General features: G+C 70.2%; 71 protein-coding genes. 41 read left to right on the forward strand and 30 right to left on the reverse strand.

From position 1 onward, the window contains the following. Positions 1-212 precede the first annotated feature (212 nt). Positions 213-686 carry a hypothetical protein gene (locus AC0T5L_RS22495; RefSeq protein ID WP_476167453.1) on the reverse strand — a complete coding sequence of 158 codons (474 nt, stop codon included), beginning with the start codon at positions 684-686 and terminating at the stop codon, positions 213-215. A 581-nt stretch (positions 687-1,267) separates the two neighbouring features. On the opposite strand from AC0T5L_RS22495, the gene AC0T5L_RS22500 reads away from it, so the two are divergent. Further along, positions 1,268-4,441: a phage tail protein gene (locus tag AC0T5L_RS22500; RefSeq protein ID WP_476167454.1), complete on the forward strand. Its 3,174-nt coding sequence runs from the start codon at positions 1,268-1,270 to the stop codon at positions 4,439-4,441. A gap of 240 nt (positions 4,442-4,681) precedes the next feature. Here AC0T5L_RS22500 and AC0T5L_RS22505 read toward each other — a convergent pair whose 3' ends face one another. After that, positions 4,682-5,410: a hypothetical protein gene (locus tag AC0T5L_RS22505; protein ID WP_476167455.1), complete on the reverse strand. Its 729-nt coding sequence runs from the start codon at positions 5,408-5,410 to the stop codon at positions 4,682-4,684. Between the two features lie 261 nt (positions 5,411-5,671). Here AC0T5L_RS22505 and AC0T5L_RS22510 point away from each other — a divergent pair, with 261 nt between their 5' ends. The 3 genes from AC0T5L_RS22510 to AC0T5L_RS22520 all read left to right on the forward strand — a co-directional run bounded on the left by AC0T5L_RS22510 (position 5,672) and on the right by AC0T5L_RS22520 (position 7,413). Further along, on the forward strand, positions 5,672-6,130 hold the full coding sequence (locus tag AC0T5L_RS22510; protein ID WP_476167456.1) for a flavodoxin family protein: 459 nt from the start codon (positions 5,672-5,674) through the stop codon (positions 6,128-6,130). 127 nt (positions 6,131-6,257) lie between these two features. Next, a complete protein-coding gene (locus tag AC0T5L_RS22515; RefSeq protein WP_476167457.1) occupies positions 6,258-6,857 on the forward strand; it encodes a PH domain-containing protein in 600 nt (199 codons plus the stop codon). Between the two features lie 115 nt (positions 6,858-6,972). Then, positions 6,973-7,413, forward strand: a complete 441-nt coding sequence (locus AC0T5L_RS22520) for a DUF6069 family protein (RefSeq protein ID WP_476167458.1) — start codon at positions 6,973-6,975, stop codon at positions 7,411-7,413. A gap of 63 nt (positions 7,414-7,476) precedes the next feature. Here the strand turns inward: AC0T5L_RS22520 and AC0T5L_RS22525 are convergent, their stop codons facing one another. After that, complete coding sequence (locus AC0T5L_RS22525) at positions 7,477-8,853, reverse strand: aspartate aminotransferase family protein (RefSeq protein WP_476167459.1); 1,377 nt, start codon at positions 8,851-8,853, stop codon at positions 7,477-7,479. Between the two features lie 229 nt (positions 8,854-9,082). Between AC0T5L_RS22525 and AC0T5L_RS22530 the strand changes: the two genes are divergently transcribed. From AC0T5L_RS22530 to AC0T5L_RS22555, 6 genes are all read left to right on the forward strand, one after another. Further along, entirely contained in the window at positions 9,083-10,531 is a 1,449-nt protein-coding gene (locus AC0T5L_RS22530) for a gamma-aminobutyraldehyde dehydrogenase (protein ID WP_476167460.1), read from the forward strand. A gap of 192 nt (positions 10,532-10,723) precedes the next feature. Continuing rightward, positions 10,724-11,875 carry an ABC transporter ATP-binding protein gene (locus AC0T5L_RS22535; RefSeq protein ID WP_476167461.1) on the forward strand — a complete coding sequence of 384 codons (1,152 nt, stop codon included), beginning with the start codon at positions 10,724-10,726 and terminating at the stop codon, positions 11,873-11,875. 153 nt (positions 11,876-12,028) lie between these two features. Next, positions 12,029-13,294 (forward strand): ABC transporter substrate-binding protein, encoded by a 1,266-nt coding sequence (locus tag AC0T5L_RS22540; protein ID WP_476167462.1) that lies wholly within the window; start codon positions 12,029-12,031, stop codon positions 13,292-13,294. A gap of 9 nt (positions 13,295-13,303) precedes the next feature. Continuing rightward, entirely contained in the window at positions 13,304-14,158 is an 855-nt protein-coding gene (locus AC0T5L_RS22545; protein ID WP_476167463.1) for an ABC transporter permease, read from the forward strand. Further along, complete coding sequence (locus AC0T5L_RS22550) at positions 14,155-15,012, forward strand: ABC transporter permease (RefSeq protein WP_476167464.1); 858 nt, start codon at positions 14,155-14,157, stop codon at positions 15,010-15,012. The genes AC0T5L_RS22545 and AC0T5L_RS22550 overlap by 4 nt, the downstream gene beginning before the upstream one ends. Before the next feature lie 64 nt (positions 15,013-15,076). Next, the gene (locus AC0T5L_RS22555; RefSeq protein WP_476167465.1) at positions 15,077-16,501 is read left to right on the forward strand and encodes an NAD(P)/FAD-dependent oxidoreductase; all 1,425 of its coding nucleotides are present in this window, start codon (positions 15,077-15,079) and stop codon (positions 16,499-16,501) included. A 370-nt stretch (positions 16,502-16,871) separates the two neighbouring features. On the opposite strand, the gene AC0T5L_RS22560 is transcribed toward AC0T5L_RS22555, so the two are convergent. From AC0T5L_RS22560 to AC0T5L_RS22595, 8 genes are all read right to left on the reverse strand, one after another. Continuing rightward, positions 16,872-18,437, reverse strand: coding sequence for a polyamine aminopropyltransferase (locus tag AC0T5L_RS22560; protein WP_476167518.1), 1,566 nt, complete (start codon positions 18,435-18,437; stop codon positions 16,872-16,874). A gap of 70 nt (positions 18,438-18,507) precedes the next feature. Beyond that, positions 18,508-18,936, reverse strand: a complete 429-nt coding sequence (locus AC0T5L_RS22565; RefSeq protein ID WP_476167466.1) for a DUF350 domain-containing protein — start codon at positions 18,934-18,936, stop codon at positions 18,508-18,510. 54 nt (positions 18,937-18,990) lie between these two features. After that, positions 18,991-19,293 (reverse strand): hypothetical protein, encoded by a 303-nt coding sequence (locus AC0T5L_RS22570; protein ID WP_476167467.1) that lies wholly within the window; start codon positions 19,291-19,293, stop codon positions 18,991-18,993. After that, positions 19,290-19,859 (reverse strand): DUF2617 family protein, encoded by a 570-nt coding sequence (locus AC0T5L_RS22575; RefSeq protein ID WP_476167468.1) that lies wholly within the window; start codon positions 19,857-19,859, stop codon positions 19,290-19,292. Before AC0T5L_RS22575 ends, AC0T5L_RS22570 begins: the two co-directional genes overlap by 4 nt. Positions 19,860-19,866: 7 nt before the next feature. Next, a complete protein-coding gene (locus tag AC0T5L_RS22580) occupies positions 19,867-20,472 on the reverse strand; it encodes a DUF4178 domain-containing protein (protein WP_476167469.1) in 606 nt (201 codons plus the stop codon). Positions 20,473-20,692: 220 nt separating this feature from the next. Further along, positions 20,693-21,544 (reverse strand): sulfurtransferase, encoded by an 852-nt coding sequence (locus AC0T5L_RS22585; RefSeq protein WP_476167470.1) that lies wholly within the window; start codon positions 21,542-21,544, stop codon positions 20,693-20,695. A gap of 46 nt (positions 21,545-21,590) precedes the next feature. Then, a complete protein-coding gene (locus tag AC0T5L_RS22590; RefSeq protein WP_476167471.1) occupies positions 21,591-22,016 on the reverse strand; it encodes a hypothetical protein in 426 nt (141 codons plus the stop codon). Next, entirely contained in the window at positions 22,009-22,371 is a 363-nt protein-coding gene (locus tag AC0T5L_RS22595) for a hypothetical protein (RefSeq protein WP_476167472.1), read from the reverse strand. Before AC0T5L_RS22595 ends, AC0T5L_RS22590 begins: the two co-directional genes overlap by 8 nt. A 567-nt stretch (positions 22,372-22,938) precedes the next feature. Between AC0T5L_RS22595 and AC0T5L_RS22600 the strand changes: the two genes are divergently transcribed. Both AC0T5L_RS22600 and AC0T5L_RS22605 read left to right on the forward strand, forming a co-directional pair. Then, positions 22,939-23,493, forward strand: coding sequence for a DUF4352 domain-containing protein (locus AC0T5L_RS22600; protein WP_476167473.1), 555 nt, complete (start codon positions 22,939-22,941; stop codon positions 23,491-23,493). A gap of 227 nt (positions 23,494-23,720) precedes the next feature. Continuing rightward, positions 23,721-24,194, forward strand: a complete 474-nt coding sequence (locus AC0T5L_RS22605) for an excalibur calcium-binding domain-containing protein (protein WP_476167474.1) — start codon at positions 23,721-23,723, stop codon at positions 24,192-24,194. A 92-nt stretch (positions 24,195-24,286) separates the two neighbouring features. Here AC0T5L_RS22605 and AC0T5L_RS22610 read toward each other — a convergent pair whose 3' ends face one another. Next, positions 24,287-26,239, reverse strand: a complete 1,953-nt coding sequence (locus tag AC0T5L_RS22610; protein WP_476167475.1) for a hypothetical protein — start codon at positions 26,237-26,239, stop codon at positions 24,287-24,289. Between the two features lie 153 nt (positions 26,240-26,392). On the opposite strand from AC0T5L_RS22610, the gene AC0T5L_RS22615 reads away from it, so the two are divergent. Next, entirely contained in the window at positions 26,393-27,886 is a 1,494-nt protein-coding gene (locus AC0T5L_RS22615) for an NAD(P)H-hydrate dehydratase (protein WP_476167476.1), read from the forward strand. 89 nt (positions 27,887-27,975) lie between these two features. On the opposite strand, the gene AC0T5L_RS22620 is transcribed toward AC0T5L_RS22615, so the two are convergent. After that, positions 27,976-28,464 (reverse strand): NUDIX hydrolase, encoded by a 489-nt coding sequence (locus AC0T5L_RS22620; RefSeq protein ID WP_476167477.1) that lies wholly within the window; start codon positions 28,462-28,464, stop codon positions 27,976-27,978. After that, positions 28,461-29,126: a TetR/AcrR family transcriptional regulator gene (locus tag AC0T5L_RS22625; protein WP_476167478.1), complete on the reverse strand. Its 666-nt coding sequence runs from the start codon at positions 29,124-29,126 to the stop codon at positions 28,461-28,463. The genes AC0T5L_RS22620 and AC0T5L_RS22625 overlap by 4 nt, the downstream gene beginning before the upstream one ends. Before the next feature lie 90 nt (positions 29,127-29,216). Between AC0T5L_RS22625 and AC0T5L_RS22630 the strand changes: the two genes are divergently transcribed. The 3 genes from AC0T5L_RS22630 to AC0T5L_RS22640 all read left to right on the forward strand — a co-directional run bounded on the left by AC0T5L_RS22630 (position 29,217) and on the right by AC0T5L_RS22640 (position 33,841). Beyond that, positions 29,217-30,161 carry a hypothetical protein gene (locus AC0T5L_RS22630; protein ID WP_476167479.1) on the forward strand — a complete coding sequence of 315 codons (945 nt, stop codon included), beginning with the start codon at positions 29,217-29,219 and terminating at the stop codon, positions 30,159-30,161. After that, positions 30,161-31,456, forward strand: coding sequence for a methyltransferase family protein (locus AC0T5L_RS22635; protein ID WP_476167480.1), 1,296 nt, complete (start codon positions 30,161-30,163; stop codon positions 31,454-31,456). Before AC0T5L_RS22630 ends, AC0T5L_RS22635 begins: the two co-directional genes overlap by 1 nt. Positions 31,457-31,651: 195 nt before the next feature. Then, on the forward strand, positions 31,652-33,841 hold the full coding sequence (locus AC0T5L_RS22640; protein WP_476167481.1) for a PrsW family intramembrane metalloprotease: 2,190 nt from the start codon (positions 31,652-31,654) through the stop codon (positions 33,839-33,841). Positions 33,842-33,991: 150 nt separating this feature from the next. On the opposite strand, the gene AC0T5L_RS22645 is transcribed toward AC0T5L_RS22640, so the two are convergent. Next, positions 33,992-36,349 carry a molybdopterin-dependent oxidoreductase gene (locus AC0T5L_RS22645; protein ID WP_476167482.1) on the reverse strand — a complete coding sequence of 786 codons (2,358 nt, stop codon included), beginning with the start codon at positions 36,347-36,349 and terminating at the stop codon, positions 33,992-33,994. A gap of 157 nt (positions 36,350-36,506) precedes the next feature. On the opposite strand from AC0T5L_RS22645, the gene AC0T5L_RS22650 reads away from it, so the two are divergent. From AC0T5L_RS22650 to AC0T5L_RS22660, 3 genes are all read left to right on the forward strand, one after another. After that, positions 36,507-37,454: an HpcH/HpaI aldolase/citrate lyase family protein gene (locus AC0T5L_RS22650; RefSeq protein WP_476167483.1), complete on the forward strand. Its 948-nt coding sequence runs from the start codon at positions 36,507-36,509 to the stop codon at positions 37,452-37,454. A 154-nt stretch (positions 37,455-37,608) separates the two neighbouring features. Continuing rightward, on the forward strand, positions 37,609-38,307 hold the full coding sequence (locus AC0T5L_RS22655; RefSeq protein WP_476167484.1) for a response regulator transcription factor: 699 nt from the start codon (positions 37,609-37,611) through the stop codon (positions 38,305-38,307). A 5-nt stretch (positions 38,308-38,312) separates the two neighbouring features. After that, on the forward strand, positions 38,313-39,821 hold the full coding sequence (locus tag AC0T5L_RS22660; protein ID WP_476167485.1) for a sensor histidine kinase: 1,509 nt from the start codon (positions 38,313-38,315) through the stop codon (positions 39,819-39,821). A 263-nt stretch (positions 39,822-40,084) separates the two neighbouring features. Here AC0T5L_RS22660 and AC0T5L_RS22665 read toward each other — a convergent pair whose 3' ends face one another. Continuing rightward, positions 40,085-41,875: a S1C family serine protease gene (locus AC0T5L_RS22665; protein WP_476167486.1), complete on the reverse strand. Its 1,791-nt coding sequence runs from the start codon at positions 41,873-41,875 to the stop codon at positions 40,085-40,087. Positions 41,876-42,112: 237 nt separating this feature from the next. Here AC0T5L_RS22665 and AC0T5L_RS22670 point away from each other — a divergent pair, with 237 nt between their 5' ends. After that, positions 42,113-42,718: a response regulator gene (locus AC0T5L_RS22670; protein WP_476167487.1), complete on the forward strand. Its 606-nt coding sequence runs from the start codon at positions 42,113-42,115 to the stop codon at positions 42,716-42,718. Between the two features lie 51 nt (positions 42,719-42,769). On the opposite strand, the gene AC0T5L_RS22675 is transcribed toward AC0T5L_RS22670, so the two are convergent. Then, on the reverse strand, positions 42,770-44,938 hold the full coding sequence (locus AC0T5L_RS22675) for a SpoIIE family protein phosphatase (protein ID WP_476167519.1): 2,169 nt from the start codon (positions 44,936-44,938) through the stop codon (positions 42,770-42,772). 514 nt (positions 44,939-45,452) lie between these two features. On the opposite strand from AC0T5L_RS22675, the gene AC0T5L_RS22680 reads away from it, so the two are divergent. Beyond that, positions 45,453-49,877: a HAMP domain-containing protein gene (locus AC0T5L_RS22680; protein ID WP_476167488.1), complete on the forward strand. Its 4,425-nt coding sequence runs from the start codon at positions 45,453-45,455 to the stop codon at positions 49,875-49,877. 6 nt (positions 49,878-49,883) lie between these two features. Beyond that, complete coding sequence (locus AC0T5L_RS22685) at positions 49,884-50,522, forward strand: response regulator (RefSeq protein WP_476167489.1); 639 nt, start codon at positions 49,884-49,886, stop codon at positions 50,520-50,522. Positions 50,523-50,652: 130 nt separating this feature from the next. On the opposite strand, the gene AC0T5L_RS22690 is transcribed toward AC0T5L_RS22685, so the two are convergent. Further along, positions 50,653-51,822, reverse strand: coding sequence for a GAF domain-containing protein (locus AC0T5L_RS22690; protein ID WP_476167490.1), 1,170 nt, complete (start codon positions 51,820-51,822; stop codon positions 50,653-50,655). Positions 51,823-51,933: 111 nt separating this feature from the next. On the opposite strand from AC0T5L_RS22690, the gene AC0T5L_RS22695 reads away from it, so the two are divergent. Then, complete coding sequence (locus tag AC0T5L_RS22695) at positions 51,934-52,704, forward strand: ANTAR domain-containing response regulator (protein ID WP_476167491.1); 771 nt, start codon at positions 51,934-51,936, stop codon at positions 52,702-52,704. A 96-nt stretch (positions 52,705-52,800) separates the two neighbouring features. Next, positions 52,801-53,148 (forward strand): STAS domain-containing protein, encoded by a 348-nt coding sequence (locus AC0T5L_RS22700; RefSeq protein ID WP_476167492.1) that lies wholly within the window; start codon positions 52,801-52,803, stop codon positions 53,146-53,148. Here the strand turns inward: AC0T5L_RS22700 and AC0T5L_RS22705 are convergent. Together AC0T5L_RS22705 and AC0T5L_RS22710 are read right to left on the reverse strand one after the other, a co-directional pair. After that, positions 53,138-54,112, reverse strand: a complete 975-nt coding sequence (locus AC0T5L_RS22705; protein WP_476167493.1) for an anti-sigma factor RsbA family regulatory protein — start codon at positions 54,110-54,112, stop codon at positions 53,138-53,140. The genes AC0T5L_RS22700 and AC0T5L_RS22705 overlap by 11 nt on opposite strands. A gap of 132 nt (positions 54,113-54,244) precedes the next feature. Beyond that, positions 54,245-55,522, reverse strand: coding sequence for a glycosyltransferase (locus AC0T5L_RS22710; protein ID WP_476167494.1), 1,278 nt, complete (start codon positions 55,520-55,522; stop codon positions 54,245-54,247). A gap of 821 nt (positions 55,523-56,343) precedes the next feature. Between AC0T5L_RS22710 and AC0T5L_RS22715 the strand changes: the two genes are divergently transcribed. Beyond that, a complete protein-coding gene (locus AC0T5L_RS22715; RefSeq protein WP_476167495.1) occupies positions 56,344-57,105 on the forward strand; it encodes a PP2C family protein-serine/threonine phosphatase in 762 nt (253 codons plus the stop codon). A gap of 217 nt (positions 57,106-57,322) precedes the next feature. Here the strand turns inward: AC0T5L_RS22715 and AC0T5L_RS22720 are convergent, their stop codons facing one another. The 3 genes from AC0T5L_RS22720 to AC0T5L_RS22730 form a co-directional block, all read right to left on the reverse strand. Next, positions 57,323-58,003, reverse strand: coding sequence for a copper resistance CopC family protein (locus AC0T5L_RS22720; protein WP_476167496.1), 681 nt, complete (start codon positions 58,001-58,003; stop codon positions 57,323-57,325). Beyond that, positions 58,000-58,656, reverse strand: a complete 657-nt coding sequence (locus AC0T5L_RS22725; RefSeq protein WP_476167497.1) for a copper resistance protein — start codon at positions 58,654-58,656, stop codon at positions 58,000-58,002. Before AC0T5L_RS22725 ends, AC0T5L_RS22720 begins: the two co-directional genes overlap by 4 nt. A gap of 194 nt (positions 58,657-58,850) precedes the next feature. After that, positions 58,851-59,120 carry a WhiB family transcriptional regulator gene (locus tag AC0T5L_RS22730; protein WP_476167498.1) on the reverse strand — a complete coding sequence of 90 codons (270 nt, stop codon included), beginning with the start codon at positions 59,118-59,120 and terminating at the stop codon, positions 58,851-58,853. A gap of 824 nt (positions 59,121-59,944) precedes the next feature. On the opposite strand from AC0T5L_RS22730, the gene ectA reads away from it, so the two are divergent. From ectA to AC0T5L_RS22785, 11 genes are all read left to right on the forward strand, one after another. Next, a complete protein-coding gene (gene ectA / locus AC0T5L_RS22735; protein WP_476167520.1) occupies positions 59,945-60,442 on the forward strand; it encodes a diaminobutyrate acetyltransferase in 498 nt (165 codons plus the stop codon). Positions 60,443-60,529: 87 nt separating this feature from the next. Next, on the forward strand, positions 60,530-61,795 hold the full coding sequence (gene ectB / locus AC0T5L_RS22740; protein WP_476167499.1) for a diaminobutyrate--2-oxoglutarate transaminase: 1,266 nt from the start codon (positions 60,530-60,532) through the stop codon (positions 61,793-61,795). A 128-nt stretch (positions 61,796-61,923) separates the two neighbouring features. Next, positions 61,924-62,331, forward strand: coding sequence for an ectoine synthase (locus AC0T5L_RS22745; RefSeq protein WP_476167500.1), 408 nt, complete (start codon positions 61,924-61,926; stop codon positions 62,329-62,331). A 629-nt stretch (positions 62,332-62,960) separates the two neighbouring features. Further along, entirely contained in the window at positions 62,961-63,821 is an 861-nt protein-coding gene (gene ehuB, locus AC0T5L_RS22750) for an ectoine/hydroxyectoine ABC transporter substrate-binding protein EhuB (protein WP_476167521.1), read from the forward strand. Between the two features lie 7 nt (positions 63,822-63,828). Further along, complete coding sequence (ehuC, locus tag AC0T5L_RS22755; RefSeq protein ID WP_476167501.1) at positions 63,829-64,557, forward strand: ectoine/hydroxyectoine ABC transporter permease subunit EhuC; 729 nt, start codon at positions 63,829-63,831, stop codon at positions 64,555-64,557. Further along, positions 64,554-65,192, forward strand: a complete 639-nt coding sequence (gene ehuD, locus AC0T5L_RS22760) for an ectoine/hydroxyectoine ABC transporter permease subunit EhuD (protein WP_476167502.1) — start codon at positions 64,554-64,556, stop codon at positions 65,190-65,192. Before ehuC ends, ehuD begins: the two co-directional genes overlap by 4 nt. Beyond that, positions 65,179-66,018, forward strand: a complete 840-nt coding sequence (gene ehuA / locus AC0T5L_RS22765; RefSeq protein WP_476167503.1) for an ectoine/hydroxyectoine ABC transporter ATP-binding protein EhuA — start codon at positions 65,179-65,181, stop codon at positions 66,016-66,018. The genes ehuD and ehuA overlap by 14 nt, the downstream gene beginning before the upstream one ends. Positions 66,019-66,190: 172 nt before the next feature. Beyond that, entirely contained in the window at positions 66,191-67,123 is a 933-nt protein-coding gene (locus AC0T5L_RS22770) for a lysostaphin resistance A-like protein (protein WP_476167504.1), read from the forward strand. Positions 67,124-67,303: 180 nt separating this feature from the next. Further along, a complete protein-coding gene (locus tag AC0T5L_RS22775; protein WP_476167505.1) occupies positions 67,304-69,415 on the forward strand; it encodes an RNA degradosome polyphosphate kinase in 2,112 nt (703 codons plus the stop codon). Then, entirely contained in the window at positions 69,412-70,437 is a 1,026-nt protein-coding gene (locus AC0T5L_RS22780; protein ID WP_476167506.1) for an NUDIX hydrolase, read from the forward strand. Before AC0T5L_RS22775 ends, AC0T5L_RS22780 begins: the two co-directional genes overlap by 4 nt. Before the next feature lie 60 nt (positions 70,438-70,497). Next, on the forward strand, positions 70,498-70,941 hold the full coding sequence (locus AC0T5L_RS22785) for an SRPBCC family protein (RefSeq protein ID WP_476167507.1): 444 nt from the start codon (positions 70,498-70,500) through the stop codon (positions 70,939-70,941). Positions 70,942-71,137: 196 nt separating this feature from the next. Here the strand turns inward: AC0T5L_RS22785 and AC0T5L_RS22790 are convergent, their stop codons facing one another. After that, positions 71,138-71,497: a hypothetical protein gene (locus AC0T5L_RS22790; protein ID WP_476167508.1), complete on the reverse strand. Its 360-nt coding sequence runs from the start codon at positions 71,495-71,497 to the stop codon at positions 71,138-71,140. 271 nt (positions 71,498-71,768) lie between these two features. On the opposite strand from AC0T5L_RS22790, the gene AC0T5L_RS22795 reads away from it, so the two are divergent. Continuing rightward, on the forward strand, positions 71,769-72,464 hold the full coding sequence (locus tag AC0T5L_RS22795) for a M50 family metallopeptidase (RefSeq protein WP_476167509.1): 696 nt from the start codon (positions 71,769-71,771) through the stop codon (positions 72,462-72,464). 148 nt (positions 72,465-72,612) lie between these two features. On the opposite strand, the gene AC0T5L_RS22800 is transcribed toward AC0T5L_RS22795, so the two are convergent. The 3 genes from AC0T5L_RS22800 to AC0T5L_RS22810 all read right to left on the reverse strand — a co-directional run bounded on the left by AC0T5L_RS22800 (position 72,613) and on the right by AC0T5L_RS22810 (position 77,214). Further along, a complete protein-coding gene (locus AC0T5L_RS22800) occupies positions 72,613-72,966 on the reverse strand; it encodes an STAS domain-containing protein (protein ID WP_476167522.1) in 354 nt (117 codons plus the stop codon). A gap of 575 nt (positions 72,967-73,541) precedes the next feature. After that, positions 73,542-75,893, reverse strand: a complete 2,352-nt coding sequence (locus AC0T5L_RS22805; protein WP_476167510.1) for a hypothetical protein — start codon at positions 75,891-75,893, stop codon at positions 73,542-73,544. 226 nt (positions 75,894-76,119) lie between these two features. Next, positions 76,120-77,214 carry a CaiB/BaiF CoA transferase family protein gene (locus AC0T5L_RS22810; RefSeq protein ID WP_476167511.1) on the reverse strand — a complete coding sequence of 365 codons (1,095 nt, stop codon included), beginning with the start codon at positions 77,212-77,214 and terminating at the stop codon, positions 76,120-76,122. 130 nt (positions 77,215-77,344) lie between these two features. On the opposite strand from AC0T5L_RS22810, the gene rsmA reads away from it, so the two are divergent. Continuing rightward, complete coding sequence (rsmA, locus tag AC0T5L_RS22815) at positions 77,345-78,271, forward strand: 16S rRNA (adenine(1518)-N(6)/adenine(1519)-N(6))-dimethyltransferase RsmA (protein ID WP_476167512.1); 927 nt, start codon at positions 77,345-77,347, stop codon at positions 78,269-78,271. 44 nt (positions 78,272-78,315) lie between these two features. On the opposite strand, the gene AC0T5L_RS22820 is transcribed toward rsmA, so the two are convergent. Together AC0T5L_RS22820 and AC0T5L_RS22825 are read right to left on the reverse strand one after the other, a co-directional pair. Beyond that, positions 78,316-78,540 (reverse strand): hypothetical protein, encoded by a 225-nt coding sequence (locus AC0T5L_RS22820; protein WP_476167513.1) that lies wholly within the window; start codon positions 78,538-78,540, stop codon positions 78,316-78,318. Further along, entirely contained in the window at positions 78,527-79,951 is a 1,425-nt protein-coding gene (locus AC0T5L_RS22825; RefSeq protein WP_476167514.1) for a PspC domain-containing protein, read from the reverse strand. Before AC0T5L_RS22825 ends, AC0T5L_RS22820 begins: the two co-directional genes overlap by 14 nt. A gap of 216 nt (positions 79,952-80,167) precedes the next feature. Between AC0T5L_RS22825 and AC0T5L_RS22830 the strand changes: the two genes are divergently transcribed. Continuing rightward, the gene (locus AC0T5L_RS22830) at positions 80,168-81,367 is read left to right on the forward strand and encodes an ATP-binding protein (RefSeq protein WP_476167515.1); all 1,200 of its coding nucleotides are present in this window, start codon (positions 80,168-80,170) and stop codon (positions 81,365-81,367) included. A gap of 134 nt (positions 81,368-81,501) precedes the next feature. Further along, on the forward strand, positions 81,502-82,173 hold the full coding sequence (locus AC0T5L_RS22835) for a response regulator (protein ID WP_476167516.1): 672 nt from the start codon (positions 81,502-81,504) through the stop codon (positions 82,171-82,173). 37 nt (positions 82,174-82,210) lie between these two features. Here AC0T5L_RS22835 and AC0T5L_RS22840 read toward each other — a convergent pair whose 3' ends face one another. Next, complete coding sequence (locus AC0T5L_RS22840; protein ID WP_476167523.1) at positions 82,211-83,140, reverse strand: nucleoside hydrolase; 930 nt, start codon at positions 83,138-83,140, stop codon at positions 82,211-82,213. A 231-nt stretch (positions 83,141-83,371) separates the two neighbouring features. On the opposite strand from AC0T5L_RS22840, the gene pcrA reads away from it, so the two are divergent. Beyond that, a complete protein-coding gene (gene pcrA, locus AC0T5L_RS22845) occupies positions 83,372-85,708 on the forward strand; it encodes a DNA helicase PcrA (RefSeq protein ID WP_476167517.1) in 2,337 nt (778 codons plus the stop codon). The last annotated feature ends 262 nt before the right edge of the window (positions 85,709-85,970 follow it).

The following is an 85,970-nucleotide window of genomic DNA, read 5'->3' on the forward strand; positions in this document are numbered from 1 at the left end:
GGCGGGCTGAGGAGGAGAGGTTGGCTCGTTTGGCCGAGGCTGGGCGTCGCGCCGAACAACGCCGCCAAAGACTGGCGGACCAGTCCGGAGAGTAAAGGACGCGGGGCGCCGGGTGCGCCCCGCGCTTCACCGTTTCACCCTGGGTTGTGGACCGGGCAGGTGTTTCCCCAGGAGTGAAGGGTCGAGGAGGGTTCTGAGCGGCGCTTCGGGTGTTACTCGCCGCGCATGTACATGTTGTCGCAGGATTCGAGTTCGTTTCCGTCCTCGTCCTGGACGATGACGTATCTCAGGTCGAGGCGGCCTTCCTCGCCGTCGAGTTGTCCGGGATAGCCGTTGCGGGCGACTCCCTCGCAGATGGCGTAGTAGGAATCCGGGTCTTCGAACTCGATGACGCGGACGATGATCTCGTAGTCGTTTTCCGAATCGATCCATTCGACGGTGGGGATTTCCTCGCCGAATCCCCCGGGGTGGTCGAAGACGAGTTCGCCGTCGACTTCCTTGGTCCAGGTTTCGTAGTACTTTTCCTTTGCGGCTTCGGCGAGGCTGGGTTCTTCTGTCCCGTTGTCGGCGCTTGGCGCCTCCTCGTCGTTGGGGAACGCGAAGAGGAATGCGAAGAGGAGGACGAAGACAACGGCGATCGCACCGAGGCACCCGTAGGCGATCTTGTTGAAGGTGGGGGAGGACATCAGACTCCTCGGCTCTTGCCATGGGTTCTCTTGTTTGCCAGGGGGATGCTATCACCAGGCTGTGTTCACCCATGGTGATCCAGGCTTTTTCCTTGAGGAGCCTTTCTGTTCGACATCCCGTAGTCGGAGCACGGAGACAGCGCGGGTGTGTCCGTCCGGGCCGAACACGGGGCCGCGTATGACGCGCCGGTCCTTGACACGAGGGATGGCTCATCCCCGGGCAAAGGAGTCCGGAGCGCCGAATCGGAGCCCGTGTGCGCACCGGGTGGTCCGGTGGGTCCACGCATGTGGGAGCCCGCGGTGCCCCTGGTCGCGGGGGAGGTCCGTGGCGGCCCCGAAGCTGAGGTGGAGACCTCGCCTGCCAGGAAACGGACAGTCGGACGTTATCGGAATCCGCCGTACAGAAAGTGCGTGAGGCTGTCTCGGTGTGCTCCCAAAAGAGCTCCTAGCATGCCCTGAAAAGGCGAACACCGAACCCTCGTTCAGGATGCCCGCGGGCGCCCGCGGCGAGATCCTGTCACACCCAAAACCTGTCTTCCTTTTTTCTTTTCTGTTTTATTTCTCTGGCGAAGGAGTCGATGGTGTCTGAAGCCATTTCTGTTTCCATGCGTTTGGTTCCCGAGCTGGCCGGCCTGGGCGAGGCGGTCACCAAGGAGTTGAAGAGCAAGCTGAAAACCGCCGGTGTGGTCGGTGGCAACGAGTTGGGTGCCGCGATCGTCAACGGGACGGCGCAGGTGGTCACAAGCGGCCTCAGCGGTCTTGAAGCCGACGTCCAGCGCTTCGGCGGCCGGATCAAGGGTGAACTCGAGTCGAGCCTCGGGTCCACGGGTGAGAGCGCGGGCGACAAGCTGGGTACGGCTGCCGGGGCAGCGGCGGGCCAGGCCCTGGAGAACGGACTCTCACAGGCCGCACCGGAGCTCGGCGCCATCGGTGCCCAGCTCGGCCAGAACCTCGCCGACGAGTTCGGTGAGCTCGGTGCCCAGGCGGGCCGGCAGTTCGCTGAGAATGTCGTTTCCATGTCGGCGAACCTCGTCAGTAAGGGCTTCACCGCCTCGACCGGGGCACTGCGCGACTTCGTCGCCGGTTTTCGCGAGGGCGGGGAGGCGGCGGACGCTCTGGACAGCAGGATCGGTCGGATGGGCGCCGCGATCCGCGGCCACCTGGACAGCATCGCGCAACAGGCCAGGACCGTGGGCGTCCAGATCTACGACGGCATCGGGCAGCCGGTCGTCCAGGCCGGTCAGCGTGTCGGCCAGGCCATGCGGAGTGCCGCCTCCTCGGTCGGGCAGGCCGCCGCCCCCATCACGGAACCGTTCCGGCGCGCCATGGGGGCGATCGTCGACACCGTCGCACCCGCGGACGGTGCCCTCCGCGGCTTCGCCTCGAAGACGGGCGAGCGCTTCTCCTCGCTCGGAAGCAGGATGCGCAGCTCTCTCGGAACCGCGTTCACGAAGGTGAAGGCGGGGGCGCGCAGTGCCGCGAACGCCGTCGGTACGGCTGTGGGCAACGCCTTCTCGACGCTCGGATCACAGATGAGCAGTGCCCTTTCGCAGATCGGGATAGGCAGCTTCGGTGAGGCGCTGGAGAGCTCATGGGGGCGCCTGGACGCTGTCGACCGGTTGCGTTCGGCGCTCCAGGGGGTCTCCAGTGACGGGGAGCAGACCGAGCGGGTCCTGGACTCCGTGCTGAGTGTGGCCGGAGCCGCGGCTTTCGACGGAGCCCAGTGGGCCAATGCCGGGCGCGAACTGGTCAACATGGGCGTCGCGGCCGACAGGCTGGCGCCCACGATGACCGCGGTGGGTGAGATCGCGGCCTCTGGGGGCAAGATCACCGAGGACTCCATGCGCAGGGCGGTGGGCGCCTTCGACGGACTCATGTCCTCCGGCGAGCTGAGCAGACAGACCCTTGAGGCCTTCGGGGACGCCGCTGCCCCGATCGAGAATCAGCTTCTCAAGGCCTTTAACAAGGAGAGTATCGAGGACCTCTCCCAGGCGATGCGCAACGGTGAGATCACCTCCGAGGAGGTGATGTCCTCCATCGTCGACTCGGTGGGCAGCGGCATGGACGGTGTCAGCGGTTCGATGCAGGACGCCCGGGGGACCTGGGAGGGCACGATGAACCGCCTCAAGAACGCGGTCACCGGTGCCCTGGGCAGTCTCATCGAGCCCTACAAGCCGCAGATCGAGTCGGGGCTCAAGACGATCGGAGAGCAGTTCGAGAAGCTCCCGGACCACATCGGCCGGGTCGTCGCCTTCGTCAAGGAGTCGGGCATCGGGTCGGCCTTCTCCGCGGCCTTCGGGGAGGTGCGCCAGGGGCTGACCTCGTTCCTGGGCGTTCTGGAGGGCCTCGTCCCCAAGATCCAGTCGTTCTTCTCCTTCGTGAAGGAGCACAGGACCACGTTCGGGGCGCTGGCCTCGGCGATCCTCGCGGGCGTGGTCGCGTTCAAGGCCGCCACGACCGCCACCGCCCTCTTCAACGCGGTCATGGCGATGAACCCGATCGGTTTGATCGTGACGGCTCTTGCGGCTCTGGCCGCTGGTCTGGTTTACGCCTACAACAACAGTGAGGCGTTTCGCGAGGTCGTGGACGCGGTGTTCTCCTTCGTGAAAAGCGTCGCCGGGGACGTGATGGCGTTCTTCACCGAGACGCTGCCCGGGATGTGGGAGGTGCTCAAGGTCAAGGCCCAGGAGTTCTGGGACGGCCTGGTCGGTTTGATCGAGACGGCCTGGGAGTGGATCAAGGCGGTCATCGCCCATCATCCCTTCGTCATTTTGTTCACGTACTGGGAGGAGGTGAAGGTATTCATCGGTGAGGCGTGGAACTGGCTGATGGAGAAGACCGGTGTGGTGTGGGACTGGATCGTGGAGAAGATCACCGCGGTGGCCCAGTACCTCGTTGAGTTCCTGACCGGGGTCTGGGAGGGCATCACCACCGCGGTGCAGGTGGCCTGGGACTGGGTGGCGGAGCTGATCTCCACGGCGTGGAACAGGATCGTGGAGTTGGTCGGCTCGGCGGTGCAGGGGGTCGTGGAGCGGGTGGTGGCGTTCCGGGACCGGGTGGTGGCGGTCTTTACGGCGGTGCGTGAGCGTGCGGGTCAGATTTTCGCGGCGGTGCGTGAGCGGGTCGTGGCGATCGTGTCCGCTCTGCGTGATCGTGCGGTGGCGGTGGTGACCGCGATTCGTGAGCGCGTCGTGGGTGCGTTCACGGGGGCGCGGGATCGGGCCGTGGCGGCGTTCGCGGCGATGCGGAGTCGGGTGAGTGAGCGGATCACGTCGTTGTTGTCCACGGTGCGGGGGATTCCGGGGAAGGTGAGGAGTGCTTTTTCCAATGCCAAGTCGATTCTTCTGAACGCGGGTAAGAATATTATTCGCGGGTTGATCGATGGTGTGCAGAACATGATCGGTTCTCTGAAGGGTGAGTTTTCTTCGGTGACGGACATGATTCCGGATTGGAAGGGTCCGGGTCGGGTGGATCGTCGGCTTTTGACTCCTGCGGGTCGGATGATCATGGAGGGTCTTATGGGGGGTATTGATGACAGGTTGCCTGATCTGCGTGGGCAGTTGGGTGATGTGACGGGGGAGATCAACGCGCGGGTCGTGCCGCCTTCCCCCGAAGTCCGCCGACACACCGCCCGGGCCGGCTACGAGGAGGGGGCGCCGCGGATCCAGGTGGTCAACCACTACCCCCGGGCGGAGCCGACCAGTGCCACGGTCAACCGCTCCCTCCAGTACGCGGCGGCGATCGGGGTGGTGTGATTGTCCTGCCTGACGTACCCCCTCAGCGGACGCGGGGCCGTACCCGGCCCCCGCACCGGGGAGGCCGCTGTGTCTGACCGCTGACGGGCACGACGACATCCTTTTCCCCTTCCCGGGCCCGTGCGGGCGTCACAGACGCCCGCACGGGCCCGGTTCGGCGTGTGCGACGCGCTCACACGGCGGACGGCACCGGAAAGCGGGAGCCCACGGACTCCGATCCCCTTTCGTGCTCCGGCGGGATCAGTTGCCGAGGTCGATCTCGACCTCGTTGCCGCCGCGGAAGCGCGAGCTCAGGCCTATGTGGGAGATGTCGGCTGCGGACTCCACGTCGAAGGCGATACTGCTGCTCGCCGGGGAGCCGTCCGGAGGCAGGTCCTGCCACATGGGGCTCTGGAGTTCGATGGTGGCGCCGTAGTCCTCCTCGATCCGCTCGCCGGAGAAGGTGTACACGTGCTGCTCGTCGCGCCAGAACTCGCGGACTCCCGCGTCGGCGACGTCGACGTGCACGATGAGGTACTCGCCGAGGGCTCGGTAGCCGTTGATCTCGTCGGTGACCTCGGTGCCGGTGACCGTGAAGAGCATGCCGTCGTGCTCGACGGTCTCGTTCAGGCCGGGCGTGCTCGTGGCGCTCGGTATGCCGCTTCCCGTACTCCCGCCGTCTTCGGCCTCCTCACCGCGGTCGTTGAAGACGAAGGCGATGAGCGCGACCAGGACGAGGCCGATGACGAACAGGCCGCCGCAGCCCAGGCCGACGAACAGCCAGGGGGAGGCCCTGCCCGGATCCCGGGGATCCTGCGGGGGCGGGGAACCGTGCGGGTCCGCGGGCCCGCACGGCTCGGGAGGACCGAATCCGGGCGGGGGCGGAGGCTCCATCGGGGGCCGCCCGTCGGGCCGAGGGCCCATGGACGGCTGGCCGCCGGTCGTGGGCCTGCGGTCGTGCGGTCCGTCGGAGGAAGGAGGCTGGCTCATGGCGGCCTGGCTTTCTGCGCGGGCGGCGGCAGCGTGTCAGTGTCCGGTGTGCTGTCCGGAAACGCTGCCGGGCTGACGGGGTCCACCGCCCGCGTTCCTTGAGAACGCTTCCGGTCACAACACCAGTGTGGGGTAGGCGGCACGGCTGCCCCTTGTTCACCACACGGTCTTCGTCCTCCCGTGACCAGGCACGGGCCGGAACCAGGAAGCGGGCAGCGAGGTCCCGCCGCTGTCCGAGGCACGCGCTCTAGTGTGGGGGACATGGCACGTCTGCTCATCGTTCACCACACGGTCTCGCCCGCCACCCAGGAGCTGCTGGGCGCGGTGATCGACGGCGCCCGTACCGACGACATCGAGGGGGTGGAGGTGCGGACCGAGGCCGCGCTGTCGGCCACGGCCAGCGACCTGTTCGGCGCCGACGCCCTGATTCTGGGCACCCCGGCCAACATCGGGTACATGTCCGGCGCCCTCAAGGTCTTCTTCGACACGGTCTTCTACCCCGCCCAGGGAACGACCGAGGGGCTCCCGTACTCGCTGTACGTGCATGGAGACAGCGACACCTCCGGCGCTGTCCGGGCGGTCGAGTCCATCGCCAAGGGAATCGGCTGGGAACGGCACCGTCCGCCGGTCACCGTGACGGGCCGTCCCGGCGCGGAGGCCCGCGAGGCCTGCTGGGAGCTGGGCGCCGTCACCGCCCTGGCCGCCCTGGAACGCGCCTGACCGGGGCCGTCTCCGCCGTCTGCCGGGGGCGGGTAGCGGGTCCGGCGCCTTCCCCGGTTAGTTTCGGTGTCGTTCATCCCCGTGCTCGTCTCCGCGCGGGGCCGCGACCACGGAACGGACATCCCCCATGCAGGAACCCGAGACCCCCGTACGCCCGGCGAGGAACCGGGCGACCGTCCGCAGCCGGGGCTTCGCCACCATGGGCGTGCTCACCATGTCACTCGTCGGAGCAGTCGCCTTCTCCCTGCCCCCCTCCGCCTTCGCGTCCGGCACCTTCGACGCGGATCTCCTGGCGGTGCTGCCGATGATGGGCGGTCTCCAGGTCTTCTTCTACCTGCTCTGCTTCCACCCGCGCCTGCGGCTGTCCGAGGAGGGCATCGAGGTGCGGGGCGTCTTCTCCTCCCACTTCGCGCCCTGGCGGTGCGTGGAGACCCCGAACGCGGAGGGCGGTGGACGACTCGTCATCGGGCTCAGCAACGGTGATGCGGTCTCCCACGTCCACTACGGGGGCTCGCTCGGTGGTGACCTGATCCGCTACCGGCACCACCGGAGGACGGTACGGAAGGTCGAGGAGTGGCGGTCGCTGTACGCCTCCGCCGAGGACGGCGGCTACGCGCGCGACATCGAGGCGCGGGTGAGGATCCCCGTCCTTCCGGCCCTCGTGGTCCTCCTCCTCACCGGATTCCTCTCCCTCGCGGGTGTCGCGGTCCACCACCTCGGTGCCTGACCATCCGGTCCACCACCCCGGGCGACTGTGATGCCCGCCACGCCGCATTGACCTCAAGTAATAATGAGGTTGGAGGATCTCCGTGAAGCACACCGCACATCCGAACGGAGACCCCATGACCACCGCCACCGCTACCGCCGCCACCGACGCCCGACGCCCGGGCGCCTCCTGGTGGGCGGCCGGAGCCGTCGCCGTCGCTGCGGCCACCGTCGCCAACCTGGTGCTCCTCGGCCTGGGCCACCTCGTGGGAGCCTCGATGGAGCATCCCGACGGGGCCGGGGGGATCGCCGCCGTGGAGGTCGGGGGAGTGGCCTTCATGAGCGCTTTCCCGCTCGCCGCCGGGTTCGTCGCCGCGGTCCTGCTCTCCCTGTTGTGGAAGGGCTTCCTTCGCACGGGCCAGATCGTGGGGACCGTGCTCGCCGCGGCCTCCACCGCGATGCCGTTCTTCGCCGGGACCGACCTCGCCACCGAGGCCGTCCTCGCCCTCATGCACGTCGTGCTGGTTCCGGCGGTGTGGTTCGGCCTCGGCGCGGTCCGCCGTCGAGCCCTTGCCTGACGCGCCCCGGCCGCCTACGAGCAGGGTCCCTCCCGGCCGGGAGGGACCCTCGCCCGTCGGAGCCTAGAGCTGGTCCCAGGCCTCGGTGAGGACCTTGCGCAGGATGCGCTCGATCTCCTCGAAATGCTCCGGACCGCAGGTCAGCGGCGGGGACAGCTGTACGACCGGCTCGCCCCGGTCGTCGGCGCGGCAGATGAGCCCGGCGTCGAAGAGCGCCCCGGACAGGAAGCCCTTGAGCAGCCGGTGGGACTCCTCCTCTGTGAAGGTCTCCCTGGTCTCCTTGTCCCTGACCAGTTCGATGCCGTAGAAGAACCCGTCGCCGCGCACGTCGCCGACGATCGGCAGGTCCAGGAGCTTCTCCAGGGTCGCGCGGAAGACGGGCGCGTTCTCGCGGACGTTGTCGAGGATGCCCTCGCTCTCGAACAGGTCGAGGTTGGCCAGCGCGGCGGCCGCCGCCACCGGGTGCCCGGCGAAGGTGACGCCGTGCAGGAAGGCGGCCCCCTCCTCCTTGAAGGGCTCCATGAGCTTCTCGCGGGCGATGAGCCCGCCGAGCGGCACGTACCCGCTGGTGGCGCCCTTGGCGAAGGTGATCATGTCGGGCAGGTAGCCGTATCTGGTCGCCCCGAAGTACTCGCCGAGGCGGCCGAAAGCACAGATCACCTCGTCGGAGACCATCAGGACACCGTGGCGGTCGCAGATCTCGCGCACCCTTCGCAGGTACCCGGGCGGCGGCGGGAAGCAGCCGCCGGAGTTCTGGACGGGCTCGACGTAGACGGCGGCCACGGTCTCGGGGCCGCTCTGGACGATGGCCTCCTCGATCTGGTCGGCGGCCCAGCGGCCGAATGCCTCCGGATCGTCGCCGTGCTGGGGAGCGCGGTAGAAGTTCGTGTTCGGTACCTGGACGGTGCTCGGAACCAGCGGCTCGAACGGGGCCTTGATCGCCGACAGGCCCGTGATCGACAGGGCGCCCATGCTGGTCCCGTGGTAGGCGATCTTCCTGCTGATCACCTTGTGCCGGCTGGGCTCACCGATCGCCTTGAAGTACTGGCGGGCCAGCTTCCAGGCCGACTCGACCGCCTCGGAACCGCTCGTGGTGAAGAAGACCCGGTCGAGGTCGCCCGGGGTCAGGCCCGCGAGGCGGTCGGCCAACTCGATCGCCTTGGGGTGCGCGTAGGTCCAGATCGGGAAGTAGGCCAGCTCACGCGCCTGCTCGGCGATGGCGTCGGCGATCTCGGTCCGGCCGTGGCCCACCTGCGAGACGAACAGCCCGGCCAGGCCGTCCAGGTACCTGTTCCCGTCGGCGTCGTAGACGTAGGCGCCCTCACCTCGGGTGATGACGGGGACGTCGGCGTCGTCGTAGGTGGCCATCTCCGTGAAGTGCATCCACAGATGGTCCTTGGCGGCCCGCTGGAGTTGCTCCGGGCTCAGGTGCGCTGCCACTTGGTGCTCCCAAGATCGCTGGGTGGTGCGGGGACCGTGACGGTCGACCCGGGGGTCTCGACAGAACCCACTCAATAGAAATAGTGGCATCCATGGCTAGCATGTCAAGTATCCGTCGGTAACACTAAAGTTTACAACGGAATCCCTTGATCTCGGAGAGTCTCTGGTGGCAGTGTGACGATTCACAGCCCCATGTGCGCCAGAGCGCACCCGATCCCAGGGAGCCGTAGTGACCCAGGAGCCCGGACTCGACCACCTCCGCAACTTCGTCGACGGCGGGTACGTCGACACCGCGGACGGAATCCGCGGCGACCTCATCGACCCGGCCACCGGAAAGGTCTTCGCCACGGCCCCGGTGTCCACGGCGGAGGACGTCGACAACGCGTTCAAGGCCGCACAGCGCGCCTTCGAGACCGGTTGGCGTGACTGGACCCCCGCCGAACGGCAGATCGCCCTCAACAGATTCGCCGACAGAGTGGAGGATCGCGCCGACGAACTGGTCGACGCCGAGGTCCGCAACTGCGGCAAGCCGGTCGGCCTCACCCGGACCGAGGAGATCGGCCAGGTCCTGGACGCGCTGCGCTTCTTCGCGGGCGCCGCCCGCAACCTGGAGGGACGCGCGGCGGGCGAGTACCTCGCCGACCACACCTCCTGGACCCGCCGGGAGCCGCTGGGCGTCGTCGGACAGATCACCCCGTGGAACTACCCCATGGCCATGGCGGCCTGGAAGATCGGCCCCGCTCTGGCCGCGGGCAACACCATCGTCCTCAAGCCCTCCGACACCACCCCGGTCTCCACGCTGCTGCTGGCCGAGATCGCCGCGGAGTTCCTCCCGCCGGGCGTGTTCAACGTCGTCGTCGGGAACCGCGACACCGGCCGGGCCCTGGTGGACCACCCCGTACCGCGGCTGATCTCCCTCACCGGCTCCACCCGGGCCGGGTACGAGGTCGCCCAGGCCGGGTCCAGGGACCTCAAGCGCCTGCACCTGGAGCTGGGCGGCAAGGCGCCGGTCGTGGTCTTCGACGACGCCGACGTCGAGCGCGCCGCCGCCGGGATCGCCGAGGCCGGGTACTTCAACGCGGGGCAGGACTGCACCGCCGCCACGCGCGTACTGGTCGCCCCGGGGATCCATGACGACTTCGCCGCCGCCCTCGCCGAGCAGGCGCACGGCACCGTCACCGCGCCGCCCGGCAACCCCGAAGCCGCCTACGGTCCGGTCAACAACGCCGACCAGCTGGCCCGGATCAGCGGGTTCCTGGACCGCGCGCCCAGCCACGCCGAGGTCCTGGCCGGCGGCTCACGGGTCGGCGACGAGGGCTTCTTCTACGCGCCGACCGTGGTCTCCGGCCTGCGACAGGGCGACGAGATGGTCACCGACGAGATCTTCGGCCCGGTCATCACCGTGCAGCGCTTCACCGACGAGGACACCGCCGTGGCCTGGGCCAACTCAGTCGAGTACGGCCTGGCGTCCAGCGTGTGGACCCGCGACCACGCCCGCGCCCTGAGGGTCTCGCGCCGGCTGGACTTCGGTTGCGTGTGGATCAACACCCACATCCCGATCACCGCGGAGATGCCGCACGGCGGCTTCAAGCACTCCGGCTACGGCAAGGACCTGTCGATGTACTCCTTCGACGAGTACACCCGGGTCAAGCACGTCATGAGCTACATCGGAGACTGAGCCCTCCCCGCCGGGCCGCCCAGCGCGGCCCGGCACCCACCCCGGGCGTACCTGGCCCCACAGGAGGAGTCTCCGCCGCCGGTGGGCAACGAGCCAGGCGGTGGCGACGACGAACCCGGTTGTTCGCGCCCCGAGCCCCGCCCCGAGCTCGCGAGCACGCAGCAAGAACAAGACTGACAGGAACACCCCACCATGGCTCCCACCAGCACCACCCAAACCGAGGCGCCCCAAGCCGACGCCGTCCCGGCCACGGGGCCCGCGATCAGCCTGGCCGGAGTGGTCAAGTCCTTCCGAACCGGGTCCGAGACGGTGCACGCGGTCAGCGGTGTCGACCTGGAGATCGAACGCGGGGAGTTCTTCTCGCTGCTCGGACCGTCCGGCTGTGGCAAGACCACCACCATGCGCATGATCGCCGGCTTCGAGGACCCCACCGAGGGCGTCGTCCGCCTCGACGGCCGCGACGTCACCGGCGTGGCCGCCAACCACCGCGACGTCAACATGGTCTTCCAGAGTTACGCACTCTTCCCGCACATGAGCGTGGCCGACAACGTCGCGTTCGGACTCAGGCGCAAGAGGATCCCCAAAGCCGAGATCACCCGCAGGGTCGGCCGGATGCTCGACCTGGTCGAGCTCGGCCACCGTGCCAAGCACCGCCCGTCGCAGCTGTCCGGCGGTCAGCAGCAGCGCATCGCCCTGGCCCGCGCGCTCGTCAACGAGCCCTCCGCCCTGCTTCTGGACGAGCCGCTCGGCGCGCTCGACCTCAAGCTCCGCCAGTCCATGCAGGTCGAGCTCAAACGCATCCAGCGCGAGGTCGGCATCACCTTCGTCTACGTCACCCACGACCAGGGCGAGGCGCTGACCATGTCCGACCGCATCGCCGTGATGAACAACGGCGCGGTCGAACAGCTCGGCGGGCCGGCCGAGATCTACGAGCGCCCCGCCACCAGGTTCGTCGCCGACTTCATCGGCACCAGCAACCTCGTCCGCGGCGTGGTCGGCACCGGCTCCGGGGGGCTGTGGAGGGTGGAGGTCGCCGACGGTGCCACCGCACTGGTCACCGAACTGCCCGAGACGGCCACCACCGGCTCCCACATCCACCTGACCGTACGCCCGGAGAAGATCCGCATCGGGACCGGTCGGCCCGGGGACGACGTCAGCCGCGTTCCCGGCACGGTCACCGAGACCGTCTACATGGGCGCCGCCACCCACTACCAGGTGGACATCGGCGGCGAGGAGGTCACGGTCTACCAGCAGAACGCGTCGGGCGCCACCCTGGCCGCCGAACGGGGTGAGCGGGTGTGGCTGTCCTGGCGGCCCGAGCACTCCTACGCGCTTCCGTCCTGAGCACCATCACGCACATCCCGGTCCTCGCAGACGCACCAGTCACATCAGGCACCTCCAAACACGCGAGGTACCCATCCCCCCGGGCCCCGCCGCCCTCCGTCAGACCCGCCACCGTGACGGCGGCCCCGAAGAACCGAAGTAGGGAACGACGACATGAACAACCGACCGCGCGCCCGACTGACCCCCGCCCTCATGCGCGGACTCACCCGTGCCCGCCACAGCCCTCCCGCGCTCCCCGGTATGACCCGCCGTCACACCCTCCAAGCGGGCGGCGCCGCCGCGGCCGCACTCGCGATGTCAGCCTGCGGCGTCGGCGGCCAGCAGCGCGACTCCGCCGCCGATGAGGACTTCTGGGTGGGTAAGGAGCGCACGGGCAACCTGCGCTGGGCCAACTGGCCGCTGTACATGGACTCCGAGCGCACCCAGATCCAGCAGTTCACCGAGGCCACCGGTATCGAGGTCGACTACAAGGAGGACGTGCACGAGGCCCCGACGTTCTTCGGGCAGATCCAGCCCAAGCTCGCCAACGGCGACGACATCGGCTACGACCTGATGGTCCTGACCAACGGCTTCGAGCTCGCCAAACTCCTCGAACTCGGCTACCTGGCGCGGCTGGACCACACGAAGCTCCCGGCCTTCGCCGAGTACGCGGGGGAGATCTACAAGAGCACCGCCTACGATCCCGGCAACAAGTACACCGTCCCCTACGCCTCGGGCATCACCGGCATCGCCTACAACCCCGAGTTCGTCGACCGGGAGATCACCAGCTTGCAGGACCTGTGGGACCCGGAGTTCGAGGGCAAGGTCGGCATGTTCGCCGACCCGCAGGAGATCGCCAACTTCGGCCTGCTCGCCAACGGCGTCATCCCGGCCGACTCCACCCCGGAGGACTGGGAGGCCGCGGCCGGGAAGCTCCGCGAGCAGCGCGACTCCGGCGTGGTGCGCGCCTACTACGAGCAGGACTACATCCAGCCGCTCACGAGCGGCGACCTGTGGATGACCATGGCCTGGTCCGGCGACATCTACCAGCAGAACGCCGAGGAGGGCACGAACCTCAAGTTCGTCATCCCCGACGAGGGCGCCACCCTGTGGACCGACAACCTGATGATCCCGTACACCACCCGGGCCCCGGTCGACGCCATCGAACTGATGAACTTCCTCTACGAGCCGGAGATCGCCACCGGCCTCACCGAGTACATCGGCTACATCTCCCCGGTCACGCACGCGCAGGAGGTCATGGCCGAGTGGGCCGACGCCGAGGGCGACGGCGAACGCGCCGAGGCCCTGCGCGAGATGTCGGAGAGCAACCTCGTCTTTCCCGGCGAGGGCGACTACCAGAGGCTCCACAACTACGTGGCGCTGGAGCCCGACCAGCAGGGCGAGTTCTCCTCCCTGTTCCAGGCCGTCACGCAGAGCTGAGTCCGGACCATGAGCAACCGTAAGATCACGCCCTACGTGCTGGTGCTGCCGGCATGGGCCTGGCTGGCACTGTTCTTCGTGGTGCCCATCGGCGGGATGCTGTCCCTGTCGCTGACCACGGGCAACGTGGTCACCGGTTTCCAGCAGACCTTCGAGGCGGGCAACTACGTCACCGCCGTCAGCACCTACTGGGAGCAGATCCTGCGCTCCCTGTTCTACGGGGCCTGCGCCACACTCGTGTGTATCGCCGCGGGTTATCCGATGGCGTACTGGATCGCCTTCCGCGGCGGGGCCTACAAGTCCACGTACCTGCTGCTGATCCTGCTGCCCTTCTTCGTCTCCTTCGTGCTGCGCACCATCTCCTGGCGGTTCTTCCTCTCCGACAGCGGCGTGGTGCTCGGCACGTTCAAGGACCTCGGACTGCTTCCGGAGGGCTTCGCCGTCCTCAACTCCGCGCCCGCGGTGATCCTGGGCCTGGCCTACAACTTCCTGCCGTTCATGGTCCTGCCGATCTACGCGGTCCTGGAGCGTATGGACCCGCACCTGGTGGAGGCCGCGCACGACCTGTACGCCGGACGCGTCCAAGCCTTCGTGCGGGTGATCCTCCCGGTGTCCCTGCCGGGGGTGTTCGCCGGGGTGCTGATGACCTTCATCCCCACCAGCGCCGACTACGTCAACGCCTCGGTACTCGGCGGGACGCACAACACGATGATCGGCAACGTCATCCAGACCCAGTACCTGGTCAACAACAACTACCCGATCGCCGCCTCGATCACCTTCGTCCTCATGGGGCTGCTGCTGGTCGGGATCTTCAGCTACGCACGGGCTCTGGGCACCGAACGGGTCATGGAGGTGCACGCATGAGCACCGAAGTCCACAGGCGGGAAGCCTCCGGAGGCGGAGCCGTTCCGGCGGCGGGGCGGGGCCGTGCGCGCCGCCGGGTCGACTGGGGCCGCTACTACACCTGGGCCGTGCTGGTCTGGCTGTTCGCTCCCATCGTGTTCATGGTCGCGTTCAGCTTCAACGACCCGGCAGGCCGGCACAACATCACCTGGCAGGGTTTCACCCTGAAGTGGTACCAGAACGCGTTCGCCCACGCCGAGCTCAACGAGGCGATGTTCAACTCGGTGAGTATCGCGCTGTTGTCCATGGTCGTGGCGGGCGTACTGGGCACCCTACTCGGGCTGGCCCTGGGCCGGTTCGACTTCCGCGGCAAGCAGCTCACCAACCTGGTGATGTTCGCGGCGATCAGCGCGCCCGAGGTGGTGCTCGGCGCCGCGCTGCTCTCCACCTTCCTGACGATGAACGTGACCACCGGCTACTGGACGACCGTGATCGCGCACGTGATGTTCTGCGTGTCCTTCGTCGCCATCACCGTGCGGGCCCGCGTCATCACCCTGGACCCGCGCCTGGAGGAGGCCGCCCGTGATCTCGGCGCCGGGCCCTGGGAGACGTTCCGGCTGGTCACGCTGCCCATGTTGTTCCCCGCCATCATGGCGGGAGGGCTGCTGGCCTTCGCCCTGTCCATCGACGACTACATCATCACCTCGTTCGTCAGCGGAGACGTCACCACCTTCCCGCTGTGGGTCTGGGGCTCCACACGCGTGGGTATCCCGCCACAGGTCAACGTCATGGGAACTCTGCTGTTCGCGGTCGGGCTGATCATGGCCGTGGTCAACATCGCCATGGCCCGGCGCCGGAGCACGGCGAAGGACTGAACCCGGCGCTGGTGCCCGATCCCGGGGTGATGAGCAGCGTCCAACAACAAACGGAGTGGAACTCATGGCCGATGGAGCGACCGAGCAGGTGACGAGGGCCCTGGCGGACACCCGTCCCAGTGTCTTCTGGCTCGATCCCGGTGTTTCGGGGCACGACGTCCCCGAGCCCGGGCCGGCCCTGACCGGCGACGTGTTCGCCGACCTGGCGGTGGTCGGCGCCGGTTTCAGCGGGCTGTGGACCGCGCTCATCGCCAAGGAGCGCGACCCCGACCGGGACGTGGTCCTGGTGGAGGCCCGTACCGCCGGGTGGGCGGCCTCCGGACGCAACGGCGGATTCTGCGCCGCCAGCCTCACCCACGGCTATGACAACGGCGCCGAGCGCTGGCCCGAGGAGGTCGTCGAGCTCGAACGCCAGGGACACGCCAACCTCGACGGAATCGAGGAGGCCGTGGCCGGGTACGGGATCGACTGCGGGTTCGAGCGCACCGGCGAGGTGCTGGTCGCCACCGAGCCCTGGCAGGCCGAAGGGTTCGCCGAGGCCGCCGAGACGATGACCGCCATGGGCTACACCTCGCACGTGTGGGACGCCGAGCGCATCCGGAGGGAGATCGACTCGCCCACCTACGTGGGAGCGCTGTACGAGCCTGACAGCGTCGCCATGGTCCACCCGGCCAAGCTCGCCTGGGGGCTGCGCGCCGCCTGCCAGCGGCTCGGAGTGCGGATCTTCGAGAACACGCCCGTGCGCGCGATCCGGTCCGTCCCGGCGGGCCTTCGCCTGGAGACCGGCGGCGGCGCCCTGCACGCGCGCAGGGTGGCCTGGGGGACCGGGGCGTTCCCCGGTCCCCTGCGCAGGCTCAAGCACTACCTGGTCCCGGTCTACGACTACGCGCTGATGACCGAGCCGCTCACCGACGAGCAGATGGAGTCCCTGGGGTGGAGGGGCCGCCAGGGGGTGTCCGACTCCGCGAACTTCTTCCACTACTACCGGCTGACCTCGGACAACCGCGTCCTGTGGGGCGGCTACGACATCGTGCACCACTACGGCGGCAAGGTGCGCCCGGAGTTCGACCAGCGTCCGGAGACCTTCCGCAGGCTTGCCGGGCACTTCTTCGAGACCTTCCCCCAACTGGAGGACGTGCGGTTCACCCACAGCTGGGGCGGGGTCATCGACACGTGCAGCCGGTTCTCCGCCTTCTACGGCACCGGGTACGGAGGCCGCCTGGCCTACGCCGCCGGATACACGGGGCTGGGCGTGGGCGCGTCCCGCTTCGGCGCGCAGGTGATGCTGGACCGTCTCGACGGCCTGGACACCGAGCGCACCCGGCTGCGTATGGTCCGGGAGAAGCCGCTGCCCTTTCCGCCAGAGCCGGTCCGTTCCCTGGGAATCGGGTTGACCCTGCGCGCGACCGCCGCCGCCGACCGCAACGGAGGCCGCCGCAACCTGTGGCTGCGCGGTCTGGACGCGGTGGGTCTGGGCTTCGACAGCTGACGGCGGGACGGCCGCGGCGGCCAGGGTGCGGCCGTGCCGAAGGAGAGCGGAAGCGGGGCAGAAAAGGGTGGAAAAGGCTGGGTAACGGCTTGGCCGGGGAGGCGGGCGGGGCGGCGTGGCGTCCTTGCCGCGTCCGGGCACCGGGTCAAGATGGGGCAGGTGGCAAGGGAATCCGAGGCGGTACACGTGCGCGTACGCGTCCTCGACCGCCGATGGCCGTTTCCTTGTCGGCCTGCCGCCGTCGCTGTCCCCGAACACGAACTCCCGTTCCAGGCACACCGCGTGGCCGCCCACCGGCCCAAGTCCTCAGGCCGCGCGGTGCTCTTCCCCAGCGGCGGCGGCGGGCGAGAGGGCGTCGGGCGCCCGGGCGTCAGTAGCCCCGCCAGGCCCCCTGGTGGTAGCCGATCACCCGGGGGTGCATGAGGGTCGACTCCTCCACGTCCTCCTCGCGGCGGTCCCTGGGAAAGACCTGGGCGGCGGCCAGCAGGGGGTCGTCGAGGAAGCGCAGGGGCGGCGCGTCGTCGGGAACGCGCAGTCCGGGTGGCTCGTCCTTGGCGGCGAGGTAGAAACCCCAGTTGCCGAAGGTCGGCACGTCCACGTTGTAGGGGGTGGCGGCCAGCCCGGCGTCGTCCAGGGAGTGGCTCACGCTCCAGTAGGCGTCCGGAGCGAAGAAGGGCGAGCCGGCCTGCACCACCACGCGGCCCTGGTCGGACAGGGCATGGCGCAGGAGCGAGTAGAACTCGACGGTGTAGAGCTTGGAGGTGCCGACGTCGGTGCCGTCCGGCAGGTCGGCGACGATCACGTCGAACTGCTCGTGGTTGTCGCGGAGCCACTGGAAGGCGTCGGTGTTGACGACGTCCAGGCGCGGGTCCTCGAAGGAGTCCTCGTTGAGGTCGCTGATCACCGGGTCGGTGGAGGACAGGTCGATCACGGCCGGGTCCAGGTCCACGAGGGTCGCCGAGGCCACGTCGTCGTAGGAGAGGATCTCGCGCAGGGCCAGGCCGTCGCCGCCGCCCAGTACCAGCACGTCCTCGTGCGGACCCGCCATCGCCGGGTGGACCAGCGACTCGTGGTAGCGGTACTCGTCCAGGGTGGAGAACTGCAAGTCCCCGTTGAGGAACATGCGGACGTCCTTGCCGTCGAGGGACTGGGTGACCACGATCTCCTGGTACTCGGAGCGCTCGGCGTGCACGATCGGGTCGCGGTACAGGGCTTGGCGGGCGTCCACCTCGAACTCGTCGGCGTAGAGGTAGGCCAGGCCGAGCACCGAGATGATGAGCGCCAGGCCGATGCTCAGGGCCGCGTAGGCGCGCCGGGTCAGTTCCGAGCGGAACAGCCACAGCACCACCGCCATACCGACCACGGCGTTCAGCGTCCCCACCATCAGCGCGCCCTTGGGCAGGCCCAGTAGCGGCAGCAGCAGGAACGGGAACGCCAGGCCGCCGATCAGCCCGCCCACGTAGTCGGCGGCGAACAGGTCCGCGACCGCGTCGGAGGCCTCCTGCTTGCGGATGCGCTGGATCAGCGTCATCAGCAGCGGGATCTCCATACCGATGAGCATGCCGATGGCGAACGCCAGCAGTACCAGCGCGGGCTGGTAGGCGGAGAACCACGCGAACGCCCCGTACAGCAGCAACACGCACAGACCGCCGACCAGCGAGAGCAGACCCTCGATCGCTGCGAAGGCCACGGCGGGGTTCGCCTGGAAGCGCTTGGACAGCAGCGAGCCCACACCCATGGCGAAGACCATCACGGACAGGACCACGGAGGCCTGGGTGATGGTGTCGCCCAGGAGATAGCTGCCGATGGCGACGAGCGCCAGTTCGTACACCAGGCCGCAGGCGGCGCAGATGAACACCGCCAGCAGCACGAGGAAGCGTGCCGCCCTGGTGGGAACCGGGAGGCGGGGCCGGGTGCGGGCGGCGGTCTCAGTCAACACGGGTGCCTTCGTCTGATGGTGCTGGCGGCCGGGGTCAGGGGGCCGGTCAGAAACGTGGGAATCGGGGTCAGGTGAGGGCCGCCGCGACGACCAGGGCGATCGCCACGTGCGCGGAGGCGCTCACCCAGGAGGCCGGGTGCGGTTCGTGGTCGCTGATCATGTGGGCGATCTTGGTGGGGGTGACGAGGTCGATCAGCAGGAACGACAGCCCCATGACGCCCAGACCGATCAGGCCGTAGACGACGGTCGAGAGCAGTCCCGCGCCCAGGCCGCTCTCGGAGTCGCTGGAGAGGATCGCCGTGGTGACGACGATGGCCGAACCCAGCGTGTTGGCGGACACGAGCAGCACGGCGTTGCTGTTGCGGTCCTCCCAGATCAGCTTGTGCAGCTTGCCGGGGGTGAGGAGGTCGGTGAGCAGGTAGCCCACCACGAGGATGACGATGCCCACCCCGCCGTAGGCGAGGGCTGCGAGGGAGTTGAAAAGGAGCTCGTTCATGGTCCTGTCCGCTGGTAGGGGGAGTAGTGGTCCGGTACTTGGAGCAGGTGCGGGCTACTTGCCGAAGCCGCTGCCGCCGCCACGGTAACTGCTGCCGCTACCGCCGCTGGAGTTGCTGGAGTTGTTGGAACCGCCGCCGCCGAAGATGAAGAACCCTCCGCCGGAGGATCCCGAGGACCCGTCGCAGTCGTCGTCGTCATAGTTCGGGTCCGCGACGACGTCGTCGTCGGGGCAGTAGTTGTCGCTGTTGTTGTCGCAGGCGCTGATCAGGATCAGGAGCAGCAGGATGGTGCCGATGATCACGAACACCGTGATCACGATCTTTCTGTTGTCCTCGGGCGCCGCGTCTGACTTCATGGTGTGGTTCTCCCGGAGATGGGGGGTGTGGTCACTGCGGAGGTGGTCGTCACCAACTCGCCGCTCTGCGGATAGGCATGCCAGGTGCGCCAGCGGAGTGGCCCTCCGGGGCCGGGGACCAGGTGCAGCGCGGTGGCCGACAGGGGATCACCGGGAAAGGTGACGACCAGGCCGTCGGAGGAGCCGGCCACCTCGCGGTGGATGCGTTCCACCCGGCGGGTCAGCTCGGCACGCGGCAGGGACTCCACAAGCGAGTCGAAACGGTAGCGGCCCAGCTCGGGACGCTCGGCGTTGCCGGGCAGGCCGCCGGGCAGACCGGGCAGGCAGGCCACGGTCTCCACCAGCGGCCCGCCCCGGGCAGCCGGACCCCGCGCGGTCAACGCCCCGTCCTCCGGCTCCGGCGTGACGGCCACCTGGTGGGAGGCGCCGAGCACGCGCAGTTCGACCCGGGCGCCCGGTACCCGCACGACACGGGTGGCCAGGGGATCGACCAGCGGGTGGCTCAGGGTCCAGACCAGGTCGTCGGCGCTGGTGTCGACGAAGGGGGCGCTGATGCTCGCGTGCACGTCCCGATCAGCTCCCCGGGTAGATGGTGAAGGTCCCGGGGGTGACCTCGGTTCCGGTGCTGGCCTCCCAGCGGCCGTGGTCGAAGCGTTCGAAGGACAGCATCCTGCCGTCGTCGGACTCGTAGTCCGCGTAGTCGTGGCCTCCCTGGGCCTTCAGGCCGGTAGTGCCCTCGGACCGGTAGGAGCCGCTGCCCTTCTCCTGGAGTTTGTAGACGACGCCCTCCAGCTCGATGGACAACCCCTGCGGGATGATGTCGAGATCGGGGCGGCCGGTCCACAGGGCCAGCTCCACGTCCGGGTCCTCCTCCACGGAGAGCCAGCGCTTACCGCCCTCGACCTCCAGGAAGTGCTCCGACCAGGTGTAGCCGCCGTCGGACAGGCGCAGGGTGCCGCGGATCCAGGTCCGCTCGGTGCCCCAGTCGATCATGTCGCCCGCCTTGAGGGCGCGCGGATCGCCCGCGGTGCTGTCGCCGTTGTCGGCGAAGGGGTCCTGCGGCGGTGCGGGGGACTTGTGAGCGCTCCCCTGGTTCTTGGAGCGCCGCGTGTAGACCACGATGCCGACCACGACGGCGACGATGACGACAAGGAGTAACAGTACGAGTTCGATGGCCAATGTTCCTCGTTTCGCGACAGAGCGTGAGGGAGTAGGGGAATCAAGGAGAGGTACGATCCTCACCTGCGGTTTTTCCGAGGCCAGACCAGCCTACTGGCGGTTTGACGCCATTTGTGGAACCAAGGTTCCGGACCCGTCCGGACCGGTGCGCGGAAAGGCCGTCCGCGGGAACTGCCCGTGAACGGCCGGTAGCGGTGGTGAACCTGTTCGTGTCAGGCGCTCATCCGTGAGGATCACCGGTCTCCGCCGGGAGGGCGTCGTCGCCTCCCCACCGGCTCCACGACCCTGGGTACAGGCGGGCACCGGAGTACCCGGCATGCTCCAGGGCGAGCAGGTCGTGGCAGGCGGTGACCCCGGAACCGCAGTAGGCGGTGATGGTGTCGGCGGAGTCGGCGCCGAGACCGGCGAAGCGCTCACGCAGGGCCTCCGGGCCGGCCAGGAACCCGTCGCCGTCGAGGTTGCCGGCCCACTCCGCGCTGCGGGCGCCCGGCACGTGCCCGGGGCGGGCGTCGACGGGTGCGGGCTGCTCGCCGGTGTAGCGGACGCGGGCCCGGGCGTCGACCAGCAGGTGCGCCGGGTCGCCGGTCCGGGCGCGGACGGCATCGGTGTGCATGACCCGGTCCTCGGGCCAGGGCACCGGGGTGCGGTGGACGGGCTCGGGTGTGACCTCACCCTGCTCCAGTTCTCCGTCCCACGTCCGCATGCCGCCGTCCAGGAAGGCAGCCGGGGTGCCGAGGACACGCAGCATCCACACGAGGCGGGCGGCGACCGAACCGCCCGCGTCGTCGTAGACGACCACGGAGTCGTCGTCACCGATGCCGAGGCGGCCGAGCGTGTTCGCGAAATCGGCCGGATCGGGCAACGGGTGGCGGCCGCCCCCGGGACCGGCCGGTGCGGCGAGATCGGTGTCCAGGTCGGTGAAGACCGCACCGGGCAGATGACCGGAGCGGTGGGCGTCGCGGCCGGACCGGCCGTCGAGGTACCACCGGGAGTCGACGAGGACGACCTGGTCGCGGTGCTCGCGGAGCCAGTCGGCCGATACGGTCACCGGAAGAGTCAGGGATTCGGACATGGGCGACAGCTTACTGATACCGGGTCGCTGGCCACGGCGTGTCCGGTCAGCCCTTGTCCATGCGGTGGACGTGCAGGATCCACCACAGGCCCAGCGCCGGCAGCACCAGCGGGATGAACAGGTAGCCGCTGCCGAAGTTCGACCACACCGTGTCGTCGGGGAACACCTCCGGCAGGAGGACGCTGGCCGCGCCCACCACGAGTACCCCGACCGCCTCGACAGCGCACGAGACCAGGGCGACCACACGCGAGGTGCGTCCGGCCCGGGCCAGGCCGACCGCCGCGACCAGGTAGACCACTCCGGCGAGCAGGGACAGCGCGTAGGCCAGGGGTGCCTCGTCGAACTTCGTGGCCAGCTGGGAGCCGCCCCGCGCGGTCGCGGCGAGTGCGAACACCCCGTACACGGCGACGAGGAGCCGCCCGGGGCCGGTGCGCAGGGTCTTGGCGGCGGGTGGTGCGCCGGGTTCAGGCAACGGGGCTCCAGAGCTGTTCGAGCCGGACGAACAGGACGGGCAGGATCAGGCACGCGAAGGCGATCACGGCCGGCCCCCACTTGCTACGTTCCATGAATCCCCACACGGCGCACGCGGGCGGCAGCAGCGCCACGGTGGCCATGTAGGACACGAACATGGCCGTCTCGGCGGGTCGGCCGCCGCCGATCACGGTGGCGACGGTGGCGCCCACCTGCCCGAGGACGAGGAGCCACAGGAAACCCATGCCGACGAGGTGGGGAACCACCATGGGCTGGTCGCGGAAGGTCGAGACGAGGCACCACCCGGCCATCGCCAGCGACACCATCTGAATCGTCATGGTCAGCCAGTCGACCACGCCGCCTCCGCTCGCCGTTCTCCGTGTCCGCCCATGTCAGCGGTTTTTTCTACGACACAGCGTAGTACCCGGTGGCCACCACATGGCCCCGGCCCCGGACACGACGGGGCACGGGTCGCGTGAACAGCGGGAACGGCCGGTTCCGGACATGTCTAGGGCGGGACGGGCACGGCCCGGACGGCCCCGTGTCGGATATGGTCCTCCCAGCCGCACGTGTTCCAGCCGGTACACGGCCCAGGGCCGCGGCACATCCCCTACGCCATCGTGTACGAGAACCGGAGCACACGCGTGTCCTATCCCCAGTACCCTTCCGGCCCCCAGCAGCCCCCATACGGAGACCCCACGGGCGGGCAGTCCCCCTACGGCGGCCCTCCCGGCGGTCCCCCTCCCGGTCCTCCGCCCGGCGGTCCCCCTCCCGGCGGACAGCCGCCCCACGGCATGCCCCCCGGCCCGCCCGGAGGAGGGCAGCCCCCCTACGGTCCGCCCGGAGGGCAGCCCCCCTACGGTCCGCCCGGAGGGCAGCATCCCTACGGTCCGCCGCCCGGCGGCCCGCCTCCGAAGAAGGGCATGTCCACCGGTGCCAAGGTCGGCCTCGGCGTCGGCGGCTGCCTCGGACTCCTGGCCATCGCGGTCGTCGTCATCGTGATCGGGGCCTCGCTGTCCGGGGTCGATGACACCGAGTCGGCCGCCCCAGAGCCCTCCGCCACACAGGAGGACGAGGCCGCACAGGAGGACGACGCCACGCAGGAGGGCACCACCGAGGAGGAGTCCGCCAACGAGCAGGGCATCAGCATGACCGCCTCCAACGCGGGCACCGCCGGGGACGTCATCGACGACACCGCCGTCTACACGGTGCTGGACATCGAGATCACCAACGAGGGTGACGAGGCGTTCAGCGTCAACCCGATGAGCTTCACCGCGGTGCTCGACGACGGCACCGAGAGGGCGGACTGGGGCGAGAGCCTCTTCGCAGACATCGAATCGTTCGATGACACCCCCCTGCAACCCGGTTCCAGCGCTTCCGGGCAGATCGCCGTGGTGGGCGAGGTCGTGGTCTCCGAGGTCCGGTACTCACCGAACTTCGGCCTGGAAGGCGACCCGGTCGTGACCGCGGTCGAATAGCCCGAACGTGGGAGCACCCCGGCCGCGGACCGTCCGCGCCCGGGGTGCCTTCGTGTGTGGAGGCCCGGGCCGTATCCGGGAAGCAGAGCGAATGTCTCTCTTTGGTGAAAAGGGAGTTTTTCCAGGTTTTGTTGGATACCGTCCTCGCACGCGTGTTCCCGCTCGGCATGCGATGTCCAGTGCGGTTTCCCTTCAGCCGCTTCCCGCGCACATGTCGGAGCGTCGTTATGTCCCTGCCCCCGCAGCGGTCCGCCAGCAGTATGTCCACCGGTGCCAAGTTCGGCCTTGGATGTCTGGGGTGCTTCGGTGCGCTCGTGCTCACCGCGATCGTCGGTTCCTGCGCCAGCGCCCTGGCTGGTGGCGGCTCGGACCAGACCGGGCCCCCTCCGCCGGCCGAGACGGTCACCGCGACCGTGTCCGAGACGGTGGAACCCACTGTGGCCGCGACCGAGGAGGTCGAGGTGGAGGTGACGGTCAGCGTCACGGAGACCGTTACCGAGACCGCCACCGAGACGGTGACCGAGCGTCCCGACAGTGGCGGCACGGGTGGCGGCACGGGTGGTGGTGACACAGGGGGTGGCTCGGTCTACTTCCAGAACTGCGACGCGGCACGCGCCGCCGGCGCGGCTCCTGTGCGCCGGGGCGACCCGGGCTACGGTTCCCATCTGGACCGTGACGGCGACGGCGTCGGCTGTGAGTGACGGTCGCCGAGCCTCTCCCCGGAACCGCCGGTCGTAGCCGGGTGGTGGGAGGCCCGGTCCTCTGCGCCTCCCACGCCCGCGTCGGAGCGCCCTCAGCCCGCGGCCGGCGCGTTGCCGATGTCCTGGTCGGCGCCGGAGACCTCCGGGGCCCTCTCCAGGGTGCGTTTGGTGACGGCGGCCTCGATCTGGTCGACCGCGTGGGCGGTCATCTCGTCGCCGTAGCCGGGCAGGGCCCTGCTGCCGACGTACTCGCGACACAGCCGCACGCCTTCGGCGGTGGCGGGACCGTAGTCGGAGTCGACCCCGGACCCGCCCAGGGCGTCGCCGAAGCCCGCTCTCACGATCCTGAGCTGGAGAAGCTTGACCGCCTCCCCCGCGCTGCCGATACGCAGTCCGAGCATGTCGTGTACCTCCGTGATCTCCCCGGGGGGCTGTTCGAACGCGCCGTTCCGTACGAGGGCGTACGCCTTGTCGCCGGGGCACGATGTGGAGACGAAGTCGCGGTGTCCGAGCACCGTCCCGGAGATGGAGGTGTCCGGCTCCATCAGCCACTTCCGGAGTTCGCGGACGGCGTTGACCTGTTCGGGCGTGACGGGGTCGGTCGGGCCGGTCGCCAGCGTCACCGAGTAGTGGGAGGTGTTGCCGCCCGGCTGTGCGGCCTGGGCCCGGTACAGGCCCCGGCCTTCCATGACATACCCGTGCGCGCAGGACATGAACGAGTTGCCGGTGAAGTACACCTTGCCCTCACGCCTGGCCAGCCACGTGGCGTTCGGCGTGCGCACGCACCAGATCCGTCCCCCGTAGGGTTCGCGCAGGACGGTGAGCCCCGGCTCCCCGCCCGCCGCGGCCACGGGAGCGGCGTGGGCCTCGCGGCGCAGCTCCACCTCCCAGGCGGGGGAGGTGGCCGAGGATGTGGGAGGCCGGCGCCGTAGGGAGGTCGCGTATCCGGCCATGACCGCGGCGAACTGGAACGCCTCGGCGGCGGCGCGGCTCTTCCGGCTGAGGACACGGGCCCCGCACGTGCGGTTCTCGCGGCCGTCCCCCAGCAGTGACACCTCGATGAACAGGGCGAGTTGCGCTCCGGTCAGCGATCGAAGGAACGCGTGGGTGGGGATACGTCCGGGGGCGTGTTCGCTCAGGACGCGTCCGGCTTCGGCGGACAGGCGGAACTCGGCCGGACCGCGGTCGCGGGCCTCGCACCACCCCGGGGTACGGTCCGTGTCCCCACGGCTTCGGGGAAACCGTTCGCATGGCGGGCCGAAGGCGCCGTACAGCGCGCTCCGGATCCTGGCCACACGGTCGGGGCGCCCCGTCGCCGACTGGCGGAGGGCCACACTGGTACCTGCCTCACGGGTCCTGTCCCGGGGCCTGACGCGCCCCTCGGCCCAGAACCAGGCCACCAGCTCCACGAGCGCGTCGGACCACTTGGGCCCGGTGGGCAGGTGGGCGCAGGGAGCTGACAGGGGGATCCGGTCCCGGTGACCGAGCGTGTCCGTGGTCGCCCACACCCGCTCATGCCCTCTGACGCCGCGTGCTGTGCGCCCGGCGCGGGCCCCTGTCCCGTCCTCGTCCCTTCGTCTTTCGGTTTCCGTGTGTCCGTGGCGGCGCTCTACGGGCCATCGGTGGCCGGGAGTGGTCAGCGACGAGTGCTCGCGTCCCTCCATCCGGACCAGTTCCCGGGGCATGGCGGAAAAGACGTGGACGTCCTGGAGGGGCTGCCACTCCGACAACCCGGTCTCGTGGTCGAGGGTGAGGACGGTGTCGCCGGGGGAGACCTGCTGGAACGTCCGCCAGCCGTCCTCGGTGAGGATCTCGGTCGCTTCGTCCACGCAGTATCCGATATCGGCCCACCCGCGGGACGGGCCCGTGTGGAATGCGCGCGTGTTGCGCCAGTACGTGAGGCAGGCCGAGTGATCCTTCCCGGCGAGTCCCTGGTTGGCGCTGTCGTAGTGGATGACCAGTCCGGAACGAGGGTTGGCCCTGGCCGCGGGGGAGGGATCCCACCCGAGGTCGGACCGGGACACGTATCTGCTCGGTCGAGGCATAACTCCATTGTGTCAAGGAGGCGCTCCGAAGGGTAGTGAATCGATAGTATTCCGTGAAAATTTCCTGCCTTCGCCGCCGCGGTGTGGCGGAACCTGCCCGCATGGCCACGACTGCGGCACGATGGTGACCGATCTACCCCCGGAGGTAAGCCCGTGCGCTCCGCACACACCGTCAGCGCCGTCCGCGAAGCCGAACACGCGCTCATGGCGCGCGTACCCGACGGGACCCTCATGCGCAGGGCCGCGACCGGGCTCGCCGCTGAGTGCGCCCGTCTCCTGCCCCGCGTGTACGGGGCGCGCGTCGTCCTTCTGGTCGGCGGCGGAGACAACGGCGGCGACGCCCTGTACGCGGGCGCGAACCTCGCCGCCCGGGGAGCGGCCGTGCACGCCCTGCTCGCGGGGCGGGGCGTCCACGAGGGCGGGGCCGTCGCCCTGCGCGCCGCGGGCGGCCGGACCCGGTGGTTCACCGACGCCATGGCCGACGAGGAGGACCTGTTCGACGCCGACCTCGTCATCGACGGGCTCCTCGGTATCGGCGGGCATGGTGGCCTGCGCAAACCGCACTCCACCCTGGCCCTGCTCGCCGAGAACTCGCCCGCACCCGTGGTCGCGGTCGACCTGCCCAGCGGGGTGGACGCCGACACCGGGAAGGTGCCCGGGCACGCGGTCCGCGCCGACGTCACCGTCACCTTCGGCACCCACAAGCCGGGCTTGTTCGTCGACCCGGGCGCCGAGCGCGCCGGACGGATCCACTTCGTGGACATCGGTCTGGCCCCCGAGTTGCCCGGGCCCAGCCTGGTCTGCCCGCGGGCCGCGGACATCGCCTCGCTGCTACCGGTCTCCGGTGTCGAGACCGACAAGTACCGCCGGGGCGTGCTCGCCGTCCGCGCGGGCTCCGACCGCTACCGGGGCGCCGCGGTCCTGTGCGTCGGGGGAGCGCTGCGAACCGGAATCGGGATGGTCCGCTACGGGGGCGGCGCGGACGTCGTCGACCAGGTGCTCTCCCACTGGCCGGAGACCGTCGCCAGCCTTCTCGACCCGCAGAGCAGCACCGACCTGTCGCCCGGGCGGGTCTCCGCCGTCGTCATCGGCTCCGGACGCGGCACGCATCCGGCCAACGCCGACGAACTCCACGCGATCCTGGACAGCGACCGGCCCGTGCTCGTCGACGCTGACGGGCTCACCATGCTCACCGGCAACGGGAGCGGTCCGCTGGCCGATCTGCTCCGCGAGCGGACGGCGCACACGCTTCTGACCCCGCACGCGGGGGAGCTGGCCCGGTTGCTGGACGCCGACCGGGGCGACGTCGAGGCGCGCCGCCTGGAGTACGCCGTCCACGCGTGCGAACACTTCCGGTGCACGGTCCTGCTCAAGGGATCGACCACGGTGATCGCGCATCCGGGCGCTCCCGTGGCCGCCAACCCGACGGGTACGCCGCTGCTGGCCACGGCCGGGACCGGTGACGTGCTGTCCGGGGCGGTCGGCGCGCTCCTGGCCGCCGGGCTGCCCGCCCTGGAGGCCGCGATGTGCGGCGCCTACGTGCACGGACGCGCCGCCACCCTCGCCCGAGGCGGCGCGCCGATCAGCGCGTCCGACCTGCTGGGCGCGCTACCGCTCGCGATCGAGGAGGCCCGCCGGGCAGCCTGACGCTGACCGCGTCCCCCGGAAGCGCCCCGCGCCCCGCGCCCCCGCCGCCGGGTCGGCCGGGGTCCTTCGCCGGTGCGCGCCGCACCGACTCAGCGGGCGCGGGCGGCGTCGATGCCGCGCTGCACGATGTCGGTGATGAAGTAGTCGCCCGGATCGCGCTCGTCGCGCAGCCGGTGCACCAGGGAGTCGTCCACCCACATGAACTCGGTGTGCTTGCCCGGCTCCAGGCGCGGCGCGTCCAGGTCGCCCTCCACCCGCACCAGGTAGTCCACCTCGTGCCGGGTCACACCGTCCCCGGGGTCCCAGTCCAGCTGGAACAGTTCGCCCAGCACCGCGGTCAGCCGCCAGCCGGTCTCCTCGCCGACCTCGCGCGCCAGCCCTTCGAGCATGCTCTCGCCCTGCTCGACGTGCCCGCCGACGATGTCCCAGCAGTGCGGGAACACCTTCCGGGTGGGGGACCGGCGTTGTGCGAACACCCGGCCCCGGTCGTCGGCGATGACCGCGCCCGCGACGTGGGTCCGTCCGTCGGAGGTGTCCGGGAACCGGATCCCCGGAGCCACCGTGATGCTGCTGCTCATGTGCGCTCCTCCTCGTCCGGGGGCCAGCCTACGTCGCGGCCCCGGCGGGGCAGGCGCAGGGTGAGCAGCTTCGCCCGGGGAGCCAGTCCCGCGGCCAGGTCGAAGACCGCCTCCGTGCGTGTGTGGTCCTCGTCGAGCACCGAGAACAGGTTCACGCCCAGATAGAAGGTGATCGCCCCGTAGGCCACCTCGCGTGCGGGCAGCAGTCTGCCCAGGGCGGATCCGCCCAGCACCCGGTTCCACTCGTGTTCGACGAGGGCGATCCACGGTTCGGAGCGCGCGCGGATCTCCCTGCGCAGCCCGGGCTTGGTGACGGCGGCGGCCACCAGCTCGGAGAACTCGGTGATGTAGCCGAGCTCCAGGTCGGTCCGGTAGATCCGCGTGGCCGCCTCCACCAGTTCCTCCAGGGTGTTCGCCCGCGCGGCGAGCTCCCGGTACATGGCCATGCGCTCGGCGCTGGAACGGTCCAGCGCGGCCAGCAGCAGCGGGTCGACCCCGCCGAAGTGGTAGAAGACCAGCGCCGAGTTGGCCTCCGCGCGTGTGGCGATGGCTCGTGCCGACGCCCCGGCGTATCCCTCCTCACGCAGTACCTCGCTTGCGGCGGCGAGCAGCCGCTCCTTGGTCTCCTCGCTCGTGCGCCGTCCTCCGCCGCTCCTGGCCATGACCCTCCTTGCTCTCGGGAAGGCTTTCAGCATACGGTTTAATCGAGCGATTAAATCAAATGTTTTAATCGCATGCCGAAGGAGTCCCCCGTGCCTCGAAGCGACACACCGCCTCCCTCCCGGGCGCGCTGGCTGCTCGCCGCGCTGCTCCTGGCCGCCTTCGCCGCCCTACTGGCGGTCCGGATCAACCACTGGGGCGGCCTGGACCAGACCGCCCTGTTCTACGTCGGCCTGCCCGCGACGATCGCCCTGCTCATAGTGCTCACCGTGCGGGCCCGCAGCGCCATGGGCGTCACGCTGGCCGGTTCCACCGTCGCCCTGGCCCTGGCCGGGCCCCTGCTCGGAGAGGGCGTGGTATGCCTGCTCATCGCCGCGCCGCTGATCTACGGGGTCGTCGCCCTGGTCACCTGGGTGGCGGGGAGGATCGGCGGGGGAGGCGACCGCGCCCAGCACGCCCTGCTCGCGGTGCCGCTCCTCTTCGTGCTCACCCTGGAGGGCGTCGCCGGCATCTCCCTGCTGCCCAGGGCCGACAGGGGAGAGGGCCACGTCGTGGTCTCCGCCCCGGTGGAGGAGGTGGCAGCGGCCCTGGCCGCACCGCCCGAGTACGGCGACCCCGAAGCGCTGTTCCTGCGCGCCGTCCCCTTTCCGAGGCCCGTCTCGGCCTCTGGTGAGGGGCTGGAGGTCGGTGACACCCGGCTCGTCCACTTCACTTCGCGCCGCACGCTGCGGCCCGGCGCCGAGCCCACCCAGCGTCACATGGAACTGAGGATCGTGGAGAGCGAGATCCGTGAGGACGGCGGCCGGGTGGTGTTCGACGTGGTCGAGGACACCGCCTTCGCGAACTGGATGGACACGCGCCGCGCCCAGGCCGTGTGGCGGGCCGAGGGCGCCGGGACCCGTCTGACCTGGTCCATCGACTACGACCGCACCTACGAGCCGTCGTGGTACTTCGGGCCGGTCCAGTCCTACGCCACCGACCTGGCCGCCGAGTACCTCGCCGTGACCTTCGGCGCGGCCGGGGCGGAGGACCGCTGATGGGACCGGAGCTCTCCGCGACGACGGTTCGCGGCGTCGGACTGTTCGCTCCGCTGCTGCTCATGGCGGGGCCGTGCCTGTGGCGCGCTCCGCGGCGGCGAGAGGCCGCGGCGATGGTCGTGGCCGGGGCGTGGGCCCTGCTCACGCTCATCCCGCTCAACCTGTACGCGCTGCGCGTGGGCTGGTGGTCCTTCCACGCGGAGGGAGCCGTGTGGCTCGGTGTGCCCGTCGACCTACTGATCGCCTGGGCGGTGCTGTGGGGTCCCCTGCCCGCGCTGCTGCTGCGGTTCCTGCCGGTCCCGCTGCTCACCGGCCTGCTCGTGTGGGTGGACATCATCGTCATGCCGCTCGCCGAGCCCGTCGTGGTGCTGGGTTCCCGTTGGCTGATCGGTGAGTTCGCCGGCTCCGTGCTGTGTCTGATCCCCGCGTTGCTGCTGGCCTACTGGACCCGCACCGGCCAGCTCGTCCACGCCCGGGTGTGGACGCAGGCGGTACTCGCGTTCGGGCTCATGGTCGTCCTGCCACTGGCCGTCCTGGACGCCCTGCCCGCCCCCGGCACGGCCCTCGTCACCGCCCAGATCCTCGCGCCGGTGTGCCTGCCGGGCCTGGCGGCGGCCCGCGAGTTCGCACGGGTGGGCGGCGGCACCCCGCTGCCCTTCGACCCGCCGTCCACACTGGTCACCAGCGGTCCCTACGCCTATCTGCGCAACCCGATGCAGGCCGCGGTCGTGGCCGTCTACCTGGTCCTGCCCGTGGTGACGGGAGACCCGTGGCTGCTGGTCGGCGCGCTGGCCGCCTTCGTCTACGGGGCCGGGTTCGCAGAATGGCACGAGGGAGGCCAGCTGCGCGAGGCGTTCGGACGGGAGTGGGAGGACTACCGGTCGGGTGTGCGCCCCTGGCTGCCCCGGTGGCGTCCCTGGTCCGGCCGCGCGCCGGGCACTCTGTACGTGGCGTCGGACTGCGGCATGTGCCGGGGCCTGGGCGGCTGGCTCGCCGCCCGCGTGCCCGTGGCACTGGAGCTGCGACGGGCGGCGGAGCATCCCGAGGTGCTGTACCGCCTGGCCTACGAGGCCCCCGGCGGGCTCCGCTGGAGCGGGGTGTCCGCGCTGGCCAGGGCGCTCGAACACCTCCACCTGGGGTGGGCGCTCGTCGGCTGGGCGCTCGACCTGCCCGGGCCGCGGCACTTCGCGCAGCTGTGCGCCGACGCCTTCGGCGCCGGACCCCGCCCGTCCCGTGAACCCGCCGGGCGCCGGGGGCAGCGGGAGGAGGTGCCCGCACGCGGCGTCGAGGTGTGAGGGCTGGCGCGGTCCGGGACCCTTCACCGGATGGTCTTGTCCGTACTGGCACTGTCGGCAGGGGCGGCGTATCCAGGGCCCACGGTGCCCTCCTCCGCCGGGGTCCTTCACCGTTATGCTCGGTCGGGGCCGATCCGTCCGGAGGATGACGAGGCCGGCTCCCACGTCTTCGCCCCCCAAGGCACGAGGAAACCGATGGAAGAACAGGCCATGCTCGCGCGGGACCTCGTGCTGCGCGTCTGTTCCGGAGCGACCGAGCTCGACCCCCACTGGATCAGGGCCGACGGCAAGGTCACCACCCCCTTCCTCGTGCCTCGGGACCGCAACCTCGTCCGCGCGATCGTCGCCGCGGGCCGCGCCATGGGAGTCGACCGGCTCCTGGTCTGCCGCACCAGGCCCGAGTTCTCCTACGATCCCGTCACCGAGGTCCCCCTCGACACCGGCACCCTCATCGACCTCGTCCGCGGCTGGGGGGACGCGCCCACCGACTTCCTCGTCTGCGTCGAGGACTTCTCCGCCGCCGTCCTGGTCACCGCCGACGAACTCACCGTCGCCGCCGGACCCGCCGACTTCGTCCGCGAACTCGTCGGAGCGGACATCCCCCAGGCCCGAACGCACTTCGGCGCGCGCGCCCAGGCCGACGGCGGCCCCGTCCTCACCCGCGCCGCCCAGCTCTACCACTGCGCTGAGACCGGGGCCCGTCACTCCCGCGTACCGCGGGGGCCGGGCCCCGACCCGGCCGAACGCCTGGCACGGGGCGTCGACCGCGCCCGCCAGCGCTCTCCGCGCACGATCCGGGCCCTGCGCGCCATGCGCGGCGCCTGGGGGTGGCTCATGGTGGTGGCCCTGCTCATGGCGCCCCTGGTCGTCCCCGGGCTGGGAGCCGTGCTGCCCGCCCTGGCCGCGGTGTTCGTGCTGCTGCTCCAACTGGCCTGGCTGGCGCGCTCGCGCACCGTCTCCTTCGCCACCCTGCTACGGGTGGCCGCGTTCGGCGCGTTCCTGCTGTGGCCCCTCGCCCTCGCCGAGGCCGCCGCCGTCCGGATACTGGGAGCCGACCCCTACGGCGTCCTCGGCTACACCTACGTCGCCGTGTCCGTGGAGGAGCTCGGCAAACTCGTGCCGCTGCTGCTCTTGGTCCCAGTGGCCCGCCGACGGCTGCGCCGCCTGGCCGCCGTCGACTTCCTGCTCCTGGCCGCCGCGTCCGGGGCCGGGTTCCAGCTCGCCGAACGCCTGCTCACCGAGGTGTCGCTGGGCGGCCGGAACCTCGCCCTCGACGACGGCCTGTTCCTGCCCGGCGGCAGTACCGTCACCGACCCGGCGGGCACGGTGCTGGCGGTCTTCTCCGGGCACGCCGTCACCACGGGCCTGGTCGGTGCCGCCCTCGGACTGGCGGTCGTGGGCCGCCGCTACGGTGCCTGGTTGTGGCTGCTGCCCCCGGTCGCGCTGGCCCTGGCGGTCCTGGAGCACCTGAACCTCAACGCGCGGCTGGCCAACGCCGCGCTCCACCCGGCCTCCGACTTCGTGCACGGCCTCCTCGGCGGCGGGCTCCTCACCCCGTGGCTGTTGGTGCTGCTGCTGTTGTGCGCGATCGCCATGGACTACCGGATGATCGCGACCGCGGCCGAGTCCACGCCGCCGCTGCCCGGGCAGCCACCGCTGGCGCGCACACGCCGCTGGGCCCGGGGGCGCTCCGTGGCCATGCGCGTGCGCGTGCCCGCCGACATCGCGCCGCTGTTCCGCCGGATGGCGCTGTCCTGGGTGGACCTGCCGGTCACCCTGGCCACCACGCTGTCCGCGATCGTCCACGAACTCGCCGCCGCCACCATCGCCGCGCGGCGCGGACCCGGGGTGCTCTGCGACACCTGGCGGTTCCTGCGCTGGCGGCGGGCGAACGCCATGGGCGAGGCCCGCTCCGCGGAACGGCCGTGGCGACACTATCCCTCGCGGGAGGAGCTCACCCGGCAGGCGCGCGAGCTGGCCCGACGCCTGGGGCTCGCCGCCACCGGCGGTGTCACGGCGGCGGCCGTGCTCCTGGCCGCCGCCGACGTGCACGCCGCAGCGCTGATCATTCCGCCCGGGGCGGGCGAGGCCGGGCCCCCCGCCTACGCGTTCGTGGCGCTGGACCGGATCCAGGGATGGCTGGGCGGACTGACCGCCGTCGAGTCGGCCTGGTCCGCCATGGTGCTGGTCGCGGTGTTCACCCTGCTGCTGTCCGGCAACGGTGTACCGCGCGCCCACCCGCGCATGCGCGAGTTCCTGCGCGCGCCCACCGCGAACACCGGAGCGATCCTGGGGATGCTCGCTCCCGGACAGGTGGGGTACGCCCTCCTCGGCCTGGCGGGGCTGGCCCTGCCCCGGCGCGTGGACCGGTTCCTGGCCCGCTGATCCGCCGCGTGACCACGGCGCGCCGCTCCGGCCCGTCCACAGGCGCCGGACGGCTCCGGCACCCGGGTTCGGCCAGGTCCTGCGTGGTAGGCGGGGTGGTGACGCTCCGACCGTTCCGTGCTGTCCCGAGCGTTCAGGCCGATCTCCGCCTCACCCCGTGGCGATGCCCTTCGGCGGCTCGAACGCGCGCACCGGAGGCACCTGGCCGGTGAACGGCTCCACCCGTACCCGCACCAGCTGGCCCGTGCACCCCTGGCTCAACGCCGACGTGCCCACGTCTTCCGTCAACACGTTCGGGTTCCCGTGCGCGCACGTCACATCCGGCGCGGACGGGTCGTACCAGGCCCCCGTCGACAGCTGCACCACGCCCGGCCGCAGCGCCTCACTCACCACCACGCCCGCCAGGCACGAACCCCGCGCGCTCGACACCCGCACCACGTCCCCGTCGGCCACGCCGTACGCACGCGCGTCCTGCGGACGCATCCGCAGCGGCGAACGCCCTCCGACCTTCTGCGACATGCTGTGCGCGCCCATGTCCTGCTGGCTGTGCAGGCGCCCGCTCGGCTGGTTGGCGACCAGCACCAGCGGGAAGTCCTCGGCCCCACCAGCGCCACCGGTCGCCCCGTCCCCACCGGTCACCGCCGGGCCCGGCAGCCATACCGGGTGCCCGGGGCAGTCCTCGTAGCCGAACGAGGCGATGGTCTCCGAGAACAGCTCGATCCGCCCGCTCGGCGTCCGCAGGGGACTCGCCTCCGGATCCGCGCGGAACCCGCCCAACAGCGCCTCGTCCTCCACCCGGCCGGGCATCTCCACCCGTCCGAGCTCCCAGAACTCCTCGAACCGGGGCACCTCCAGGCCGCGCCGCGCCACCAGCGAGCGCCAGCGCTCGTAGACGACCCGCGTCCACTCGCCGCTGGTCCGCCCCTCGGTGAACTCCTCCCGCACACCCAGCCGCTCGGCCAGGTCCGCGTAGGTGTCGTACTCATCGCGCGCCTGCCCGTGCGGCGGCACGGCACGCGGCATCGCCCGCACGCTCAGGTCGCCCTGGCTCGCGGCCATGTCCTCGCGCTCCAGCACCGTCGTGGACGGAATGACGATGTCGGCGTGCCGCGCGGTCGCCGTCCAGTGCGTCTCGTGCACCACCACCGTCTCCGGGCGGCCGAACGCCCTGGTCAGCCGGACCAGGTCCTGATGGTGGTGGAACGGGTTGCCGCCCGCCCAGTACACCAGCCGCACGTCCGGGTAGCGGCGCTCCTCGCCGTCGTGGTCGTAGCGTCCGCCCGGATCCAGCAGCATGTCGGCCACCCGTGCCACCGGGATGAACGAGTCCACCGGGTTGCCGCCCTGCGGCATCCTCGGCAGGCCCAGGGGTGTCGACCCGCCGCCGTAGTTGCCCATGGACCCGTATCCGGACGCGAAACCGCCTCCCGGCAGTCCCACCTGCCCCAGGCAGCACGCCAGGGCCAAACCGGCCCACAGCGGCTGTTCGCCGTACCGGGCGCGCTGTACCGACCACCCCACGTTGACCAAGGTGCGCCGACCGGCCATCCGCCGCGCCAGCGACCGCAGCTCTCCGGCCGCGACACCGCTGATCCGCTCGGCCCACTCCGGGGATCGCTCGGTCCCTCCCGGGCTGCCCCCGCCGTCGTGCTCGCCCATCACGTACGCGCGCAGTACGTCCGCGCCCACCGTGTACCGGTCCAGGAAACCGGTGTCGGCCAGGCCCTCGGTGAACAGCACGTGCATCAGTGCCAGCATCACCGCCGTGTCGGTGCCCGGGGCGATGGAGACCCACTCGGCCTTCACGTCCTCGGGGGTGTCGTCCAGCAGCGGCGACACCGAGACGAACTCCACCCCGGCCCCTGACGCGTCGCGCATCGCCGGACCGGCGGTCTGGGCCGCCCGGCCCCCCGACGACGTCCACGTGTTGGACACACGCAGCCCGCCGAAGGTGACCAGGAGATCGGTGTGCTCGCGGATCTGCGTCCACGCAGGGGCCCGGTGCAGAAGCCGGTTCGCCTCCGGGGCGCCCAGGATCCGCGGGAACAGCACCTCCACGGCACCGTGGCTGTAGGTCGTGCGGGACCGCGTGTACCCGCCGATCGTGTTGAGGAACCGGTGCAGCTGGCTCTGCGCGTGGTGGATCCGCCCCGCGCTGCCCCAGCCGTAGGAACCGCCGTAGAGGGCCGCGTTCCCGTGCTCGCGGCGCACCCGGTCCAGCTCACCGGCGAGCAGGTCCAAGACCGTGGACCACTCCACCTCGACGTAGGCGTCGTCCGGCGCGCCCCGGCGCGGGTCCGGTCCGGGCCCGTTCTCCAGCCAGCGCCGCCGCACCGCCGGGCGCGCCACCCGCGAGGCGTGGTGCTGGGCGGCCGGGGTGTTGGCGATCACCGGAGAGGGGGCCGGGTCGTCAGGATCCGGGCGTACCCCGACCACGCGATCGTCCTTGACGACCACCTGGTAGCTGCCCCAGTGGGCGCTGGTCGGGTACGAGGACGTGGCGGACATACTGAAGAACCCCCTGCTTTCCCTCTGGTCCCACGAGAGGACCCGAATCTCATCCTATGCACCGCACGGTGCGATGATGGGCCGCGTCGGGCAGCACCCGGCCACAGCCACCAGGCACATCCGCACACGCGGTCGAACGGAGCGGGGAACAGCGACGATGGGCGAACTCAGGTCACGGAGATCGGTACTCGCGGTGCCGGGGTCCAACCCCCGGTTCGTGGACAAGGCGCGGGGACTGGACGTGGACGCCTTCTTCCTCGACCTGGAGGACGCGGTCGCGCCCCTGGAGAAGGAGTCCGCGCGCGACACCGTCGTGCGGGCCCTCAACGACGGCGGCTGGAACGGCAGGGTCCGCACGGTCCGGGTGAACGACGTCACCACCGAGTGGTCCTACCGTGACGTCATCACCGTCGTCGAGGGCGCCGGGGCCGAGCTCGACGCCCTGGTCCTGCCCAAGGTCACCGAGGCCCGCGACGTGCAGTGGCTCGACACCCTCCTCACCCAGATCGAGCGAGCCCTCGGGCTGCGGGCCGGCCGGATCGGCATCGAGGCGCAGATCGAGGACGCCCGCGGCCTGGTCAACGTCGACGCGATCGCCGCCGCCTCACCCCGCCTGGAGGCACTCGTCTACGGGCCCGCCGACTTCATGGCCTCCATCAACATGAAGAGCCTGGTCGTCGGCGAGCAGCCGCCCGGCTACGACACCGGCGACGCCTACCACTACGTGCTCATGCGCATCCTCATGGCGGCCCGGGCCAACGGCCTCCAGGCCATCGACGGACCCTACCTCCAGATCCGCGACGTGGACGCGTTCCGCCGTTCCGCGGCGCGCACGGCCGCTCTCGGCTTCGACGGCAAGTGGGTTCTGCATCCGCTTCAGGTGGAGGCCGCCAACGAGGTGTTCGCGCCCTCCCAGGAGGACTACGACCACGCCGAGCTGATCCTGGACGCCTACGCGCACGCCACCACCGTGGACCGGCGCGGTGCCGTCATGCTCGGTGAGGAGATGCTCGACGAGGCCTCCCGCAAGATGGCGCTCGTGGTCGCGGGCAAGGGCCGGGCGGCCGGGCTCGGGCGCACCCGTGAGTTCGACCCCCGAGCCTGACCCGAGCTGGACCCGGGACCCGCGCCGGCGCGGGCCGCATCGTACCCCGCGGCGCCCCGCGCCTTCCGTACGGGGCGCTCGACCGGCACGAATCCAACGCACACACCACCGGACTCTTACCGCGTTCTCACCCGGATGCGGGACGATGGGCGCCATGGAAGCCACCGCCACGGTCCTGGTCGCCGATGACGACCGCGCGATCAGGAACTCACTGGAACGCGCGCTCCAGTTGGAGGGCTATGAGGTACGGACGGTGTCGGACGGGGTCCAGGCCCTGGCCGCCGTGCACGCCGAACCCGTCGACCTGCTCGTCCTCGACGTGATGATGCCGGGCGTGGACGGGCTCGGTGTGGCACGTGTGCTGCGCGCCGAGCGCGACCGTACGCCCATCCTCATGCTCACCGCGCGCGTGGAGACGCCCGACCGGGTGGCCGGGCTCGACGCGGGGGCCGACGACTACCTCGCCAAGCCCTTCGAACTCGACGAGCTCCTCGCCCGGCTGCGTGCCCTGCTGCGCCGCGCCACACCCGCCACCGAGGACGCCGCCGACGAGGGGCCGCTGCGGGTCGGCGAGTTGCGCCTGGACCCGCGTGCCCGCCGGGTCTGGCGCGGCGAGCGCGAGGTCGAGCTCTCCAAGACCGAGTTCGACCTTCTCGAACTCCTGGTCCGCAACACCGGGATCGTGCTGGACCACTCCACCATCTACGACCGCATCTGGGGCTACGACTTCGGACCCGAGTCCAAGAACCTCGCCGTCTACATCAGCTACCTGCGCCGGAAGCTGGAGGACGGGGGGCCGCCGCTCATCCAGACCGTGCGCGGGGTCGGTTACACGCTCCGCCCGCAGGGTTGACCCCCGTGAGCCCCGGCCGCCCCGGTTCGCTCGGCCACGGCACCGAACCGTGGTGGCGGGGCGTGGTGCTGCGCCCGCGCGACTGGCGGCTGGGTACCCGCTTCGCGGTGATCTTCGCCCTGGTCGCCGCCGTCGTCATCACCCTGGTCGGCGCCCTCGCCTACACCACCGCCGCCGGGCTCATCCGCGCCGACGTCGAGAACGAGTTCGAGAACACCGTCGCCGACCTGTCCGACGAACTCGTCAAGCTCCACGACCAGGGAGGCGCGCCCTCCTCCGGCCCCGGCCCGTTCCTGTCCGGCTACAACCTCCAGTTGCAGTTCCTCGGCCCCGACGGCAGCAGGACGGTCACCGTCACCGATCCGTCCGAGGTCATCATCTTCAACCCCTCGGAGCGGGACCTGGAGGTGGCGGCGCAGGACGAGCCCGGGATCGTCGAGATGCGCGAGCAGACCATCAACGGACACGAGTACCGGCTCGCCACGGTCTCGATCGGCGACGGCGGCGGGGCCCTCCAGCTCCTACAGGCCCTCTCACCCACCGAGCAGATGCTCGACCGGCTCGCCACCCAGATCCTGTGGGTGGGCCTGTTCGTCGCCCTGTGCGCGGCCGCGGCGGGATGGCTGGTGGGCCACCGCACCACCGGCCGCCTGGTGCGCCTCACCGACGCCGCCGAGTACGTCAGCTCCACGGGCCGGCTCGATCCGGTCGACCCGGGGCGAAGCGGCGAGGGCCGTGAGGGCTGGGAGGGCCAGGAGGAGGCCGGACACGACGAGGTCGGCCGCCTCAGCAGCGCGTTCAACGCCATGCTCGCCCGCCTGGCCCGCTCCAAGGACGAACAGCGCCGCCTCGTCCAGGACGCGGCGCACGAGCTCCGAACCCCGCTGACCAGCTTGTACACCAACGTGCAGGTGCTCGAAAGGGTGGACCGGCTCAGCCCGCAGGCGCGCGACAGCCTGATCGAGGACCTGCGCGGCGAGACCCGGGAACTGACCGCCCTCGTCAACGAGTTGGTCGGCCTGGCCACCGGAGACCACGAGGACGAGCCGATGGCCGCGGTATCCCTGGCCGAGGTCGCCGAGAAGGCCGCCAAGCGCACTCGCCGTCGTACCGGCCGCGACATCGTCGTGGACGCCGACGACAGCGTCGTGTGGGGGCGCTCCGGATCCCTGGAGCGCGCCGTGGCCAACCCGATCGAGAACTCGGCCAAGTTCGACCCCGACGGCACCGCTCCCATCGAGATCCGTGTGCGCGACGGGGCCGTGGAGGTCCTGGACCGGGGTCCGGGCATCGAACCGGCCGAGCTCGACCACGTCTTCGAACGCTTCTACCGCGCCACCGTCGCCCGCGGCCTGCCCGGATCCGGGCTCGGGCTGTCCATGGTCAGGGAGATCGCGCACGCTCACGGGGGCCGGGTCTTCGCCCGCAACCGTGAGGGCGGCGGCACCGTCATCGGCTTCCAGCTGCCGGTGTTCACCCCGTCGGACGGGCAGGAGCCGACGGACCCGGAATGAGCGTCCCCGCGGTCCACGGGTGCCCTCGCTGGTCTTGTGCCCGTAGCGGATATCGAACACCGGGCCTGGCCCGAGTACGAGGCCAACCGCGCGGAGGCCGGAGCGGGTGGCCAGCAGCCCGTTTCGGCAGACGCCGGGGGGAGGGGCGGGCACCGGTGCGCGGCGGGGCGGAGGCGGCACCCGGGCCCCGGCACGGAGAAAGGGCGGCCCCGGGCCCGAAGGACCGAGGCCGCCCTGAGGGGAGGGAGCGGGAGCGCGCCCGCTCAGTCCTCCTCGGCCTCCGTATCGGTCTGAGCCGACGTGGAGCTCTGCTCCCCGAGGGTCACCTTCACCTCTTCCTCGGAGCCGCTGCCGCCGGGCAGCACCCCGAGTGTCACCTCCTCGCCGGGCTGGCGGATCCGGATCTGCGCGATCAGCTCGTCCGGCGTGGACACCTCCTCGCCGTCCACGGACACCACCACGTCACCGGCCTGGATACCGGCCTCCTCGGCCGCGCCGCCACCGGTCACCTCGACGACCTCGGCGCCGCCCGCACGCGAGTCGGTGATGGTCGCCTCGATCGCCGGGTAACTCGCGCTACCGTCCTCGACGAGCTGCTCCGCGATCGGGCGCACCTGGTTGATCGGGATGGCGAAGCCCAGGCCCACCGAGCCGCTGTCCTGCGAGATGCCCGCGATCGCGGTGTTGATCCCGACGACCTCGCCGTTCATGTTCACCAGCGGGCCGCCCGAGTTGCCGGGGTTGATCGCCGCGTCCGTCTGGATCGCGTTGATCACCGTGGCGGTCTGTCCGTTGCCGCTCTCGGTCGCACCGGTGTTCACCGGCCGGTTCAGCGCGCTGACCACACCCGCGGTCACCGTGCCCGTCAGCCCCAGCGGGGAGCCGATCGCGACCACGTCCGCGCCCACACCGACCTGTTCGGAGTCGCCGAGCTCGGCCGGTTCGAGGCCGTTGCGCCCCTCCGCCTGGATCACCGCGATATCGGAGACCGGATCCGCTCCCAGGACCTCGGCGGAAGCTGAGGTCCCGTCGTTGAACAGCACCTCCAGCGGGCCGCCCTGGGAGGCCGCCGCCACGTGCGCGTTGGTCAGGATCTGGCCGTCGGAGGAGATGATCACACCGCTGCCACCGCCGCTGGCGGTCTGGATGGATACCACGCTCGGCAGGACCGTGTCGGCGACGTCGCCGACGGCGCCCTCGGTCGGTGTGCCATCCTGCTCCCCGCTGAGGGAGCTGACCGGCCCTCTCAGCCCGTCGGGGAACAGGTAGGCGGTGCCCAGGGCCGCCGCCGGGCCCACGATCAGGCTCGTGATCAGGGCGGTGATCGCGGCGACGGTCACGATTTTTCCGGAGCCGCGCTTCTTCCCGGGCGCGGGCATCGCACCGGTCGGCGGACCACCGAACGGAGGCTGGCCGCCGTGGCCGCCCGCCCCGAACGCTCCGCCGCCACCGTACGGAGGCTGCCCCTGGTAGGGGCCGCCCGGTCCGTGTGGGCCGCCCTGGCCCGGGGGTACGGGACCGCCCTGCCCGTGGGGACCGCCCTGCCCCGGAGGTACGTGACCGCCGTGCTGGGCGGCGAACTGGTTGTGGTGGCCGCCGCTCTGGGCGCTCGGCACGTGCGGCGGGAAGGTGTAGGAGGCCCCCTCCGGGGCGTTGGGCCCGGTGGCCCACCGCGGCGGGTGCTCGGGCGGCGAGAAGCTGGGGACGGGACCCGAGGGGTTGGTCCCCGCCTGCGGCCATGGGCCCGGCTGACCACCGGTCTGCTGGGGACCGGCGTACTCGTCGCCGGCCTGCTGCTGGGCCTCGGGGCCGCTGGCGGCCTGCCGGGGGCCGGTGGACTCGGGCTCTGTCCGCTGGTCGCCGTACCCGGAACTCCGGAGCTCCCCGCCCTCGGCGCCTCGGAACTCCTTGCCCCCGGCGTCAGCGCCGCTGTCAGCGGAGGAGTACCCCTCATCCGGGTTGGAGGCCGCAGGCTGGTCAACGGGCTCGGCGGGATGCTCGCTCCCGGCCGCAGCACCGGGCTCGGTACCTGCACTCGGTTCGTTGGCGTTCAACGCATCCTCCGACTGGCGGGACGATGTTCAGTGACGGGATCCATCATGCGGTGCCCGGGTTAGAACAGGGTGAGAGCCCGATATACCAGGGTTTCGAGTCCTGTTGACGCAACGTTGGCCGGGCCCGGGCACTGTCGGCCCGTCCCCGGCGCGGACTTCCGCAAGCACCGTATACACCGCAATGTCCGAAACGATACCGTGCCGAAGCTCAAGTGAGACAACGGAGAAGGGCCGACCTTGATCAAGATCGTGCTGGCCGATGACGAACACCTCGTCCGAGGGGCCATCGCCGCCCTGCTCGGTCTGGAGGACGACCTGGAGGTCGTCGCCGAGGTCGGCCGCGGCGACGAGGTGGCCGATGCCGTCCTGCGACACGGCGCCGCCGTCGCGGTCCTGGACATCGAGATGCCCGGCGCCACCGGCCTGGAGGTCGCTGCCCAGCTCGGGGAGAGCGCCCCTGGCTGCGGCATCGTCATCCTCACCAGCTTTGGCCGACCCGGCTACCTGCGACGCGCCCTCTCCTCCGGTGCGCGCGGCTTCCTGGCCAAGGACGCCCCCGTCGACCAGCTCGCCGGCGCTATCCGCCGCGTTCACGAGGGCGGCCGCTACATCGACACCGAGCTCGCCGCCGCGGCCATGGTCGGTGGCGAGAGCCCTCTCACCGACCGCGAGGCCGAGGTGCTGCGCGCCGCCTCCGACGGCGCCACCGTCGCCCGGATCGCGGCCGCCCTCCACCTGACGGAGGGCACCGTGCGCAACTACCTCTCCAACGCCATCGGCAAGACCGGCGCCGACAACCGCATGTCCGCCATCCGCACCGCCCAGGACATGGGCTGGCTCTGAACACGCGAGACGGGGCGCCTGGCGGCCCGGTGAGGCTTCCCGGCCACCGCGCTAGAGGAAACGCAGCACCAGCATCGCGGTGTCGTCGCTGCGCCCGCCCGGAGCGTACTCCTCCAACTCCCGGTCGATACGGCTGATCACCGCCTGGGCGGTCAGCCCGGCGCAGCCGGAGAAGATGTCCAGCAACCCCTCGTCGCCGAGCATGTCGCTGTTGTTGCGCCGCTCGGTCACACCGTCGGTCACCGCCAGCATCACCTCGCCCGGGCGGATGTCCACGTTCTCGGTCGTGAACCCCACGTCCTCGAACGCGCCCAGCAGCGGCTGCGACCCCCCGAACGACTCCGCCTCGCCCTTCTGGTTCAGCCGCATCGGCAGCGGGTGCCCGGCCGAGACCATCCGCATCCGCATCCCGCCCTCGCCGTCCGTGGCCGGGGTCATCTCCCCGTAGAGCATCGTCAGGAACCGGGTGGAGGTGTTCTCGTCCAGGATCGCCATGTTCAGCCGCTGCATGATGTGCGACGGCGTGAACCCCTCCTTGGCCAGCGCCCGCAGCGTGTGCCGCGCCAGCCCGGTCACGGCCGCCGCCTCCGGGCCCGTCCCGCACACGTCGCCGATCGCGAAGCACCACCGCCCGTTCGCCGCGAACACGTCGTAGAAGTCCCCGCCGACCACGTTCCGCTCGTCCGCCGGACGGTAGAACACCGCGTGGTCCACATGCGGGATCACCGGCTCCTTCTCCTTCGCGGGGAGGAGGCTGCGTTGCAGGGCGTCACTCATCGCGGCCTGCTTCTCGTGCAGCCGCGCGTTCTCCATCGCCGAGGCCACCCGGCGGCTCAGGTCGTCGGCGACGTCCACCTCCTCGCGGGTGAAGTCGTCCGACTCGTTCTTGCCGACCGTCATCCGGCCCAGCGCGCGCCCGTGCGCCACCAGCGGGATGCTGATCGCCGGACCGCTCGCCAGCTCCCGGACCAGCTGCTCGTCCAGTCCCTCCTTGGCCAGCTCGGCCGGGGACCACAACGGCTGCGGCTCCCGCTGCTCGTGCGGCGGCAGCCCCGTCAGCAGCGCCCGCAGGATGTCGTTGTAGTTCTCGTCGCTGTGCACCACGTGCATCAGCTGGGACGCGCCCATCTCGTTGATGGTCTCGATGGCGCACCACCGCCCCAGCCGGGAGGTGATCAGCTGTGCGGCCAGGGCGCCCGTCATCCGCTCGTCCAGCGTGCCCGCCAACAGGTCGCTGGCCTCGGCCAGGAAGCTCAGCGACGCACGCCTGCTCAGCTCCACCTCCGCCAGGCGGGCGCGCTCCACCGGCAGAGCGATCAGATCCGCGCCCTCCTGGAGCCGCTTGGCCGCCGACGGCCCGAAGTGCCGGGCCCGTCTGGAGGCCACCCCCAGCAGGCCGGTCACCCGGCCGTCCACGATCAGCGGCGCCGTCACCAGCGAGCGCATCCCCGCCCGCAGCAGCCGTCCCCGTCCGGTACGGGCGATCATCAGGTCGTCGTTGATCACCGCGTTCGGCTCCGGCGCGGCCGACGGGAATATCTCCTCCGTGCGCACCCGCAGGGACCGCCACGGGGCGCCGCCCGGGGTCAGCCCGATCGCGGCGCGCACCTCCCACATGGTCTCGTCGGACGTGGCCAGGGTGATGTAGGCCGCGTCCCCGCCCAGCACCGTGGTCGAGTACTCCACAGTGCGCTCCAGCAGCTGTGGCAGCCTCAGCCGCGAACCCAGGGCGGAGTCCAGCGCGGACCACGGCGCGGGGCGTGAGGGGCGCGAGGGACTCTTGCGTACCGGGGGCGACTCCAGTGACGGGTGCTCCTCGGCGGTGTCATCGATCCGAAACCACACGGCCTTGTCGTTGCGTCCGTAGCTCACGCCCCAGCTGGACGCGATCGCCGACGCCAGGGCCAGCCCCAGGCCGCCGCCGCGACCGTTGTCCCGGGAGGCGGAGGCATCCACCGACAAGGGGCCGGCCCGCGGCACGGCCTGCTCGGGTACGGAGTCGGTGACCATCACCTCGGTCGACCCCTCGGTCCGGCGCAGGTTCACGTCCAGGGACGACTTCGCGTGGATGACGGCGTTGGTCACCAGTTCACTGACCAGTAGGACCACATCGTCAGAGGAATCGGGCACACCCCATGACAGAAGGGTGTCGTGAACGAACTCGCGGGCGGCGGCCGCGGTCTCCGGGGTGGGAGGGAACTCTCGTCGAGCGACCTTCAACGCGTCTTGTGCTGGCAAGCCGTCGGTGTCCTTCGTCACTGGGTGCGTGCGCGGGGATGCGCGGGGAGTGGTGGTCAGTGCCACGATACGCGTGCCTCGGCGGGCGGTACTGCCCGAAGCGTCATTCGAACGCACGGGAGGGCGCTGGCCGGAGCGCGTCGCACGGAGAGCCGCCCGGCGGTCACGCGGACGGGAGGCGGGTTGGAACCACCCGGGAGCGCCGTGCTCGGGGGCTGTCGCGAGGATGACGGCGGCGGGAACAAGATCGGGAACCCACCTGTGCAGGTCGGCTCAGCCGGTTAGTGTAAGTCACCGACACATCCGCTTCTTTCGGGTGGTACTTCGCGCGGGTAGCGTGACGGGGTGTCACCAAGGGTACGCGGGCCACCGCGTGCCCCCTGTCCCGTGCGCTCCGTCCGCGGGTCCGGCCCGCCGTCCCGCGGCGGCCGGCCCCTCCCGGCCGGATGCCTGGACGGGAGGTCGAGGTGGCAGACCAGGTTGAGAAGGGGGTTCGATGCCCGAGGCGGTCAAAGAACTGGTGGCCGACGACCAGCTCGACGAGATACTGCGCGCCTTGTACCGCATGCGTGACGGCGACTTCAGCGTCCGCCTCCGGAAGCGCGGCAGCGGCACCATGAGGGAGATCGCTTCCGTCTTCAACGATGTGGTCGACCACAGTGAGCAGCTCAGTGACGAGCTCCAGCGCGTCGGCGACGTCGTGCGCAACGAGGGAAGGCTCAACGAGCGCGTCAACGTCAACCCCTCCCGTGGCGCCTGGGGTGAGAGCGCCCAAGCCCTCAACGTCCTGCTCGACGAGGTCTCCGAACCCGTGACCGACGTCGCCCGCGTCCTGGATTCGGTCGCCGAGGGGCAGCTCAGCCGCCGCGCCTCCACTGACGGCCGCCGGGGCGAGCTCAAGGGCGACCTGCTGCGCCTGGCCACCACCGTCAACCGGATGGCCGACCAGATGAGCGGCTTCACCGAGGAGGTCACCCGGGTGGCCCGTGAGGTGGGTACCGAGGGCAAGCTCGGCGGTACCGCCCAGGTCGTGGGTGTCTCCGGTGCCTGGCGCGAGGTCACCGAGTCGGTCAACCAGATGTCCTCCCGCCTCACCGACCAGATGCGCGACATCTCCGAGGTGACCACGGCGGTCGCCAGGGGTGATCTGAGCCGCAAGATCACGGTGGACGTGCAGGGCGAGATGCTCGACCTGAAGGACACCGTCAACACGATGGTGGACCAGCTGTCCACCTTCGCCGACGAGGTGACCCGGGTGGCCCGTGAGGTGGGTACCGAGGGCAAGCTCGGCGGTCGTGCCAACGTGCGCGGGGTACGGGGCATCTGGAAGGACCTCACCGAGAACGTCAACTCGATGGCGGACAACCTCACCAACCAGGTGCGTGACATCTCCCAGGTGACGACCGCCGTGGCCCGGGGCGACCTCACCCAGAAGGTCCAGGTGGACGTGCAGGGCGAGATGCTCGCCCTGAAGAACACCGTGAACACCATGGTCGACCAGTTGGACTCCTTCGCCGACGAGGTCACGCGGGTGGCGCGTGAGGTCGGTACGGAGGGCAAGCTGGGTGGCCGCGCCAACGTCAAGGGCGTGTCGGGCATCTGGAAGGACCTGACCGACAACGTCAACTCCATGGCCAACAGCCTCACCTACCAGGTCCGCAACATCTCGCAGGTGACGACGGCGGTCGCCACCGGTGACCTCACCAAGAAGATCACCGTGGACGCCCAGGGCGAGATGCTCGACCTGAAGGACACCATCAACAAGATGGTCGACCAGTTGGACTCCTTCGCCGGCGAGGTGACCCGGGTGGCCCGTGAGGTGGGCACCGAGGGCAAGCTGGCCGGACAGGCCCACGTTCGCGACGTGTCCGGGGTCTGGAAGGACCTGACCGACAACGTCAACTCCATGGCCAACAACCTGACCTATCAGGTGCGGCAGATCTCCATGGTCACGCGCGCGGTGGCCGCGGGCGACCTGACCAAGAAGGTCACGGTCAACGCCAAGGGCGAGATCCTGGAGTTGAAGGACACCATCAACGTCATGGTGGACCAGCTGTCCGCCTTCGCCGACGAGGTCACGCGGGTGGCGCGTGAGGTCGGTACGGAGGGCAAGCTGGGCGGTCGCGCCGACGTCAAGGGCGTCTCCGGTATCTGGAACGACCTCACCGAGAACGTCAACTCGATGTCGCACAACCTCACCACCCAGGTGCGCAACATCTCCGAGGTGACCACCGCCGTCGCCGCGGGCGACCTCACCAAGAAGATCGACGTCAACGCCCAGGGAGAGATCCTGGAGCTCAAGACGACGGTCAACACGATGGTGGACCAGCTCTCGGCGTTCGCCACCGAGGTCACCCGTGTGGCCCACGAGGTGGGCAGCCAGGGCCAGCTGGGCGGTCAGGCCAAGGTCGACGGCGTGTCCGGCACCTGGAAGCAGCTCACTGACAGCGTGAACGGTCTGGCGGGCAACCTCACCACGCAGGTGCGGGCGATCGCCGAAGTCGCCAACGCCGTCGCCAAGGGCGACCTGACCCGCAACATCCAGGTCGACGCCCGAGGCGAGATGGAACAGCTCAAGGACAACATCAACCTGATGGTGTCCAACCTGCGCGAGACCACCGCCACCCAGCGCGACGCCGACTGGCTCAAGTCCAACGTGGCCCGCATCTCCGGCCACATCCAGGGCCACCGCGACCTCAAGGAGCTGGCCCGCCTCATCATGACCGAGGTGACGCCGCTCATCGGTGCCCAGCACGGCGCCTGCTACCTGCCCGAGGACCAGGACGACCAGGAGAACTTCCTGTTCTACGCGGGCTTCGGCTTCGACCCAGGCGAGGAGCGCCGCCGTGTCCGCGAGGGTGTCGGACTGGTCGGTGAGGCCCTGGCACAACAGGTGGAGCAGCAGGTCTCCAACGTCCCGCCGGGCTACGTCAAGGTCGAGTCGGGTCTGGGCGAGGCCTCGCCGCGCAACCTGTACATCCTGCCGATCGTCTCCGAGGAGCGCTCGCTGGGCGCCATCGAGTTCGCCTCCTACGACGACTTCCGCGAGATCCACAAGAACTTCCTGCGCCAGCTGGTGGCCCTGCTCGGCACCACGATCAACACCATCCTGGCCAACAACCGCACCGAGGACCTGCTCGAACAGTCCCAGCAGCTCACCAGCCAGCTCAGGGAGCGGTCCAACGAGCTCCAGCGCCAGCAGGAGGAGTTGCGCGGCAAGAACGCCGAGCTCCGCCAGAAGGCGACCCAGCTCGCCAACCAGAACAGGGCGATCGAGCTCCAGAACCAGCAGATCCAGCGCTCCAGGAACGCGCTGGAAGAGCGTGCCCACCAGCTCCAGGTCTCCTCAAAGTACAAGTCGGAGTTCCTGGCGAACATGTCGCACGAGCTGCGCACGCCGCTCAACAGCCTGCTGATCCTGGCCCGCCTGCTCGCTGACAACGCCGAGCAGAACCTGTCCCCGAAGCAGGTCGAGTTCGCCCAGACCATCCACAAGGCGGGCAGCGACCTGCTGTTGCTCATCGACGAGATCCTCGACCTGTCCAAGGTGGAGGCCGGCCGTGCAGAGGTCCAGCCCAGCGAGGTGTCCATCGCCCAGCTGGTGGACTACGTCGAGGCCACCTTCCGTCCGGTCACCGGAGAACAGGGGCTGGCCTTCGCGGTGGACGTGTCGCCGGACATCCCCGGCACGCTGTGGACCGACGAGCAGCGGCTCCAGCAGATACTGCGCAACCTGCTCTCCAACGCGGTCAAGTTCACCCCGCAGGGAGAGGTGCGGCTGATCATCGAGCCCGCGTGGGCGCTGGAGGACACCGACCTGGAGATGTTCGTGGCGAACGAGGAGGTCATCGCGTTCACCGTCGCCGACACCGGCATAGGGATCGCCGAGGACAAGCTCCAGGTCATCTTCGAGGCCTTCCACCAGGGTGACGGCGGCACCTCGCGGCGCTTCGGCGGTACCGGCCTCGGCCTGTCCATCAGCCGGAACTTCGCCCGTCTGCTGGGCGGCGAGATCCGGGTGCAGAGTGTGTCCAACCAGGGTTCCACCTTCACGCTGCTGCTGCCGGTGCGGCTGCCCGAGGACGCCGGGGACCGGGCCGAGGACGTCGGTGCCCTGAGCGGCGTGGACTCGGTGCCGATGCTCGACACCGGTCGCGGCCCGGACGGCGACACCTCCTCGCTCGACGATGACTTCTCCATACCGGACGAGGACTTCGACGCCGCTGTGGCCGCCCTCACCGACATCACCAACGAGCCGCTGCCCACGGTTCCGGTCCTCAAGACGCCCGAGACGTCCGCCGGAACGGACGAAGCCGAGAACCCAGTGGAGCCCGTCGAGAACGAGGCGCGTACCGACCCCGAACGGCAGGCGGTCCTGAGCGGTCAGCGCGTGCTCATCGTCGACGACGACGTGCGTAACGTCTTCGCGCTCACCAGCGCTCTGGAGGCGCAGGGACTCGAGGTCCTCTACGCTGACAACGGGCACACCGGCATCGCCATGCTGGAGGCCAACGAGGACATCTCGCTCGTCCTGATGGACGTGATGATGCCCGAACTGGACGGTAACCAGACCACTCAGCGGATCCGGGAGATGCCGCAGTTCGCCGACCTGCCGATCGTCTCGCTCACCGCCAAGGCGATGCAGGGGGACCGTGAGCGCAGCCTCGCGGCAGGGGCCACGGACTACGTGACCAAACCGGTCGATCTGGACCATCTGCTCGATGTCATGCGACGCTGGCTCACCGCCGGCCGTGAGGAGACCATCGCCGGTGCCGCGGCCGACGACGCCGGAATCGACCGGGCCGATGCGGCGGACGAGGCGCCGGACGGGCACAATGGCGCGACGGACTCCCGCACGGGGGATGTCAACGACCAGAACGGGGACACTGGCAGCAGCACCCCGAACGATGACCTGGAGTAACCCGAAGTGACCCAGAAGGCCAACATCCTTCTCGTTGACGACCGCGACGAGAACCTGATCGCGCTGGAGGCCGCGCTCACCTCCCTGGACCAGAACCTGGTCAGGGCCAATTCGGGTGAGGAGGCGCTCAAGCACCTTCTGGGCACTGATTTCGCCGTCATCCTGCTCGACGTGGTCATGCCGGGGATGGACGGTTTCGAGACCGCCGCGCACATCAAGCAGCGCGAGAAGACCAAGGGCGTGCCGATCATCTTCCTGACCGCCCAGGAGATCGACCGGCACCAGGTCTTCCGCGGCTACGCCTCGCGTGCGGTGGACTTCCTGCTCAAGCCGTTCGATCCCTGGGTACTGCGCTCCAAGGTCGAGGTCTTCGTGGAGCTGTACCAGCTCAAGGCGCAGATGCGCGAGCAGGCACGGGCCCTCCAGCGGGACCTGGGCCAGGAGACCGGGGAGCCCGGCAAGGCCCTGGCCGAGCAGCTGGCGCAGCACACCGGGCAGGTGCAGGCCGACCTGACCCAGCTGCGCGAGCACATCGTGACCAACTACCAGGACGTGGACCAGCCGCTGGTGGACGGTGTACGTCGTATGGACAGCTCGGTGTCCCGGATGTCCACCCTGGTGAACACCCTGCGCGGCCCCGAGTAGCCGCCACGGGCGGAGCGGATACCCCAAGGAAGCACTGCTACACAGGAACCAGCGGGCGCCGCGAGGCGCACCGCGCCTACAGCCGCGAGGCTGTGGGAATCCCCGGGGTTCACCCCGGGGAGGACGTCAATCAGGCCAACGGCCGGGGCGGCAGCGCCAGGCCGATGTGCTCGCCGATCTCCTCGAGCAGGCCCAGGTCGGCCAGGCGGAAGCTGCCTCGGTTGCTGCGGCGGATCAGGGTGAGCGCGCCGCGTACGCCCCGGCTGCCGAGCAGGGGCACCGACAGCAGCGAACCCGCGCCGAGCATCGCGAGTAGCGGCGCCCCCGACGCGGAGTGGCCCAGCACGGCATCGTCCTCGATCAGCGGGAACAGTAGCGACTTGCCCCGGCCCAGCACCTCGCCGGGGATGTCGGAGTTGCCGGGCGCCTCCGCCGTCACCGCCTCCTTCTGCTCGCTGGGCGCGTCGGCGGGACCGGCGACCACCGCGCGACGGGCGGCGTTGGGGCCGGTGGGCAGGTCGCACACGTCCACGATCACCCAGTCGGCGTAGGAGTCGGCCAGCAGGTCGGCGGCGTCGGCCAGCGCGAGCGGCTTCCCGGCACCGCCTGGTCCAGCGGAGCGCAGCAGCAGCCGCGTCATCCGGGTCAGCACGTCCAGCCTGCGGGCGGCCAGCACCACCACCTGGTCCTCCACCTCCGGCTCCAGCGGGGCGGGGCCCTCCTCATCGGCGCCGTTCATCGGCGGTGACATCGCCACCAGCACCAGCGGGTTGGGCTCGGTGGGCAGCTCCAGGCGGGTCAGGGTCAGATGCACGTCCTCGGCCCAGCCGCGCTGGGCCAGCCGCGACTCCAGCGCCGCGCTGCCGTCGCCTCGCAGTACCGCTGCCAGCCAGGACTGCATCGCCGCACGCTTGCGCAGGTCCACGAAGTGCGCGAAGGGCTTGCCGGTGAGGTAGCCCGGTGCGCTACCCAGCCGGGCGGCCCCGGTGTTGTTGATCCGCCGGATGTAGCCCTCGTGGTCCAGCAGCACGACGGGGACGCTCAGCTCCTGGAACATCGCACGCAGCAGGGTCCGGTCGCCGTCATCGTTCTGGCGGCGCGGCTCGGGGCGGGCGTGGGCCTGCGCCAGCTGGGTCCCGGCGTCACCCAGCAGGCGCTCGGCGTACTCCAGTTCGGCCAAGGCCGCCCCCGCCGTGCCCCGGGCATCGTCGGGATACATGGTGTGCGTGTTGCGCAGGGCGGCAATACGTTCACTCAGAGCAGTGATCTCGCGTTGCAACCCGGCGAGGTTCTCCGACACGCGCAGGTCTCCCGTCGTGGATGGCGTCCTTCCCGAAGCTAGCGGATGTCCGCTGCTGGATCTTCCAAGGTTACGGTTAGTGGGAGAGCGGACGCGGAAGGAGGCCAGGCCGTGTGGATCGAACGTCTGGCCCGCGACATCGGCGCGCTGGGGCAGGAGGACGGTACGACCCTGGAGCGCGCCCTCGACCGGATGAGCAGGGCCGCGGCCCTGGGGGTGCCCGGCTGCTCGGCCGCACTCGTCGTGGTCTGGCGCGAGGTCGGGGAGTCCGACGGACCCGTCCGCCACGTCGTCACCGACTACGGTGCCTCCCACGCTGATTTGTCCGCCGCCTTCGAGCACCAGTACACCAGCGACCAGGGCCCCACCGTGGAGGCCGTCCGCGAGATGTGCCAGGTGCGGGTGGGCGACGTCCTGCGCGAGCCCCACCGATGGCCCCGCTACACCAGCATGGCCGTCCAGTGCGGTGACCGCTCATCCGTCACCCTGCCCAGCCCGATGCCCGGCGGGGGTGACGACCGGGTGATCACCTTCGGGGTGCACTCCGGCCGCGCGGACGCCTTCGGCGAGGACGTCGTCGCGCCCCTGACCGCCTTGCTCACCGAGCACGCCGCCGTGTCGCTCCACAGCGCCGGACGCCAGGCTGACGCGGCCAGGGAGACCGCCCACATGCGCCGGGCCATGTCGGCGCGTACGGTGATCGACCAGGCCAAGGGCATCATCATGCACGCCCGGGGCTGTGACGCCGACACCGCCTTCACCGCGCTGCGCGAGGTCGCCCAGCGCAACCGCAAGAGGGTGGTGGAGGTGGCCCGCGATCTCGTGGAGGAGAGCACCGGACCGCAGTCGCGGACGCGTCGCGTCGGTACGGACGGACGGTGAACGGCAGGGCAACACCGGGCGATGAGTCCCGAGCGTGACCGACAAGCGCCATGATGAGGGCTCGGGGCCGTCCCGGAACGACAAGGAGAAGTGACCGTGACGTCAGACATCTCGATCCGTCGTGAGGATGGCGTCGTCGTCGTCACCCCTGGGGGGGAGATGGACGCGGTGACCTCTCCCGCGCTGGCCAACGTACTCGACGGTGTCCTGGCCACCGATCTGCCCAGGGGCGTGGTGGTCGACCTCGCCAAGGTCGGTTTCTGCGATTCCCGCTGTATCGGGGTGCTCGTCGCCGCCTACCGGCAGGCCCGCGACCTGGGCGTGGGCCTGATGGTCGCCGAACCCCAGCAGCAGGTCAACCGCCTGTTCGTGATCGCCGGGATCGACCAGGTCATCCCGATCAGGGAGAGCGTCGGCGCCGCGGTGGACTCCCTCAGGAACTGAACGGAGCCCGCCTCCCCGCCTCCTCCACGGTGTCGACCGCCTCGGCCCGGTCCGCGAAGTGCAGACGCACCAGTGATCCCTCTCCGCTTCCGCTGATCTCCAGGAAGTCGCAGGTCTGCCGGGTGATCCACAGCCCGTACCCGCGGGTGCGCATGCTGTCGGCCGGCCGGTATCCGGCCAGTGGGTCCCAGAGTCCTCCGCGCTCGTCGAACACGTCGCACACCCATCGCCCGGGGGCACGCCAGACCTGCACGGTGCCCTTGCCCGCGCCGTGCTCCAGCACGTTGGCGGCCAGCTCGTTCACCGCCACCACCAAGCTGTCGATTCGGTCGGGAGGAAACCCCACGTCCTCACCGAGCGTCACCAGGTCGCCGCGCAGCCGCGGCAGGGACAGCCCGATCTCCAACCGGTGGACGGGGCCGGAGACCGGCAGCGGGTCCGGCGCGACCGGTCTGGTGCCGAACGCCGTCGTACCCAGGTAGGCCGGATTGGACCGGGGCCCCGCGGGGTCCACGAGCACCGGGTGGGTGGCGAGCACCGCGGACCGCGTCCGGGGGGTCAGGCCCCGGACGTCGTGGACGCACAGCAGCCTCAGCCGCTGCGGGGCCAGCGCCGTGCACAGAACCGACTCCAGGCGGTGCCACTCGCGCAACTCCGTCTCGGAGGCCGCCGGCAGCGGGGGTTCGGCCACGACGGTCACCGGCGCGGGGTCGTGGGTGAGCGCCAGGCGGTGCAGGGCCGCCAGAGCGCGCCCGGGGGCGTCGTAGAGTCCGTCCCGGTCGATGACGTGTACCCGTTCGTGCTCGGACGGTGAAAGGGCGCTGGTGAGTTCCACGGCGCGCTCCCCGGTGACCGCGAGTACCGCGTGGGCGTTTTCGCGTACAGCTGACCGCAGCCGCTCCCGGGCCACGTCGTGGAACTGCTGCTCACGGTGGAAGAGCAGACCCTGGTGTTCGAATGTCATCGGTTCGTGGTGCCCGCGCTCGGGGCCGGCCGTCCGGTGCCCGAGCGCCGTGGTCTGTGTACCCGGCCCCGCCCTCCGGAGGAGGCTCCGGGGGATCGGTGGCACGGGTGTGTGATGGGGGCGGGCACGGGGTCAGTACGAGGTCCCGGACAGCAGCAGGCTGTCCGTCTCGTCCTCGTCCGCGTCGTCGTGCTCTGTTTGTTGCGGGCGGGACCGCTTGTAGGCGAGCTCCGTCTCGACGGCGATCCTCTGCCAGGTGAACCGGGAGCGGGCCCTGTCCACCGCGGCGATGCCATAGGCGGTTCTCATGGTGGGTGTGTTGAGAACCGAGCGCACCGAGCGCGCGACCTCGTCGGGGCGTCCGAAGCGCATCAGAACGCCGCTGGTGCGGTGCAGGACGGCTCCGGGGGTAGCGCCGGTGGCGGTGGCCACCACGGGCAGACCGCAGGCCATGGCCTCCAGCACGGCCCCTCCGTAGGGGTCGTAGGAGGCGGCGGACACGTACACGTCCGCCGACCGCAGCAGGCGGGGCAGCTCCTTGCGCTCGACCGGCCCGGTCAGGTGGACACGGTCGTTCACCCTGGCCTCCTTGGCCAGGAGCTCGACCCGGCGGGCGTTCTCGTCGATGGCCACGTCCAGGCCCTCGGTGGTGGAGACGAGCAGCAGTTCGGCCTCGGGCAGGCGGGTCACGGCATCCACGAGCCGGTCGGCGCCCCCCGGCTCGGTCAGTGAGGTGACCGAGATCAAGCGGGCGCGCTCCTCACGTCGGGAGTGCCAGTGCTCGGTGGAGGCGCTGCCCTCCACGCTGAAGTGGTCGGGGTCCACACCGAAGGGCACCACGCTCACGTGGTGGCGGGGCACGCCCAGGCGGGCCAGCTCGCCCTGCTGGTCGGTGGAGTTGACCAGGACGTGGTCGACACGGGAGGCGAGGATCGTCTCCATACGGGCACGTTCGGGCCGGTGGACGAGGCCGCTGCGCTGCTCGCTGGCGTTGAGGGAGTGGAAGGTCTGGACGATGGGCGTGTCGCTCTGGTCACTCTCGCTGTGCGCCTGGGCGTGCAGGGCGGCCAGGCCGCTGGTCCAGCCGATGGCGTGCAGGACGTCGGGCGTGTCCTCGTCCAGGACGGCGGCGAGTGCGGTGCCGAAGGCGCCGGTGTGCTCGGCGTGCCTGTCGGCGGGCATCGGTCGGGCCGGACCCGCGTCCAGGTAGGCGACGGAGACGCCGCGCGCCATGCGGGTGCGGCCGTCGGGCTGTTCGGGGTCGCTGCGGCGGACGTAGACCGTCACGCGGTGCCCGCGCTTGGCCAGCTGCCTGGAGAGCGCGCACACGTGCAGGCTCGCGGGGCAGGCTGGTTCCCCCCTGTGGGCGGGGAGGGGATTGGCGTGTTCGGCGACCATGGCGATCTTCACTGGGCTGAACTCCTTGGACACGGATTCGTCTGGTGTCCGTCGTGGGCGGGCCCGAGGTGATTCCGGAGCGGGGAATCGGAATCCCCCCGGGCGGGATCGGGGTCGGCACGTCGGCTCCTCGGGGTCGTGGGAGCGGTGCGCGACACGTTGCGCTTGCGAGGGGGAGGCGCGGTCAGGGGGAGGCGGCACCGGGTGCCGTGGGATGACCTGCCGGTGGAGGCCGCCCGACAGCGCTGAGGGCCGTACACGCGTGGCGGGTACGGCGGATGCGGGGCGGCGGGGGGATGGAGAAGGGCAGACGCACGGGGATCACACCAAACGACCGGTCGAGGAGGACTTCGGCCACCATGAGCAGCCGAAGAACGGCGCACGGGGCGGGTCGTGTGTGTCTGCGTCTTAGACACCCAACTGGCAACATTCTGCCAGACGGCTCCAGTCCCGACAACGTGCGGACGATCCCGCGCCATGGTCGAAGGGGGTTTCAGTGCGGACCGTAACCCCGTTATGACCCCTCCATACTGCGACTTCGCCGTATCGACGCTCGAACCCTGTCGGGCCCGCGGAGCCGCCGCTACTGTCGGACCGGAACACCAGACGGCACAATGCACACCGCAAACTCCTCCGTCACGAAACTTTTGGCGAGGGGACCGGGGAGGGAACTGCATATCCGGGTGTTTTCCGCCATGATGTACGCGGATTTTGACCCAGTCCGGCGGTGGCTCGGTACGGTGACAGAATCCAGACGTTGAACGGGACTCGACCAAGGTCCGGTGCGGGGCGCCGGGCAACCGGCCACGGCCGACGAAACGGGAGGAAGGCGTATGGGTGTCGCTGGTGGGGAAGTCATTGTCACGGCCCTCACGCACCGGGGCGCTATCCGTCCCGCCAATGAGGACGCCGTCGTCATGGGTGCCCTGACCGTCGCCAGTGCGAACATGACCTCGCCTGTGCGCTGCGTGCTCCCGGTGGGTGAGCCCGTCATCCTGGCGGTCGCCGACGGGATCGGCGGCCAGGCCGCGGGGGAGATCGCCTCGGAGCACGCCGTGCACCGTATGGCCGAGATGGGGCCGCGCCTGGACGGTCCCGAGGAGATCGCCCAGCTGCTGAGCAACGTCGACGAGGAGATCAAGGACCACGCCACGCAGCACACCGAGTTCTCCGGGATGGGAACCACGGTCGCGGGCGTCCTGCTCAACAACGACGGCAACTTCTGGTTCAACGTCGGCGACTCGCGGACCTACCGCCTGGAGGGGCGCCGCCTGAGGCAGCTCTCCGAGGACGACTCGCCGGCGCTGCCACCGTCCGAGGACGGCCGTCCCGTCACCACGAACTTCATCACCCAGTCCCTGGGCGGCAGCTCGGGCGGCACGATGGTCCCGCATGTGGGCAGGGACGACGCGGCCGACCCCAGCGCCTGGCTCATGTGTAGCGACGGCCTGTCCGACCTGGTCATCCCCGAGGAGATGGAGCGGATGATCGCTGAGGCGGGCAGTGACGAGGCCGCCGTGCACGCCCTGTGGCAGGCCGCGATGGAAGCGGGCGGCAAGGACAACATCAGCATCCTGCTGGCCCGTCGCGTCTGATCCCCACCCTCCCAGAGCCCCCGTTCGCACCACCCCCGCTCCTTCCACGCCTCCCCACTCCTACGTTTCCCACCGACTCTCACGCCTCCCATCCCTCCCATCAGCTCTCCCGGCCCGCTGACGGGCTTCCCGCCCCGCCGCCGGGGCATCGAACACGGGAAGGGCCCGTACACGGCCGGGACCGGCCGTGTACGGGCCCTCGGCCGCTGGCGCCCGCCTACCGCTTGGCGGAGTCTCCGTCCGCGAGGCCGCCGCGCAGGCGCTTGGCCACGAGCACGACCGCGGTGCCACCGATGATCACGACGACGAGCAGCACCGCCAGGGGCACCAGTGGCACACCGCCCTCGTCACCCTCCTCAGCCGCGGCCTCGTCGGCGGTCATCTCGTCAGCCGGTTCCCCGGCGGGCTCCTCGGCGGTCTCGGTCTCCTCCGTCTCCTCGGGCTCCGGAGCCGCTGCCGCGACGGCCTCCTCGGTCACCGAGAACGTCAGTGTGTCCTGGATCGGATGCCCGTCGGAGGAGACGACGCGGTACCCGATCGTGTACTCGCCGACCTGGTCCAGCGGGGCCAGCTCCACCGACACGTCCGTGCTGTCGAAGGTGAGCTGTCCCTCCTCGTAGGTGGTCTCCTCGTCCGGTCCCGTGACGACGACGGCACTGCCGCTGCCGCCCTCCGTCAAGGAGTTGTTGAAGGTCAGCACGACCTCCTCGGGGACGCTGTCCAGGGTCGCGCCGTCCTCGGGGCTGGACGCGGTCAGGACGTCGTGGGCCATGGCGGGCGAGGGGGCCAGTGCCAGCGCGGCGGCGGCGAGCGGAGTCAGGAGTGCTGCGGCCACACGCGGTAGCACGCGAGAGGAGGCCGCGCCATCGTGGGCGGGGGTGCTGTGGTTGGTGCTCATCTGGATTCCTTAGTGGGTGCCCCCGCCTTCACACGGGGGGTGCAAGCTCCCGTGTGACAGGGCGGAAGCGCTGGTGCGGACCGTCGTGACCTTCGCCGGGGAGGCCCGCGGGGCCCGTGCGCCGAGAGTAGGGCGGGGGAGGGCACGGCCGGGGTGTCCGCGCACGGAACCCGTACGGGTGTGGTGAACGCGAGGTCGGGGACGCGCAGTGACGGCAGCACGTGGCAGAGCAGGGCGGTCAGGAACCACAGGGCCGCCTCGCCGTGGGCGAGCAGCGCGGAGGCCAGCAGAGCCGCCCACAGGTGTGCGAACAGCATGCCCGGCGCGAGGCCGAGGGCGTGGGTGAGCAGGCCGTGCCCGGTGTGGTCGGCACCAGTGCCGAGGAGCCCGAAGGTGGGATCGGCCGATCCCTGGAGGATCAGGTGCAGGAGGACCTGGGCGGAGGCCATGACGGCGAAGATGTCGCCGAAGCCGCGCATCCCGCGGGTGAAGTACCACAGCAGGGGGAACAGGGCAGCGGTCGCCGCGGCGAACCCGCCGAGGGAGGCCGGGGCGGTGGCCCACACGTTGTGACCGCTCCAGGCAAGCCCCGTGCACGCAGCGGCGAGGAGGGCCGTGCGCAGGAGGCGGAGCATGCCGTGAGCGGGTTGCACGGGAAAGAACCTAGGCCGTGCCCCGCGGGCCCGCAAGACCACGGGAGGCCAGCGGCCGCACGCGGTACGGGTCGGCCTGATCGGCGGTCGTCCGCGTCACAGCGCCTCCCTCGGGTCGGGACGGACGGGTCGAGGAGGTGAGGGGCCGCCGGACGCGGTCCCCCGCGATGCCGGCGACCCCTCGGGCGCCCCTCTCAGTTCTGACCGGCCGGAACCAGCTCGCGCCGCATGTAGCGACGCTGCTCGGGGGTGGTGCCCCCCCAGACTCCGTGAGCCTCTCCGGCCCGCAGGGCCCACCGCAGGCACTCCTGGCGAACAGTACAACTGCGGCAGACGGCGACGGCCTGCTCGGTGTCGGCGCGCCCGATCCCGGTGCTGCTGACCGGGAAGAAGATCTCCGGGTCGTACGAGCGGCAGTTGCCGTGCTCGACCCAGTCCTCGCTCTCGTGGTACAGGCGGTTCACGAGCGCCTCCGATCCGTGGCTGTGATCCGTGGTCAGTGGCCCGCACCGTGTTCTCACGGAGGGGTCAGGGAACTCCTCCGCCCCGCCGCCCAAGGGTGACTGACCCGGGAAATCGCGGCGTAGCGATGCGACCAAGTGTAGTACGACCTCATGTAGTACTACGCGAAGTCTGCTAAAAAATCCGTGATTTCTCAAGACCGTTCCGGGTAGCGGGCCGACTGTGCCCCGCCGTGGCCGCGGATGCGGATGAGGACGCCCGTACTGACGGGTGTGCCAGCGGCTCCGGGGCGCGCCGGGCCGCCGGGGCCCTCCGTGTTTCGGGGCCCGCGAGAAGCCCCCCGCCTCCGGGGAAGTGCCGTCCGGCGGGGTCCGCGACGTCCTGGTGGTGTTATGTCGCGAGGTTTCCACCGAATCAATGTGACTTAACGCACGCTTAATATTGCTCGTTCAGGCTCTATGTTTGACCTTGACGGCCGTTGACCCCGTACGGCGACCACGGTGTGGCCCGCGCTGGCACCCCGTGTCACCGGCTAGCGGCCAAGGCGCGGAATCCCTTGGTAGGCAGGGCGTGAGCGCGTTGGCCGACCGCTCACAGGGGCCGTGTGAACACCCTGGTCAGGACATCGAGGCACTACTAAATGAACTAGTCCTACCCGATGAGATCGTGCTGAAACATCTACGCGGAGTCTCCCTGAAACTCCATTGCTATTCGTTCGCTAAGTTCGATCGACGTGCCACATCTACGAACGAACCTCCAAGCACGCGACCGGACTGACGCCGGGGCCGAGGGCCCCGAGAGCCCAGGCGCCGCGGGCCGTGGAGGCGTGCGCCTGTCGCACCCGTCCCTAGAGGACGGCCCGCACATGTGGCGACTGGCGGGGGAGACGGGTATGGACGTCAACTCCCCGTACGCCTACGCGCTCTGGTGTCGGGACTTCGCCACGACCAGCGTCGTCGCCCGCGATGACGAGGGCCGTGTCGCGGCCTACGTCACGGGCTTCGTGCGGCCTGACAGCCCAGACACGTACTTCCTCTGGCAGGTAGCCGTGGACTCCGCGTTTCGCGGCCAGCGGCTGGCCCGCCGGATGCTCGACTTCATCGGCGACCGGATCACCGAGCGTGGCCTGCGCTACCTCGAAGCGACCGTCACCGCTGACAACACCGCATCCCGCGCCCTGTTCGCCTCGTTCGCCCGGGACAGGGGAGCCGAAGCCGTGTGGAGTCCGCTCTTCGGGGAGGGACACTTCCCCGCGGGCGACACTCCGCATGATCCCGAGGACCTCGTACGCATCGGCCCTTTCAACCCCGAGCCGGAAGTGTGACCGATCATCCGCACCGGATCCACCCAAACACCCCATCGTCCAAGCCATGAGCCCACGAATCTGGGGAAAGGAACCAAGGAACACACCATGGAGACCTTCCAGCGCCTGGAGTCCGAAGTCCGCGGATACTGCCGGAACTGGCCGGTCGTGTTCGACAGGGCCGTCGGAAGCCATGTCTACGACGAGACCGGTAAGCCCTACCTGGACTTCTTCGCAGGAGCGGGATCGCTCAACTACGGGCACAACAACCCCGAGCTGAAGACCCCGCTCGTCGAGTACCTGACCGACGACAGGATCGTCCACAGCCTCGACGCCTACAGCGTGGCCAAACGCGAGTTCATGGAGACCTTCGAGGAGATCATCCTCAAACCCCGGGGCCTGGACTACAAGATCCAGTTCCCCGGCCCCGCGGGAAACAACGCGGTCGAGGCCGCGCTGAAACTGGCCCGTAAGTACACCGGTCGTGAGACCATCGTCAACTTCACCAACGGCTTCCACGGCATGACCCTGGGCGCCCTGGCCGTCACCGGCAACTCGATGAAGCGCGGCGGCGCCGGCGTGCCGCTGGGGCACGTCGCCACGATGCCGTTCGACAACTACCTGGACGGCAAGACGCCGGACTTCCTGTGGCTGCGCAGCCTGCTGGACGACAGCGGCAGCGGCCTGGACAAGCCCGCCGCCGTCATCGTCGAGACGGTCCAGGGTGAGGGCGGCATCAACGCCGCCAGCGCCCAGTGGCTGCGCGAGCTCTCGGAGCTGTGCCGCGAGTACGGCATCCTGCTGATCGTCGACGACATCCAGATGGGTTGCGGCCGCACCGGCGACTTCTTCAGCTTCGAGGAGGCCGGGATCACCCCGGACATCGTCACGCTGTCCAAGTCCATCAGCGGCTACGGTCTGCCCATGGCCCTCACCCTGTTCAAGCGCGAGCTGGACGTGTGGGAGCCGGGCGAGCACAACGGGACCTTCCGCGGGTTCAACCCGGCCATGGTCACCGGTTCCGAGGCGCTGCGCCGCTACTGGAGCGACTCCTCGTTCGCCGACAGTGTCAAGGCCAAGGGCGACATGGTCGGCGCCCGCCTGGCCGAGATGGCCGCCGAGCACGCCGAGTTCGGCGCGCACGTGCGCGGCCGCGGCCTGGCCCGTGGCCTGGCCTTCGAGGAGGACGGCATCGCCAAGAAGGTCGCCGCCGAGGCCTTCGACCGGGGCCTGCTCCTGGAGACCTCCGGTCCCGAGGACGAGGTCGTCAAACTCCTGCCGCCGCTGACCGCGAGCGAGGAGGAACTCACGGCCGGGCTTGACATCATGGCTGACGCGGCCCGTGCCGCGGTCAAGGTGGCACAGCCCGCCTAGGAACTCCTCGGCGAGGAGTTCCACACCACGCGGTGCGGGGCCGGACGGCGACCCTTGAGGCGTTGTCCGGCCCCGCACCGCGTGGCACCACCATCGAAAGACGCCGCAGAGCGCGTTAGGAGAAACCAGTGATCGTTCGCAGCCTGGACGAAGTCAACGACACCGACCGCGACATCAAGACCGAGACCTGGCGTAGCCGTCGGGTCATTCTCGGCAAGGAGAAGGTCGGTTTCTCCTTCCACGAGACCGTCCTGTACGCGGGCACGGAGACCAGCATGTGGTACGCCAACCACATCGAGCTCGTGCACTGCATCGAGGGCGAGGCCGAGGTGACCAACGAGGAGACCGGGGAGAAGCACATCATCACCCCGGGCACCCTCTACCTGCTCAACGGTCATGAGAAGCACACGGTCCGTCCGAAGACGGACTTCCGCGTGCTGTGCGTGTTCAACCCGCCCGTCACCGGGCGCGAGGTCCACGACGAGAACGGCGTCTACCCGCTCATCGTCGAGGACGACGAGACCGCCGAGGCCTAGCGCCTGTTCGGTGAACGCCTGCCTGGCGAAGCGAGGCGGAACCCCGAGAACCCGTTCGGGCCCGCGTCGGAGCCACAGGAGGGCTGGTTCTCCGGGAAGCCGGACAACAGAGGTCTACGCCGCAGGCGTCCGTCGATGGTGACGGAGGGCGGCGGGCGGGCCGGTTGAGAACAACGTGGGCGGGGCCTCAGGGCCCCGTCCACGTTGTTCACGGAGTGTGCGCCCCAGCGTGACGGAGCTTCGGACTCAGGGTCACAAAGCACAGGTGACCCGCCCTGAGCAGGGCGAAGGACCGATCACCCGGGAGCTGCACATGAATAACCAGTGCATAACGGACTAATCGGGTCTCGTTACTGCGGAGCATGCTTGGGGGAAGCTGAGCATGCTCGGGAGAGAGAACCCCGTACCAGGCCGCCGTGCCCTGCACCGGACGGCGGCCGCAGCCGCGGTACAGCGGGCCGCGACCCGCCCACACCGGGCGTCCCACCATCCGCATAGGCGGTGTAGCCGTCCCCCGCCGGGCGAGCGCGCCGCTCCCCCAAGTCTTTCGAGGAGCAGTCGTGAAGAAGCAGGTACCAGCTGTACGCCGAGGAACCTGGGGCCGTCGAGACGCACTTCGCCTGGGCGGGGTGGGGCTGGCCACCGTCGGCCTCGCCGCTTGCAGCCGTGTCGACGGCGGGGGCAACGGCGGAGGCGAGGGCGAAGAGGGCACCTCGACCCTGGAGCGCCTGCGCGAGCAGGGCTTCGTGGCGATCGGCCTCGCCAACGAGATCCCCTTCGGTTTCGTCGACGACTCCGGCGACCCCGCCGGGCAGTCCCCCGCCGTGGCCAAGGCGGTCTTCGAGGAGCTGGGCGTTCCCGAGGTCCAGGCCTCCTCGGTGAACTGGGACGGACTGATCCCGGGCCTGAAGTCAAACCGCTTCGACGTCATCGCCGCCGGTATGTTCATCACCCCCGAGCGCTGCGAGCAGGTCGCCTTCAGCGAGCCCACCGCCACCTCCCCCGAGGCCTTCATGGTCAAGGAGGGCAACCCGGAGGGCATCCAGCACTTCACGGACTTCACCGACAACCCCGACCTCAAGCTCGCGGTCCTCAACGGCTCGGTCGAGCAGACCTACGCCAACTACTTCGAGGTGCCCGAGGGCCAGCAGGAGCTGATCTCCAACCAGACCGCCGGCTACGAGCTGCTGGAGGCGGGGCGCGTCGACGCGATGTCCATGCTGAGCGTGTCCCACGAGTACCTCCTCCAGGACCGGGGCGGTCCCTTCGAGGTCACCGAGCCCTTCTTCCCCGAGATGGACGGCAAGGAGGAGAAGGGCTGGGGCGGACTGTGCATCCGGCAGGCGGACACCGAGCTGCTGGAGGAGATCAACCGCGTGATCGCCGAGTTCAAGGAGAGCGGACGCCTCCTGGAGCTGGGCGAGGAGTGGGGCTTCACCGAGGCCGACCTGCCCGACGACACGACCACCGCCGAACTCTGCGAGGGATGACCCCGTAGTGGACTTCCTGATCCAGCGACTACCGCTCTACATCGACGGCGCATGGGTCACCATCCAGCTCACCATCGGCGGCTGTGCCCTGGCCTTCGTCCTGGCCATGGTCTTCGGGATCATGGGGACGATCAGGCACTGGCTGCCCCGGGCCATCGCCACGGTCTACGTGGAGGTGTTCCGGGGCATCGCCGCCCTGGTGCTGATGTTCTGGATGGCGTTCGCCCTGCCGCAGCTGAGCGGGTTCCAACTGGACGACAGATTCGCCGCGATCCTCGCCCTGGGCCTCAACGTGGGGGCCTACGGAGCCGAGGTCGTACGGTCGTCCATCAACGCCGTGCCCAAGGCGCAGGTCGAGGCGACGGTCGCCCTGAACCTCTCCTGGTTCCAGCGGGTACGCCTCGTCGTGCTGCCCCAGGCGTGGGCCCAGATGCTGCCCACGTTCGGCAACCTCGTCATCGAGCTGATGAAGGCCACCGCGGTGGTCTACCTCATCGGTGTGACCGACCTGACGGCCGTCGCGCAGAACATGCGCGAGTCCACGGGTGAGACGGTGGTCGCCTTCATCGGCGCCTTCATCCTCTACTACCTGATCGCGCAGGTCCTGATCTTCGGCATGCGACTGCTCGAACGCCGTGCCAACCGGAAACTGGGCCGTACCCCGCCGGGCGGCGGAGGACTGAAGTTCCTCCTCCGGCCCGCGCCGGCCGGTACGAAGCCGGGGGTGGTCAAGTGATGTGGGACTTCCAGTGGACCTTCCAGATCCTGCCCGACCTGCTGGGCGCCCTGGGGACGACCGTCCAGATCACCCTCCTCGGCTACCTGATCGCACTGGTCCTGGGCCTGGCGGTCGCCATCGCCCGCCGGACGCCGTTCTTCGGCGCCGCCCTGCACGCGGCCATGGAGTTCATCCGTACGACACCGCTGGTCATCCAGGCGGTGTTCGTCTTCCTCCTGGCCCCGGCCCACATCTCCCCGATGACCGTGGGGATCGCCGTCATCGGCGTGCACTACGCGGCCTACACGGCCGAGGTCTACCGCTCGGGCATCGAGGGCGTGGCCAAGGGGCAGTGGGAGGCGGCCCGGGCACTGAGCCTGCCCGTCCACCGCACGTGGGGCGCCATCGTGCTGCCGCAGGCCATCCGCAAGGTCATCCCCGCGCTGGGCAACTACCTCATCGCGACGTTCAAGGACACGCCGCTGCTCATCGCGATCGGTGTGAGCGAGCTGCTAACCGAGGCACAGCGGATCGGCAGCGCGAGCTTCCGCGTCGTCGAGGTCTACACCGTGGTCGGGTTCCTGTTCCTCCTCGTGAGCATCCCGTCCGCCATCCTTCTCCGACGACTGGAGCGACGCTATGCCGCCGTCTGATACCCGACAGAACGAAGGACCCCAGGGTGTCGGGGGCCAATCCCAGGATCAGCCCTTGATCGTCTTCGACGACGTGGTGAAGCGCTTCGGCGACCTCACCGTGCTCGACCACCTGGACTTCTCCGTGTCCCCCGGCGAGCGGGTCACCCTCATCGGCCCGAGTGGTTCCGGCAAGACCACGATCCTGCGCCTGCTGATGACCCTGGAGAAGGTCACCGAGGGGGTCATCTGGGTGGGCGGTGAGCCGTTCAGCCACATGCGCCGCGGCGCGGACCACATGACTCCGGCCAGCGAGGGCTACCTGCGTGAGCGCCGCAAGCGCATCGGCATGGTCTTCCAGCAGTTCAACCTGTTCCCGAACATGACCGTTCGGCAGAACATCGTCGAGGCCCCCGTGCACGTGCTGGGCACTCCCAAGGCGGAGGCCAACGCCCGTGCGGAGGAGCTGCTGGACCTGGTCGGGCTCGGCGACAAGATCGACTCCCACCCCACCCAGCTCTCCGGGGGCCAGCAGCAGCGTGTGGCGATCGCCCGCGCGCTGGCCATGCAGCCGGAGATCCTGCTGCTGGACGAGGTCACCTCGGCCCTGGACCCGGAGCTGGTGGCCGGTGTCCTCGACGTGCTGCGTGAGGTCGCCGAGACCACGGACATCACGATGCTGTGCGTGACCCACGAGATGTCCTTCGCCCGCGACGTGTCGCACAGGGTGCTCATGTTCGACAAGGGCCAGATCGCCGAGGCGGGTTCCCCGGAACAGATCTTCGGTGACCCGAAGGAGGAACGGACCAAGTCCTTCCTCCGCTCGGTCCTGGACAACGGGCACTGAGGGTACGACCGGCCCACCGCGTACTGGGGCCGCTCCCGTACGGGGAGCGGCCCCGAGCCGTGTCCGGACCGGACACGTCGAGACGAGTGGCGACATACCGTAGTCATTAAGTAGCTTTTAGTTTCCCCTTGGGCAGAATGAGAGTTCTGAGACAGGGGGGACTCTTGTGACCATGGTGCGAAGATGGGGGCTCGCCTGGTGGGCGCTGCTCGCCGTCCTGCTCCTCACGGTGCCGGTGCTCTCGCACCCCGTGTTGCGCGCCGACGTCCTGGGTGACTCCCTGCTCCTCCTCCTGGTCTCCTGGTCGCCGATGCTGATCGGCGGGATCCTCGCCTGGGCCATGGTCAGGGGGTTCGGCGCACGCGAACGACTGGACCGCAGGATCGTCCGGGCGATGGAGGGCCATCCCATCAACCGGGAACTGGTCTGGCTGGCGCTGTTCCTCGTCTGCTTCATACTGTCCATGGCGCTGTTGTCGCTGGTCTTCGACACCTTCGGGGCGCAGATCGGCGCGGACATGGCCATGTCGGCCTCCCTGGTGTCCAGGCTGTTGTTCCTGTTCACCCTGCCGCTGCTGGTCATGGACCGCTCGGGGATCACCGTGGACGGCAACGGCACCGGCATGCCGGCGATCGCCCTGAATGTGACCGAGCTCTGGCGCTGGCTCGGACTGTTCCCGGTCGGAATCGCGCTGAGCCTCCTCGGCTACCTGCTCATCCCCTACATCGGACTGCCGAGCCCGTCCTTCCCCCTGGTGGGCTTCGTGCTCGCCTTCGCCGTCATCGCCGTGTGCGAGGAGATCTTCTTCCGCGGGATGGTGCAGACCCGCCTGGAGATCCAGATGGGCCGCTGGGGCGGGATCGTGGCGACCTCGGTGGTCTTCGCGTTCACCTACGCGGTCATCCAGCCCTACGACGCGGTCTCCCAGCTACCGGGGAACGACCTGGTGTACAACACCGGCCTCTCCCTGCTGACCTACGCCATGGCCAGTCTTCTCTACGGCTACTTGTGGGCGTGCTTCCGCAACACCTGGCTCCAGGTGGTCATGCGCATCGGGACGTTCCTGATGATCATGCCGCCCGACCTGCAAATCGGTATCGGCTGACTGACCGTCCGGTGTCGGCTCTCCCCACGATCGGCCTGTTCCGGACGCCGACACACACGGAGAAGAACCGGCGTGTGCGGACACACGGAGAAGAAACGGTCCACATCGGTCGCGTCTTGGTCATTTCCCCCTCACGGGGCTGTCACCGGGAGGTCATGGAAAGGGGGGAGTCTGCCCACTGTGAGCACGGAATCAGCGCCAACGCCAGCGGGCACCGCCACCGAGCCCTCCGGCCTGCCCGCCGACAGGTTCATGGACCGCGAGGAGGGGTGGCTCCGCTTCAACCAGCGGGTCCTCGAACTCGCCGAGGACGAGGACATCCCCCTCCTGGAGAGGGCACGGTTCCTGGCGATCTTCTCCAGCAACCTGGACGAGTTCTTCATGGTCCGCGTCGCCGGGCTCAAACGGCGCCTGGCCACCGGCCTGTCCGTCGCCTCCTCCAGCGGGCACCACCCACGCGTGCTGCTCGAACGCATTTCCCGGTTCACCCACGAGCTCATGTTCCGCCAGGCCGCCTGCTTCCAGGACAGCGTCGCGCCCGCCCTACGCGAGGCCGGTATCCGTATCGTGCGCTGGAGCGAGCTGGAGAACTCCGAACGCGAGGACCTGCACGGCTACTTCCAGCACTCGATCTACCCGCTGGTGACCCCCTTCGCGGTCGATTCCGCGCACCCCTTTCCCTACATCTCCGGCCGCTCGCTCAACCTCGCGGTCGCCGTCCACGACCCGCGCGACGGGCGCCGCATGTTCGCCCGCGTCAAGATACCCAGCGCCCTGCCCCGCTTCATCGAGTCCGGTGGCGGGGGCAGCGGCCGGTTCGTGCCCGTCGAGGACATCGTCGCCGCCCACCTGCCCCAGCTCTTCGAGGGAATGCAGGTCCTGGAGCACCACGCGTTCCGGGTCACCCGCAACGCCGACCTGGAGGTCGACGAGGACGAGACCGACGACCTCGTCACCTCCCTGGAGGACGAACTGCTGCGCCGCCGTTTCGGCCCGCTCGTGCGCTTGGAGGTCGAACACGACATCAGTGACGGGGTGCTCACCATCCTCACCCGGGCGCTCGGCGCCGAGGAGGGGGAGACCTACCGGGTCTCCGGGCCGCTCAACCTCGCGGGGCTGTCCCAGATCGCCGACGCCGACCGGCCCGAACTGCGTTACCCGCCCATGGTCCCCGTCGAGCCCCGCGCCCTGCCCGCCGGCGACCTGTTCGCCGCCATCCGTGGACGCGAGGTCCTCGTCCACCATCCCTACGAGTCCTTCGCCACCACCACCGAGCGCTTCCTGGCCCTGGCCGCCACCGACCCCAAGGTCGTGGCGATCAAGCAGACCCTATACCGTACCAGCGGCGACTCACCCATCGTGGAGTCCCTCATCGAAGCTGCCCGCGCGGGCAAGGAGGTCGTGGTCCTGGTCGAGGTCAAGGCCCGCTTCGATGAGCAGAACAACATCCAGTGGGCGCGCAAGCTCGAACAGGCGGGCTGCCATGTCGTCTACGGCGTCGTCGGCCTCAAGACCCACTGCAAGCTGTCCATGGTCATCCGCCAGGACGACGACGGTCTGCTGCGCCGCTACTGCCACGTGGGCACCGGCAACTACAACCCGAGTACCGCCCGCGTCTATGAGGACCTCGGTCTGTTCAGCTCAGCCCCCGAGCTGGGAGAGGACGTCAGCGACCTGTTCAACAGCCTCACGGGCTTCTCCCGCAAGGGGCACTACCGGCGCTTGCTGACCGCGCCGACCGCCCTGCGCGAGAGCCTGCTGGAACAGATCGCCGCCGAGATCGACAACAGCCTCGAAGGGGAGCCCGCCCGTATCCGTATCAAGGTCAACTCCCTGGTCGACAAGGAGATCATCGACGCCCTCTACCGGGCCTCGCAGGCCGGTGTGAGCGTCGACCTGTGGGTGCGCGGCAGCTGCGTCCTGCGCGCCGGGGTGCCCGGGCTCTCCGAGAACATCCGCGTCCGCAGCATCCTCGGCCGCTTCCTGGAGCACTCCCGCATCTTCGTCTTCTCGGGCGGCTGGCGGCCCCGGGTGTGGATCGGCAGCGCTGATCTGATGCCCCGCAACCTGGACCGCAGAGTCGAGGCGCTGGTATGCCTGAACGACCCCGAGCAGTGCCACCGCCTGGTCCGTCTCATGGACCTGGCGATGGCCGACACCACCTCGTCCTGGCGGTTGGAACCCGACGGCACCTGGACCCGCGCCACCCACGGCGGCGACGGCCGGCCGCTCACCGACTTGCAGGACAGCCTGCGCGGCGACCGGCACCTGCGAGCAGTGGAAGGCGGATGAACATCATGGAGAACGGGGGAGAGGGAGACGTCGAGGGATCCGTCGACGGCGTGGGAGGCGACGTCCTGCGCCAGGCGGCGGTCGGGGGCTACCTCGAACCCATCCGCGCGAGTGGTGCCCTGTTGTGGCGTGAGGGAGCGGGCGGCACCGAGATCGTCCTCATCCGCAGACCCGACCGCGGCGACTGGACCCTGCCCAAGGGCAAGCTCAAGAAGCGCGAGCTCCCCGTCACCGGCGCGGTCCGCGAGGTCTGGGAGGAGACCGGCCTGACACCCGTGCTGGGACGCAGGCTTCCGCCACAGCGCTACCTCAAGGACGGTTGGCCCAAACAGGTGGAGTGGTGGGCGGCCACCCCCGCGGAGCCAGGCGAGGGGACCGACTACCCGCCCAACGAGGAGGTCGAGCTGGTCGAGTGGGTGCGCGCGGAGGAGGCCCGCCGCAGGCTCACCTACGACCACGACGTCCAGGTGGTCGACAACTTCCTGGCCGGACCCGTCACCACCTTCCCCGTCATCCTGTTGCGGCACCTCTCTGCGGAGAAGAAGCGCGCCTGGGCCGGTGACGACCTGCTGCGTCCGTTGGACGGGGCCGGTCGCGCCGACGCACTGGCCCTGCCCCGGCTGCTGAACGCCTACGGACGGCCCCGGGTGGTGACGTCCTCGGCGGCGCGGTGCACCGAGTCGGTGCTGCCGTACACGGTGGACTCCGACGTGCCCATGCGCACCGAGCGGGCGTTCACGGCCCACAAGCCCTCCGCCGGCTCCTCCCCGGGGGACGGAGGTTCCTCCTACGGTGTGGAGGAGGCCAGGAAGGCGCTCGCGCACATCCTGGCCGAGGGGCGGCCGACGGTGGTGTGCACGCACGGCGAGTTGATACCGCACCTGGTGGCGGAGGCGCTCACCCGGACGAACGCGCCGTTCACCCAGCAGCCGGGGTTGCGCAAGGGCTCCTTCTGGGTGGTGCACGTGGACTCCGTGGACGGCGGGCTGGCGTCGGTGGAGCGTCACGCGATCCGTCCTTGATAAGGGTGTGCCGGGGTACCCGTGGCCGGTCGGCCCGGTGGCCGGTGACATGATGCAGCCATGGCCAAACACAAGGTTGCGCGGAGCGTCGTGGTGGACGCTCCCGCCAAGTGGATCTTCGACATCATCGCGGCACCGGCGAGGCACTCCGAGTTCGACGGGTCGGGGACGGTGCGCGACACCCTCTTCGGGCCGGAGCGGCTGGAGCGGGGCAGCGAGTTCGGTATGGACATGAGGATGTTCGGTGTCGGCTACCGCATCACCAACCGAGTGGTGGAGTACGAGGCGGACCGCCTCATCGCATGGCGGCACTTCGGCCCGCACCGCTGGCGGTACGAGCTGGAGGAACTGCCCGGGGGCGGTACCCGCGTCACCGAGACCTTCGACTACTCCCGTGGGCTTCCGGCGTTCTACGTACTGATGGGGATGCCCGCCAAGAACGGGCGGAGCATCGAACTGACCCTGGAGCGGCTCAAGGCCGCCGCGGAGTCGGCCGGGAACTGACCGGTCCCTCCCCGGCCGGGGAGGGAGGCCGGACACGGGCGTCGCCCGCGGCCTCGGCCGCGGGCGACGCCGTCGCGACAGGGGTGGGTACCTGTCGGGCGAGGCGGCGGGGAACGTGTCGTTCCACCAGCGGCGCCCCGAGGGGTCCGGACCGGACCGCCGGACTCAGCCGGACGCACGGGCCGGGGAACACGCCCTAGTGGTAGCCGGGGTGGTCGTGGTCTTCGTCGTCTTCGTCTTCGTCTTCGTGATCGTGATCGTGGCCGTGGTCGTGGCCGTGGTCGTGGTCGTCGTCGTGGCCGTCGTCGTGGTGGCCCTTGCCCTTCTTGCCCTTGTGCTTGCCCTCGTCCTCGTCCTCGTCCTCGTGGTCGTGACCGTTCCAGCGGTTCTCGTCCTCGTCGTGGTCCTTCTTGCCGTCCTTCTCGGACTCGTGCCAGCCCCAGCTGTGGCCGTGGTACCCGTCGTCGTGCCCGCCGTTCGCGACGGCGGGGGAGGCGGATCCGATGACGGCACCAGCGGCCATGGCCATGAGGGCGATTCCGGCGATACGTTTCACGATGTTCCTTGCTCCTTGTAGCTGGAAAACAACTGACAGTGATGAATGTAGGTTGGCGGATCCCGTTTGGCCAGTTCATTGGTGCGGGGGAGTCGGATTGGCTTCGGAGTCTGGTCCCGGCTTCGCAGGAGAAACGCGGCACTTACCCAAATGCCCTAAAGTTCGGCAAGGGTCCTTGTTCTGCGCGTTTCCCGGTAACCGTGGCGCGAACCGGTGGGACCCGCGCACGGTCCAGTCGAACCAGGAGTCGGGGGCAGCGGTGGGAACAACCTTGGGTGACGTCTGGCGGGAAGTACTGTCCGTCCAGCCCGAACCGGAGCGGTGGATCGTCATCACCGCGGCCGTCCTGGCCCTGGCCACCGTGCTGTTCGGTCCGCCCTGGCGGATCGGACGCAACGTCGTCACCATCGCCCACGAGGGCGGGCACGCCCTCGTCGCCCTGCTCAGCGGTCGCCAGCTCACCGGCATCCGACTGCACTCGGACACCTCGGGGGTCACCGTCTCCCGGGGCAGGCCGACCGGCGCCGGTATGGTCCTGACCGTCTTCGCGGGCTACGTCGCCCCGTCGGTCGTCGGTTTCCTCGGCATCCTCATGCTGATGTCGGACCGCATCACCGCCCTGCTGTGGTTGAGCATCGTCGTACTCGCCGCCATGCTGCTGATGATCCGCAACATCTACGGTGTGGTGTCGGTGGTGGGCACCGGAGCGGTGGTGTTCGGGGTCAGCTGGTTCACTCCACCGGAGATCCAGGCGGCCTTCGCCTACCTGTTCATCTGGTTCCTGCTCTTCGCGGGCGTGCGTCCGGTCTTCGAGCTCCAGTCGCAGCGGATGCGCAACCCCTCGCCGCACTCCGACGCCGACCAGCTGGCGCGGCTCACCAGTGTGCCCGGCACCCTGTGGGTGGCGGTCTTCTTCCTGGTGAACATCGCAGTGACCGCACTGGGCGTGTGGCTGCTGCTTTTCTGAGGACCGCGGCGCCCCGGCGGCGTCCGGGCGCACGGAAGAGGGGCGCGGCCCTCAGGCCACGCCCCGGAAGAGGTGTCGTGGACGCGCCGCGCCGCTGCTCGCGCGAAGGGCGCCGGGCCCGTGCCGCGGCGGCCCCGGTGTCAGCCGGTCAGCTGGCGTGCGGCGCGGTGAGCGCCTCGGAGACCGTTGTGAAGACGGGGATGCGCGTGTCGAGCGAGGTGACCCGCAGGGTCTGTAGCACCCGCTGGATGGGCGAGGCGATCGCCAGGAGCGCCTGCTGCTCCTTGGCCGCCTTGTGCGCGCGAATCAGGACGCGCAGCCCGCTGGAATCGATGAACCGGAGATCGGAGCAGTCCAGGACCACGCGGCCGAGGGGCTGGGTGGTGAGAGCCTCGGTCACCGCCTCCTGGAAGCGGTGTTCGGTGGCCATGTCGATCTCCCCGTCCAACGCCAGAACCCGTCCGGCGTCGTGCAGGGTGGAGGAGATGGTCAGGTCGGGCATGGCGACTCCGGCGTATTCGGGACGTGCCCGACTGGTCGGCGCGGTGGGTCGCACGCCGCTCCGAGAGCTGGTGCCGACCGGTGCGTTCTTCGCGTTACCGCGGTAGCCAAGCTGATGGTTCATCAATTTCCTTTGTGGTGCCCCGGACCGGGGGTGAAACGCCCTTCTCGCCTGGGTCTGCTGGAAGCCTCACCAAGAGCACAGCTGTCCAGAGAACGTGCGGATCTGGGTTGAAAGTTCCTGGCCGTGCCCTGCCTGGTGACGGCGGAGACGGATGGTGCGTCGATGGACGCTGCTGCTTCGGGCCACTCCCTGCCCCGCAACTCTGGAAACCCGCCCACAGGGGCGGGCATTCCCCGCCCGTGGCTCGGGGCGGCGGTCGGAGCGGTGCTGCCGGGGCCGCTCCCGTGTTCCGGGCGACCGATCCGACGCCCGTCGGGGCACCGGGTATCCTCTACAAGGATCGCCCAGCCACGGACTTTACCATAAGGATGTGGCCGTTTCGTGACGTGAGCGACGCAAGTTCGTGCTCGTGTGCTTTGCACTTCCTGTGCTTGGTGAGGCGTGCATCACATTCATTGGGCGTTCTCGACCGGTTCGGGGCCGGAAGTCCGCTCTCCATCCTGCCGCTGGAGGGCCCACACACACGCGGACAGCGTCAACGGCACCGCCACCGTCAGTGCGATCGCCGGGATCGCCACCCCCGAGTCGTTGACCGCGAAACCCACCAGAGCGGTCACCAGCGAACCGGTCAGCCCCGCCCTGAGTGTCGGCGCGTACTCGTAGGCCCCCTGTAGGGCACCGAACCGCCAGTGGATCGGCCGGTGGAGCACCACGAACAGGAACACCAGCGCACACGCCGCCAACAGGGTCAGCTGCCAGTTGCCCAGCGTCCCCAGCATCGAACCGAGCTTGCGGACCACCACAGCGGCCGCATCGCCGTTGATCACCTGGCCCGCGAACGCTCCGAAGTGGCTGCGCTCCTGCGGCGGCCTCAGGTAGTCCAGCCACGACAGCAGCGCGATCGCCGCCACCGCGGCCGCGCCCACCGCGGCCAGACGGGGCAGGGTGACGCGTATCCCGGCGATCATCATCGTCGTCACCGCCAGGCCCGGAATCAGTGCGATCACCCCGCCGAAGTCGGTGCCCAGCCCTGGCCAGCCGACGATCAGCACCGTCGCCGACCCGATGACCAGAGTCGTCACCACGGCGGCGCCGCGCCGCCCCCGGGAGATCAACTCGTGGGAGACACCGGCCACCGCCATCAGCATGCCGGTCGCGAACGTGGCGAACGCGATGTTGCCGATCCCGTAGAACCGGCCCGCCACGATCGGTGAGTAGCCAGTGGGTGAGTTCATCTGCAGGTTCGCGCCGAAGCACAGGTCGAGGAAGAGCACCACCGTGGTGGTCCCCGCCACCACCGTCATCGGTCCGAGGACCGTGCTCCGCCACGGCCCGGCCACGGCTAGCGCCACCACCAAGGCGTCCGCGACCAGGACACAGGCCAGCAGCGCCAGTGGCGGTATGGGCGAGGTCCACCACGGGATGAGGTTGGCCAGATAGCTGGCCACCGGGAAGGCGGCACCGGCCAGCGCCACGATCCGTGTCATCGACAGCACACGCGCACGTTTGCCGCGCTGCCGGTTCGAGTACCGGTGCAGGGCGTAGGCCGCCGCCGCGTAGATGAGCAGCTGGGAGGCGACCAGCCCGCTGAAGAAGCCCGGGATGGCTGATCCCACCACGATCGCGGCGGTGTTGAACTCCACCAGCCGTCCCACGGCCTGGTCGGTCGTCGGCGGCCGTCCGGTCAGATGCCAGGGCCGACCGCTGGTCGGCTCGGTCGCCCGCATCCCCAGGGCGGTCAGCAGGGTCGGCGTGGTGTCGGTAAGTACCACCAGCCCGGCGCGCCGGGTCGACTCCGAGGCCAGGAACGCCCCCGACCCGGTGAACCCGTCCTCGGTGATCTCCCCGGACAGGCCCACCGTGAGCTGGGAGGGGCCGGTGTCCATGGACACGCCGACGACCATCAGGGACGAGCCGACCGGCAGCACGCCCTTCAGCGTCCGCAGCCGGTCGTCCAGGGCGGACAGCGCCTTGTCGCGTTCCCACTCCGGGACGTCGTCGGGGTCGGGTTCGGGTGGATCCTCCCCACCTGCTTCCTCCCCGTCGCCCTCGTCCTCCACCGCCTCCTCGACGTCCTCCTGGTCGGGGGACGAGGAGTCCGGATACACGGGGTAGAGCCGGGTGAGCTCGGCCAGTTCCACTGCGGCCAGGGAGACACCCTCCAGGCGCCCGGTGGTCAGACCGCGCACCTCGTCGACGTAGTGATCCACCCGTCCGGAGGCGTCGGCCACCCCCAAGGCGGCGCCGTGGCCCACGGCGAGCGTGGTCCCGCCCGCGTCGCGCACCGTCTGACCGAGCAGGCCCACGGGCGCGTCGAAGGAAGCCCGCTCGTTCTGCCGGACGTAGGAGCCGAACTCGGGGACGACCGCGCCCGAGCCGTCGCGCTCAGGCGCCGGAGCGGCCTCGCACACCGTGAAGCGTTCCCGGATGGACAGGGCGCGCTGCCCGGCCGACACCGACAGCCAGCCGTCGGTGGGACAGGTGCGGGAGGTCGCGGTGCGGATCGACACGTTGCCGATGGAGCCTTCCTCCGCCATCTCCCACAGGGTCGGGGTGTTCTCGGGGGTGACGTCCTCCCACAGCAGGCCCGGAACCCCCACGAGCACCACGGGCCCGCTGCGCCGGTCCATGGAGCCGGGGCCGGGACGGTCGGGGCGGGTGATGTCGGAGGCGCCGGAGTCCGGAGCGGTCGCGGACGCGCTGGCCGCCGCGGGCGCGGCACACGACAGCACCACCGCGGCCAGCAGCAGGGAGCACAGGCGCGCCCCCCAACGCGCCCCCGGTGCGACGAGCCGTCGTGGCATGGCAGACCCCCATCGCGTGCTCAGCCTCGGGTGTGGTTCGCGGGCACACGCCCTGCTGCGCGCCCGCCCGCCACCCTCCGCCAACCCTCAGAGGCCGCGCTTCGCGCGCAGCGGTCTCCAAGCGATGGGCAGCGCCCGCGGAACACGCTCTAGACGGTCACCCTAGCCATTCTCCGTGCCTGGCAGGGAGATTCGCACGCCCGGGCGCGTGCCGTCCACGGGCCGGTCAACGGTCGATGCCCCACTCTCGGAGGGTTCCTCCGGTCTCAGGCTGGCTCCGACCCCGGGTCACTCCGCCCGGAGTGCGGCCGAAGCGGGGCGCCGGGCCGGGAACCACACGGCCGCCATCGCGCACGAGCGAGCCGCGGGCACGCACGTGCGGGTGATCCGGGGCCTCCTCCAGGGACAGGACCGGCATCACACACGCGTCGACGCCGCCGAACACCTCGCCCCACTCGTCCCGGGTACGGGTGCGCAGGACCTCGGCGAAGCGCTCGCGCAGCCGCGGCCAGCCTGTTCGGTCCCACTGGTGGGGCAGGTCCTCCCCGGCCAAGCCGGTGCCCTCCAGGAACGCGGCGTAGAACTGGGGCTCGATACAGCCGACCGACACATGGCGGCCGTCCGCGCACTCGTACACGTCGTACCAGGGTGCTCCGGTGTCCAGGTAGTTCGTGCCGCGCTCGTCGTTCCAGGAGCCACGTGAGCGGTCCTCGTGCACCATCGACATCAGAAGGGCGCTGCCGTCCACCATCGCGGCGTCCACGACCTGGCCCCGGCCGGAGGTCTGGCGCTCGACCAGGGCGCTGAGGAGGCCGGTGACCGCGAACATGGTGCCCCCGGCGAAATCGCCGAGGAGGTTGATCGGGGGCACCGGCGGACCGTCCGCACGGCCGATGGCGTGCAGGGCGCCGTTGGCGGAGATGTAGTTCATGTCGTGTCCGGCGGCGCGGGCCAGCGGACCGTCCTGGCCCCAGCCGGTCACCCGGGCGTAGACCAGGCGCGGGTTGAGTTCGAGGCAGGTGCCGGGGCCCAGGCCGAGGCGCTCCATGACCCCGGGGCGGAAGCCCTCCAGGAGGACGTCGGCGCGGGAGGCCAGGTCACGGGCGAGGGCGAGCCCCTCGTCGGACTTGAGGTCGGCGGGCAGGACGGTGCGCCCCTCGCTCATGTGCGGGCCGCCGGCACCGGCGTTCATCGCGTCCGCGGCCTCGGGGCGGTCGAGCCGGATGACGCTGGCGCCCAGATCGGCGAGGAGCATCCCGGCCATCGGCGCCGGGCCGAGCCCGGTGAACTCGACGACGCGGATTCCGTTGAGGGGTCCCATGGTTCGGTCTCCAAGGCGGTGGGGAGGTGAGCGGACTGGAACGAGGTGCGGTGGGTGCTGCCCGTCGCGCAGCATGGTACGTGTCCGCCGAACACGTTCTAGAACGAGGTTCGGTTTATCCGTTTCCCGAATGTACGCGCCCCGTCCCCCGGCCGGGCGTGTCGGGGAGAGCTGGCAAGATGAGGGGGTGACACAGACACCCGCACCCGACGACCGCTCCCGCCTGCTCACCCCCGCCGACGTGCGGGCCCTCGCCGAACGGTTCGGGATCCGGCCCACCAAGACCCTGGGCCAGAACTTCGTCATCGACCACGGCACCGTACGCCGCATCGTCCGGATCGCGGGGGTCACCGACGAGGACGTCGTGGTCGAGGTCGGCCCAGGACTCGGCTCGCTCACCCTGGCGCTGCTTCCGCACGTGCGTCACGTGACCGCGATCGAGATCGACCCGGCGCTGGCCGCCGCGCTCCCGGACACCGTCGCCGGCCACGCGCCCGACCTCGCGGACCGGCTCACCGTCGTCCCCGGCGACGCCATGCGCATCGCCGAGGTACCCGGACCCGAACCCACGGCACTGGTGGCCAACCTGCCCTACAACGTGTCCGTGCCGGTCCTGCTGCACCTGCTCGAACTGCTCCCGAGCCTGCGGCGGGTGCTGGTCATGGTGCAGGGGGAGGTCGCCGACCGGATCACCGCCACCCCGGGCGGGCGCATCTACGGCGTGCCCTCGGCCAAGGTCGCCTGGTACGCCCGGGCGCGCCGCGCGGGCGCGGTCGGCCGGAACGTGTTCTGGCCCGCCCCCAACGTCGAGTCCGGCCTGGTCGAGCTCATCCGCCGCCCGCGGCCCACCACGAAGGCCACCCGGGAGGAGGTCTTCCAGGTGATCGACGCCGCCTTCGCGCAGCGCCGCAAGACCCTGCGCGCCGCCCTGGCCGGGTGGGCCGGTTCCGCGCCCGCCGCCGAGGCCGCCCTGCGGGCGGCCGGTGTCGACCCGTCCGCCCGCGGGGAGTCGCTGGACGTGACGGCCTTCGCGGCCATCGCCGAAAACCGGCCCTGAGCCGGTCCAGGACGCGCCACGGGACGTTCCCGTCCGCGCGCCCGTCACTCCCGCGGGCCGGACTGGGGGCCTGGCAGCGACCGGTCCCCCCGGGACCGGGTGAGCGCGCGGGCCACCCCCGCCGCGCCCAGCCCCGCGGCCAGCACGGGCAGCACCCACACGACGTTGAACTCCCAGTCGCCCGTGCCACGCACGACGAACGCGACCGCCAGACCGAGGAACAACAGGCCCGCGACCAACGAGCCCCAGTCAGTCCTACGCTTCGCCATGCTGGACCTCCACAACTCCGAACAGTGAGTCGGTGCGTACGTTGATCAACGGGGGCTCGTCCCGCTCACCGTCCTCCGATCGCTCCACCTCCGCCGTGGGGCCCGCGGCGGGCTCGTGGACCTCCTCATAGGTCAGGGAGTACCCGGCCATGTCGTCGCCCTGGTCCCCCCTGCCGAGGTCCACCACGCCCAGTCCGACCTGCGAGGTCACCGCGACCCGTACGTTCTCGGGCAGGACCAGCTCCGTGCGGCCCGCGCCCACACGCAGTGACACGTCGACGGTTTCGCCCGGGTCCAGGTCCGTCAATCCCGTCAGATCCAGGGTTCCCGAGCCGATGGTCATCCAGTGGTCACCGCCTTCGGCCTCGGCCACCGTGGCCGGCTGCCAGGTCCCGGCGCCGATCCGTATCCGGGTCAGATCGGTCGCCGACGCCAGCACCAGCACCAGCGTGGCCAGCAGCCCCAGCGACATCAGCCCCCGCGGATCGCCTCTCCGCGCGCCGACCAGCGCGTACACGCCGATCACCGCGAGGGCCCCCGCGAGGAAGAACACCCCTGTCTCCGGACCGAACAGCAGCTCGGCCGTCCGTGTGCTCCACAGCGAGGACGACCAGCCGAACGCGAGGAGGGGGGCCAGGACGCCCCCGGCCACGATCGTCCACAGGGCGAGCGAGGCCAGCGGCGTGCCCTTCCAGCAGGTTCGGTCCGAGCCTGCCCGCTCAGGTCTGGAGAGGTTCCCGTTCCCGTCACCGCCGGAGCCGTCGTCCTCCTCCTGGTCCTCCGTGTCCCCGCCAGCCGTGGAGCGCTTCGACACCACCGCCAGGTCCACCGGCCCCTGCGGAGCGGAGACCCATGGTTGGGCCGGGTTGTAGTAGGTCGGCGTCGGCCCCGGGGGCGGCGTCGTGGGCGGCGGCTCCTGCGACCTCAGGTCCTCGCGCAGCCGTGAGAACGCGGCCCGCAGGTCCACACCCCGGTTGCGTGCTGTGAGCAGCCCCAGCACCAGCGGCACCGCCAGTACCAGCGTCGACCACCCGAACCCGCCGACCAGGCTGAACGTCGTCGCGACCGCCAGTCCGACCGCGAGCAGCTTGGGCACCGTCCGGGGCGGGATGCTCCGGTTCAGCATCTGCTCGAACGTCGCGGGGCCGCCCTGGGCGTCGCGCATCAGCATCCACGCCGCGATGTAGAGCAGCAGGCCCGCCGCCCCGGCGAACGCGGTCAGCACGAAGGCCGCCCGCCACACCACCGGGTCGGTCCCCGTGTACCGGCCCAGGCCCGCGCACACACCGGCGAGGACCCGGTCATCGTCCCCCTTGCGCAGTTCGCGCTCGGAGTTCTCGGCCTCCGGCACACCGGGCGCGGGAAAGGCGCCGGTCCCGGGCTCGGGCATCGGGTCGTCAGTCATGGTCACTCACCGCGCTTTCCTCACCCACTCATGGTCACCCGAAACCGCTCATCAGGACATCCGGGACGACCCTGAAGCCACCCTGACCGAAACCGAGGCAGGACCAGGGACGCGTCCCCGATGCCCGCCCGCCTCCAGAGAAGGCATCCTGGACATTACGAGACCTACGAGCGCGGCGCGTGGTACATCCTCCGCCGCACGGACGAAAGCGGTGATCGGGCGGTGGCAGCAACGGCCGCGGACACCCCGCGGCTCACCCGCGCGGTTGAGGGCCGGCTCCTCGGCGGTGTCGCCGCAGGACTGGCCCGGCACCTCGGACTCGACCCGGTGGTCGTCCGCCTCGCCCTCATGGCCCTGTCCGTGGGAGGCATCGGCGTCGCGCTCTATGTCGCCCTGTACTTCTTCGTCCCCGCCGACCCCGAGGAGAAGGAGTCCGCTGAGCCGGACAGCCGCCGCAAGGGCCGCGACCTGTCCCAGGTCGTCGCCTACGTCGGCCTCGCCGCGGGGCTCGGCGTCCTGTTCCTGCTCTTCGGCGGCGTCTTCGATCCGCTGCTGTGGTTCGTGGTCTTCGGCACTCTCGGTGGTGTCATCCTCTGGCAGCAGGCCAACCCCTCCCAGCGCGACGAGTGGATGACCTCCACGGTCAGCGGGGCGGGAACCAAGGGCGCCATGCGCGCCGGCGCGGGCGTCCTGCTCGTCGTGGTCGGCGTCATCGGATTCCTCGTCTTCCAGGAACAGCTCCAGAACGCCCGCGCCGGTATGACCTTCGCCTTCACCGTGCTCGCGGGTATCGCGCTCATCGTCGCCCCTTGGATCATCGGCCTCGTCCGCGAACGCGACCAGGAGCGCCGCGAGCGCATCCGCAACGCCGAGCGCGCCGAACTGGCCGCCCACATCCACGACTCCGTCCTGCACACCCTGACCCTCATCCAGCGCCGGGCCGACGACCCCCGCGAGGTCCAGCGCCTCGCCCGGGTCCAGGAGCGCGCCCTGCGCAGCTGGCTCTACAAGCGCCCCGCCGACGCGGAGACCACCGTCTCGCCCGCGCTCGAACGTGTGGCCGCCGAGGTCGAGGAGGAGCACGGCGTTCCCATCGAGGTGGTGTGCGTGGGCGACTGCACCATGGACGACGCGCTGGTCGCGATGCTGCACGCCGCCCGCGAGGCCATGGTCAACGCCTCCAAGTACGCCCGCACCGAGAACATCTCCGTGTTCGGCGAGGTCGACCAGGAGGAGGTGCTGGTCTTCGTCCGCGACCGCGGCACCGGGTTCGACATGGACGACATCCCCGAGGACCGGATGGGCGTGCGCGGCTCCATCCTGGGCCGGATGGAGCGGCACGGCGGTTCGGCGCGTATCCGGACCAGCCCGGGCGACGGCACCGAGGTGCAGCTGCGCATGCCCCGCGTCCAGGAGGTATAGGTACTCCTCCCCGGAGGGCCTCGCGCCGATCCGCCCGCCACCGCTCTCAGCCGGGAGTCCGCGCCCCGGCCGGATGCGGACACTTGGCCGTACGGGTACCCCTAACCTCCACCTACGTGGGTAGAGTCCACGGTGTGGGAGATGAGAGCACGAGCTTCAGTGACGGTGGCGCGGTTCCCCGTGTCGTGATCGTGGACGACCACCGGCTGTTCCGCAGCGGTGTTCGCGGTGAGCTGGGGGACACGGTGAACGTCGTCGGCGAGGCCGGGGACGTCGACGGCGCCGTTCACGTCATCGGGGAGAAGCAGCCCGACCTCGTCCTCCTGGACGTCCACCTGCCCGGAGGCGGCGGCGTGGAGGTGCTGCGCCGCGTCCTGTCCCAGCACCCGCAGATCCGCTTCCTGGCCCTGTCGGTCTCCGACGCCGCCGAGGACGTCATCGGCGTGGTGCGCGGCGGCGCCCGCGGCTACGTCACCAAGACCATCTCCGGTCGCGAACTGTCCGACGCCATCGTCCGGGTGGCCGACGGCGACGCCGTGTTCTCCCCGCGCCTGGCCGGGTTCGTGCTGGACGCGTTCTCCGCCACCGACGCCCCGCCGGTGGACCCCGAGCTCGACCGCCTCACCCAGCGTGAGCGCGAGGTCCTACGGCACATCGCGCGCGGCTACGCGTACAAGGAAGTCGCCAAGGAGCTGTTCATCTCCGTCAAGACCGTGGAGACCCACGTGTCCTCGGTACTGCGCAAGCTCCAGCTGTCGAACCGCCACGAGCTGAGCCGCTGGGCCACCGCCCGCAGACTCGTCTGACACACCGCTGCGAGCGGTTCCCCGATCCGGTCCCCGCTCAGCGCAGTGAGTCGAGCATCCGGCCCAGGAAGTCGGCCTCCGCCACCTCCGTCACCACGCGCGCGGGCCTGCGGTCGTCCTCATCCGGGCGCGAACGCAGGTCGGCCACGGTCATCCCCCGGGTGAGCGAGCCGGTCAGCTCCACACGCAGCGGCGCCTCGACCGCCTCCGTCACCAGGTCCGGATCCACCAGCACCGCGGCCGCCAACGGGTCGTGCATCGCGCACTGGCGGATCCCGAAGATCCCCGCGTAGAAGTCCGAGTAGAAGTCGAGGAACGCCGAAGTGCGCTCGGCACGCTCGCCCCGGATCTTCTTCAGCTCCTCCAGCCACTCAGGGGTGGCCACCGTCTTCATGGTGATGTCCAGTGCGACCAGGTCCAGGTCGAACCCGGCCGCGAACACCGCCTCCGCCGCCTCTGGGTCGTTGCTGATGTTGGCCTCGGCGTGCGGGGACACGTTGCCCGGGGCACGCACCGCACCGCCCATCACCACCAGACGCCGCACCAGCTTAGGCAGCTCCGGCTCCAGGCCCAGCGCGATCGCCAGGTTCGTCAGCGGACCCACCGCCAGCACGTCGATCTCGCCCGGTTTCTCGCGGACCAGGCGCACCAGCAGCTCGGCCGCGGTCTCCGTGACCGGCTTGCCAGTGGGCTCGGGCAGCTCCACGTCCCCCAGGCCGTTGCGGCCGTGAACGTGGGCGGCCAGGCGCGGGGGCTGCACCAGCGGACGTCCGGCACCCACCGCCACCGGCGTGCCCGGGCGGCCGTACAGCTCCAGCAGCCGCAGCGCGTTGTCCGCCGTGACATCAACACTGTTGTTGCCGAACACCGCTCCGACACCGGCGATCTCCACCTCGGGCCGAGCGGCCAGGTAGGCGAGCGCGACCGCGTCGTCGATCCCCGGGTCGCAGTCGACGAACACACGCATGGTCAAGGAAACTCCCCCTGAAACACGGGATGGTTCCCTGAGGGGAACCCGTACCGAAACAGCGTAATTCGCCTGTCGGCACGCTTTTGACGGACGGGTCGCCCGGGGGCGTGTTCTCCGGACACACCCTGGGACGCGACGGGCGGCACCCCACCGAGCCGCCCCGGCTCCGCGGACCTCTCCTGTGGCCGGAGGACGGCGAAGTCACCGGTCGCCCGTAACCTGGATGCCGTGTCCTCCCAAGAACAGCTTCTCGAAGGTCTGAACGGTCCCCAGCGCGACGCCGTCACCCACAGCGGTGCCCCGCTCCTGATCGTGGCGGGCGCCGGGTCGGGGAAGACCCGCGTCCTCACCCATCGCATCGCCCACCTCATGGCCGAACGCGGCGTGCGTCCCGGTGAGATCCTCGCCATCACCTTCACCAACAAGGCCGCCGCGGAGATGCGCGAGCGCATCCAGGCGCTGTTGGGTGTGCGCGCCGCCAACAGCATGTGGACCATGACCTTCCACTCGGCGTGCGTACGCATCCTGCGCAGGGAGGCATCCCGGCTCAGCTACCCGAGCAGCTTCACCATCTACGACTCCACCGACGCCGCGCGTCTGATGCAGCTGGTGTGCAAGGAGATGGACCTGGACCCCAAGCGGTTCCCGCCCAAGGCCTTCTCCTCCCAGGTGTCCAACCTCAAGAACGAACTGGTCGACTACGACACGTTCGCCGGCCAGGCCCAGACCGAGCAGGAGAAGAAGCTCGCCGAGGCCTACCAGCTCTACCAGAGCCGCCTGCACGAGGCGGGCGCCATGGACTTCGACGACCTCATCATGCTCACCGTCAACCTGTTCCAGATGTTCCCGGACATCGCCGAGTACTACCGGCGCCGCTTCCGGCACGTCATGGTCGACGAGTACCAGGACACCAACCACGCCCAGTACGTACTCATCCGAGAGTTGGTGGGCGCGGCCGAGGGTTCCGACACCAGCGTGGTGCCGCCCGCCGAGCTGTGCGTGGTCGGCGACGCGGACCAGTCCATCTACGCGTTCCGCGGCGCCACCATCCGCAACATCCTGGAGTTCGAGCGCGACTTCCCCAAGGCGCGCACCATCCTGCTGGAGCAGAACTACCGCTCCACCCAGACCATCCTGTCCGCGGCCAACGCGGTCATCGACCGCAACGAGGGCCGCCCGGCCAAGAACCTGTGGTCGGAGCAGGGCGAGGGGCCGGCCATCACCGGCTACGTCGCCGACAACGAGCACGACGAGGCCGCGTTCGTGGTCGGGGAGATCGACAGGCTCACCGACGACGGGACGCTCACGCCAGGCCAGGTGGCGGTGTTCTACCGCACCAACGCCCAGTCCCGGGTGTTCGAGGACGTGTTCATCCGGACCGGGCTGCCGTACAAGATCGTCGGCGGAGTGCGCTTCTACGAGCGCAAGGAGATCCGCGACATCCTCGCCTACCTGCGTGTCCTGGCCAACCCCGAGGACACCGTCAGCCTGCGGCGCATCCTCAACGTGCCCAAGCGCGGGATCGGCGCGCGTGCGGAGGAGGCGGTGGAGCTGTTCGCCGCCCGCGAGCGCACCTCCTTCGCCCGGGCGCTGCGCCGCGTGGACGAGGTCCCGGGGATGGCCACACGCTCGGTCAAGGCGGTGCGCAACTTCACCGCGCTGTTGGACGAGCTCGCGGAGACGGTTCCCGAGGGCACGCCCGCGGAGATCGTCGAGGCGGTGCTGAACAAGACCGGCTACCTGTCCGAGCTGGCCGAGTCCAAGGACCTCCAGGACGAGAGCCGGGTGGAGAACCTGGAGGAGTTCGTCGAGGTCGCCCGGGAGTTCGAGCACACCTTCGCCACGCTCCTGGAGGAGGAGCCCCCGGAGGAGGAGGGCGAGGACGGTGCCGCGGGGGCGGTCGAGCCGGGCCCGCCCACACTGGTCGACTTCCTGGAGCGGATCGCCCTGGTCGCGGACACCGACCAGATCCCCGACGAGGACAACGAGGGCGGGGTGGTCACGCTGATGACCCTGCACGCCGCCAAGGGGCTGGAGTTCCCGGCGGTCTTCCTCACCGGGATGGAGGACGGGGTGTTCCCGCACGCCCGCACGCTCAGTGACAAGACACAGCTGGAGGAGGAGCGCCGCCTGGCCTATGTGGGCCTGACCCGGGCACAGCGGCTGCTGTACATCAGCCGCGCCGCGGTGCGCAGTGCCTGGGGGACTCCGACCTACAACCCGGCGTCCCGGTTCCTGGACGAGATCCCCTCGTTCCTGGTGGACTGGCGCCGCGCCGAGTCCACGCTCGCCGCCCCGCCCAGCCGCAGCATCGGCAGAGGCGGAGGCTTCGGTGGAGGAGGGGGCTTCGGCGGTGGCGGCCCGCGATCCCGTGGCGGGGCCAGGGCGGCCAAGGAGGCACCGACGCTGAGCGTGGGGGACCGGGTCAACCACGACTCGTTCGGTATGGGCCGGGTGGAGCTGGTGGAGGGCGCCGGTGACAAGACCAAGGCCCGTATCGACTTCGGCGCGGACATCGGGGAGAAGGACTTCCTCGTCAAATACGCGCCGATCGAGAAGCTCTGACCCGCTCCAGTGTCCGTTGTGTGGCGTCCCGTCCCGCTCGCGGGGGGACGGGACGGGGCAATGGCACGGGCAGGGTTCGGTAAACGTGTCCCGAGCACTCCGGTGCGGGGGTAGAGTTGGGGAAGACCGAGCGAGACGGACGCGGATCCTACGCGGACGGGCCGGTCAAACCCTCCTCTGAGCAGCTGGTTCAGGCAGTGTTCTTGATCCGGTAAGCTCAGGGGGCGCTCCCAAGGAAACGCGGAAGCGAAACGGGCTTTAC

The organism is Nocardiopsis sp. TRM 82005, from assembly GCF_056312425.1.

Coding starts and splice junctions, on each gene's coding strand:
- AC0T5L_RS22495 (WP_476167453.1), bottom strand. CDS start 686: ATGTCCTCCCCCACCTTCAACAAGATCGCCTACGGGTGCCTCGGTGCG.
- AC0T5L_RS22505 (WP_476167455.1), bottom strand. CDS start 5,410: ATGAGCCAGCCTCCTTCCTCCGACGGACCGCACGACCGCAGGCCCACG.
- AC0T5L_RS22510 (WP_476167456.1), top strand. CDS start 5,672: ATGGCACGTCTGCTCATCGTTCACCACACGGTCTCGCCCGCCACCCAG.
- AC0T5L_RS22515 (WP_476167457.1), top strand. CDS start 6,258: ATGCAGGAACCCGAGACCCCCGTACGCCCGGCGAGGAACCGGGCGACC.
- AC0T5L_RS22520 (WP_476167458.1), top strand. CDS start 6,973: ATGACCACCGCCACCGCTACCGCCGCCACCGACGCCCGACGCCCGGGC.
- AC0T5L_RS22535 (WP_476167461.1), top strand. CDS start 10,724: ATGGCTCCCACCAGCACCACCCAAACCGAGGCGCCCCAAGCCGACGCC.
- AC0T5L_RS22540 (WP_476167462.1), top strand. CDS start 12,029: ATGAACAACCGACCGCGCGCCCGACTGACCCCCGCCCTCATGCGCGGA.
- AC0T5L_RS22545 (WP_476167463.1), top strand. CDS start 13,304: ATGAGCAACCGTAAGATCACGCCCTACGTGCTGGTGCTGCCGGCATGG.
- AC0T5L_RS22550 (WP_476167464.1), top strand. CDS start 14,155: ATGAGCACCGAAGTCCACAGGCGGGAAGCCTCCGGAGGCGGAGCCGTT.
- AC0T5L_RS22555 (WP_476167465.1), top strand. CDS start 15,077: ATGGCCGATGGAGCGACCGAGCAGGTGACGAGGGCCCTGGCGGACACC.
- AC0T5L_RS22565 (WP_476167466.1), bottom strand. CDS start 18,936: ATGAACGAGCTCCTTTTCAACTCCCTCGCAGCCCTCGCCTACGGCGGG.
- AC0T5L_RS22570 (WP_476167467.1), bottom strand. CDS start 19,293: ATGAAGTCAGACGCGGCGCCCGAGGACAACAGAAAGATCGTGATCACG.
- AC0T5L_RS22585 (WP_476167470.1), bottom strand. CDS start 21,544: ATGTCCGAATCCCTGACTCTTCCGGTGACCGTATCGGCCGACTGGCTC.
- AC0T5L_RS22600 (WP_476167473.1), top strand. CDS start 22,939: ATGTCCACCGGTGCCAAGGTCGGCCTCGGCGTCGGCGGCTGCCTCGGA.
- AC0T5L_RS22605 (WP_476167474.1), top strand. CDS start 23,721: ATGTCCCTGCCCCCGCAGCGGTCCGCCAGCAGTATGTCCACCGGTGCC.
- AC0T5L_RS22610 (WP_476167475.1), bottom strand. CDS start 26,239: ATGCCTCGACCGAGCAGATACGTGTCCCGGTCCGACCTCGGGTGGGAT.
- AC0T5L_RS22620 (WP_476167477.1), bottom strand. CDS start 28,464: ATGAGCAGCAGCATCACGGTGGCTCCGGGGATCCGGTTCCCGGACACC.
- AC0T5L_RS22625 (WP_476167478.1), bottom strand. CDS start 29,126: ATGGCCAGGAGCGGCGGAGGACGGCGCACGAGCGAGGAGACCAAGGAG.
- AC0T5L_RS22635 (WP_476167480.1), top strand. CDS start 30,161: ATGGGACCGGAGCTCTCCGCGACGACGGTTCGCGGCGTCGGACTGTTC.
- AC0T5L_RS22640 (WP_476167481.1), top strand. CDS start 31,652: ATGGAAGAACAGGCCATGCTCGCGCGGGACCTCGTGCTGCGCGTCTGT.
- AC0T5L_RS22645 (WP_476167482.1), bottom strand. CDS start 36,349: ATGTCCGCCACGTCCTCGTACCCGACCAGCGCCCACTGGGGCAGCTAC.
- AC0T5L_RS22650 (WP_476167483.1), top strand. CDS start 36,507: ATGGGCGAACTCAGGTCACGGAGATCGGTACTCGCGGTGCCGGGGTCC.
- AC0T5L_RS22655 (WP_476167484.1), top strand. CDS start 37,609: ATGGAAGCCACCGCCACGGTCCTGGTCGCCGATGACGACCGCGCGATC.
- AC0T5L_RS22680 (WP_476167488.1), top strand. CDS start 45,453: ATGCCCGAGGCGGTCAAAGAACTGGTGGCCGACGACCAGCTCGACGAG.
- AC0T5L_RS22705 (WP_476167493.1), bottom strand. CDS start 54,112: ATGACATTCGAACACCAGGGTCTGCTCTTCCACCGTGAGCAGCAGTTC.
- AC0T5L_RS22715 (WP_476167495.1), top strand. CDS start 56,344: ATGGGTGTCGCTGGTGGGGAAGTCATTGTCACGGCCCTCACGCACCGG.
- AC0T5L_RS22720 (WP_476167496.1), bottom strand. CDS start 58,003: ATGAGCACCAACCACAGCACCCCCGCCCACGATGGCGCGGCCTCCTCT.
- ectB (WP_476167499.1), top strand. CDS start 60,530: ATGGAGACCTTCCAGCGCCTGGAGTCCGAAGTCCGCGGATACTGCCGG.
- ehuA (WP_476167503.1), top strand. CDS start 65,179: ATGCCGCCGTCTGATACCCGACAGAACGAAGGACCCCAGGGTGTCGGG.
- AC0T5L_RS22770 (WP_476167504.1), top strand. CDS start 66,191: ATGGTGCGAAGATGGGGGCTCGCCTGGTGGGCGCTGCTCGCCGTCCTG.
- AC0T5L_RS22780 (WP_476167506.1), top strand. CDS start 69,412: ATGAACATCATGGAGAACGGGGGAGAGGGAGACGTCGAGGGATCCGTC.
- AC0T5L_RS22785 (WP_476167507.1), top strand. CDS start 70,498: ATGGCCAAACACAAGGTTGCGCGGAGCGTCGTGGTGGACGCTCCCGCC.
- AC0T5L_RS22800 (WP_476167522.1), bottom strand. CDS start 72,966: ATGCCCGACCTGACCATCTCCTCCACCCTGCACGACGCCGGACGGGTT.
- AC0T5L_RS22805 (WP_476167510.1), bottom strand. CDS start 75,893: ATGCCACGACGGCTCGTCGCACCGGGGGCGCGTTGGGGGGCGCGCCTG.
- AC0T5L_RS22810 (WP_476167511.1), bottom strand. CDS start 77,214: ATGGGACCCCTCAACGGAATCCGCGTCGTCGAGTTCACCGGGCTCGGC.
- rsmA (WP_476167512.1), top strand. CDS start 77,345: ATGTACGCGCCCCGTCCCCCGGCCGGGCGTGTCGGGGAGAGCTGGCAA.
- AC0T5L_RS22820 (WP_476167513.1), bottom strand. CDS start 78,540: ATGGCGAAGCGTAGGACTGACTGGGGCTCGTTGGTCGCGGGCCTGTTG.
- AC0T5L_RS22840 (WP_476167523.1), bottom strand. CDS start 83,140: ATGCGTGTGTTCGTCGACTGCGACCCGGGGATCGACGACGCGGTCGCG.